The sequence below is a fragment of the Streptomyces alanosinicus genome, from assembly GCF_014650595.1.
In the GTDB taxonomy this organism is placed as follows: domain Bacteria; phylum Actinomycetota; class Actinomycetes; order Streptomycetales; family Streptomycetaceae; genus Streptomyces; species Streptomyces alanosinicus.
The window spans coordinates 1-112,327 of the sequence record NZ_BMVG01000022.1; the positions used below are offsets into that span (position 1 = coordinate 1).

The following is a 112,327-nucleotide window of genomic DNA, read 5'->3' on the forward strand; positions in this document are numbered from 1 at the left end:
GCAGGGCTCGAAGCCGGGGCATGACGAGGAGGGGTCCCAGTCCGGTGACGAGGAGGGGTCCAAGCCGAGTCATGAGCAGCAGGGCTCGAAGCCGGGGCATGACGAGGAGGGGTCCCAGTCCGGTGACGAGGAGGGGTCCAAGCCGAGTCATGACCAGCAGGGCTCCAAGCCGGGGCACGACGAGGACGCGGCGAAGCCCGGTGACGAGGAGGAGGGGTCCAAGCCCTCGCACGAGCACGACGGCGCGAAGTCGGTTCACAAGCGCCACGGGAGCAAGCACGCGCACAAGCGCCACGGAGCCAAGCGCGCGCACAGGCACCACGGGTCCAAGGACGAGGCCAAGCGTTTCTCCCGCTCCTGGGTCGCCGTGACCAACGCGGTTGCGTGACCCCGGCCGTCGGCGGGCGGGGCCATGATGAACCTGTGCCCTGCCCTCCGACGCCCTCCCGCCCCCAGGCCCCCGGCCCGGCCGAGGGCCTCGGCCGCCTGGAGTCGGGCCCCACACCCCGGACCGCCGTGGCCTGGCTTCCCCCGGCCGAACTCTGGCCCGCGATCCAGCGCATCCGCGTCGAACACGATCCGCAGATCCGCCGCTGGCCACCCCATGTGAACCTGGTCTTCGGCTTCGTACCGGAAGAGGACTTCCCGGTGGCACTCCCGCTGCTGGCCGCCGCGGCCGCCGGGTGCGCGCCCTTCGACATCCGGCTCAGCGGGGTGCGCGCCTTTCGCCACCGGTCCTACGCCACCGTCTGGCTCGACCCCGCCGCGGCCGGCCTGGAGCCCTGGACGGAGCTCCGGCGCGCGCTGGCCGAGCCCTTCCCCTCCTGCGCGGAACGCTTCCCGCGCTTCACCCCGCATCTCTCGCTGGGACGCACCCGCGTGCCGCGCATCCTCGCGGCCGAGTGCGCCGCCCGGCTCGGTGTGCTGCACGCGCGCGTGGCCGAGGTCGAGCTGCTCTCCCGACGCGGTGACGGCCCCATGCGGACACGGGCCACGATCGACCTGGGCACCGGCGCGGTACGCCACCGTCCCGGACCGGACCCGGGCGGGTCGTCGACGGATGCTCGGTAGGCTGCGGAGAGGATTCCCGGGGTGCGAGGAGTATCTGGATGCCGCAGGCCAGACCCATGCGTGCGGATGCCCGGCGTAACTACGAGCGGCTGCTGAAGGCGGCGGTGGAGGCCTTCGCCGAGCACGGGGAGAACGCGTCGCTCGACGACATCGCCAAGCGCGCGGGCGTCGGGGCGGGCACGCTCTACCGGCACTTTCCGACCCGGCAGGAGCTGCTGGAGGCCGCGTACGTCGACCGCTTCGAGGCGCTCGGGACCCGGGCCGAGGAGCTGGCGCGGGGGTTGCCGGCGGGGGCGGCGCTCCTGGCGTGGCTGCACGAGCTGTGCGTGGCCACGATCCAGGTGCGGGGGCTGAAGTCCCTGCTGGGCTCGGCGGTCATGGACGGCGGGTCGGTCGCGAGGACGGCGTGCGGTACGTCGGTGCAGGGGGCGGCGGCGCGGTTGGTGGAGGCGGCCCGGGAGGACGGGTTCCTGCGGGCCGACCTGGAGCCGATCGAGGTGCTGCGGCTGGCCCATGGGGTGGCCACGGCGTCAGAACTGGCAGGTAGTCAGGGGCAGGAGATCCAGCGGTACCTGACGCTGTTGATGGAGGGGTTGCGGGCGTAGCGGTGCCCTGTGCCGGGGCCGGGCGGGGCGCCTCCCCCGGAGGGGTGACCCCAGCGCCCATCCGCGGCGGCACCCGGGGATCTGGCGGTCTACAGTGCCCGCGCTCCCGGTTCCGTCATGTTCCGGACCGTGCGGGCCTTGACGAAGTCGCCCATGGCCGTCATGTCCCACTCGCCGGAGAACTGGCGGATGAGCTTGGCCATCATCACGCCGGTCTGGGGCTCGGCGTGGGTGAGGTCGAAGCGGACCAGTTCCTCGCCCGTCGAGGCGTCCAGCAGCCGGCAGTACGCCTTGGCCACCTCCGTGAACTTCTGGCCCGAGAAGGAGTTCACCGTGAAGACCAGGCCGGTGACCTCCTGGGGGAGACGGCCGAGGTCCACGGTGATCACCTCGTCGTCGCCTCCGCCCTCGCCCGTCAGATTGTCCCCGGAGTGCCTGATCGCGCCATTGAGGATCGTGAGCTTGCCGAAGTAGCAGCTGTCGATGTGGTTGCGCTGCGGGCCGTAGGCGATGACCGAGGCGTCGAGGTCGATGTCCTTGCCCCGGAAGGCGGGCTCCCAGCCGAGGCCCATCCGCACCTGGGAGAGCAGCGGCCGGCCGCCCTTGACCAGGGACACGGTCTGGTTCTTCTGCAGGCTGACCCGGCCCTTGTCCAGATTCACCTTTCCGGCACCCGGCACCGGGGCGGGCGGGACCGGGGCGGCCGGTGCGGCCGGGGGCTGCGCGGCGGGCACCGGCGGAGCCACCGGCTGCTGCTGCGGGGCGGCGGGCGCCGCGGCCGGCGCTTCCACCGTCACCCCGAAGTCGGTCGCGATGCCGGCCAGTCCGTCCGCGTACCCCTGGCCCACGGCGCGGGCCTTCCAGGCGCCGCCCCGGCGGTAGATCTCCACGATGACCAGTGCCGTTTCCGTGCCGAGCTGGGGCGGGGTGAACGAGGCCAGCACCGCGCCGGCGTCCGCGTCACGGATCGTGGCGGTCGGCTCGATGCCCTGGAAGGTCTGGCCGGCCGCGTCCGGGCTGGCCGTCACCACGATCTTCTCGATGTCCGGCGGGACGGCACCGGTGTCGACCGTGATCGCGTCCGGCGCCGCACCGCCGCCGGACGCGTGGGTCACGCCGGGCCCCGCCGGCTGGTTGTAGAAGATGAAGTCGTCGTCCGAGCGCACCTTGCCGTCGGCGGTGAGCAGCAGGCCCGACACATCGAGCCGCACCGGAGCGGCGACGTCCACCGTCACGCGCACGGCCGGGAGAGGGATGTTCGAGCCAGGGGTCATAGCTGTCATGCCGGGTGAACGAACGACACCGCTTTACCGTTCCCTTACCCGCCGAACGGCTCGGAACAGGCCCTACGGCACGACCACGATCTTGCGGCCCACCCCGGCCGCGAACTGCTCCAGCGCCTGCGGGTACCGGTCCAGCGGGATCCGGTCGCTGATGAAGATCTCCGGGTCCAGCACCCCGTTCGCGAACAGCTCGGCCGCCCGCTCGAAGCTGTGCAGCACGGCCATGGACCCGGTGATCGTGATCTCCTGGTTGTAGATCCGGTACGGGTCGATCGTCACGCGTGTCGCGTAGTCGGCCACCCCGAACTGCAGGAACGTCCCCGCCTTCGCCACCCGGCCGAGCCCGTCCTGGATCGCGGCCGCGTTGCCGGTCGCGTCCACGACCACGTCCCAGCCCTGCGGCCGGTCCAGCTCGTCCGCGTTCGCCGCCGAGGCGGACACGCCGAGCCGCCGCGCCGTCTCCAGGCGTGCCGGGTTCACGTCGACGACGTCGACGCTCGCCGCGCCCGTCCGCTTGGCCAGCTCCAGCATCATCAGACCCATGGTCCCGGAGCCGTAGACCAGCACATGGGCGCCCAGGCGGGACTGGAGGACGTCGTAGCCGCGGACCGCGCAGGACAGTGGCTCCACCAGGGCCGCGTCCTCGGTGCGTACGTGCTCCGGCAGCTTCACGCAGTTGGCCACGGGAGCGAGGGCGTACTGGGCCGCTCCGCCCGCCGTGGTGACGCCGATCGCGGCCCACCGCTCGCACAGGTTGTTGTGGCCGGTGCGGCAGTAACGGCATTCGTAGCAGTACAGGGAGGGGTCGACGGCCACCCGGTCCCCGACCGCCACCTCGGTGACCTGGCTGCCGACGCCGACCACCGCGCCCGCGAACTCGTGTCCGGGGACGATCGGCAGCTTGGGTGCGAACTCGCCCTGGAGGATATGGAGGTCGGTGCCGCACAGGCCGCAGGCGGCCACTTCGACGACGACCTCGCGCGGGCCCGGTGTCGGGTCCGGCACCTCGGCGACGACGGCGCGGCCCACGGACTCGATGACGGCGGCCTTCATTTCACGGCTCCCAACGACAGGCCCTGGACCAGCTTGTCCTGGGCGGCGAACCCCGCGGCGAGCACCGGCAGGGAGATGACGAGCGACGCGGCGCACACCTTGGCCAGGAACAGGCCCTGGCTGGTGATGAAGCCGGTCAGGAACACGGGAGCGGTCTCGGCGACCACGCCTGTGAGCACGCGGGCGAACAGCAGCTCGTTCCAGCTGAAGATGAAGCAGATCAGGGCGGTCGCGGCGATGCCGGGCAGGGCGATCGGGGCCACCACGCGCGCGAGGACGGTCGGCAGGCGGGCGCCGTCCACCCGGGCCGCCTCGATGACGGCGACCGGCACCTCGGCGAGGAAGGACTGCATCATCCACACCGCGATCGGCAGGTTCATGGAGGTGTAGAGGATGACCAGCAGCCAGATGTTGTCGAGCAGCCCGGCGTTCTTGGCGAACAGGTAGATCGGCAGCAGGCCCGCCACGACCGGCAGCATCTTCGTGGACAGGAAGAAGAACAGCACGTCCGTCCACTTCTTCACCGGCCGGATCGACAGCGCGTACGCCGCCGGAAGGGCCAGCAGCAGGACGCACAGCGTGGAGACCACGGACGCGACCGTGGAGTTGATCAGCGCGGGCCACGGGCTCGCGCCGCCGCCGCTGCCGAAGAAGTCGCGGTAGCCGTCGAGCGTCAGCGACGCGGCGAAGGACGGCGGGTTGGTCGCCGCGTCCGCCTCGGAGTGGAAGGACGTCAGGGCCATCCAGGCGATGGGCAGGAAGAACACGATCCCGGCCAGCCAGGCCACGAGGCCCAGTCCGTTCCGGCGCAGCAGGGCGTTCATGCGCGGGACACCTCCTCGCGGAACAGGGACGACACCACGCGCAGGGCGAAGGTCGCGATGATGATCGAGCCGATGACGACCAGGACGCCGGCGGCCGAGGCGAGGCCGTTCTCATGGGCCTGGTAGAAGCTCTGGTAGACGGTGTAGGGCAGGTTGGCGGTGCCGAGCCCGCCGGAGGTGATCGTGAAGACCGCGTCGAAGTTCTGCACGATGTAGATCGAGCCGAGCAGCGCGCCGAGTTCGAGGTAGCGGCGCAGATGAGGGAGCGTCAGATGGCGGAAGATCTGCCAGTCGCTCGCGCCGTCGACCCGGGCGGCCTCGATCTGCTGCTGGTCCCGGCTCTGCAGCCCGGCGAGCAGGATCAGCATCATGAACGGCGTCCACTGCCACACCAGTGAGGCCTCGACCGCGAGCAGCGGGGTGTGGGAGATCCAGTCGGGCTGTGGGCCGCCCACATAGTGCAACAACCCATTGAGCAAGCCGTATTCAGGGTTGTAGAGCACATGCTTCCAGAGCAGGGCCGCGGCCACCGGCACCACCAGGAAGGGCGCGATGAGCAGGGTGCGGACGATGCCGCGGCCGCGGAACCTCCGGTCCAGCAGCAGGGCGAGCACCAGCCCGAGGACCAGGCTGGCCAGCACCACCGCCACCGTGAGCAGCACGGTCGTCCACACCGAGTGGCGCAGATCGGTGTCGGTCAGCACCTGACGGTAGTTGTCGAGGCCGGTGAAGTGACGGGCCTTGGGGTAGAGGGCGTTCCAGTCGAAGAAGGAGATCACCAGTGTGGCCACGAACGGCAGCTGGGTGACGGCGATCATGAACACGAGGGCCGGCAGCAGCGGGGCCCGGGTGGCCCAGGCGCGCAGCCGGGCCGGGGGCCGTTTCACTGTGCGTGCGGTGGTGGCCGCCAGAGGGGCCGTTGTCGTCGCTGTCATCGTCCCTCGTACTCCTTGGAGATCTTCTCGGCGAGCGCCTGTGATTTCTTGAGGGCCGAGTCGACGGACTGGCGTCCGGCGATGGCCGCGCTGATCTCCTGGGAGACCTTGGTGCCGAGGTCGGTGAACTCGGGGATGCCGACGAACTGGATGCCGGGCGCGGGCCGCGGCTGCACACCGGGGTCGTTCGGGCGGGCGCTCTCGATGGCCTCCTTGGTCATCTCCTGGAACGACGCGGCCGACTTGCGGTAGTCGGCGTTCGTGTACGTCGAGGCCCGCTTGCCCGCCGGGACGTCGGGCCAGCCGCTGGTCTCGCCGACGAGCCGCTCATATCCCCTGCCGGACGCCCAGGAGACGAACTTCCAGGCCTTGTCGGGGTTGTGGGAGGCCTTCTGGATGCCCCAGGCCCAGGTGTAGAGCCAGCCGGCGGACGGCGTCCGTACGACGGGGGCCGGGGCGTAGCCCAGCCTGCCCTTGACCGGGGAGCCGGACGCCTCCAGCAGGCCGGCCGCGCTGGTGGCGTCGTACCACATGGCGACCTTGCCCTGGGTCATGTCGTTGAGGCACTCGGCGAACCCGGACTGCGCGGCGCCGGACTCGCCGTGGGCGCGGACGAGGCCGACATAGAACTTCGTCGCCTTCTCGAACTCCGGGGAGTCGAGGCGGGCCTTCCACCGCTTGTCGAACCAGGTGCCGCCGAAGGTGTTCACGACGGTGGTCAGCGGGGCCGTCATCTCGCCCCAGCCCGGCAGTCCGCGCAGACAGATGCCCTTCATCCCGGGCTGTGCGCCGTCCGCCTTCGCGGCGAGGTCGGCGACCTGCTGCCAGGTGGGGTGCGCGGGCATGGCCAGGCCCTTCGCCGCGAACACGTCCTTGCGGTACATCAGGAAGGACGACTCGCCGTAGAAGGGCTGCCCGTAGAGCCTGCCGTCGTCGGCGGTCAGCGACTGGCGCATGGGCGCCAGCACGTCCCGCTGGTCGTACGACGGGTCCTTCGCCGCGTACGAGTTCATCTCGTGCAGCCAGCCGTTGCGGGCGTAGATGGGTATCTCGTAGTTGGAGAGGGTGGCCACGTCGTACTGCCCGGCCTGGTTGGCGAAGTCCTGGCTGATCTTGTCGCGTACGTCGTTCTCGGGCAGGACCGTGAAGTTGACCTTGATGCCGGTCTCCTTGGTGAAGTGCGCGGCGGTCAGCTTCTGCAACTCGGTCATCTGGGGGTTGTTGACCATCAGGACATTGATGGAGTCGCCGCCGGAACCGGACCCGCCCGCGCCGGCCCAGCAGCCGGAGAGCAGCGGGGCGAGCAGCGTCCCTGCGGCGGCCATGGCGAGTGTGACGCGCGGCCTCCGTCGGCTCGGGATACGCATGGATCGCTCCTGGAGAGGGAGATATGGGGACGTAAGGGGCGCTCGGAGGTGTGGAACGCCCCTGGGGGGAGTGAGGTGTTTCTGGGGGAGTGAGGTGTTTCGGGGAAGGTGGGGTGTCGCTGGGGTGGGGCGGAGGTTCAGACCCGGATGACCTGCGGGCCCAGCAGGGAGTAGCGGTGGGCCTCGGCCGTCGGCAGGAGGGTGCTCGTCACGATCGCCTCCAGCGCGCCGACCTCGGCGAACCGGCAGAAGCTGACCGCGCCGAACTTGGTGTGCACGCCCGCGAAGACGGTGCGCCGCGCGGCTCGCATCGCCTGCGCCTTGACCTCGCTGACCGCCGGGTCGGGCGTGGTCAGGCCGTGCTCGCGGGAGATGCCGTTGGCGCCGATGAAGGCGAGGTCGACGACGAAGCCGGCCAGCATCTTCGTCGTCCAGTGGTCGACGGTGGCCAGCGTGCCGGACCGCACCCGGCCGCCGAGGAGCAGGACCGACATGGTGTCGATCTCGGCGAGGGAGCCCGCGACCGGCAAGGACGCGGTGACCACGGTCAGCGGGCGGTCGGCCGGCAGGGCCTCGGCGATCAGCTGCGGGGTGAAGCCCTCGTCCACGAAGACCGTCTCGGCGTCCCCGAGCAGCTCGGCCGCGGCCGCCGCGATCCGGCGTTTCTCGGGCACATGGCTGGTGGCACGGAAGGCGAGCGTCGTCTCGAAGCCGGCGCTCTCCACCGGATAGGCACCGCCGTGCGTACGGCGGACCAGCCCGTGGTCCTCCAGGGCGCGCAGATCACGCCGGATGGTCTCCTTGGCCACGCCCAGCTCGGCGGCCAGCGCGGTGACGTCGACCGAGCCGGTCGCCCGCGCGGCCAGCACGATCGCGCGCTGGCGTTCCTCCGCCGTCTTCTCGCTCATGTCGTCACCCACCTCTCCGCCGAGCTGCCCGTTCGGGCCCTTGGGGGAAGTTCTACAGGGGGTGTGCGGTGCTTACCAGGCCTATTGTGAGCCCGATCCTGCCCGTCTGTGCCCGTTTGCCCGAGGGGATGCCCGGCGCGGACCTGCGGGGTCGTGCGGGGCGGAGTGAGAGCGGGCGGCCCGGATGCCCGAAAGGGCAGCGGGCGGGCCCGTTCGGTGCCCGCCCGCGCGTGGGGAGGTTCGATATGCGCCGCCCGAGGGTCTTCTTTCCGCCGCCCAGGGCCCTTGTTCAGTACGGCCAGATCGGCGGATCGTTCACGAAGTGGCCGCCGAGGTGGCTGTGCGCCGGGTTCTCGGGGTCCAGCTCGCCCTGCTCGGCGATCAGCTTCGCGGCGTACGGCTCGGAGTCGTCCTGCGGCGCGTAGCCGAGTGCCCGCGCGGTGCCCAGGTCCCACCACAGCCGGGTGTTGGCGGAGGAGCCGTAGACGACGGTGTGGCCGACGTTCCCGGCGGTCAGGGCCGCGTGGAAGAGGCGGGCGCCGTCGGCCGGGCTCATCCACACCGAGAGCATGCGCACGCTGGTCGGCTCCGGGAAGCAGGCGCCGATGCGCACCGACACCGTCTCCAGGCCGTGCCGGTCCCAGTACAGCTGGGCGAGGTCCTCGCCGAAGGACTTGGACAGGCCGTAGAAGGTGTCCGGGCGGCGCGGGGTGTCGATGGGGATCGGCGGCTCACCCGCGCGCGGGGCCGGGGTGAAGCCGACGGCGTGGTTGGAGGAGGCGAAGACGATCCGGCCGACGCCCTCCTCGTGGGCGGCCTCGTAGAGGTTGTAGGTGCCCTCGATGTTCGCCTTGAGGATCTTCTCGAAGGAGGCCTCCAGGGAGATGCCCGCGAGGTGGAGGACCGCGTCCACGCCCTGCACGGCCTCGCGCAGCGCCTCCCGGTCGCCGAGGTCGGCCGTGATCGCGTCCGGTGCGCCCTCGACGGGGCGCGCGTCGAACAGGCGCAGCGTGTAGCCGTACTCCGGCAGCAGGGACCGCATCAGGGTGCCGAGCCCGCCGGCGGCGCCGGTGAGCAGGACGGTGCGGGGAGCGGGCATCCTCGGTTCTCCTTGTAGCCGATATTCACATACATGGACACATGGGGGCACGCTAGAGAGCGTCGCCGTGCACCGTCAAGTGTCGCGCGAGGTCGGTGAATTCGCTCCGAGCCTTGCGGGTTTGCCTGCTTGACCGGCCATAAGGGGGGCCCGTAGCGTGGTCGTGTTCAGGAATATAGACGTCAATCAGAAACATGTACCAGTGTGTCTCAAGGGAGAGCCCGTGACGCCAGCCCCCCTCAGTGAACGGCTCAGCGATCCGCGCGGGCCGCTCTTCTTTCCCGTCACGGCCTACGGCCAGGGCGGCTCACTCGACCTCGACGTCTACCGCACCCATGTGAGCCGGGGCGTCGCCGCCGGTGCCGCCGCCGTGTTCGCCTGCTGTGGCACCGGGGAGTTCCACGCGCTGCTGCCGGAGGAGTTCGAGGCCTGCGTGCGGGTGGCCGTCGAGGCGGCCGGCGGACGCGTCCCGGTCGTCGCGGGCGCCGGCTACGGCACCGCGCTCGCCGTCCGCTACGCACATCTCGCCGAGGCGGCCGGCGCCGACGGTCTCCTCGCCATGCCGCCGTACCTCGTCCTCGCCGGCCAGGAGGGCCTGCTGCGGCACTACCGGGAGGTCGCCGCGGCCACCGCCCTGCCGGTCGTCGTCTACCAGCGCGACAACGCCGTCTTCACCCCGCGCACGGTGGTGGAGCTCGCCCGCACCGAGGGGATCACCGGCCTGAAGGACGGCCTCGGCGACCTCGATCTGATGCAGCGGATCATCAGCGCCGTCCGCACCGAAGCCCCCGGCGACTTCCTGTACTTCAACGGTCTGCCCACCGCCGAACAGACCCAGCTCGCCTACCACGCCCTCGGCGTCACGCTGTACTCCTCGGCCGTCTTCTGCTTCGCCCCCGAGATCGCCCTCGCCTACCACCGGGCCCTGAGCCTGGGTGACACGGCGACCGTACGGCGCCTCCTCGACGGTTTCTACCGGCCGTTCGTGGAACTGCGCGACCAGGGCCGCGGCTACGCCGTCTCGCTCGTCAAGGCGGGTGTACGGCTGCGCGGCCTGGACGTCGGCGAGGTCCGGCCCCCGCTGCACGAACCGGCGGAGCAGCACGTCAAACAGCTCGCCCAGCTGATCGAACGGGGATACGCGCTGCTGGAGGAGGACGCGTGAAGGCGTCGGTGTTCGTCTACCCCTGGGACGTCGACGGGGACCCTGAGGCTCCGGCGCGCATCGCCGGACTCGGCGTGGCACAGGTGACGCTCGCCTCCGCCTATCACTCCACCCGCGCCCTCACCCCGCGCCACCCCCGCCACCGCATCGTCACCGCCGAGTACGCGGCCGTCCTCTACCCGCCCGGCGAGCGCTGGGCGGGCCGTGGCCTCAGGCCGTACCGCGCCGGCCGCTGGGCCCCGGGCGACGCCTACGGCGAGGCCGCCGAGGCCCTCGCGGCGGCCGGCCTCCAGGTGCACACCTGGGTCGTCCTCGCCCACAACTCCCGCCTCGGCGCCGAACATCCGGACACCTCGGTCCTCAACGCCTACGGCGACCGCTACCCATGGGCGCCCTGCATCGCCCAGCCCGCCACGCGCGCGTACCTGGTCGACCTGGCCGCCGAGGCCGCCGTACGCCCCGGCGCGCACGGCACCGAACTGGAGTCCCTCGGGTGGTACGGGCTGGCGCATCTGCACGCCCACGACAAGATCTCCGGCGTCGGTCTCGGCGAGGCCGGGCAGTACCTGATGTCCCTGTGCTTCTGCCCGTCCTGCCGCGCCGGATACGGCGAACAGGGCCTGGACGCCGATGCGTTGGCGACCGACGTACGCGACGCGCTGGAGCCGCTGTGGCGGGGCGCGGCGGCCGACGAGGGCTGGCCCACGGTCATCCGGCTGCTCGGCGATCAGACGGCGGCCCGCACGCGCGCGTGGCGCGAGGAAACCGCCGGCACCCTCCAGGAGGAGGCCGTCGCCGCCGTACGCGCCGCCGCACCGGCCGGCTTCCAGGTGCTGCTGCACGCCGACCCGGTCCCCTACCACTGCGGAGCCAACGCCGGCGTCGACCCCGCCCGCGTGCTCGCCGCCGCCGACGGCGTGGTCGTACCGTGCACGGGCGGTACGGCCCTGCTGGCGCCCTTCGCCGAACGCGCCGGGCGGCGGACGGTGCTGGCCGCCAACCTCACCGTCGTCTCCGGGATGGGCGGCAGCCCCGGCACACTCGCGGCGGACGCGGCACGCGCGCGGAGCCGGGGCGCGACGGAACTGCGGTTCTATCACGCCGGGTTGGCGTCGGACGGAGACCTCGCAGCGGTGCGCGAGGCGCTGTCCGCGCCCTGGGCGAGTGCGACGGCCGGCAGCAGCAGCGCCAGGCCGTAGAGCGGCAGCAGCAGCCCGGGGGAGGCGAGTTCGACCAGGCCGGCACCGGCTGCCAGGCCGATGACGTTGGGGGCGAAGACCAGGGTCTCGGCGGTGGCCGTCGCCCGGCCGAGCAGCGGCCCGGGCGTCCGGCGCTGCACGGCCGTGAAGGTCGCGACGAGCACACAGGGCAGCGCCAGACCGGTCGCGGCGGCGGACGCGAGGGCCGCCGCGTCCGACGGCCAGGCCCGCGCGGCCACCGCGAGCGCGTTCAGCGCGATCCCGGCCGCCGCGAGCCGGCGCCCGTGCAGCCGCCGCAGCGCGGCTCCCACGCAGAGGCCGGCCGTCACCGAACCGGCGCCCTGGACGGCGTACAGCACACCCGCGTACGCGGGGGAGTGGCCGAGGCGGTCCACGACGGCGTACGTCGTCGTGGCGTTCAGCGAGCCGAGGAGCATCGTCGTGCCGGCCGCCAGGACCAGCGGACGCAGCCCAGGGTGACCCCACAGATGCCGGACGCCCTCGGCGGTGTCCCGGCGCCAGCCGTCACCGGATCGCACGGGCCGCTCCTCGCGCACCCGCAGCAGCGCGCACATTCCGGCGGCGACCACGAACGTGCCCGCGTCCAGAGCGGCGACGGCCGGACCGCCGAAGGCCGCGTACAGGCCCGCCCCGGTCAGCGGAGCGACGAGCTTCATACCCTCCGTGACGGTCATCCGCAGCCCGTTGAAGTCGCCGAGCAGATCCCCGGGGACGGCGGCGGTGACCAGGGCCGACTCGGCGGCCCCGGCGACCACGGCGACGGTGCCGTACAGCAGCAGGACGGTGAACAGCAGCCACAGCCCCTCGGGCGAGTCGACGGTGAAGAGCGTCAGAAGCAAGGCCGCGAGCCCCAGGTCCATGCCGATGAGAAGGGGCCTGCGCCGCACGCGGTCGGCGAGCGTGCCCAGCGCCGGGCCGGCGAGGGTCGGGGCCCACACGGCCAGGAGGCACAGGGCGGCCAGGCCGTCGGACCCGGTGAGGTCCTTGACCCACACGCCGGCCGCCAGGGACAGCGAGGAGGTGCCGAAGGCCGACACCAGCAGGCCCATGAGATACAGCCCCGCGTTGCGGTCCCGCAGCACGCGAAGCAGCGTCCAGGAAGTCGTCATGCCTGGTCATCGTGGGTCTAAGGCGGGCGGGTCCGGATCGGCAAGATGCCTCATACGGCGGCACCGATGAGTTTCGCCGCATCGGCCGGTCATCCCTTCGTACGAGGAGCGCAACCGTGAAGGAGTGAGCCATGAGCATCGTCGACCTCGGCCCGCAGACCCGGATCGTGGCCCGGCTCGCCGAGTCCGTGACCGACGAGCAGCTGACCGCCCGCACACCGTGCCCGGACTGCGCGGTGCGGAACCTGCTGGGCCATGTCCAGCTGCTGTCCGTGGCGTTCCGTGACGCCGCCCGCAAGGACCTCGGCGCGACGACCGACACCGCCCCGGACGCCGCCGTGCCCGATATCGGTCCCGGCTGGCGCGAGGAACTGCCCAAGGCCCTCGACGACCTCGCCGACGCCTGGCGCGACCCGGCCGCCTGGACCGGGATGACACGCGCGGGCGGGGTGGACCTGCCGGGCGAGGTCGCCGGCGCCGTCGTCGCCGACGAACTGGTCATCCACGGCTGGGACCTGGCCCGCGCCACCGGCCTGTCCTACGCCCCCGACCCCGCCGCCCTGGCCGCGGCCCACGGCTTCCTCCTGATGGCCGCCGCCGACCCGAACCGCGACAACAGCCCGTTCGGCCCGGCCGTCCCGGTCCCCGAGGACGCACCACTCCTGGACCGCGCGGTCGGCCTGAGCGGCCGCGACCCGGGCTGGCGCCCATAGGCCCCGTCGTCACATTCCCGCCGCGCGTGAGTACGCGGGCCGAACCGGCTGAGTACGTGAACCGGTGTGCCGGCGGGCGTCGCGCCGATTCACTGAGCACATGACGACACAGCACTGCGCGACGGTCGCCGGCACGGCACACGGGGACGTGCGGGATCCCCGGGGCTGGGTGGCCCCGACGATCGCGACCGCACTGATGGTCGTGCTCGGCCCGGCCGCCGTCCTCCTCGGCGGGCTGTCCGCCATGGCCACGGACAGCTGCGGCCCGGACGACTGTTCGGCCGCCCTCGACACGGCGCTGACCTGGATCTACGGCATCCTCACCTATGGTGGCGCCGTCTCGGTCGGGGCGCTGCTCACCGCCTGGCTGCTGCCGTGGAAGCGCCGCTGGACGGCGACGCGCACCTGGGCGGCCCTCCTCGCACTGCTGCCGCCCCTGAGCGTCCTGCTCCTGGTCCTCACCCTGCCCGCTCCCTAGGGCGTGTTGTGAAAGTCCCGCCTGCCGCCCGACGCCTGGCACGCACTCTCGCCGCACCGGGTGAAAACCCACGTACAACCAGTACGAGGGCTTCCGCCCGGCACTCCCCCAGCCTCCGGCCGGGGGGACCCCCAGAGCTCGCACCAGACGCCGCTCGGCCCGCCCTCCGGGCGGACGACGGGACTTTCGCAACACGCCCTAGCAGAGTACGGGGGCGAACACGGCCGATTCCGGTTGCCCGAGTGGGCCGAAGCGGAGGTCCCGGCCGTCGTACTCTCCCCCCATGCCTCTCACCCTCACCGTCCTCGGCACCGCCTCCCCGCACCCCGGACCCGGCCGGCCCTGCTCCGGGTATCTGCTCTCCGGCGGGGGCGCCGAGGTATGGGTGGACGCCGGACCTGGTACGTTCGCGGCATTGCAACGGCACACGGACCCCGCACGGCTCACCGCGATCTGGATCTCCCATCTGCACGCCGACCACAGCGCCGATCTGCTGGCGGCCGCCTACGCGTTCGCCTTCGGCGGGATGACCCCGGCCGCCCCGATCCCGGTGTACGCCCCGCAGGACTGCGCCCACCGGCTGGCCGGCTTCCTCGGGCGGGCCGACGTCGACTTCCTCAAGGGTGTCCTCGACTTCCGGTCCCTGTACGACGGCCATGACGTCCGGCACTGGAACCTCCGGCTCACCGCCCGCGCCGTCGCCCACGACGCCGAGGCGTACGGGCTGCGCGCCGAATGCCAGGGGAGCGTCCTCGCCTACTCCGGGGACAGCGGCCCGTGCGCCGCGCTCGGCGAACTCGCCGCCCGCGCCGATCTGTTCCTGTGCGAGGCCGACATCGACGCACATCGCGAAGGCGAACACCGGGAGCAGGTGCATCTGACGCCCGAGGACGCGGGGCGCATCGCGCTCGACGCCCGTGTGCGTGCCCTGCTCGTCACCCATGTCGGTCCCACGCTCACCCGCGAGGCGGCCACCGCACGCGCCGCCGCGGTCTCCGGCCGGCCCACCCGTGCCGCCGTCGAGGGTGACGTCCACACCGTCTGAACCGTCCGAGAAGCCCCGGCCTCCCTGGCCTCCCCCTGCCGCCTCCCTTGCCTCCCCCTTTGTCAGAAGCATTGACGAGAGACGGACCCCCTCCTACCTTCAACGCGTCGTACTCCGTACGTCATATATGAGACGCGATATGTGAGATCGGAGAGGGTCGTATGACCGCTGTGCCCATCCCGATCCCGTCCCGCACGCAGTTCGTGCTGGACGCGATCAAACACCGCATCCTCACCGGCCAGTTGACGCCCGGTCAGGCCCTCGTCGAGACGGAGCTGGCCGCGCAGTTCGGGGTGTCCAAGACCCCGGTGCGCGAGGCGCTGAAGACCCTCGCGGGGACCGGACTCGTCGTGATGAGCCAGTACAAGGGCGTCACGGTGCGCATGGTGGACGCGGACATGGCGCGCGAGGTCTACGACGTACGGCTGCTGCTGGAACCGGAGGCACTGCGCAGGGCCGTCCGGCGCGGGGCGTCCCTCGGGGACGCGCGCGACGCGCTCGGCCGGGCCGACGCCGCCTGCGACACCGCCGAACGCTCCCTCGCCAACCGGGAGTTCCACCGGGCCCTGTATCTGCCGTGCGGCAACCCGCTGCTGGGCCGGATGCTGGACGAGGTCCGCGACCAGGCCGCGCTGGTCTCCGCCGTCGCCTGGGCCGCCGACCCCTCCTGGGAGCGGGAGGCCGCCGAGCACCGGGAGATCCTGCGGCTCGCGCTCGCCGGCGACGCCGACGGCGCCGCGACCGCCCTGCACGCCCATATCGCGTCCTTCGTACGGCGAGCCTTCCCCGCGGCCGGCGAAAACCGCGAGAACACCGAGAACACCGAGAACACCGAGAACACCGAGAACACCGAGAACACCGAGAACACCGAGAACACCGAGGACGCCGAGGACACCGCCCCCCACCAGGAGAAAGGCCTTCGATGAGCAGCGTGACGTTCGAGACCCAGCGGACGGCCCTGGCCGACGTGGTGGCCATCCCGGTGACGCCCTTCGCCGCGGACGGCTCCGTCGACACCGCCGCCCACCGGGCCCTGCTGCGTCGTCTGCTCGACGGCGGGATCCGCACCCTCACCCCGAACGGCAACACCGGCGAGTTCTACGCCCTCACCCCCGAAGAGCGCCGCCTGGTCACCGAGTCGACCGTCGCCGAGGCCGGTGACCGCTCGGCGGTCCTCGTCGGCGTCGGCCACGACCTGCCCACCGCCATCGCCTCCGCCCGGCACGCCCGTGACCTGGGCGCCCCGATGGTCATGGTCCACCAGCCCGTCCACCCGTACGTCTCGGCGGCCGGCTGGGTCGACTACCACCGCGCCATCGCCGAGTCCGTGCCCGAGCTGGGCGTGGTGCCGTACATCCGCAACGCGCAGCTGCCCGGCGCCCGGCTCGCCGAACTCGCCGGCCACTGCCCGAACGTCATCGGTGTGAAGTACGCCGTACCGGACGCCGCACGGTTCGCGGGCTTCGCGCGGGACGCGGGCCTTGACCGCTTCGTCTGGGTCGCCGGCCTCGCCGAACCGTACGCCCCGTCCTATTTCTCGGCGGGCGCCACCGGCTTCACCTCGGGGCTCGTGAACGTCGCCCCGGCCGTCTCGCTGAACATGCTGGAAGCGCTGCGGTCCGGGGACCACCCGGCCGCCATGAAGGTCTGGGAGCAGATCCGCCGCTTCGAGGAACTCCGCGCCGCCCACGGCTCGGCCAACAACGTCACGGTCGTCAAGGAGGCCCTCGCCGCCCTCGGCCTGTGCCGCCGCGACGTCCGCCCGCCGAGCCGGCTCCTGCCCGAGGACGAGCGCGCCGAGGTCGCCGCCATCGCCGCGGGATGGTCCATATGAGGAAGCTGAGAAGCCACCAGTGGTACGGGACCGACGGGCTGCGGTCGTTCAGCCACCGGGCCCGGACCCGGCAGCTGGGGTATCTGCCCGAGGAACACCTGGGCAAGCCCGTGATCGCCGTGCTCAACACCTGGTCCGACATCAACCCGTGCCATGTGCATCTGCGGGATCGCGCACAGGCGGTGAAGCGGGGGGTGTGGCAGGCCGGCGGCTTCCCCCTGGAATTCCCGGTCTCCACCCTCAGTGAGACCTTCCAGAAGCCGACCCCGATGCTCTACCGGAACCTGCTGGCGATGGAGACCGAGGAACTGCTGCGGTCCTATCCGGTGGACGGCGCCGTGCTGATGGGCGGGTGCGACAAGTCGACCCCGGCGCTGCTGATGGGCGCCGCCTCCGTCGACCTGCCCGCAGTGTTCGTGCCCGCCGGGCCCATGCTGCCGGGCCACTGGCGCGGCGAGGTCCTCGGCTCCGGCACCGACATGTGGAAGTACTGGGACGACAAGCGCGCGGGACTCATCGGTGACTGCGAGATGGCCGAGCTGGAGAGCGGCCTGGCCCGCTCGCCCGGCCACTGCATGACCATGGGGACGGCGTCCACGCTGACCGCCGCCGCCGAGGCCCTCGGGGTGACCGTGCCGGGCGCGTCGAGCATTCCGGCCGTCGACTCCGGGCACGACCGGATGGCCGCCAAGGCCGGGATGACGGCCGTGGAGCTGGTGCGCGAGGACCGGCGGCTGTCGCGGATCCTCACCCGTGCGGCCTTCGAGGACGCCGCAACCACCGTTCTCGGCCTCGGCGGTTCCACCAACGCCGTGATCCATCTGATCGCCATGGCCGGCCGGGCCGGTGTGAAGCTCACCCTGGACGACTTCGACCGCATCGCCCGGACCGTGCCCGTCCTCGCCGACGTCCGCCCCGGCGGGCAGCGGTATCTGATGGAGGACTTCCACTTCGCGGGCGGCCTGCCCGGCTTCCTGTCCCGGATCACCGATCTGCTCCATCTGGACCGGCCGACGGTGTCGTACGACACCCTGCGCGAGCAGCTGGAGGGCGCGCGGGTGCACGACGACGACGTCATCCGCCCCCGTGACAACCCGGTCGCGGGCGAGGGCGGGGTCGCGGTGCTGCGCGGCAACCTCTGCCCGGACGGCGCGGTCATCAAGCACATCGCCGCCGAGCCCCGCCTGCTCCGGCACACCGGGCCGGCCGTCGTCTTCGACGACTACCGGACCATGCGGCGCACCATCAACGACCCGGCGCTCGGCATCACCGCCGACACCGTGCTGGTGCTGCGGGGCGCCGGCCCCAAGGGCGGCCCCGGCATGCCCGAGTACGGCATGCTCCCCATTCCGGACCATCTGCTGAGGCAGGGCGTGCGGGACATGGTCCGGATCTCCGACGCCCGGATGAGCGGCACGAGCTACGGCGCCTGTGTGCTGCACGTGGCCCCGGAGTCGTACATCGGCGGCCCGCTGGCGCTCGTACGCACCGGGGAGCTGATCACCCTGGACGTCGCGGCGCGCAGCCTCCATCTCCACGTGGACGACGCGGAGTTGGCGCGGCGCAGGGTCGCGTGGACACCTCCGCCCGCCCGGTACGAGCGCGGCTACGGAGTCCTCTTCAACGGGCAGATCACCCAGGCCGACACCGGCTGCGACTTCGAGTTCCTGGCCCGGCCGGGCCAGGTGCCGGACCCGTACGCGGGCTGACACCCGCCCTCGACCGCGGCCCTGCACGGTCGACATCTCGAACATCGGTCGGAAATCGCTTACTGCGAACGGAGAACAGTCATGGCCCAAGCCGCAGCCGTGGCGAAACCCCCCGCGCCACCCCGGCGGCGCCGTGCCCCAGCGACCCCGCGCAGGCTGCCGTACCTGCTGATCGCGCCGGCGGCCCTGCTGATGCTGGGCTTCATCGCCTACCCGGTGCTCAGCGTCTTCTACTACAGCCTGCAGAACCACAACCCGACCAAGCCGTGGCGGAACGGCTTCGCGGGCCTCGGCAACTTCACCCAGGCCTTCGCCCACGACCCCCAGTTCTGGGACACGCTGACCTTCAGCGCCAAGTGGGTCGTGGTGGAAGTCGGCCTGCAGCTGCTGTTCGGGCTCGCGCTCGCGCTGATCGTCAACCAGACCTTCGTGGGTCGGGCCCTGGGCCGGGCCCTGGTCTTCTCCCCGTGGGCCGTCTCCGGCGTGCTGACCTCCGCGATCTGGGTGCTCCTCTACAACTCCCAGACGGGCACCACCCGTTACCTCGCCGACGCGGGGCTGGGCTCCTACGGCACCAGCTGGCTGTCGGACACCTCGACCGTCGTCCCTGCGGCGGTCGTGGCCGACCTGTGGCGGGGCGTGCCCTTCTTCGCGATCCTCATCCTCGCCGACCTGCAGTCCGTGCCGAAGGACCTGTACGAGGCCGCCGAGGCGGACGGCGCCGGGCGGCTGAAGCAGTTCTGGCACATCACGCTGCCCCATCTGAAGGACGCCATCGTGCTGTCCACCCTGCTGCGGGCGGTGTGGGAGTTCGACAACGTCGACCTGCTCTACACCCTGACGGGCGGCGGCCCGGCGGGGGAGACCACGACGCTGATCCTCTACACCGCCGACACCAGTGTCGACGCCCACAACTTCGGCTACGCCTCCGCCCTGACCACGGTGGCGTTCGTGATCCTGCTCTTCTGCTCGATCGTCTGTCTGCGGCTGAGCAAGTTCGGAGGTGAGGCCAAGTGATCACCGAGATCGCTCCCGCGCCCGAGCACACGGTGCCCGAGCCCGCCCGGACCCGCGGCAAGCGCCGCGCCTGGGACGAGGTGCCGCGCTGGCAGATCTATGTCCCCTTGTCGGTCTATCTCCTGTTCACCCTGATCCCCTTCTGCTGGATCCTGCTCTTCGCCCTGCGTCCGGCCGGCTCGACCTCCCTCGTGCCCTGGCCGATGACCTTCGAGCACTTCCAGAAGGTGTGGACCGAGCGCGGCTTCGGCACCTACTTCACCAACAGCGTCTACGTCGGTCTCGCCACCCTGGTGCTGACCACGGTCGTCACGCTCGCCGGCGGCTACGCGCTCGCCCGCTTCGACTTCCGCCTCAAGCGCGGCTTCCTGCCGGCCCTGCTGTGCTCGCAGTTCGTGCCGGGCGCGCTGCTGCTGGTCCCGCTGTTCCGGATCTTCGCCGAGCTGCGGATGATCAACTCGCTGGGCAGCGTGATCATCGCCGAGACCGTCTTCCAGCTCCCGCTAAGCACGACGATCGGCGCGACGATGAACTGACCGTCGGCAGCGAAAATCATATCGATCGGATAACAGCACTCGCAGGCACCGGTGTTATGCGCGTAGACAGTCTCTGACCTGGTACATCACTCTCATTCACCAGATCCGGAGAATCCATGCGGAAGTCCCACAGAGTCGCCGCCACCGGTGCCGCCTGTGCTCTCGCCGGTCTCGCGCTCTTCGGCGCGGGCTCGGCCACCGCCGGGCAGTCGACGGCGAACTCCACCCACGAGCCCTACAACATGGGGCAGTTGGTGAAGGACATCGACACCTACTACGGCACGACCGCCGACAGCAACGGCGTCTACCAGGCGTCCCCGGACAGCCCGTACGCCAAGGACCTGGCGCAGCTGGACGCGGACGCCAAGCGCTATATCGACAAGGCGGCCCGCAAGGCGCACCGCCACGGCGAGAAGCCGGCCGTCGTCTTCGACATCGACGACACGCTGCTGCTCAGCCTCGACTACGAGAAGCGCTACAACTACACGTTCAACCCCACCACGTGGAACGACTACGTGAACCGCGCCGACCGCCCGGCCGTCTTCGGCAGCCCCGAGCTGGTGCAGTACGCCGCGTCCAAGGGTGTCGAGGTCTTCTACAACTCCGGCCTGTCGGAGGCGCAGCGCGCCGCCGCCGTCGCCAACCTGAAGAAGGTCGGCGCCGATGTGAACCTCGACGCCGACCACATGTTCCTCAAGGACAAGGCCAACCCGCCGGCCTACCTGGGCGACTGCGCCACCCCGGGCGCCTGGAACTGCACGACCGTGCAGTACAAGTCCGGCACCCGCCGGCACATCGAGGACGACCTCGGCTACGAGATCATCGCCAACTTCGGCGACCAGTACTCGGACCTCGACGGCGGCCAGGCGGACCGTACGTACAAGATCCCGAACCCGACGTACTTCGTCTCCTGACGCCCCCGCCGCTCAGCCGTACGCCCTGAGCGGGCCGGCGTACCCGGCCCCCGTCACCGGCAGCACCGTGCCGTGGCGGGGGCTCGCCGGCCGTGCGAGGCAGAGCCTCGGACCGGTCGCGACCAGACTGTGAGCCGCCCTCGTCACTTGGTGCGAGCTGCGAAGTCGCCGCTCACCGTGCGCTGTCGGCCGTCCGCCGTCGCCTTGATCGTGTAGCGGTCGCCGGTGGCGTCCCGGCCGCCGCGCTGATGGTTGTACTGCCCGGCGAACACCCACTCGCCCTTGGGGACGGTACGGCCCTCCTTGAGTATCCAGGTGTAGACCAGGAAGCCGTCCTTCTCACCGACCGTGAGGTCGAAGTCCTGCTCCGGCAGTGAGCGCCAGGCGCCGGTCGAGCTGACGGCGCCGGTCTGCGCGACCTTCAACTGGACGGTGAGGGAGGAGAGTTGTGCGCCGGTCTTCAGGGTGAGGTCGCTCTGTGCCCAGAAGTCGTTGCTGTGCGGGTCGACCGAGCCGTCCGACCACAGCGGGCCGTCCTGCTCCCGGGCGGGCGCCGCCGCGGTCGGCTTCGTGGCGGGGGAGCCGTTGTCCGCGCCGGGGGAGGACCGCGGTGCCCTGCTCGGCGGCGGATCCGCCGACGGCGCGGGCGTGTGGCTCGGCGTGTCCCGTGACGGCGTGGGCGTCGGGGAGACCGCCACCGTCTGCCGCGCCGGCGGCTGCTCCTTCACCCCGGACGCCACCGCGTACCCGCCGACCGCGAGCACCCCGGCGACCGCCGCGGTGGCACCGGCCACCCGCACCCAGCCCAGGACCGGCCGGTGTGCGGCCCGGCGCGCGGGGCCGGGCCGCCCGGCCATGCCGCGCTCCACGCGGGCCAGGATGCGCGCGCGGTCGGGTTCATGGGCCTCGGCCGCCTCGTGCAGCCGGGCGCGCAGCTCGTCGTGCACGTCCTGCCGCCTCATCGGTTCCTTCCTCCGCTCTCGTCGCCCCGGCCCGCCATGGCCGCGTGCATCCGCCGCACGTCGCCCGCGGGGCCGAGCTGCCGTTGCAGTTCGGCCATGGCCTTGGACGTCTGGCTCTTCACCGTACCCACCGACACCCCGAGGGCGAGCGCGGTGTCCTTCTCCGAGAGGTCGAACGCGTGCCGGAGCACCACACACGCCCGTTTACGGAACGGCAGCCTGCGCAGCGCCTCCTGGACGTCCACCACCCCGGCCACGTCCGGGTTCTCGGTCCGCTCCTCGCGGTGCGACCAGAACAGGGCGATCCGCCGGCGCTCGCGCACCGCGCCGCGGATCCGGGTGCGGGCCAGATTGGCGACCACGCCCCGCGCGTACGCCACCGGATGGTCGGCCGCGCGCACCCGGTCCCAGCGGCGCCACAGGGCCAGCAGCGCATCCGCCGCCAGATCGTCGGCTGCGTCCGCCTCACCGGTCAACAGATGGGCCAGCCGGGCGAGTTCGGCGTAGTGGCGTTCGAAGAAGGCATGGAATTCCACGGAGGCGGCGTCGTCGACGACTGTGCCCACGGGTGACCTCTTCTCGATGAGGCAGTTGTGGTGGTGCGGTTGTCATGTGAATGACATGCGGGCATCCGGAGGAGTGCCGGATGGAGATCGGAGCGTAGCAGTGATGGTTTTGTGTCCGTCGTACGGGGGGCCGGACAGCGTATGGCGGAGCGAACCGGATTCCGGCGCCGTCGGGCGAAGTGAGGCGGCCGCCCCTCATCTCAGCGGCCCCTCACTTCAGTCGCCCCTTACTTCAGCGCCGCCTGCATCATCGCCTTGGCCACCGGGGCCGCCAGACCGTTGCCGCTGACCTCCGAGCGTGCCGCGTCCGACTGCTCGACCATCACCGCGACGGCCACCTCCTTGCCGCCGCTGTCGGACTTGGCGAAGGACGTGAACCAGGCGTACGGCGTCTTGCTGTTGTTCTCGCCGTGCTGGGCGGTGCCGGTCTTGCCGCCGACGGTGGCCCCGTCGATCAGCGCGTTCGTGCCCGTGCCGTCCTTGACCACCGTCTCCATCGCCGACTGCAGCTGCTCGGCGGTCGAGGAGCTGACGATCTCCGTGCTGTCCGCGCTGTCGTCGTCGTTCTGCAGGACATCGCCGTCACTGTCGGTGATCTGCGACACCATATGCGGCGAGACCAGCTTGCCGCCGTTGGCGATGGCGGCGGACACCATGGCCATCTGCAGCGGGGTCGCGGTCACATCGAACTGGCCGATGCCGGACAGCGCGGTCTGCGCCTTGTCCATGCCGGAGGGGTACACGCTGGCGTAGGCCCGCACCGGCACGTCCTGCTTGTCGTCGTTGAAGCCGAACTTCTCGGCCATCGCCTTCACCTTGTCCTGGCCGAGCTGGACGGCCATGTGACCGAAGACGTTGTTGCAGGAGTACCGCAGGGCCGTGCGGATCGAGGCGTCCTTGCACGGCGCCGACTTGTTCTCGTTCGCCAGCGGGCGCGTCGTGCCCGGCATGATGTACGGGTCGGGGCTGTCGGTCCGGACGTCCACGTTCTTGTACAGCCCGTCCTCCAGCGCGGCCGCCGCCACGACCAGCTTGAACGTCGAGCCGGGCGGCAGCGGCTGGCGCAGCGCGCGGTTGGTGAGCGGCTTGTCCTTGTCGGCGGTGAGCTGCTTCCAGGCGATCCCTGCCGTGTTGGCGGCCGTGAGCGTGCCGGGGTCGAACGACGGCGTCGACACCACTGCGAGGATCCTGCCGGTCTTCGGGTCGATCGCGACGGCCGCGCCCTTCTTGTCGCCGAGCGCGCGGTACCCGGCCTTCTGCACGTCCGGGTCGATCGTGGTGAGCACGTTGCCCGGAGCGGCGCGCTTGCCGGTGAGCGTGTCCATCACGGCCTTCAGCCGGTTGTCCGTGCCGTTCAGCACGTTCTGGTAGATGCCCTCCAGCTGGGTGGGGGCATAGGCCTGCGAGGCATAGCCCGTCACCGCCGCGTAGAGCTTGCCGTCCGTGTACGTCCGCTTGTACGCGAGGTCGCTCCCCTTCGTCCTGGCGGAGCCGGTGATGGCGCTACCGGCCACGATGATGTTGCCGAGCGGCTGCGAGTAGGTCTGTATCGCGTTCCGCCGGTTGTCGTTGTCGTCCGCGAGGGCCTTGCCGTCGTAGAACTGCACCCATGTCGCCCTGACCAGCAGAGCCAGCACGAGCAGCAGCGCGAAGACGGACGCCCGCCTGATCGTCTTGTTCATCCCGCTTCGAAGACGTTCGGGACGGGGCTGATCGTTCCCGTACGCCCCGATTTCTCATCCCGCGCTCAGGAAACCGGCCTCGTACGCGGCGATCACCGCCTGGGTGCGGTCCCGGGCGCCGGTCTTCGCGAGGACGGCCGCCACATGCGACTTCACGGTCGCGGGACCCACCTCCAGCCGGCGGGCGATCTCGGCGTTGGTCAGGCCCCCGGCCATGTGCCGCAGCACATCGCGCTCGCGTCCCGTGAGCTTGCTCACCCAGGGCGCGGACGGGGCGCTGCGGCGCGCGTACTGGTCGGCGAGGGCCCGTACGGCCGCCGGGAACAGCAGGCTGTCGGTCTGCGCGACCAGCCGTACCGCCTGCACCAGGGTGTCGGCGTCGGACCGCTTCAGCAGGAAGCCGGCGGCGCCGGCGCGCAGGGCGTCGTACACATAGGAGTCGTTCTCGAAGGTGGTCACGACGACGATCCGTGGTGGCGGCTCCAGGGTGGCGACGATCTGTTCGGTGGCCCGCATGCCGTCGATCTCCGGCATGCGCACGTCCATGAGCACGACGTCGGGGCGCAGTTCCCGGACCACCGACACGGCCTCGGCGCCGGTGGTCGCCTCGCCCACCACCGCGAGGCCCGGTTCGGCGGAGAGGATGGCGCGCAGGGCGGTGCGGACCATGCGCTCGTCGTCGGCGAGGACGATCCGGACGGCGGGCCGGGTCATACGGATCCCTTCGGCAGCGGGCGGGCGGTTGTCGCCCCGGCGGCGCCGGTCGTGGGCGTGGTCAGGGGCAGCCGTACGGACAGGCGCCAGGTGTCCCCCGACGCGCCCGCGTGCGCCGTGCCGCCCAGCAGCCGCACCCGGTCGGCGACGCCCCGCAGGCCGTGGCCGCCGCCGGGGCGCGGGGCCGGGGCGGCGCCGAGCGGGTTCTCGACGGTGATCTCCAGCCGGCCGTCGGCGACGGCGATACGGACCGCGACCGGGGTGCCGGCGTGTCTGAGGGCGTTGCTCAGACCCTCCTGCACGATCCGGTACGCCTCCCGGGAGACCAGCGCGGGCAGCGCGGCGGGGGCGGTGGCGACGGTGGCCGTCACCGGCTGTCCGGCGGCCCGGGTGCGGCGCAGCAGCCCGTCCAGGTCGCCCGCGAGGGTCGGCGCGGGCGCGGCGTCGGGCGCGTCCCCGTCCCGCAGCACGCCGAGCACGGCGTCGAGTTCGCCGACCGTGCGCCGGGTGGTGTCCTCGATGGCGGCGAGCGCCTCGCGCACGAACTCCGGGTCGGTGCCGAGGAGCCGGCGGGCCGCGCTCGCCTGGAGGGTGACGGCGCTCAGCGCGTGACCGACGGAGTCGTGCAGTTCGCGGGCGAGCCGATTGCGTACGGCGAGGTCGGCGGCGCGGGCCTCGGCGGCGGCCAGCCGGTCCTGCGCGGTGGGCCCGAGCAGCGCCGGTGCCCAGCGGGCCAGCAGCGCCCCGCAGCCCGCCGCGCACGCGGCGAGCCCGAGCAGCATGGCCAGGCCCGCGAGCGGGGACAGCGCCAACGCCCAGGAGTGGTCGAGGGCGTGGGGCAGGGCGAGCGGGGTGCGGCGCAGCCGGGCGAACAGCGGCAGCACGATCAGGACCACCGCGAACGGGGGCACCGCCAGCGACATCCCCGCGACGATCCCGCCGAACCCCAGATGCAGGGTGAACCACAGGGCCGTACGCGCCCGTTCGGCCCGGGTGCGGGCCGGGCCGTGGGCGAGCGCGTCGTCCCCCTCGACCCCGCACAGGGCCCGTACGGCGGCCGACTCCAGCGGCCGGGTCAGGGGGAACAGCGAGGTCAGGGCCGCCATCGGCAACCCGAGGGCGAACGAGCCGAGTTGCAGCGGCAGCGAACCGAAGACGTTGTCCACGCCGGTGAACGGCCCGACGATCACCGAGCCGACGAGGACGTACGGCATGGCGAGCGCGCCGCCCAGGATCAGATGGACCCACCGGCGCCGCGCCCGCCCGCCGAAGAGAGCCCTCAACGCCCCGCGCACGCACGCGCCTTGACGGACCGGTCCGCGAGGAAGCGGGCAGCGAGACAAGCCACGAGAAAGCCGGTGATCACCTGCCCAGCGTAGGTCAGAGTCAGCGTCGCTGTCGGACGAACGGCGGCGTCCTGTGCGACGGTGAGGCTGCCGAGGGCCATCCAGGCGCCCCAGCAGGCGGCCGCTCCGGAGCCGGTCCAGGCCAGGGCGAGCGGCACCGCGACCGGCAGCCCGCTGCCGCGCCGCAGCGCGAGCAGCCCGGTGCCGAGCACGGCGGCGGTCAGCGAGACGGCCATCAGCAGGTCCATCAGCCGGCCGCCGGGGTGGCTCGCGCCCAGCCCCGCCGTGCCGCCGCAGGCCCACAGCGCCCTGGTACCGGCCGGGAACAGCGCCACCGCCGCCACCACCGCGGTCGTCCGCCGGGCGGACACGGCCTCCCGGGCCGTGCCCAGCGCCGGCAGCTCCCGGACCCGCCCCCGCCACAGGTGCCCCCACCGGTCCCGGGCGTACCCGGCGAACAGCGTCCCGAGGGCCAGGCCCTGCACGATGAACCCGCCGTACACCACGGAGAACACCCAGCCGGCGAGGTACGGCTTGTCCCCGGCGCCGGCCGCGCCGCCCCCGCGCACGGCGTCGAGCACCAACTGCGCCGGGAATCCGGCCATGATCGGCGCCAGCAGCCCGGTGGCGATCCACATCGGCACGGCCAGCAGCCAGGCGGGCACCCGCCGTCCCCACGGCCGGGTCAGCAGCAGCGCCAGCACCACGACGGCCGCGTCCATCAGCACGGTCAGCCCATTGGCGACGATCATGGTCACCCGGTGCTCCAGCAACGGGCTCCCGTCCGGGATGCCCGCGTGACTCCCGGCGATCCAGGCGACCTTGAGGCAGAGATACGGCAGACAGGCGGCGATGGCGACGAGGCGCAGCAGCCGGCGTCGTGCGGAGACGCCGGCGGTGGCCGGGGCGAGAGCGGTCGATTGCGTCATGCGGCAACGCTCCCGCGCGGGCGGGCCCGCGCACTTCCTGCCCGCCGACGATCCCGCTCCGCCGCACGGGGGAGACACCGGGCGCCGAGGAGGACGCGGCGGCCCGGCGTGCCCCGTGGCGCCGGGTCTACAGCCGGCGCGTGGCCAGCGCCAGCCGGTCGCGCGCGTCGAACAGCGCGTCCTTGATCATCTGCTCATGGGTGGGCGTCAGCCGGGCCACGGGCACCGAGCAGCTGATCGCGTCCCGGGCCGGGGTGCGGTACGGGATCGCCACGCCGAAGCAGCGCAGGCCCAGCGTGTTCTCCTCGCGGTCGACCGCGAAGCCCTGCTCCCGCACCTGGTGCAGCTCCTCGATGAGCTTCTCCCGGTCGGTGAGGGTGTGCTCGGTGAGCGCGGGCAGGGTCTCCGGCAGCAGCTTGCGCACCTGCTCGTCGGAGTACGTGGCCAGGATCGCCTTGCCGAGGGAGGTGGAGTGGGCCGGCAGCCGGCGCCCCACCCGGGTGAAGGGGCGCAGATAGTGCTGGGACTGCCGGGTGGCCAGATAGACGACGTTGATGCCGTCGAGCCGGGCCAGGTGGATGGTCTCCGTGGTGTCGTCCGAGAGCCGGTCCAGGGTCGGCCGCGCGGCGGCCACGACCTCGTCGCCGTCGATGTACGAGGTGCCCACGAGCAGCGCCCGCACCCCGATGCCGTACCGCGTGCCGGTCGCGTCCGTCTCCACCCAGCCCAGCTCCACGAGTGTGCGCAGCAGCATGTACAGGCTGGACTTGGGGTACCCCACGGCCTCCTGCACGGCCGCGAGGGAGTGCATACCGGGCCGGCCGGCGAAGTACTCCAGCAGCTCAACGGTCCGTACCGCGGACTTGACCTGTGCCCCGCCGCCTGTGTCGCCTGCCGTCATCGCCCTTGACCCCTTCGTCCGACGAGGGCCTGGATATTCAGGTCCCGAGATATGTAGTCTCCGAGCAGCATATTCATCATCAGAGACGGCGTTCAGTATATCGAACGCGGCTGATGGGTGACCGAGTTATCGCATGAAGTGCGGTCTGACTGGGAGGGACCCGCGGTGGCAGCAGCACCAGTCTGGAGTGTCGACCCGCGCACCGGGAAGCAGCGTGAACAGGTTGCGGTGGAGGCCACAGCCCAGGAGGTGGACACCGCCGTCAGGGCGGCCCGCGCCGCGCGCGGCGCGCTGGCCGACCGCGCGGTGCGCTCCGCCTTCCTGCGCTCGGCCGCCGCGGGCCTGGACGCGGCCCGGGACGCCCTGGTCGAGACCGCCGACGCCGAGACCGCCCTCGGGCCGGTCCGGCTCACCGGCGAACTGGCCCGGACCGGCTATCAGTTGCGGGCCTTCGCCGACATCGTCGACGAGGGCGCCTTCCTGGACGTCGTCATCGACCACCCCGACGACACCGCCACCCCGCCCGTCCCGGACCTGCGCCGCCACAAGGTCCCCCTCGGTGTCGTCGCCGTCTACTCCGCCTCCAACTTCCCCTTCGCCTTCTCCGTCGCCGGCGGTGACACGGCGAGCGCGCTGGCGGCCGGCTGCCCGGTGGTCGTCAAGGCCCACCCCGACCACCCGGCCCTGTCCGAACTGGTCGCCAAGGTGCTGCGCCGGGCCGCCGCCGGGCACGGCATCCCCGAGGGCGTCATCGGCCTCGTGCACGGCTTCGAGGCGGGCATCGAGCTGATCCGGCACCCGTCGGTCGCCGCGGCGGGCTTCACCGGGTCGGTACGCGGCGGGCGCGCGCTCTTCGACGCCGCCGCGGCGCGTCCGGTGCCGATCCCGTTCCACGGCGAACTGGGCTCGCTGAACCCGGTCCTGGTGACGGAGGCGGCCGCCGCCGAGCGCGGCGAGACGATCGGCGCCGGGCTCGCCGGGTCCATGACGCTCGGGGTCGGGCAGTTCTGTGTGAAGCCGGGACTGGTGCTGGTGCCGTCCGGCGCCGGCGGTGACCAGTTGGTGAAGGCGCTGACCGACGCCGTCAGCGACACCGAGGCGGGCGTCCTGCTCGATCACCGTATGCGCGACAACTTCGTCGCCGGGGTGCGCGAGCGGGCCGAGCTGGCGGAGGTCGACTCGCCCGTCACACCGGGCGCGGGCGGCGAGCACACGGTCAGCGCGGGGGTCCTCACGGTGCCGGCGGAGAAGCTGGCCGAGGAGGGGGCGCACGACCTGCTGCTGGAGGAGTGCTTCGGGCCGGTCACCGTGGTGGCCCGCTATGCCGAGGAGGCCGAGGCCGCGGCGGTGCTGTCGCGGCTGCCGGGCAACCTCACGGCGAGCGTCCAGCTCTCCTCGGAGGAGGCCGCCGGTCAGGGCCGGGGCGCGGAGATCCTCGCCGAGCTGACTCCGCTGGCCGGGCGCGTGGTCGTGAACGCGTGGCCCACGGGGGTCGCGGTGGCGCCCGCGCAGCATCACGGGGGGCCGTACCCGGCGACGACCTCCACGTCGACCTCCGTGGGCGGCACGGCCATCGAGCGGTGGCTGCGGCCGGTGGCCTACCAGAACGCGCCCGCGGCTCTGCTGCCGGCCGAGCTGAGGGACGAGAACCCCCTGGGGCTTCCCCGGAGGTTCAACGGGGTCCTGGAGCGGTAGCGCCGGGGGGCGTGGGCCGGCTGCCCCCGGGCCGGCCCACAGGCTCGCTTGAGAGAATCGAGCGATGGACGTGGAACTCCCCGAACTCCCTTTCCCGCTGCGCACCTACGGCCCCGACGGGCACTGGTCCTACGAGGACGGGGTGCTGACCGGATGGGCCGGGTCCCGGCAGGACCGGTTCGTCACGCCCACCGGGGAAGCCCTGGACCCCGCCTCCGACGCGCCCCGGCTGCTGGGCGCGCCGGAGGGGGACTTCCGGTTGAGCGCCCGGGTCACGGTCGGGTTCAACGCGCCCTTCGACGCGGGCGTGCTCTACGTCCACGTCGGCGAGCGGGCCTGGGCCAAGCTCTGTCTGGAGTACTCCCCGGACGTGCCCACCGTCTGCACGGTGGTCACCCGGGGACACTCCGACGACTGCAACTCCTTCACCGTGGACGGGAGTTCGGTGTGGCTGCGGATCAGCCGGACCGGGCGGGCCGTCGCCTTCCACGCCTCCAGGGACGGCGAGCGCTGGACCTTCGTCCGGCTGTTCACCCTGGGCGACGACGAGGAGACCGGTGCCGCGTTGGTCGGCTTCATGACCCAGTCGCCGCTGGGGGAGGGGTGCGTGGTGACGTACGACCACCTCACCTACCGGCCCGGCTGGCCGGACGACCTCCGGGACGGCAGCTGAGGACGAGGACCACCGCGACAGATCACCACGGAACCGACACGACCCCCCTCACGTCCTCCGTTGCATGATCAGTGAACGAGTCAACGGCGCCCTGGTGATCCGCACCGCCCTGGCCGCCGAAACCGAAGCCATCGCCGATCTGCACGTCCGGGCCCGCTCGACCTACTACCCGGACGGCCTGCCGCAGGCCGACATCGACTGGGCCGAGGCCTGGCGCGGCTCCATCGAGCGCCCCGACGGCCATGTGCTGTGCGCCGTCGCGCAGGGCCGGATCGTCGCCATCGCCTCCTTCCGCACCCCGGACGGCGCCCGCGCCGACACGGTCAAACTGTTCCAGTTCCACGTCGACCCCGACCGCTGGCGCTCCGGTATCGGTACGGCCCTGCACCAGGCCTGCGTGGAGCAGTGGCGGGCCGACGGCAAGCGCACGGCGGTCCTCGACGTCCACACGGACAACACCCGTGCCCAGGGCTTCTACGCCCGCCAGGGCTGGGTGCCCGACCCCGAGAACCCGCCCGCCGAGGGCGACCACCACCTCTTTCTGCGCTTCCGGGTGCCCGGGGAGTGAGGCACCGCGGGATCCGGGGAATGAACATGGCTGTTTGAACGTTCACGTACTGGCGGTGGAGAAAGCCTCCGCGCCCGTACGACCTGGAGAGAGCCGAAGAATGCGCGTCGAGATCTGGAGCGACATCGCCTGCCCCTGGTGCTACGTGGGCAAGGCCCGCTTCGAGAAGGCGCTGGCAGCCTTCCCGCACCGTGACGACGTCGAGGTGGTGCACCGCTCCTTCGAGCTGGACCCGGGCCGCGCCAAGGGTGACGTCCAGCCGGTGGTCACGATGCTCACCAGAAAGTACGGCATGAGCGAGGCACAGGCCGAGGCCGGCGAGGACAACCTGGGCGCCCAGGCCGCCGCCGAGGGCCTGGACTACCGCACCCGGGGCCGCGACCACGGCAACACCTTCGACATGCACCGCCTGCTGCACTTCGCCAAGGAGCAGGGCAGGCAGGACGAGCTGATCCAGCTCCTGTACCGGGCGAACTTCGCCGAGGAGCGGTCCGTCTTCACCGAGGGCGACGAACGGCTCGTCGAACTGGCCGCCGAGGCCGGTCTCGACGCCGAGGCCGCCCGCGCGGTGCTCGCCGACCCGTCCCGCCACGCCGACGAGGTCCGCGCCGACGAGGCCGAGGCCGCGCAGCTCGGCGCCACCGGTGTGCCGTTCTTCGTCCTCGACCGGAAGTACGGCGTCTCCGGCGCCCAGCCCGCCGAGGTCTTCAGCCGGGCGCTGACCCAGGCCTGGGGCGAGCACTCACCGCTGAAACCGGTCGACCAGGGGGACCCGGCAGAGGGCGCGGCCTGCGGACCTGACGGGTGCGCGGTGCCGCAGCAGGACTGAAACCGCAGGTCAGGGCCGTTGCATAAGCGTTACTGAGAGGAACCACGTAAAAATCGGCAATGGACGGGTACTTCCCGGGGACGCAGAGTGGTCCCATGGACACCACGGAGACGTTCGACAGCCTTGTCCGCGCCGAGTTCAGCCCGAGGACCAGCTACCTCAACACCGCGAGCAACGGCCTGCTGCCCGCCCGCGCCGTCACCGCCCTGCACGAGGCGGCACTGATGCGGGCCGAGGGCCGCCCGCTGCTTCCGCTGCACGAGAACGTGGAGACCTGCCGGGCGGCGTACGCCCGGCTGGCCGGCGTCCCGGCCGACCGGGTCGCGGCGGGCGCCTCGGTCGCCGCCCACACCGGTCTGCTCGCCCTCTCGCTGCCCCCGGGCGCCGAAGTCCTCACCGCGGAGGACGACTTCACCTCCGTGCTGAACCCGTTCCACGTCCGCGGCGACCTCAAGGTGCGCACGGTCCCGCTGGAGCGGCTCGCCGAGTCCGTCCGGCCGGGCACCGCGCTCGTCGCGGTCAGCGCCGTCCAGTCCGCCGACGGGCGGCTCGCCGATCTGCCCGCCCTGCGCGAGGCCGCCCGCGCGCACGGCGCCCGCACCTACGTCGACTTCTCCCAGGCCGCCGGCTGGCTCCCCGTGGACGCCGCACAGTACGACTTCACCGCCACCGTCGCCTACAAGTTCCTCCTCGGCCCGCACGGCGCCGCCTTCCTCACCGTCCCCGAGGACTTCGGCGGACTCACCCCGGTGCTCGCCGGCTGGGTCGCGGGCGAGGAGCCCTGGGACAGCTGCTACGGCCCGGTCGCCGAACTCGCCCACTCCGCACGGCGGTTCGACCTCACCCACGCGCTGTTCACCTACGCCGGGCTGCGCAGCTCCCTCGAACTGCTCGAAGAGCTCGGCATCTCCGCGGTGCACGACCACGCCGTGCGCCTCGCCGACCGCTTCCGCGCCGGACTGGCAACCCTCGGCCATGAGCCGCTGCCCGCCCCCGGCTCGGCGACCGTCTCCGTCCCCGGACTCGGCGTCCGCCAGCCGGAGCTCAGCCGCGCCGGCATCGAGGTCGCCGACCGCGCGGGCAACCTCCGTGCCTCCTTCCATCTCTACAACACCGAGACGGACGTGGACCGCCTGCTGACCGCGCTGGAGGCCTGACCACGGGTTGACACACGCCAGGGGCCTCCGCGCCGAACGCGAAGGCCCCTGTGGCGTTCCCGCACTCAGCGGACGGGAGTGAAGTCCCTCGCCCCGATGAACTCCGGCCGCCGCACCGGAGCCGCGAAGGGCTCCACGGCCGTGTTCTCCACGCTGTTGAACACGATGAAGACGTTGCTGCGCGGGAACGGCGTGATGTTGTCGCCGGAGCCGTGCATGCAGTTGCAGTCGAACCAGGTCGCCGAGCCGGCGCTGCCGGTGAACAGCCGGATGCCGTGCTCGCCCGCCAGCGCGGTCAGCGCCTCGTCGGACGGCGTGCCCGCGTCCTGCATCTGCAGCGACTTCTTGTAGTTGTCCTCGGGCGTGGCGCCGGCGCAGCCCAGGAACGTCCGGTGCGAGCCCGGCATGATCATCAGGCCGCCGTTGGTGTCGTAGTTCTCCGTCAGGGCGATGGAGACGGACACCGTGCGCATGTGCGGCAGGCCGTCCTCGGCGTGCCAGGTCTCGAAGTCCGAGTGCCAGTAGAAGCCGCTCGCGCCGAAGCCCGGCTTGACGTTGATCCGGGACTGGTGGACGTACACGTCCGAGCCGAGGATCTGCCGCGCCCGGCCGACCACACGCGGATCGCGCACCAGCCCCGCGAACACCTCGCTGATCCGGTGCACCTCGAAGACCGAGCGGATCTCCTTCGACTTCGGCTCCACGATGGAGCGCCCGTCGGCGCGGATCTCCGGGTCGGTGACCAGCCGTTCCAGCTCACGGCCGTAGACCTCGACCTCGTCCGGGGTGATCAGCTGGTCGATGGCGAGGAAGCCGTCCCGGTCGTACGCCTGCAGATCGGCCACGGGGATCGGGCCCGGTGTGTCCGGGGAGCCCCAGACGACCGGGTCCTGGCGCGGGACGGTCACCTCGGCGGCGCCGCGGGTCGGGTAGAGATCGGTGACGCTGGCAGTGGTCATGGGTTCTCACACCTCCTCGGGCTCGGTGAGCAGCGGGTAGACGCCGTTCTCGTCGTGGTCCTCCCGTCCGGTGACGGGCGGGTTGAACACACAGAGGCAGTGGAAGTCCTCCTTGACGCGCAGCGTGTGCCGCTCGTGCCCGTCGAGGAGGTACATGGTGCCGGGCGTGATGGTGTGCGTCCGCCCGGTCTCGTGGTCGGTGAGCTCGGCCTCGCCCCTGGTGCAGACGACGGCCTCGATGTGGTTGGCGTACCACATCGACGTCTCGGTCCCGGCGTACAGGATGGTCTCGTGCAGGGAGAAGCCGACCCGCTCCTTGGCGAGCACGATCCGCTTGCTCTCCCAGGTGCCGGACCTGGCCTTCACATGCCGGTCGGTTCCTTCGATGTCCTTGAACGATCGGACGATCACGTGGTGCTCTTCCTCCTGGTCGGCTTTGCGCGGTTCGGACGGTGAGACCGTCAGACGGTTTCCCGGACGGCGCGGGCGAGGGTGCGCAGGCCCTCGTCCAGCTCGTCGGGGGTGACGGTGAGGGCGGGCAGCAGCTTGACGACCTCGCCCTCCGGGCCGGACGTCTCGATGAGCAGCCCGAGTTCGAAGGCCCGCCCGGCGACCTTCGACGCCCGGTCCTTGGCGTGGAACTCCAGGCCCCACACGAGCCCGCGCCCGCGGTACTCCTTCACATCGGCGAGGTTCTCCTCGGTGATGGAGATCAGCGCCTGCTCGACCTGCTCACCGCGGGCACGGGTCTGCTTCTCCATGGCCGAGCCGTCGGCCCAGTACGTCTCCAGCGCGGCGGTGGCGGTGACGAACGCCGGGTTGTTGCCCCGGAAGGTGCCGTTGTGCTCGCCCGGCTCCCACACGTCCAGCTCGGGCTTGAACAGGCACAGCGACATCGGCAGCCCGTAGCCGCTGATCGACTTGGACACGGTGACGATGTCCGGCGTGATCCCCGCCTCCTCGAAGGAGAAGAAGGCGCCGGTACGGCCGCAGCCCATCTGGATGTCGTCGACGATCAGCAGCATGTCCTGCCGCTCGCAGAGCTCCTTCAGCGCGCGCAGCCATTCGGGCCGGGCGACATTGATGCCGCCCTCGCCCTGCACGGTCTCCACGATCACGGCGGCCGGCTTGTTCAGCCCGGAGCCCTGGTCCTCCAGCAGCCGCTCGAACCACAGGAAGTCCGGCACCGTGCCGTCGAAGTAGTTGTCGAACGGCATCGGCGTGCCGTGCACCAGCGGGATACCGGCGCCGGCCCGCTTGAAGGCGTTGCCGGTCACGGCGAGCGAGCCCAGGGACATCCCGTGGAAGGCGTTCGTGAACGACACGATCGCCTCGCGGCCCTTCACCTTCCGGGCCAGCTTCAGCGCCGACTCCACGGCGTTGGTGCCGGTCGGGCCCGGGAACATGACCTTGTACGGCAGATCGCGCGGGCGCAGCACCAGATCCTGGAAGGTCTGCAGGAAGTTCCGCTTGGCCGTGGTCGACATGTCCAGGCCGTGGGTCACCCCGTCCCGTGCCAGGTAGTCGATCAACGCCCGTTTGAGTACGGGGTTGTTGTGGCCGTAGTTGAGTGAGCCGGCACCGGCGAAGAAGTCGAGGTACGCATGGCCGTCCTCGTCGTACATGCGGCTGCCCTGTGCGCGGTCGAAGACCGTGGGCCAGCCGCGGCAGTAGCTGCGCACCTCGGACTCGAGTGTCTCGAAGACGCTGAGGTCGGGCTGGGTGATGGTCACGGTGAATCGCTCCTCAGTGGGCTTTCAGTGGGGGGTGACGTCGGTCAGCGGGCCGATGCGGTAGAGCACTTCGGGGTCGTGCGGACCGTCCGGGAACAGCTCGGCGGGGAACAGCACCTCGCGCTCCAGGCGCGCGCCGTGCCGGGCGGCGAAGGAGGTGAACAGCCGCTCGGAGGCGGTGTTGCCCGGGGCGATGGTGGTCTCCACGTCGGTGATGCCGCGCTCGGCGGCGAGCCGGGCGGTCAGCCCCTCCAGCAGCGTGGCGGCGATGCCGAGGCCCCGGTGCGCGGAGTCGACGGCCACCTGCCACACGAGCAGCGTGCGCGGACGGTCCGGTCGCACATAGCCGGTGACGAAGCCGACCGGCTCCCCGTCCGCACCGCGCGCCACCGCCGAGGTGCCGGCGAAGTCCCGGCACCACAGCAGATAGCTGTACGAGGAGTTCAGGTCGAGCGTTTTCGATTCCTTGGCGAGACGCCAGAGCGCGGCTCCGTCGGTCACCGCCGGCTGGTCGACGATCAGGTCTGCGGGTGCGGCAGTCATGCGGCACGAATTTAGCGAGGTGAATTGGTAAATGCACGGCCGCCGTCGCTGTGCCGCGCAGAGGGTGCAGTGAAATGCCCGGATTGCCCCATGACAAATCCGGGCAAATTCATAGAGCTGTGGAGTACGTCACAGCATGGAAACCGTCAAGGTCGCGCCAGAAACCCGCTGGAAAACTGCCCCGTTTAGCCTCCAAAAAAGCGGGCAGAAGAATACGGGAAGCTATCGTCCGGAGAATTGGCGGGAATTGTGAAACATAATTGAATTCAGGCGCCGGTGGTTCCGTCGATTCGTTCACGCAGAATGTCGGCGTGTCCGTTGTGCCGGGCGTACTCCTCGATGAGATGGATGAGCACCCAGCGCACACTGACCTCGACCCCGGTCAGCGGCTCGTCGACCATCCGCCCGGTGTCCTCCAGATCCCGGCCGGCCAGCACCTGTCGCCCATGCTCGATCTCCGCCCGCCACACGGCCAGAGCCTCCTCCAGCCCACGCTCCGGATCGAGGCCGTACCCCGCGTTCTCCGGGAACAGATACGGCGCGTCCACTCCCCCCAGCACCCGCTGGAACCAGTTCCTCTCGACCTCGGCGAGGTGCTGGACCAGCCCCAGCAGGGTCAGCGGCGAGGGCTCCGCCGAGGCGAGCCGCACCTGCGCGTCGTCCAGCCCCCGGCACTTCAGCTCCAGCGTGGCCCGGTGGAACTCCAGCCACCCCTCCAGCAGAACACGCTCGGACCCCGTCATCGGGGGAATCGGACGCCCGTCGGGAAGGGCGCGCGGGGGCTGGGCGGTGTCGTCGGCCGGCGGGGTCTGCGGTGTGTTGTCGGTCATGGGGGGAGGATGGCACGGGGCACTGACAGTGAGACGGCGCCTGCCCCGCCGACCGGGAGCCCCGGGAACTAGGGCCCTAGCGCCCCGTACCGAGCGCCGTGCCGAGTGCCGACAGGCACCTGTGGACCGTCTCCGGTGATGCGTCCGGGCCGTAGTGGTTGACCCGGATCATCTCCTTGGCCAGTGCGCCCCCGCCCGCGGCCAGCGGCAGGGTGGGGTCGTTCGCCAGTGCCCGGGCCACCAGTTCCGAGGCCACCGCTGTCGGCGGCACGCGCAGTGTCGTCGCCACCGGTGCGGCGTCGGACGCCTCGTGCACATACGGCTCCAGGCCCCCGCCCAGGGCGGCCGCGCCGGCCCGCGTGGCCAGCGCGGCGTCGCGGTGCCGGGCCATCACCGCGTCCAGACCCACCGACTCGATCCGCTCCAGACACGCCTGAAGCGCCAGCATCTCCAACTGCGCCGGAGCGTGCGGCAGCACCTTGCGGCCGGCGTCGATCCACCGTTCCTTCCAGTCCAGCAGGGACAGATAGGAGCGGCGCGGCGCGCCGGGGTTGGCCGCCATCCGGGCCCAGGCCCGCTCGCTGACCGAGATCGCCGACACACCCGCCGGGCCGCCCATCGCCTTCTGCGCCCCGATCACACACAGGTCCACACCCCACGCGTCCGGCAGCACCGGCTCCGCGCCCACGGAGGCGACCGCGTCCAGATAGAACAGCGCGCCCTGCTCCCGTACCACCTCGCCGATCTCCGCGACCGGGTTGGTGTTGCCGGTCGCCGCCTCCGCGTGGACGAGGGACACGAAGTCGATCCCGGGATGCTCGGCGAACGCCTCCCGGATCTGGTCGGCGGTCACCGCCGTGTGGAAGGGCACGGAGATGTCGTGCACGGTGGCGCCGGCGTCACGCAGCCAGTCGCCGAAGGTCTGGCCGTAGGGGCCGGTGATCACGTTCAGGGCCACCGTGCCCGGACCGGCCGCCGCGCGGATCGCGCCCTCCAGCGGCAGCAGCGCCTCTCCCTGCGTGATCAGCACGTCCTGCCGGGTGTCCAGCAGCCGGGCGACCGCGTCCTCGATGGCGGCGAAGCGCTCGGCGCCGAGCGGGGGCAGATCGAGGAAGGGGTGGGTCACGGCGGTGTTCTCTCTTCCGTGCGCGGAGGTGGACTCCCTCGATCTTAGGTGCAACGGGTCCGTAACCATGGGTTTGATTTGAGAGACTCAAACTCTTCCTTATAATCGGAACCCACACTTCCCGCACACGGTCCCCCAGACGGAGATCCCCCATGAAAACGCTCGGACGCCGGACCCGCCTTCTGGCAGCCACCACCGTGACGGCCGGGCTCGTGCTCGTGGCCGGTTGCTCCTCCAGCGACTCCGGCGGCCCGACGACGGTCAAGGGGGTGCACCTCGTCAAGGGCGGTCAGCTGACCACCTGCACCCACCTGCCGTACCCCCCGTTCCAGTCGGAGATCAACGGCAAGGTGCAGGGTTTCGACGTGTCCCTGATCGACCTCGTCGCCAAGAACCTGGGCGTCAAGCAGCAGATCCTCGACACGCCGTTCGAGAACTTCAAGACCGGCGCCTTCCTGAACTCCGGCCAGTGCGACCTGGCCGCCGCCGGCATGACGATCACCGCCGAGCGCAAGAAGAACGTCGACTTCTCCGACCCGTACTTCGAGGCCACCCAGGCCGTCCTGGTCGACAAGAACAGCGGGATCAACTCGCTCGCGGACGTCAAGGCCAAGGGTAAGAAGCTCGGCGCCCAGGCGCAGACCACCGGCGAGGACTTCGCCAAGAGCAAGGGCTTCGACCCGGTCTCCTTCGCCTCCTCCGACGCGGTCCTCAACGGCATGCGCACCGGACAGGTCCAGGCCGTCATCATCGACTACCCGGTCGTCCAGGGCTGGCTGAAGGACAAGGCCAACGCCGAGAAGTTCAAGGTCGTCGACAACCTCAAGACCGGCGAGCAGTACGGCTTCACGGTCAAGAAGGGCAACAAGGCCCTGCTCGACGCCGTCAACAAGGCCCTCAAGGACGCCAAGGCCGACGGCACGTACAAGAAGATCTACGAGCAGTGGATCGGCCCGTACAACGCGTCCGTCGCCTCGCCGGCCGCCTCCTGACCCCATGACCGACACGGACACACGGATCCAGCCGAAGAAGACCGGGCTGACCCGCCGGCAGAAGCGCCGGCTCTCGCGCGCGGCGCAGTACGCCGTCTTCGTCGCCGCGGTGATCGCCTTCGCGGTCACCGCGGACTGGGGCCGGCTGCAGAACCAGTTCGCGCAGGCCCACATCGCGAGGCAGCTGTTCCCGGACCTCATCACGGTGGCCCTCAAGAACACCGTGCTGTACACGCTGTCCGGCTTTGTCGTCGGCCTGGCCCTGGGCATGGTCATCGCCCTGATGCGCCTGTCGTCGGTGGGGCCGTACCGCTGGCTCGCCGGCATCTACATCGAGATCTTCCGCGGTCTGCCCGCGCTGCTGATCTTCATCTTCGTCGGTGTCGGAGTGCCGCTGGCCTTCCCGAGCATCCAGTACCCGGGCGGCACCTACGGCAAGGTCGCCGTCGCCCTCGGACTGGTCTCCGCCGCCTACATGGCCGAGACGATCCGCGCGGGCATCCAGGCCGTGCCCAAGGGGCAGACGGAGGCGGCCCGTTCGCTCGGGTTCTCGCCGGCCCGGGCGATGATCTCCATCATCCTGCCGCAGGCCTTCCGCATCATCCTGCCGCCGCTGACCAACGAACTCGTCCTGCTCTTCAAGGACTCCTCACTGGTGCTGTTCCTCGGCGTCACCCTGGAGGAGCGCGAACTGTCGAAGTTCGGCAACGACCTGGCCAGCTCGACCGCGAACTCCACGCCGATCCTGGTCGCGGGCCTGTGCTATCTGCTGATCACGGTCCCGCTCAGCCTCGTCGTGCGCCGTATGGAATCCAAGGCCCTCAAGGAGATCCGGTGACCCAGCCCGAGATCCGCGTCCAGGACCTGCACAAGTCCTTCGGCGACAACCACGTCCTGCGCGGCATCGACCTGGAGATCGGGCACGGCGAGGTCGTCTGTGTCATCGGCCCCTCCGGCTCCGGCAAGTCCACGCTGCTGCGCTGTGTGAACCTGCTGGAGGAGCCCAGCACGGGCGAGGTCTTCGTCGGCGGCACCGAGATCACCGACCCGGACGTCGACATCGACGCCGTACGCCGCCGGATCGGTATGGTCTTCCAGCAGTTCAACCTCTTCCCGCACCTGAACGTCACCGAGAACCTGACGCTCCCGCAGCGCCGGGTCCTTCGGCGGGACAAGGCGCAGGCCGCGCGGATCGCCGCCGAGAACCTGGCCCGCGTCGGCCTGTCCGAGAAGGCGGACGCCTACCCGTCCTCCCTCTCCGGCGGCCAGCAGCAGCGCGTGGCCATCGCCCGCGCCCTCGCCATGGGCCCCGAGGTGATGCTCTTCGACGAGCCGACCTCCGCGCTCGACCCGGAGCTGGTCGGCGATGTGCTCGCGGTGATGCGCAGGCTCGCCGAGGAGGGCATGACGATGATGGTCGTCACCCATGAGATGACCTTCGCCCGCGAGGTCGCCGACCGGGTCGTCTTCATGGACGGCGGCGTGATCGTCGAGGACGGCACCCCCGACCAGGTCATCGCCCGACCCCGGCACGAACGCACCCGCCACTTCCTCTCCCGCCTCCTCGACCCGGCGATGGCCGAAGTGGAGGAGGGGACCTCCGACCAGGTCGGCAAGCCCGCGCAGTAGCTCATTAAGGTGCAGTACATGAGCGATGGCGCGGTGCTGCATGTGAAGGGGCGGGTCCTGGTCGGGCCCGAGGACGTCCGTGACGAGCTGTGGGTGGTCGGGGGGCGGGTGTCCTACGACCGCCCCGCCGGCGCCCGTGACATCACCACCGTGACGGGCTGGGCGCTGCCCGGACTGGTCGACGCGCACTGCCATGTCGGCCTCGACGCGCACGGCCCGGTCGACGCCGACACCGCCGAGAAGCAGGCGCTCACCGACCGGGAGGCGGGCGCCCTGCTGCTGCGGGACGCGGGCTCGCCCTCCGACACCCGCTGGACCGACGACCGCGCCGACCTCCCGAAGATCATCCGGGCGGGCCGGCACATCGCCCGTACCCGCCGCTACATCCGCAACTACGCCTGGGAGATCGAACCGGACGACCTCGTCGCCTACGTCGCCCAGGAGGCCCGGCGCGGCGACGGCTGGGTCAAGCTCGTCGGCGACTGGATCGACCGCGACCTCGGCGACCTGTCCGCCTGCTGGCCGCGCGAGCCGGTCGAGGCAGCCATCGCCGAGGCCCACCGCCTCGGCGCCCGGGTCACGGCGCACTGCTTCGCGACGGAGCCGCTGCGCGACCTCGTCGAGGCCGGCATCGACTGCGTCGAGCACGCCACGGGCCTGACCGACGACCTGATCCCGCTCTTCGCCGAACGGGGCGTCGCCATCGTCCCGACCCTCGTCAACATCGCCACCTTCCCGCAGCTCGCGGCCGGCGGCGAGAGCAGGTTCCCGCGCTGGTCCGCGCACATGCGCCGGCTGCACGACCGCCGCTACGACACCGTGCGCGCCGCCTACGACGCCGGCATCCCGGTCTACGCCGGCACGGACGCCGGCGGCTCGCTCGCCCATGGTCTGGTCGCGGGCGAGGTGGCCGAACTGGTCACCGCCGGCATCCCCGCCGTGGCCGCCCTGTCGGCGACGACCTGGGGCGCCCGCGCCTGGCTCGGCCGCCCGGGGCTGCAGGAGGGCGCGCCTGCCGACCTGGTGGTGTACGAGGGGGATCCGCGGGCCGACGTACGGGTGCTGGCGGCGCCGCGCCGGGTGGTGCTGGAGGGGCGGATCGTGGAGTGATCGAGGCGTAAGGGAACGCATGTGCTTCACGATTCGAAGAGATGTGCCGATTCTCCTCGATGGAGTGAATGGGTCGAGGAACGCTGACCGTTCACCCGCAACGCGTACAAGGTTGACGGGTCCCACGCATGTTCCCATTGGGGGTCCCACCGCCTTGAACAGCAACAACTTCCGTATGCCCGCCCGTCGTCTCGCCACCGCGCTGACGGTCACCGCCCTGGCCGCCGGTCCCGTGGTCCTGGGCGCGGGCGCCGCGCACGCGACCGGTGACCACGGTCGCGCCTCCGCCGTCGTCCTGCGCACCGGGCTCGACGTGTCCCTGCTCAACAGATCCGTCGACGTCCCGCTCGCGCTCTCCCTCAACGAGGTCCAGGCACCGCAGAGCGCCGACAGGACCGCGCTGTCCGCCCGGCTCGACGGCGTGGCCGGCGGCAAGCCGTTCACCGTCCTCGGCGCGGATGTCGCCGCCGCGAAGGCCACGGTGACGGCGCGGCGCGCCGAGGGCTCGGTCCGGCTCGTCCACGCCCGGCTGCACGTCCCCGGCCTGCCCCTGCTGTCCCTGATCGAGGCCGACGCGGTCACCGCGAAGGCGACCTGCGAGGTCGGCAAAGCGCCGGCCGCCTCGGCGAACGTCCTCGGCGCGGTCACGGTCCTCGGCAAGCGCGTCACGCTCACCGCCGGCGGCCCGACCGAGGTGAAGGTGCCCGGCGTCGGCGAGGTCCGCCTCGACCTCGCCCGGCACAGCACCACGACCCGTACGGCCGCCGCCACCGCGCTCCAGCTCAAGGTCTCCGTCAACCCGTTGAAGCTCAACGTTGCCGACGTGGAAGGAACGGTCACCCTGGCCAAGGCGACCTGCGAGTCCCCGACGGTCCCGCCCACCGGGCACCCGGTGCCGAGCCATGACCCGGCCGCGGGCGCGAAGCCCCAGGGCGGGGTGTCGAAGTCCGACCTCGCGGAGACGGGCAGCAGCTCCGCGACCCCGTACATCGCGGGCGGCGCGCTGGCGCTGGTGCTGGTCGGCGGGGGAGCGGTGACGGTGGCGCGCCGCCGCAGGCACTGACGCTGTGCCCCAGCCGCTCCCTGCCCGGCCGTCCCACCGGGCGGGGAGCGGCCTTTCGAGCCCCGGCTAGCCGAGGGCAGCCCGGCTACCCGAGGCGGCCCGGCTACCCGAGCGCGGCCGACAGTGCCTTCAGGAAGCCGTTCACCGTGCCACGGTCCCGTACGGCGACCCGCACCCATTCCTCGCCGAGACCCGGAAACGTGTCACCCCGCCGCACCGCATAACCGAGCTCACGCAACCGTCGTCGTACAGCGGCCGCCCCCGGCATACGGACCAGCACGAACGGCCCCTCCGCCGGCTGCACCACCCGCACCCCGCGCGAGGCGAACTCCGCCAGCCCCGCCACCAGATGTGCCCGGTCCGCCGCGCCGCGATGCGCCGCGTGCCCGGCCTCCGCCAGCGCCCGTGACCTGACACACGCCTCGGCCGCCGCCAGGGCCGGCGTCGACACCGGCCACAGCGGCTGGGCCCGCTCCAGGTCGGCGATGATCTCCGCGCAGGCCAGCACATACCCGATCCGCAGCCCGGCCAGCCCCCATGTCTTGGTCAGACTGCGCAGCACCACCAGCCCCGGCACATCCGTCCGTCCGGCCAGCGCCTCCCGCTCACCCGGCACCGCGTCCATGAACGCCTCGTCGACCACCAACACCCGCCCGGGACGGGCAAGTCGGGCAAGTGCGCCTGCCGGGTGCAGCACGGACGTCGGGTTCGTCGGATTCCCGATCACCACCAGATCGGCATCCTCCGGCACCGCCGCCGGATCCAGCCGGAATCCGTCCTCCGCCCGCAGCAGCACCCGGTCCACGGTGTGCCCCGCGTCCCTGAGCGCCGCCTCGGGCTCGGTGAACTGCGGATGCACCACGACCGGCCGCCGTACCTTCAGCGCGCGGGCCAGCAGCACGAACGCCTCCGCCGCGCCCGCCGTCAGCAGCACCCGCTCCACCGGCAGCCCGTGCCGCGCCGCCACCGCCGCCCGCGCGGCCCGCCCGTCCGGGTAGGCCGCGAGGGACGACAGCGAGGCGGCGATCTCCTCGCGCAGCCACGGCGGCGGTGTGTCCGCGCGCACGTTGACGGCGAGGTCGGTCAACGCGGCCCCCTCGTCCCGTACTTCGGCGTCCCCGTGATGCCGCAGATCGTGCCCGGACCCGCCGGTGTCCTCAGTGCGCATGGCTGTGTGCGTGCCCCCCGTGATGGTGGTGCCCATGGCTGTGCTGGCCGTCGTCGTCCGGGTGGAAGTGCGGCTGCTGCGGCAGCCCCACCTTGTCCTCGAAGCCCGGCAGCGCGATCCGGTACACGCACGAGTCGCAGTTCATCCGCAGATCGCCCTTGACGGCCTCCTCGTACCGCTCCATCACCAGGTCCAGCAGCTCCGGCTCGGGCCCGATGACATCGGCCGACCGCACCTCGGTCTCCGGGTGCGCGGCGGCCCACCCCTCGGTCTGCTGCCGCACCCGGTCCGGCAGGATCCCGGTGAACAGGAAGTACGGCAGGACGACGATCCGGCGCGCCCCGAGCGCCACGCACCGGTCCAGGCCGCTCGGCACGTCCGGTGCCGCCAGCGACACGAACGCCGTCTCCACCCCGGCGTACCCCCGGCCCTCCCACAAAAGCCGCGCCGCCTTGTACACCTCGGCGTTGGCGTCGGGGTCCGTGGAACCGCGCCCGACGAGCAGCACGGTCACGTCCGCCCGGTCCTCGGGCGTGCGGACCGTACCCCCGAGCGCGTCGTCCAGCCGCCGCTCCAGCACGTTCAGCAGCGCCGGGTGCGGGCCGAGCGGGCGGCCGTAGGTGTACGAGATGCCCGGGTGCCGTTCCTTCTCGCGGGCCAGCGCGGCCGGGATGTCGCCCTTGGCGTGCCCGGCGGACACCAGCATCAGCGGCACCGCCGCGAACCGGCGTACGCCTCGCTCGACCAGCTCGGCGACGGCGTCGCCCAGCGGCGGCGGGGACAGTTCGATGAAGCCGCCGGCGACGGGCAGGTCGGGGTGGCGGCGCCCGAGTTCCCGGACGAAGTCACGGAACGCCTCGGCGCCGGCGTCGTCACGGGTGCCGTGTCCGGCGATGAGCAGGGCGGGCGGGGTGGTCACGGGGTCTCCTCAGGTGAAACGGGGTGGTACAGCAGGGCGTTGAGCGCGGCGGCGGCGACCGCCGAGCCGCCCTTCTCGGACACGTTGCTCACGGCGGGCAGCCCGCTCGCCCGCAACGCGGCCTTGGACTCGGCCGCGCCGACGAAGCCGACGGGCAGGCCGATGACGAGCGCGGGCGAGGCGTCCAGGGTGAGCAGCTCCTCCAGCGCGGTCGGCGCACAGCCGATCACCCAGAGGGCGCCCGGCCCCACCTCCTCGTAGGCGAGCCGGATCGCGTGGGCCGAACGGGTGAGACCCGGGCCGGACACGGCGTCCTTCAGCCGGCACACGGTCTCGCGCCGCGTGATCCCGGCCGCGACCATCTCCACGTCCACCACGACCGGCGCCCCGGCGTGCAGCGCGGCATGCGCCGCCAGCAGGTCGTCCTCGTCGGTCACGAGGTCGCTCGCGTACTCCAGGTCGGCGGCGGAGTGGATCACCCGCTCCACCACCGCCCGGGTCAGCGGCGCGAAGTGCGAGGTGTCCAGGCGTGCGCGCAGCCGCCGGAAGGACTCCTGCTCGATGGGATGCACGATCCGGTTCACCGGGTCTCCTCCTGTCCGCCGTCCTGCCAGCGGTAGCCGCGCGGGGTCACCATGCGCCCGGCGATGATCCGGGTCGCGGTGTTGCCCACGGTCACGACCGTCATCATGTCCACCGTCGCCGGGTCCAGTCCGGCGAGCGTGGTCACCCGGCTCGCCTCGTCCGGCCGGGACGCGTTGCGGACGACGCCGACGGGCGTCGTCGGCTGCCGGTGCTCGGCGAGGATGCCGAGCGCCTTGGGCAGCTGCCAGTCGCGGCCCCGGGAGCGCGGATTGTAGAAGGTGACGACGAGGTCCGCCTCGGCCGCCGCCCGCACCCGCCGTTCGATGACCTCCCACGGCGTATGCAGATCGGACAGGCTGATCGACACATGGTCATGGCCGAGCGGCGCGCCCAGGATCGCCCCGGCGGCCAGCGCCGCCGTCACGCCCGGCACACCGACCACCTCGATGTCGTCGGACGCCTCGGCCAGCGCAGGGGAGGCCATGGCGTACACGCCCGCGTCCCCGCTGCCGATCAGCGCCACCGCATGCCCCTTGCGGGCCTGTGCGACCGCCGTACGGGCCCGCTCCTCCTCGGCGCCGAGCCCCGACTCCAGCACCCGGGTGCCGGGCCTGAGCAGATCGCGGATCTGGTCGACGTACTGGTCCAGCCCCACCAGCACGGAGGCGCGCCGGAGTTCGGCCGTGGCGCGCGGGGTGAGCAGGTCCCGGGCGCCGGGTCCGAGCCCGACCACCGCGAGCCGCCCGCGCCCCGGACGCCGTACGACGGCACAGGTCGCCATCGCCGGCTGCCCGTCGGCACGCTCGGACTTCCGCTTGGGCACGAGCAGTTCACCGCCGCGCACCAGGGCGGCCGCCTCCGCCACGGACGGGGTGCCGACGGCCGCGAGGGGCGCGTGCGAGGGGTTCGGCACCCCGACCGCCGCCAGCTCCTCGGCGGAGTACGTCACCAGGGGCACGCCCAGCCGCTCGGCGGCCGCGACGATGCCGGGCTCCGCCGCCTTGGCGTCCACCGTGGCGAGCTCGGCCACGGACCGCACCGAGAGCCCCGCCTCCCGCAGCGCCTCCTCGACCAGCCCGAGAACCTCCGCCTGCGGCGCACCCTTGGACGCGCCGACCCCGACCACCAGCGACGGCGGCCGGAGCAGCACCTCACGCTCGCCGGGCACGACATCCCGGTCGGTGAGCCGGACGGTGTACGCCCCCTGCGGCGAGGTCGGCAGCGGCGGCAGCGGCCACGCCACCTCGGCCTCCAGGGCGACCGGTTCGCCGTCCAGCAGGGCGCGGGAGACCAGGGCGACCGAGCCCTCGCAGGGCAGTCCCAGCATGTCCAGGCCGACCAGCCCGACGGAGTCCGTGGCGGTCGTCACCACCGGCTCGGCACCCAGCAACTCACCCACCGCCCGGGCGAGTTCGTTGGCGCCGCCGCCGTGCCCGCCGACCAGCGAGACCGCGAACCGGCCGCCCTCGTCCACGCACACCACACCCGGGTCGGCCGTCTTGTCGCCGAGCAGCGGCGCGACCAGCCGTACCGTCGCGCCCGTCGCCAGGAAGCACACCAGCTGCCCGCACTCGGCGAACGCGGCCCGCACCGCCTCCCCGACGGGACCCTCGTACACCCGCGTCCGGTCCGGCCAGGCCGCGGCCAGCCGGTCCCGCGCCGCCGCCCCCGCCGCGGTGGCGGAAATGAGGCCGATCACTCGTCAACTCCCTTACTGGATGCCGGGGTTCGCACACCCCAGAGCAGAAACACAGGATTGGTCGCCGCGAGCCGGGTCACCTCGCCCGGCAGCGGCGCCAGCCGCGAGGACTGCAGCAGCACGCCGTCGCAGGTGAACCCGGCGGAGGTGAGCGCCGCACGCGCCGCCGGCACCCGGTCGAGGGCGGCCATGGCGACGACCACGGCCCGCCGCGCCCGCCGGGCGCAGGCGCCCACGACGGCGGGCAACTCACGCCCACCGCCGCCGACGAACACGGCGTCGGGGTCGTCGGCGAGACCTGCCAGCGCCTCGGGCGCCGAGCCGTGCACCACCCGCACATCGACCCCGTGGGCGCCGGCGTTGGCGCGGATCCGCTCGACGCCGTCGGCCGCCTTCTCGACGGCGACGACGGCCGCGCCGAGCCGCGCGCACTCCACCGCCACCGAGCCCGAGCCGGCGCCCACGTCCCACACCAGGTCGCCCGGCCGGGGCCCGAGCCGGGCCAGCGCCAGCGCCCGCACCTCGAACTTGGTGATCATCGAGTCCCGGTGCGCGAACGCGTCCTCCTCCAGCGCCCAGCGCGCCGGCCGGTCCGCCGCGCCCGCGACGGTACGCACCGCGCCGAGCGCCCGCGCCTCGTCCAGGCACAGCACCACGCTCACCGCCGTACCCCAGTCACGGGCCGCCGCCTCGGCGGGCGTCACCCGTTCCACGCGCTCGCGCCCCGGATCGCCGAGCGCGCTCGCCACGATCAGGACGCGGTCCGCTCCGAGGGCGGCGCCCAGCTCGGCGGGCCCGGCCCCCGGCCCCGTGAGCACGGCCGCCTTCGGGTGCGCCCGGCACACATTGACGGCCGTCCGCAGGTCCCGGCCGTGCGCGCTCACCACGACCGCGTCGTCCCAGGGCAGCCCGATCCGTGCGAACGCCGTCGCGACGGAGGACACTCCCGGCCGTACGTCCAGCCGCTCGGCACCGAACCGCTCGGCCAGCGCCCGTACGATCCCGAAGAACCCGGGATCCCCGGAGGCCAGCACGACGACGTCCTTGTCCGCATACCCCGCGATCGCGTCCAGCGCCGGGGCCAGCGGCCCGAGGACGATCCGCTCGGCGCCCTCGGGCAGCCGTACCGCGTCCAGGTGCCGGCGCCCGCCGACCACCAGCGCGGCACCCGCGAGGACGTCCTCGGCGACCGGGGCGCCCGTCCCGGCGCCGACGACCGTGATCAACTCTTCGCCCGCTGCTCGCGCAGGGCCCGCCGGGCCTGCGGGTCGGCCTTGCGGTACTCGTGGAAGTGACCCGGGTGGTAGAGGTGCGAACGCGTCCCGTGGGCGTCCAGCGCCGGGCCGACGAGGAAGAGCGTGTGCTTCCAGAGCCTGTGCTCCTTGACCGTCTCCTCCAGCGTGCCGATCGTGCACCGCACGACCAGTTCCTCCGGCCAGGTCGCCTGGTAGGCGACGACGACCGGCGTGTCCGTCGGGTAGCCGCCCTCCAGCAGCTCGCGCACCAGCTGCCCGCTGCGCGCCGCCGACAGGAAGACCGCCATCGTGGTGCCGTGCCGGGCGAACTCGCGCACCTCCTCGCCGGGCGGCATCGGCGTCTTGCCGCCGCCCAGCCGGGTGAGCACGACGGACTGCGCGACCTCGGGAATGGTCAGCTCGCGCTGCGCCAGCGCGGCGACGGCGGAGAAGGACGAGACGCCCGGTACGACCTCCGTCGCGATCCCGATCTCCGCGCACCGGTCCAGCTGCTCCTGCGTGCCGCCCCACAGCGCCGGGTCGCCCGAGTGGATCCGCGCCACCCTCAGACCCTCGGCGTGGGCACGCCCGTAGACGGCGACGACGTCCTCCAGGGACATCGCCGCCGAGTCCAGGATCTCCGCCTGAGCACGCGCGTGCTCCAGGACCTCCGCCTGGACCAGGCTCGCCGCCCAGATCACCACGTCCGCCTCCGCGATCGCGCGGGCGGCACGGAACGTCAGCAGATCGGCGGCGCCGGGGCCGGCACCGACGAACGTCACCTTGCCGGTGGGGGCATCGGCCATGGGAAGGGTCCTCTCCTGCGGAAGCGGGTCCGGAAGCGTCCGGGGGCGTTGGGCGGCGTTCGCAGGCGTTCGGAAACGCCGAAGACGCAAGTCGGAATCGGTGAAATGTCAGGGTCTGGGGGAGTGTGATCGGCGCCGGATGTGCGCGAACGTGCCCCGATCGGATAGCAAGGGCCTATGGCGGTCTTCGTCGCGCTCGGCGCGTTCCTGATGACGCTGGCCGGCGGCTGGACGGCACAGCGCGTGACCGACCGTCGGCACCTGGTCCTGGGCCTGGCCGGCGGTCTGATGCTCGGCGTGGTCGGCCTGGACCTGCTGCCGGAGGCGCTGCACGCCGCCGACCGCGAGATCTTCGGCGTACCCGCCGCCCTGCTGCTGTTCGTGGCCGGATTCCTGCTCGCCCACCTGGTGGAGCGCACCCTGGCCGCGCGCCAGGCGGCCCACGGCGGCGCCGAGGGACCGGGCCACCGGGCGCCCGAGGTGGGTCTGGCGGCCGCCGCCGCCATGGTGGGGCACAGCGCGATGGACGGCGTGGCGATCGGCGCCGCCTTCCAGGTCGGCGGCGGCATGGGCACGGCCGTCGCGCTCGCCGTGATCGCGCACGACTTCGCCGACGGCTTCAACACCTTCACCATCACGAGCCTGTACGGCAACGCCCGCCGGCGTGCCATCGCGATGCTGGTGGCCGACGCCTGCGCACCCCTGGCGGGCGCGCTGTCGACCGCCTTCTTCCACATCCCCGAGGCGGTCCTCGGCGGCTATCTCGGTCTTTTCGGCGGCGTACTGCTCTACCTCGCCGCCGCCGAGATCCTGCCCGAGGCCCACCACGAGCACCCCGCGCGCTCCACCCTGCTGTGCACGGTGGCGGGCGCGGCCTTCATCTGGCTGGTGGTCGGCCTCTCCGGCGGTTGATCCGGCCGGCCGTCCCGGCCGGGTCACAGTTTCCCGCCCCGGCCGCCGTCCCGGCGCGGCGGCGCGATCAGCGTCGACAGATACGGCAGCGGCGTCCCGTCCAGCTCGGCGGCGGGCCGCACCGACTCCTCCGGCAGGCCCAGCGCCGAACCCCACACGGCGTCACCGAGCCGACCGGTCTGCGCGAGCGCCTCGGCCACCTCGGCGGCCTGCCGCCCGAACTTGTACGCGACCACGGTCCCCGGTCCCGCCAGCGCCTCCTTCAGCACCGCCGACCCGGCCGTCACCGGCACCAGCGTCAGCGGCTCGGTGCCCTCCGTCAGCACGGCACCGGAGCGCGCCGCCAGATCCTGCATGGCCGTGATCCCGGGCACGGTCTCCACGACGACACCCGGCACCAGCTCCACGAGCGTCTGCGCGAGATACGTGAACGTCGAGTACACATTCGGATCCCCGATGGTCGCGAAGGCGACGGACCCATGCCGCTGCAGCAGCTCCGCGACCCGCTCACCGGCCGCGTCCCAGGCCGCCTCCCGGCGCGCCCGGTCACTCCGCTCGTTCAGCGCGAACACCACCCGGACGACCTTGTCCTCGGGCACGTAGTGCAACACGGTCGCCTCGGCGCGCCCCCGCTCCCCGGTGTCCATGACGGGGACGACGACGACATCGGCCGCGCGCAGGGCGTTGACCCCCTTGACGGTCACCAGCTCCGGATCACCGGGACCGACCCCGACTCCGACCAGCCTGCTGCTCATGACGTCCGGCACCTCTCCACGAACCGATGGGCGACACCGGGCTCGGACGCCCAGTGCGTGTGCAGATAACTCGCGTGCACACCCTGCTGTACGAAACCTTCGAGCCGTCGCACGGGCGTCCGCACCCCCCACGCCGGAGCGGTGCCGGCGCCGGGCTCGACCACCGTGCGATGGAACTCGTGCCCCCGCATCCGCGTCCCCGCGACGGCCAGCACACTGTCCCCGACGGCCACGGCGTCCCGGTAGCCCAGGGTGAGCCGTTCACCCATCCGGGCGGCGGCGTCGAGCACCCCGCACATGGGCTTGCCGTCCAACTCCCGGCAGAGGTACAGGAGTCCGGCGCACTCGGCGGCAACCGGCGCGCCCCGCCCCGCGAGTTCGGCGACGGCTCTGCGCAGGGGCTCGTTGGCGGACAGCTCACCGGCGTACACCTCGGGGAAGCCGCCGCCGATGACCAGACCCGCCGTGTCCTGCGGGAGTTGCTCATCACGGAGCGGATCGAAGGCGACCACCTCGGCTCCGGCGGCGGTGAGGAGCTCGGTGTGCTCGGCGTAGGAGAAGGTGAAGGCGGGGCCACCGGCGACGGCGACGACGGGCGCGCGCTTGTCGGCCGACCGGGTCGATGGGTCGGCCGGCCTCTCAGCCGACCGAGTCGGGTGGTGGGTGGGCGAGGCGGGGGTCCAGGGGGCGGAGCCCCCTGGGACGGCACCGGCGGTCCGGGCAAGCCCCTCCAACGCCGCCAGGTCACAGCCGTGGGCCACCTGCGCCGCCATCGCGGCCACGGCCTCGACCGCCTCACCGCGCCGCTCGGCAACCGGCACCAACCCCAAATGCCGCGACGGCGTCTCCACCGGCGCTGCCCGCCGCAGTACACCCAGCACCGGCACACCGGCCGAATCGAGCGCCTCCCGCAGCATCTCCTCATGCCGGTCGGAGCCGACCTTGTTCAGGATCACGCCCCCGACCCGCACCTGCGGATCCCACGAGGCGAACCCGTGCACCAGCGCCGCCACCGACCGCGACTGCGACGACGCGTCCACGACCAGCACGACCGGCGCCCCCAGCAGCTTGGCGACATGGGCGGTGGAGGCCAGCTCACCTTCCCCCGCCGCCCCGTCGTACAGCCCCATCACGCCCTCGACCACGGCCAGATCGCACCCGCGCGCCCCGTGCAGGAACAGCGGAGCGACCAGCTCGGGCCCGCACAGATAGGCGTCCAGGTTCCGCCCGACCCGCCCGGTCGCGAGCGCGTGATACCCGGGGTCGATGTAGTCCGGCCCGACCTTGTGCGGGGACACGGCGAGCCCCCGCGCGGCGAACGCGGCCATCAGCCCCGTGGCCACGGTGGTCTTGCCGCTGCCTGAGGAGGGCGCGGCGATGACCAGCCGTGGCACCGACGACATCACCACTCGATGCCCTTCTGGCCCTTCTGCCCCACGTCCATGGGGTGCTTGACCTTGGACATGTCGGTGACGAGATCCGCGAGGTCGACCAGCTTCTCCGGCGCGTTACGGCCGGTGATCACGACATGCTGGGTACCCGGCCGGTTCCGCAGCACGTCCACGACCTCGTCGGTGTCCACCCAGCCCCAGTGCAGGGGATACGCGAACTCGTCCAGCACGTACAGCCGGTACGTCTCGGCCGCCAGGTCCCGCTTGACCTGCTCCCAGCCCTCCCGGGCCTTCTCCTCGTTGTCCATCTGAGCGTCCCGCTGGACCCACGACCAGCCCTCGCCCATCTTGTGCCAGTCGACGCTGCCGCCCTCTCCGGAGGCGCCGAGCACCCGCAGCGCGTTCTCCTCGCCGACCTTCCACTTCGCCGACTTGACGAACTGGAACACCCCGATCGGCCACCCCTGGTTCCAGGCCCGCAGCGCGAGCCCGAACGCGGCGGTGGACTTGCCCTTGCCGATCCCGGTGTGCACGACGACCAGCGGCCGGTTCCGTCGCTGACGGGTCGTCAGACCGTCATCGGGTACGACACTCGGCTGTCCCTGCGGCATTACGCGGCCCTCCTCGACGTCCCCTGCACATCCCTGACCAGCCCGGCGATCGAATCGGCGCGCAGCTCGTCCAGCGTGACGGCGCTGCCGCCCAGCTCGCCGGCCAGCTGCCCGGCGAGCCCGAGCCGCACCGGCCCCGACTCGCAGTCCACGACCACGGACGCGACCCCCTCGGCCGCGAACAGCCGCGCCGCCCGCCCGGCCAGCGCCACCGGCTCCGTCCCACCCGTCACCCGACCACCACCCCGGCCGGAGGCGCTTCGCGCCGCCCCCATGCCCGTGGCCCGCCCGTCGGTCACCACCACGACCAGCGCCCTGCGCGCCGGATCCCGCAGCCGCTCCACCCGCAGCACCTCGTGCGCCTTGAGCAGCCCGGCCGCGAGCGGCGTACGACCGCCCGTCGGCAGCGACTCCAGCCGTACGGCGGCCGCGTCCACGGACGAGGTCGGCGGCAGCGCGACCTCCGCCCCCGCCCCCCGGAAGGTCACCAGCCCCACCTTGTCCCGACGCTGATACGCGTCCAGCAGCAGCGACAGCACGGCACCCTTCACCGCGCCCATCCGCTGCCGCGCCGCCATCGACCCGGAGGCGTCGACGACGAACAGCACGAGGTTGCCCTCGCGGCCCTCCCGGGTCGCCTGCCGCAGATCGTCCCGGCGGATCACCAGCCCCGTCCCGGACCGGCCGCGCGCCCGCTGATGCGGGGCCGCCGCCTGCACGGTCGCCGCCAGGTGCAGCTTGGTCAGCGTGCCCCGGGGCCGCCTGGCCCCGGTGGTCCGCCCGTGCTCGGTGCGCGCCCGCGACCGCCGTCCGGCTACACCCTCGCCGATCCCGGGCACGCTCAGCACCTTGGTGCGGAACGGCTCGGCGGCCCGTGCGGCCGGCTGCTCCCGCGCGCCGGACGCCTGCGGCTCCCCGTCCTCCCCGGCCTCGGGCCGCGCGGCGGTGTCGCCGCCGCCCTGCGGGCCGGAGTCGGGCTGCGGCTGACCGCCGCCCCCACCCGGTCCGTCCGGATCGGGATCCTCGTCGCCCTCGGAGTCGTCCCCGGCGAACTGCTCCAGCGTGTCGTCCAGCTTGTCCTCGTCCAGACCGGGCGCGTCGAAGGGGTTGCGGCGCCTGCGGTGCGGCAGCGCCAGCAGCGCGGCCTGGCGCACATCCTCCGCCAGCACATCCGTCCGCCCCGCCCACGCCGCCAGCGCGGTCGCCGTACGCGCCATCACGATGTCGGCGCGCATGCCGTCCACCTCGAAGGCCGCGCAGGTCGCCGCGATCTGCCGCAGCGCGCCGTCGCCCAGCCGGACCTCGGGCAGCAACTCCCGTGCCGCCACGATCCGTTGCCGTACCCCGGCCTCCTCGGCCGCCCAGCGGGCGGCGAAGCCGGCCGGATCGTCGTCGTACGCGAGCCGCCGCCGTACGACCTCCACCCGCTGGTCGGGCTCGCGGGAGGCGGCCACCTCCACCGTGAGCCCGAACCGGTCCAGCAGCTGCGGCCGCAGCTCGCCCTCCTCGGGGTTCATGGTGCCCACGAGCAGGAAGCGCGCCGCGTGCCGCACGGAGACGCCCTCGCGCTCGACGTAGGACGCGCCCATCGCCGCCGCGTCCAGCAGCAGGTCGACCAGGTGGTCGTGGAGGAGGTTGACCTCGTCGACGTAGAGGATGCCCCGGTGCGCGTCGGCCAGCAGGCCCGGCTCGAACGCCTTCACACCCTCGGCGAGCGCCCGCTCGATGTCGAGCGCGCCGACCAGCCGGTCCTCGGAGGCGCCGACGGGCAGTTCCACCATCCGCGCGGGACGCGCCGCACCGGCGCCCGGCTCGTGCGGGCCGTCCGGGCACGAGGGATCCGGGCCCGCCGGGTCACAGGAGAACCGGCAGCCGGGTACGACCGCCACCTCGGGAAGCAGCGCCGAAAGGGCCCGTACGGCCGTCGACTTGGCCGTGCCCTTCTCGCCGCGCACCAGCACACCGCCGACCGCCGGGCTGACCGCGTTCAGCAGCAGCGCGAGCCGCAGGTCGTCCTGACCGACAACGGCCGTGAAAGGAAAGGGAGTTGTCACTGGTCGTCGCCCTCCAAGTCGCCCTCGAGCTCGAGGTAGGTGGCGCGCAGCCGCTCCAGCGTGTCCGCGTCCGGCTCGGCCCACAGGCCCCGGTCCGCCGCCTCCAGCAGGCGCTCGGTGATGCCGCGCAGCGCCCACGGGTTGGACTGCTTCATGAAGTCCCGGTTCTCCGGGTCGAAGACGTACTCGGCGCTGAGCTTCTCGTACATCCAGTCGTCGACCACGCCCGCCGTCGCGTCGTAGCCGAACAGATAGTCCACGGTCGCCGCCATCTCGAAGGCGCCCTTGTAGCCGTGCCGGCGCATGGCCGCCATCCAGCGCGGGTTGACCACCCGGGCCCGGAAGACGCGGTGCGTCTCCTCGCCCAGGGTCCGCGTCCGCACCTGGTCCGGGACGGCCGAATCACCCACGTACGCCTCGGGGTTGGCGCCGGTCAGATGCCGGACCATGGCGACCATGCCGCCGTGGTACTGGAAGTAGTCGTCCGCGTCGACCAGGTCGTGCTCGCGGGTGTCGACGTTCTTCGCCGCCACCGCGATCCGCTTGAACGCCGTCTCCATGTCCCCGCGCGCCGCCCGCCCGTCGAGCCCGCGCCCGTAGGCGTAGCCGCCCCAGACGGCGTACACCTCGGCGAGGTCGGCGTCGGAGCGCCAGTTGCGGGCGTCGATCAGCGGCAGCAGACCGGCGCCGTACGCGCCGGGCTTCGAGCCGAAGACACGGGCCGTCGCGCGCCGCCGGTCACCGTGCTCGGCGGTGTCCTCGTCGGCGTGGGCCTTGACGAAGTTGCTCCCGGCGGGCTCGTCCAGCTCGGCCACGGCCCGTACGGCGTCGTCGATCAGGCCCACGACGTGCGGGAACGCGTCCCGGAAGAACCCGGAGATGCGGACCGTGACATCGATGCGCGGCCGGCCCAGCTCCGTCAGGGGCACGATCTCGAAGCCCGTCACCCGGCGCGAGGCGTCGTCCCACACCGGTCGGCAGCCCAGCAGCGCCAGGATCTCGGCGATGTCGTCGCCCTGGGTGCGCATCGCGGACGTGCCCCAGACCGTCAGACCGACGGACTTCGGGTACTCGCCGGTGTCCTGGAGATAGCGGTCCACCAGCGAGTCCGCCAGCGACTGTCCGACCTCCCAGCTCAGCCTGGACGGAATCGCCTTGGGGTCGACCGAGTAGAAGTTACGGCCGGTCGGCAGGACGTTCACCAGGCCCCGGGTCGGCGAGCCCGACGGACCCGCCGGGACGTAACCGCCGTCCAGGGCCCGCAGAATGTGCCCGATCTCGTCGGTGGTGCGCGCGAGCCGCGGTACGACCTCGTCGCATGCGAACTCCAGTACGGCGACGCCCTCGGGGAGTTCGGTACCGAGCACGCCCCGCAGGACGGCGGGGACGATCGCACGGTCCCACTCCCGCGCCTCCAGCCCTTCCGCGATCCGCCGGCACAGCTGCTCCAGCAGGTCGATCGCGTCGGCGGCCGTCCGCGACGGGCCCTCCACCAGGTCCGTCAGCTCCACCGGCACCTTCACCGGCGCGCCCGGCTCGGCCAGCAGCTCCTTCTCGGTCAGTCCGAAATGAGCGGCCAGCGCGGCCCGCAGCCCCGGCAGGGCGTTGGCCTGCCCGCCCCACACCTGGGACGCCCGCAGCACCGCCAGCACCAGGTTCACGCGCGGCTCGCCGACCGGGCCGCCGCCCAGGATGTGCAGTCCGTCGCGGATCTGGACGTCCTTGATCTCGCACAGATAGCCGTCGATGTGCATGACGAACTCGTCGAAGTCGTCCTCGTCCGGCTGCTCGTCCACATGCAGGTCGTGGTGGAGCTCGGCCGCCTTCACCAGCGTCCAGATCTGGGCCCGGACGGCCGGGGCCTTCGTCGGGTCCAGGTCGGAGACGAGCGCGTACTCGTCCAGCAGCTGTTCCAGCTTGGCCAGGTCGCCGTAGGTGTCGGCGCGGGCCATCGGCGGCACCAGATGGTCGACGACCGTGGCATGCCCGCGCCGCTTGGCCTGGGTGCCCTCACCCGGGTCGTTGACGATGAACGGGTAGATGAGGGGGAGATCGCCGAGGACGGCGTCCGGGGCACAACCGGCGCTCAGCCCCAGCCCCTTGCCCGGCAGCCACTCCATCGTGCCGTGCTTGCCCATGTGCACGATCGCGTCCGCGCCGAAGCTGTTCTCCAGCCAGCGGTAGGCGGCCATGTAGTGGTGCGAGGGCGGCATGTCCGGGTCGTGGTAGATCGCGATCGGGTTCTCGCCGAAGCCGCGCGGTGGCTGGATCATCACGACGACGTTCCCGAACTGCAGCGACGCCAGCACGATGTCCTCGCCGTCGACGTACAGGCTGCCCGGCGGCTCGCCCCACGCCTCCACCATGGCGTCCTTGAGGTCCGGATCCAGCTTCTCGAACCACGCCCGGTAGTCCGCCAGCGGCACCCGCGCGGGCGCGGCGGCCAGCTGCTCCTCGGTGAGCCACTCGACGTCATGGCCGCCGGCCGCGATCAGCCGGTGGATCAACTCGTCGCCGCCGGCGGGGTATTCGGTGACTCCGTAGCCCGCGTCCCGGAGCGCGTCGAGCACCCGTACCGCCGACGCCGGTGTGTCCAGGCCGACCGCGTTGCCGACCCGGGAGTGCTTGGTCGGGTACGCGGTGAAGACCAGCGCGACCTTCTTCTCCGCGTTCCGCTTGTGCTTCAGCTGAGCGTGGCGCAGGGCGATTCCGGCCACCCGCCCGGCCCGCTCCGGGTCGGCCACGTACACCGGGACCTCGTCGGGGCCCTGCTCCTTGAAGGAGAACGGCACGGTGATCAGCCGGCCGTCGAACTCCGGGATGGCGACCTGCATGGCCGCGTCCATGGGGGAGAGGGCGGCGTCCGACTCGTCCCAGGTCTTCTTCGACGAGGTGAGGCACAGGCCCTGCAGCACCGGGATGTCCAGGTCGGCGAGGGCGCCGATGTCCCAGGACTCCTCGTCGCCGCCCGCCGAGGCCTGCGAGGCGTGGGTGCCGCCCGCCGCGAGCACGGTCGCGACCAGTGCGTCGGCGGTGCCCAGCAGTTCGTACAGCCCGGCGTCCGCGCCACGCAGCGAACCGCAGTACACGGGAAGGGCGTTGCCACCCTTCGCCTCGATCGCCTCGCACAGGGTGTCCACGAAGGCGGTGTTGCCGCTCAGTTCATGGGCCCGGTAGAAGAGCACGCCCACGGTCGGCCGGCCCGCCACGCGCGCCCGGTCGCCGTGGATGCCGTACTCCGGCATCTTGCGCGGCTCCTCGAAGCCCTCACCGGTCAGCAGCACGGTGTCGGACAGGAACCGGGACAGCTCCAGCAGGTTCTCCGGGCCGCCCTCGACCAGGTACTTCAGGGCCTCGGCCACCACACCGGCCGGCACCGACGACTCGGCCATCAGCTCCGCGTCCGGCACGGCCTCGCCGCCCAGCAGCACGGCGGGGATCCCGGCCGCCTTCAGCGCGGCCAGCCCCTCCTCCCAGGCGCGCTTGCCGCCCAGCAGCCGTACGACGGCGAGGTCGGCGCCGTCGAGCAGCCCCGGCAGCTCCGCGGCGACGTCCACGCGGGTCGGGTTGCCGATGCGGTAGTCCGCGCCGGAGGCACGGGCCGCCAGCAGATCCGTGTCGGCGGTCGACAACAACAACACTGTCCTCATGCAGGCGCTCCCGGTGGAATGAAAGGCAGTCCTTGCGGCGCGCCCGACTCGATGAGCCGCCACAGCGCGTCCGTGTCCGCGTGCTGTTCGATCAGATCGCCGAGCCGGTCGAGCTGCTGCTCGCGCAGCGCGGCGAAGGAGGTGTCCGGCGCGGGCACGAAGCGGCGGCCCGCGGCGGCGGCCACCTCGCGCAAGAAGGCCCGCCGGAAGCCGTCCGACTCCAGTGAGCCGTGCCAGTGCGTGCCCCAGGTGTGGCCGACCCGGCAGCCGTCCAGGAAGGCTTCTCCGCCGGTCACTTCGGCGACCCCGTGGTGGATCTCGTATCCCTCGACCCGCTCGCCCAGGGCCTCGCCGGCCGGCCGGGTCAGGGTCTTCTCGCGGGCGAACCGCACCCGTACGGGCAGCACTCCGAGCCCGGCGACCTCGCCGGCCCGCGACTCGACCTCGTCCTCGATGTACTCGCCGAGGATCTGGAAGCCGCCGCAGATGCCGAGGATCGGGCGTCCTTCGGCGGCCCTTGTGACGAGCGCGTCCGCGAGCCCACGCTCGCGCAGCCACTCCAGCGCGCGCACCGTGCCCCGCGTGCCCGGGATCACCACGAGGTCCGCGTCCGCCAGTTCCTCCGGGCGGTCCATGAACCGCACCACGACCCCCGGTTCGGCGGCCAGCGCGTCCACGTCCGTGAAGTTGGACATCAGCGGGATCGCGCACACGGCGACGCGCAGCACGTCCTCGCCGACCGGGGGAGTCACCGCGGACTCCCGGACGGTGCCGCGCAGCGAGACCCTCCCCCACGCTCGGCTTCGCTCGCGCGGGGGGACCCCCATCCCGTCCTCCTCGTCGATGCCGAGCCCGTGCCGGAACGGCAGTACGCCATAGGTGTGCCGCCCGGTGAGGCCGTGGAGCATGTCGAGACCGGGCTCCAGCAGGCTGACATCGCCGCGGAACTTGTTCACCAGGAAGCCCGCGATCAGCTCCTGATCCTCGGGCGAGAGCAGGGCGACGGTGCCGAAGAAGGAGGCGAAGACGCCGCCGCGGTCGATGTCGCCGACGACGAGCACGGGCAGCCGCGCGTTCCGCGCGATCCCCATGTTCACGATGTCCGTGCGGCGCAGATTGATCTCCGCCGGCGAACCCGCCCCCTCACAGATCACCGCGTCATACGTGCCCCGCAACTCGGCCAGACAGTCCAGCACCGTGCCGAGCAGCCGCTGCTGCCGTCCGCCGTGATAGCCGCGGGCGCTCAGCTCGCCCACCGGCTTGCCCAGCAGCACGACCTGGCTGCTCTGTTCGCCGCCCGGCTTGAGCAGCACCGGGTTCATCAGCGCGGTCGGCTCGATCCGGCAGGCCTGGGCCTGCATGGCCTGCGCCCGCCCGATCTCCGCGCCCTCGCGGGTCACGAAGGAGTTGAGCGACATGTTCTGCGCCTTGAACGGCGCGACCTTCACGCCCTGACGGACCAGCCATCGGCAGATCCCGGCCGTCACGACGCTCTTGCCGGCGTCCGAGGTGGTGCCGGCGACGAGGAGTCCCCCGTTCACTTCCCACGTCCCTTCAGGCTCTTGACGCTCTTGACGCTCTTGACGCTCGTGACCAGAAGGCGCGCGGCGACCGTGGTGCCGAGCGCGAGCAGGCCGACGCGGCGGGAGAGCCGTACGGCCCGGTCGATGTCGGTGGCCCGTACGGCCCGGCCGGTGTCCCCGCCGAGGACGGGCCGGTGCTCGACCCGGCCGCCGTAGGAGAGCGTGCCGCCGAGGCGGACGCCGAGGGCGCCCGCGAACGACGCCTCGACGGGGCCCGCGTTGGGGCTCGGGTGCCGGTGGGCGTCGGCCTTCCAGGCGCGCAGGGCGCCGCGCGGGTCGGGTCCGGCCGCGGCGGCGAGTACGGCGGTCAACCGGGCCCCCGGCCAGCCGGCCAGGTCGTCGAGGCGGGCGGAGGCCCAGCCGTAGCGCCGGTAGCGGGGGGACTTGTGACCCACCATCGCGTCCAGCGTGTTGACCGCCCGGAAGCCGAGCAGCCCCGGCACCCCGGCGACCGCGCCCCACACCAGCGCGCCCACCACGGCATCGGAGGTGTTCTCGGCGACCGACTCGACCACGGCCCGCGCGATCCCGTCGGCGTCCAGCGCCTGCGGGTCCCGGCCGCACAGATGCGGCAGCCGTGCCCGCGCCGCCTCGACGTCCCCGCGCTCCAGGGCGGCGCCGATGGCGCGGGCCTCGCGCGCGAGCGAAGTGCCGCCGACGACCGCCCAGGTGGCGGCGGCGGTCAGCGCGACGGAAGCGGCGGGGCAGGGGCGTACGGCGCGTGCGGCGACCGTGCCGAGTGCGACGGCGCCGCCGGCGCACACCACGGTGTGCAGGGTGCCCCAGCCACGGTGGTCGTGCCACAACGCGCCGTCCACGGCAGCGGCCGCACGCCCGAACACGGCGACCGGATGCCCGCGACGCGGGTCGCCGAGGAACAGATCACCGAGAAGGCCGGCGGCGGCACCGTACGCGTAACTGCGATCGGCACCCATGGGCTCAGCCGGTCGTGGGCACAGGGGCGGGCCTGGGATGGGTCCTTCGGCAGCCGGGCATGGCGATCGGTGTCCTCACTCAGGGTGTCCGCGCCCTGGTTCGACGAGACGCGGCGGCGAGAGTTCCTGGCTCCCGGGGGTTCTTCCCCGGTGACAGTGGCGGGACCGCGCCGGATTCGCACCGGCTTCCTCTGCTGCCGCCGTACATGGCGGGGGCAGTCCACCACGCGCCCGGAACGGCCGTCAACTTGCCGTTGACCTGCGGGGGGAGAGTGTGCCGATCCCCACATCGCGGGGTGTCCGCGGCCCGCGGGCACGGCAAAGGCTCCCCTCCGCGGGCTTGCGGAGAGGAGCCTTTCGCGGTGCTCGGCGCGTGGCGGTCCGTCAGGCCTTGGCGACGATCAGGAAGATGCCGTACGCCACCGCCGCCGCGCAGGTGGCGAAGCAGAGGTAGGCACCGGTGACGGCGAGGCCGGCGGAGCCGCCCTGTGCGGCCGCCTTCTCGCGTCGGGCCAGACCGCCCACGCCGAGGGTGAACAGGGCCACCAGGGCGACGGTGAACACGAGGCTGACGCCGAAGACGGAGCCGATGGCTGCCCAGTCGATCTTCATGATGCTTCCTTCGGTAACCGGGTGGCCGGGGTCAGACGGTGGCGGCCGGCGGGGCGGCCTGGGGCGCGGGTTCGGCGGCGGCCGGGGAGGCGATCGTGGCCGTCAGGTTCTCGGTGACCGTGCCCGCCGGGGGCGGGGTCACCGCGGCGATGGCGGTGGTGACCACGCCGGCCGGCTCCGCGGTGTCGGCGACGACGTTGGTGTGGTCGACGACCTCACGGCGGGAGATCTTCCAGATCGTGGCGCTGGCGGCGATCAGGAAGACGGCGACCACGGCGGTGCCCCCGTCACCGAGATCCGTGACGGACTCGGCGCCCGCGCCGACCAGTGCGGCGGCCGGCAGGGTGAGCACCCAGGCGACGGCCATCCGGGTCGCGGTGGACCAGCGGACCACGCCGCCCTTGCGGCCGAGGCCCGCGCCCATCACCGAGCCGGAGACGACGTGCGTGGTGGAGAGGGAGAAGCCCAGGTGCGAGGAGGCCAGGATGGCGGTCGCGGCGCTGGTCTGGGCGGCGAAGCCCTGGCGCGGCTCCAGGTCGGTCAGGCCCGTGCCCATGGTGCGGATGATGCGCCAGCCGCCGATGTAGGTGCCGAGCGCGATGGCCAGACCGGCGGAGAGGATGACCCAGACCGGCGGGTTGGAGCCGGGGGAGATGGCGCCGCCCGCGATCAGCGCGAGGGTGATGATGCCCATCGTCTTCTGGGCGTCGTTGGTGCCGTGGGCGAGGGAGACCAGTCCGGCGGAGGCGATCTGCCCGGCCCGGTACCCCTTGCGGGTGGCCTCGCCCTCGGCCTTGCCGCCGATGCCGTAGGAGAAGCGGGTGGCCAGCATCGACGCGAGGCCCGCCACGACCGGCGCGGCGACCGCCGGGAGGAGCACCTTGGTGACGAGGACGTCACCGTGCACGGCGCCGAAGCCGGCGGAGGCGACGGTGGCGCCGATCAGACCGCCCATCAGGGCGTGCGAGGAACTGGACGGCAGGCCCACCAGCCAGGTCACCAGGTTCCAGAGGATCGCGCCGACCAGGGCCGCGAAGATGACCTCGGGGCGGATGCCGGACTCGTCGACGAGACCTTTGGAGATGGTGTTGGCGACCTCCACGGAGAGGAAGGCGCCCACCAGATTGAGGGCGGCGGACATGGCCACGGCGATCTTGGGCTTCAGAGCGCCTGTCGAGATCGTGGTGGCCATTGCGTTGGCGGTGTCGTGGAAACCGTTCGTGAAATCAAACGCGAGTGCGGTGACGACCACAATCGCGAGGATCAGCGAGAAGCTTTCCATTTACCCAGGCAATCTTTCGAGGTCATTGGCTGGACGAACGTAGGCAACCTGGATGAACAGAAGGTGAACTGGGGCGGGCGTGGGGGTGTCTGGGGAGGGGGGTTGATGTTCCGTTTCGCTCCGGTTCGGCACCGCCGTCCCAAGCGCCCCTTGGCTACCGGCTACGCGCGAAGACCCGCAGCCGGCTCGCGGACCCGTTGAAGAGATCCTGGTCACCCGGCAGCGGGCCCTCGGACTGGTACTGCCAGAACGTCCAGTAGTGCCACCCGCCGGGCAGCGTCCCCGGCTTCTTGGTGCCGTGCCGGGCGATCCACAGCGGATTGCTCTTCGAGAACGCACGGCTGTTGCCGGTGCACAGCTTCCACCACTGGGTCGTCGTGTAGATCACCGGGCGGCGGCCGGTCCCGCGCTTGACCTCGTCGCTGAAGGACCGGATCCAGCGGACCATGCGTTTCTTGCTCAGCCCGTAGCACTTGTGCTTCTTGCTGTACGGGTTGTACTCGATGTCGAGCGCCGGCGGCAGCGTCCAGCCGTCCGCCCGCCAGCCGCCGCCGTGCCGCACGAAGTACGCGGCCTGCTTGGCACCGGAGGACCGGTCCGGCAGGGCGAAGTGGTAGGCGCCCCGGACCAGGCCCTCCTTGTGCGCGCCGTTGTACTGCTGGGCGAAGTAGGGGTTGCGGTAGGTCGTGGACTCGGTCGCCTTGACGTAGACGAACCGCGCGCCCTTGGACCGGGACGCCGGCCAGCCGACGCGCTTCTGGTGCGACGAGACGTCGTGGCCGCGGGGCTTGCCCACGACCAGTGCCGGAGCTCCGGCCATCGCGGTCGTGGTGCTCGTGAGGGCGAGCGCAGCCGTGGCCGCCACGAGGAAGCCGGCGCGGCGACGGAGACGAGTGCGTTCACGGGCCATGTGTCTCCCCGGGTCGGCGGACGGAAGATCGTCCGGCGGGCAAGGGGGACCATTGAAGGCCTGGCGATCATCTGAATCGGCGCCCATTCGCGGCGATTCACCCCGACTTCCGCCTTTCGGGGGTACGCTCTTCCGGCCGGAAGAGCCCGCCCCGTCCCGGCCGACGGGCTCGGCTGGCAGGATCGCGGCATGGCTGAGCAGCGACAGGACGAGGAACGGGCACACCTCTGGGCGGAACTGGTCGCCACGGCACGGCGGACGGTAACCGAAGGGCTGGTGGTCGGCACCTCGGGCAATGTCTCGGCGCGCGTCGGGGACCTCGTGCTGGTCACCCCCTCGGGTGTGCCGTACGACCGGCTCGGCCCGGACGACCTCACCGGCGTCGACCTCAGCGGACGCCAGGTGCTCGGCACGCTCGCGCCGACCAGCGAACTGCCCATGCACCTCGCGGTCTACCGCACCACCGACGCCCGGGCGATCGTCCACACCCACGCCGTGCACGCCACGGCCGTCTCCACGCTCGTCCCCGAGCTTCCACTCGTCCACTACATGGCGGCCGCCCTCGGCGGCCCCGTCCGCGTCGCCCCCTACGCCACCTACGGCACCGACGAACTGGCCGAGCACATGCTCCGCGCCCTGGCCGACCGCTCCGGCTGCCTTCTGCGCAACCACGGCACGATCACCTACGGCACGACCCTCGCCGAGGCCTACGACCGCACCGCCCAGCTGGAATGGATGTGCCGCCTGTGGCTCACGGCGTCCTCCGTGCCGGGCCTGTCCCCCTCCCTGCTCACGCAGGAGCAACTGGCGGAGGCGGGGGAACGCTTGAAGGGGTACGGCCAACGCGCATGACCACGCATGACCACCGCGCATGACCACCGCGCATGACCACCGCGCATGACCACCACGCATGACCACCGCGCTCCGGCTCCGCCGACTTCCGGCTGGCCGGTGACGGCAACCCCCACGACACTGGAGCCGTGGGCACCGTAAAAGCGACCGCCACCGCAGTCACCGCGGTCCTCGCCGCAGGCATCGCGTCCGTCGCCGCCGGCCGGTTCGCCAGCGACGCCGCGCTGAAGGCGCCCGCCGGCCGCCCGCTGCCCACCGAACCCCGCCTCACCGTGCACGGCACGGCCGCCGGCCAGATCACGCTCACCCGCGACCTGGCCTCGCTGCGCCCCGGCACCTACGGGCTGGCCGGCGACGGCACCCACGCGGTCGTCGGACCGGTCCTGGAGGCGGCCCGGCACGCGGCCGACACCGTCGTACGACGCCTGGAACGCGTCACGCACGGCACGCTCACCTCCGGCGACACGGTGTGGCTCACCCCGAACCTGTACGTCGGCAACCCCCGCACCGCCCTCGGCCTCGACCACGCCGACATCGACGTGCCCGGCGAACTCGGCGAACTGCCCGCCTGGTTCGTGCCCGGCGCCCGGGACACCTGGGTGATCGCCGTGCACGGCCTCGGCACCACCCGCGAACAGGCCATGAACCTCATGAGCCGGCTGCACGCCCGCAAAGTGCCGGTCCTCGCGCTCGCCTACCGGGGCGACCTCGGCGCCCCGCGCCCGCCGGACGGACTGAACCACCTCGGCGAGACCGAGTGGCGCGACCTGGACGCGGCGATCCGCTACGCCGTCCGCTACGGCGCCCGCCGGGTCGTCCTGCTCGGCTGGTCCACCGGCGCCACCATGGCGCTGCGCGCCGCCGAGCGCTCCCCGGTGCGCGAGCGCATCGCCGGACTGGTCCTGGACTCGCCGGTGCTCAGCTGGGAGGTCACCCTGCGCGCCCTCGCCCGCGCCCGCCACACCCCGCCGCCGCTGCTGCCGCTCGCCGTACGGGCCGCACAGGGCCGGGCCGGTCTGCACGCCGACGGGTTCGCCGAGATCACCGACCCCGACCGGCTCGCCGTACCGACCCTGATCTTCCACGGCCCCGACGACCAGGTGGCCCCCTGGGACCTCTCCCGCCGCCTCGCCGCCCGCCGCCCCGACCTGATCGCCCTGCACTCCGTGCCGCAGGCCCCGCACGCGGCGATGTGGAACGCCGCTCCCGCGGAGTACGAGGAGCGGCTGCGCCGTTTCCTGACCCCGCTGGTGTGATCGCCGGTGCCGGACATTCCGTTTAACGCCGTACGACTGGCCTGATCATGCCTCCCCACCCGGCGTCGGCCCCCGTGCCTTGGCCAGTCCCGTCGCCCGCCGTGACATTCCGTTTGGGTTTTCGGACCGCCAACCGGAAGACTGCACCCGTGACGTCCCGTATCCCGCGCGACTCCAGGCTCCGACTCGTCCGACCGCGACCCCTGGCCGCCGCCCCCAGAGCTGTGAACCAGCGGCGCCCACGGCGCCCCGCACCCCGGCCGCCGGAGGGCACCCCCGCCCCCGCGGAACTGGCCAGAATGGCCCGCACCGGACTGGGCGGCCCGGTCCGCGTCGCCCGCTGGGCCGACACCGCGCTCGGCCCCGGCAGCGACGGCGCCACCGCCGACGGCAAGGCCACCCTCTCCGCCGCCACCGCCGAACGGGCCGCCGCCGACCTGGGCCTGAGCACCGCCGAGGTCCGCGCCGACTGGGACATCGCGCGCCTGTCCGGACTCGTCGAGGTGCACGGCGACAGCGCGCGCCCCGGCTGGCGGCTGCGCGCCTGGGACCGCGACGACAGCGCCGTGCTGCGCGGCTGGGTCGCCCTGTTCGACGCCTGGTCGCTGGCGTCCCCGGAACCCGAGGAGCATGAGCCGGCCGCCGTCGCCGAGGTCGTCTCGGCCATGCCCCAGGTGCTCTCCTTCCTCCAGCTGTCCGCCGGTCCCGTCCCGGTCGAGCAGCTGCTCGACCTGCTCCAGCAGCGGGTCACCGAACTGCGCACCGAGCGCTGCGAGGTCCCCTACGAGCCGGCCGCCCTGCCGCCCGCCGAGACCGACTTCGAACCCGCCGACGACAGCCTGCTCGCCCCGCTCCTCGACTGGGCGCTCAAGGCCCTCGTCTTCGTCGGCGCGCTGACCTACGGCGGCGGCCAGGCCACCCTCACCCCGCTCGGCAGCTGGGCGGTGTGGGTCAAGCTGGAGCAGATCTGCGTGGCCGCGCAGAGCCCGGCCGGCAACATCGAGCAGTCCGCCGAGGACATGCTCCGCGGCTGCGCCCAGCTGCGCCCCAACGCCGCCCGCGCCGAGTACCGCGCCTGGCTCGCCGCCCGCCCCGTCGGCAACGCCGTCACCGAGCTGATCCACGGCGCGCGCGGCGAGGACGCCCTGCTGCGCGGCCTGGCCTTCGAGGCCCTGCGTGTCGTCGGCGCCCCCGCGGAACCGGACGTACGCGCCGTCGTGGACGAGCCCGCCCTGCGGCCGTACGCCCTGCTGTGGCTCGCCGAGCACGACGGGGTCGACCCGGAGGACGCCCACGAGGTCCTCACCCGTGACGAGGCGACCTGGCTGTGGGTGGACACCGCGGCCGCCGTCGCCGACCACGGGGAGGCGCCGATGCTGGTCCGGCATCTGGAGTCCGCGCTGCAGCCCACGGTCCCCCAGCTGCTCGACGAGGTCCGCGCCGTCGGTCATCCGCGCACCGTGCAGGTGCTGGTCGCGCTCGCCGCCGCGCACCCCGACCCGGCCCTGGCCAAGGCCGTGCGCCGGGCCGCCTTCCAGGTGCACACCGGGGGGTGAACGGCGTGGGGGCCGCTCAGACGCCGATCTCCGGGGCGTACGTCCCGAAGCTCCAGATGTTGCCCTCGGCGTCGCGGGCCATGTAGTCCCGCGAGCCGTAGTCCTGGTCCGTCGGGGGCATCAGGATCTCCACGCCGTGCTCCAGGGCCCGCTGGTGGTGGGCGTCCACGTCGTCCACGACGACGTACACCCCGGTGGGACCGGAGTCCTTCATCGCCGCGTCGAAGCGGCCGCCGCGGCCCTTGGAACCGATCATCACCGCGCCGTTGCCCTGGGTCAGCTCGGCGTGCATCACCTTGCCGTCCTCCGTCTCGTACACCGAAAGCTCGGTGAAACCGAGGGCCTCCGTCAGCTGTTTGATCGCCGCCTTCGCGTCCGCGTACAGCAGCGAGGGATAGATGCTCGGCCGTCCGCCACCCGTGCCTGTCATTGCCGATCACTCCTTCGTACGCCTTCGTACGCCGGTTCTGTGGCGTCCCGTTCAGTGTTGCAGCCGCCACTGACAACGCCTCAGCGGAATGTGTCGCACTGCAACATGCCGCCGGTCTCGAAGCCCCGCCGGAACCACCGCTGCCGCTGCCGTGCCGACCCGTGCGTCCAGGTCTCCGGAGTCACCCGGCCCCGGAACCGCTCCTGGATCCGGTCGTCGTCCACGGCCGCCGCGGCGTCCAGCCCCAGCAGGTCCTGCACATGATGGCCGTACTCGTGCGCGATCACGTACGCCTGCGCGAAGGGGCCGCCGGCGGAGCCGAACTTCGAGCGCAGCTCGTCGAAGAAGCCCGGGTCCTGCACCTCGGAGGTGTCCAGGTCCGCGTCGTCGTCGAACTGCACGTGCCCTCCGCCCTCCGCCCGCGCCGCAACGTCCGTCGCCCGAAGCCTGGCGGCATCCTTACCCGCCGCGCCGCCATACCCGTGGACGAACACCCGAACGGGCGACTTCCCGCGCACCCCCGCCCCGGCACCCCGCCCCGTCCGCTACCCGCCACTACGCTCGGCGCCTGATCCGCGGCCGAGGACACCCCGACCCGCGGCCGCGGACACGGAAGGGGCGCAGGTGGCCACCCCACCACCCACCAGGCACACCACCCCCACCCCCGCAGCGCACCTCCTGACAGCGGGCCCGCCCCACGACACCTCGGCGACCCCGCCGCCCCCGGCCCCCGCCGCCCAGACCCCCACCGGCTCACGCGTCCCCGCGCCGGCCGGGCCGCCCGCGCCGCCCGCGCCGCCCGCGCCGGCCGCCTCGGCCCGAGCGCCGTACACCGGTCCCGGCGATCCGCCGCCCCACGCCCTGCGCCGCCCCCGACGCGCCACCCCCGCCCCCACCCCGCACATCCCGGACCTCACCACCGCGGACCCCACCACCGCCCACGGCCGCGACGCGCGCGTACCGCGCGTTCTCCGCGCGCCCTGCGACCTCCGTGTCCTCGCGGGCGTTCTCCTCGCCGTCGTGCTGCTCGGCCTGGCGCACCAGGCGCGACCCGTCGTCCCGTACGGGGACCGGCTCGTGTCCCACGCGCGCGTGGAGCGGCAGGCGGGTTCCGGAGCGTGGGTGGCACGGGCGCGCGGCGCCGCCGTGGTCGGCGCGGACACCCGCACCGGTGTGCCGCGCTGGCGGTACGCGCGCGTGGGGCACCGTCCGGTGGCCGTGCTGGCCGTGCGCCCCGAGGTGATCGCTCTCTGGGACGACGGGCTGCTCACCGACACCGACGGCCGGTCGGTCCGATGGCACCGGGCCCTGCCCGACGCGGCCGAGTGGCTCCCCTCACACGGCGGCACCGGCGTCCTGCGCTCCCTGGGGCACGGCATGCTCGCAGTCGTCGCCCCGCCCCGGGTCACCGCCTACCGCATGGCGGACGGCGATCTGCGCTGGCTGCTGCCCGCCGGCCCGAGCTGCGCCTTCCGCCCCGAGGGCGCCGTACGGCGCGGCGCGGCCCTGCTGATCGCCCAGCCGTGCGCGCGGGGCGCCTGGACGGGGCAGCTGGTGGCGCTGGACGACCTCGGGCGGATCACCCCGGACCGCACGCCCCTCGGCAACGATCTTCCCGGGCACGGGCCGAACGTGCGGGCGTAGAAAAACCGCTTGCACACCCCCGTTAGACTTCATCGCATGGCCATTCTCCTCGCGCATTAGACGGCGGGAACGTCCTCAGCCGTCCACCCGTCAACCTCTGTACGCCCTGGAGTCTGTCCGTGATCTCCGCCTCCGGTATCGAGCTGCGCGCCGGTGCCCGCATCCTCATCGAGAACGCCACCTTCCGTGTCGCCAAGGGCGACCGCATCGGCCTCGTCGGGCGCAACGGCGCCGGCAAGACCACGCTCACCAAGTGCCTGGCCGGAGAGGGCATCCCCGCCGCCGGCCAGATCGCCCGCTCCGGCGAGGTCGGCTATCTCCCGCAGGACCCCCGCACCGGCGATCTGGACGTCCTCGCCCGGGACCGGATCCTCTCCGCGCGCGGCCTCGACGTACTGCTGCGCAAGATGCGCGAGAACGAGCAGCGCATCGCCAACGGCCAGGGCGCCACCCGCGAGAAGGCCCTCAAGCAGTACGAGCGCCAGGAGACCGAGTTCCTCACCAAGGGCGGGTACGCCGCCGAGGCCGAGGCCGCCACCATCGCCGCCGCGCTGAACCTGCCCGACCGCGTCCTCGGCCAGCCCCTGCACACGCTCTCCGGCGGTCAGCGCCGCCGTATCGAGCTGGCCCGCATCCTCTTCTCCGACGCGGACACCCTGCTCCTCGACGAGCCCACCAACCACCTCGACGCGGACTCGATCATCTGGCTGCGGGACTACCTGAAGACCTACCGCGGCGGCTTCATCGTGATCTCCCACGACGTCGACCTGGTCGAGACGGTGGTCAACAAGGTGTTCTACCTGGACGCCAACCGCGCCCAGATCGACGTCTACAACATGGGCTGGAAGCTCTACCAGCAGCAGCGCGAGGCCGACGAGAAGCGCCGCAAGCGGGAGCGCGCCAACGCCGAGAAGAAGGCCGCCGCCCTCAACGCGCAGGCCGACAAGATGCGCGCCAAGGCCACCAAGACGGTCGCCGCGCAGAACATGGCCCGCCGCGCCGACAAGCTGCTCTCCGGTCTGGACGCCGTCCGCCAGTCCGACAAGGTCGCAAGGCTCCGCTTCCCGGAGCCCGCGCCCTGCGGCAAGACCCCGCTGATGGCCGAGGGCCTGTCGAAGTCCTACGGATCGCTGGAGATCTTCACCGACGTCGACCTCGCCATCGACAAGGGCTCCCGGGTCGTCATCCTCGGCCTCAACGGCGCCGGCAAGACGACCCTGCTGCGTCTGCTCGGCGGGGTCGAGACGCCCGACACCGGCGAGGTCGTCCCCGGTCACGGCCTCAAGCTCGGCTACTACGCCCAGGAGCACGAGACCCTCGACCCCGAGCGCACCGTCCTGGAGAACATGCGCTCGTCCGCCCCGGACCTGGACCTGGTCGAGGTCCGCAAGGTGCTGGGCTCGTTCCTGTTCTCCGGCGACGACGTCGACAAGCCCGCCGGTGTCCTCTCCGGTGGCGAGAAGACCCGGCTCGCACTGGCCACCCTGGTCGTCTCCTCGGCGAACGTGCTCCTGCTCGACGAGCCGACCAACAACCTCGACCCCGCGAGCCGCGAGGAGATCCTCGGCGCGCTGCGCACCTACAAGGGCGCGGTCGTCCTCGTCACCCACGACGAGGGTGCCGTCGAGGCGCTCCAGCCCGAGCGGATCATCCTGCTGCCGGACGGCGTCGAGGACCTGTGGGGCGCCGACTACGCGGATCTCGTCGCCCTGGCGTGATCGAAGGTTTGATCCACTGCGTATGGATCATTCGGCTCATCCGTGATCCATCATCTGTGTGAGATCTCCTCGTACCGGGGTGTGTCGTACACGAATTTTCCGGCCGATCCCTTGCGTGCCAAGGGGTCGGCCGTTTCGCGTCGCTGACCTGGCACTTCGCGGATCCACCCGGACGGCCCCGTGGAGATCACTCGTTGGAATTCCTCATTCCGATTGTGGGGATCCACTCCTGTCGTCACAACGATGTCTCACGGACCTTGCCGAATGGGTGGCCATCACGCCGAAGAGGGGTGATCATGAGGAGACCAGAGCGCACTTCCCATGAGGAGGCACGGGTGGCCGAGACTCTGAAGAAGGGCAGCCGGGTGACCGGCGCCGCGCGCGACAAGCTCGCGGCAGACCTGAAGAAGAAGTACGACTCCGGTGCGAGCATCCGGGCGCTGGCCGAGGAGACCGGCCGCTCGTATGGCTTTGTGCACCGGATGCTCACCGAGTCGGGTGTCGTCCTGCGTGGGCGTGGCGGAGCGACCCGGGGCAAGAAGGCCGCCTCGGTCTGACGCCGGGCGGTCCATCGACTTCGATGGTGGCCACCCGGTCGGCGATCTGATCGGCCGGGTGGTTACTGTGCAGTCACTTAAGCATGCGCTGCATGCCCGGATGACCGCACCCATCGGAGGCGCCCCATGGCTTCGCCCGACCAGGACCTCGCTCCTGTACTCGACACGGACGGCGTACGGCTCACCGTCGACGACGCGCTCGCCACGGTGACGCTGGCCAACCCGGCCAAGCGCAACGCGCAGAGCCCCGCCCTGTGGCGGGCGCTCACCGAGGCCGGGCGGCTGCTGCCGGGCTCCGTCCGTGTCGTCGTGCTGCGCGGCGAGGGCAAGTCCTTCTCCGCCGGGCTGGACCGGCAGATGTTCACCCCGGAGGGGATCGCGGGCGAGCCGACCTTCATCGATCTCGCGCGCCGTGACGACGCCGGGCTCGACGCGAGCATCGCCGAGTTCCAGGAGGCGTTCACCTGGTGGCGGCGGAACGACATCGTGTCCATCGCCGCCGTGCAGGGGCACGCCATCGGGGCCGGCTTCCAGCTGGCACTCGCGTGCGATCTGCGGGTCGTCGCGGACGACGTGCAGTTCGCCATGCGCGAGACCAGCCTCGGCCTCGTACCCGACCTGACCGGCACGCACCCGCTGGTCGGTCTCGTCGGCTATGCCCGCGCCCTGGAGATCTGCGCCACCGGACGGTTCGTCGGCGCGGCGGAATCCGTGGCGAGCGGACTGGCCAACGTCGCCGTGCCGGCGGCCGAACTCGACGCGGCGGCCGGGGACTTGGCCGCGGCCCTGGTGGCCGCGCCGCGGGACGCCGTCGTGGAGACCAAGGCGTTGCTGCGGGGCGCGGTGGACCGTACGTACGACGAGCAGCGCGCGGCCGAGCGGGCTGCTCAGGCCCGGCGGCTCCGGGAACTGGCCGGGCTCGGCGAGTAACCCCCGCGCCGGACGATCGCGGTCACCAGCACCGCCACCGTCGGCCCGTCCTGAAGCGCATCCCGTACGGCCGCGCGGACCTGGCGGGCCACCTCGATGGTCCGGTGGTCCGCGGCCGTCGCCAGCTCCACGCGCACATGCCGGTGCGGCAAGGCCGCGTCGGTCGTACGTTCTTCCAGGTGCACGCCGGGGCCACGGCCGCCGAGGCAGGCCGTCAGCCCGGTCACGCCGGGGACGGCGAGGGCGGCCGCGGCCACGCGCGCCTCGTCCGCACCGGCCGGCCCGCCCGCGGGCACCGGCCGTGGTGCGCGGACCTCCACCGGCGGCTCCGCCGTGTCCAGCAGGTCGGTCACCCGCAGGTCCACCTCGGACACCACGAGCCCGAGCAGCTGCGTTGCGGCCGTCGCCAGCGTGCGCCGCAGCCGGGACGCCACCGTGGGCAGCGGTTCGGCCGCCGTCGCGACGAAGTCCGCCGTCAGCCGCAGCGCGCCCGGCGGCAGCGCGCTCGGCGGAGCCGGTACGAGGGGCTCGTACGCCTCTTCCGCCGCGGCGAGCGAGAGCCGCAGCGCGCCCAGCCGCACCCCCGGCACCCCGATCGCCGCCGCACGTGCCAGTTCCGCCGCCGCCGCGCCCTCGGCGATCCACGCGCCGTCGCGCGGCCCGCCGAGCGGCAGCAGCCGGCCCAGCCCCACCTGGCGCCGTACTGACTCTGTCCACCGGTCCGCCGTCATTCCACCAGCCTGCCGTATCACCGGCGCGCGGCCGGGGAACCTTGCATACGGTGGGCTGAGGACGATCGAAGGGGACGACCACCGAAAGGGACGTACGGCGATGACCGACATGACGACGACCCCCGAGGGCGACGGGGAACCTCAGGTGTCGACCCGCAAGACCACCCGGCGCGGCGGCGGTGATCCGGCGACCCGGGGACGGACGACCATTGCCGACGGTGTCGTGGAGAAGATCGCCGGGGTCGCCGCCCGCGACGTCGTCGGCGTCTATGCCATGGGCAGTGGCCTCGCCCGCACCTTCGGCGCCGTGCGCGACCGGGTACCCGGCGGTTCCAAGTCGGTGACCCGGGGCGTGAAGGCCGAGGTCGGCGAGGTACAGACCGCGCTCGACCTGGAGATCGTCGTGGACTACGGGGTCTCCATCGGCGATGTCTCCCGCGCCGTACGGGAGAACGTGATCGCCGCCGTGGAACGCATGACCGGACTGGAAGTGGTCGAGGTCAACATCGCGGTCAGCGATGTGAAGCTGCCCGACGAAGAGGACGAGGAGTCCGAGCCGCCGCGCATCCAGTGACGCAACGGCGACCCGACACCGCACACCCGACGAGCTGAGGAGTGCTGTATGAGCATGGCCGTGGTCGGCATGATCGCCGGAATGGCGCTGGGATTCGCCGGGTACTTCGGCGGCTTCGGTGCCTTTCTGCTGGTGGCGGCGCTGGGCGCGATCGGGTTCGTCGTCGGCCGGTTCGCGGAGGGCGACCTGGAACTGGGTGACTTCTTCCGCACCCGCGACGACCGGCGCGACCGGCGGCGGTGACCGGCGGTGACCGTCGAGACCGGCGCGGTGCGCCCGCCGTCGGCGCTCGTCCCGCCCGGTGAGCGCGGTGCCACCCGGATCGCCGACCGGGTCGTCGCGAAGATCGCCGCGCAGGCCGCCCGTGAGGCGCTGCCGCCGCTGCCCGCCGACGCCGCCCTCCCGCACACGACGGTCGTCGTCTCCCGCCCTCGCGCGAGCGGCACGGCCGCCCCGGACACCGCCCGCGTCAGCGTCCATCTCGAACTCGGCTACCCCTGCGACATCGGCACCCACTGCGCCGCCGTGCGTCGCCATGTCGCCGAGCGGGTAAGCGCGTTGGTGGACATGACGGTGACCGAGGTCGCCGTCCACGTCGAACGGCTGCACCCGGCACCGCACGGGAGGGCGTGATGAGCGAGCCGCGGACGACCACCCCGACCCTCGACAAGGACCCCGCCCCGCCGCCGCCCGCCGTCGGCGGCAGCGGCCGCTTCTGGTCACCGCGCCGCGTCCCGGCCGCCGCCGTCGCGGTCCTGCTGCTGGCCGGCGCCGGCCTTCTGCTGTACGACATCGCCGCCGTACGCGCCCGTCACCCGGCGATGCACTGGCGCCGCGCACTGGCCCGGCAACTGGCCGAACGGCCCCTGGACGACACCTGGGTGCTGACCGGCGCGGCCGTCGCCGCCGTACTCGGCCTGTGGCTGATCGCCCTCGCGGTCACCCCCGGCCTGCGCCACCTGCTGCCCATGCGCCGCCCGCACCCCGACATCCGCGCCGCACTCGACCGGGAAGCCGCCTCGCTGCTGCTGCGCGACCGCGCCGTCGACGTGTCCGGGGTCCGGTCCGTCCGGGTGCGGATGCGCCGCCGGAGGGCCGACGTCCGCGCCGTCTCGCACTTCCGTCCCCTGGACGACGTACGCGCCGACCTGGACACCGTGCTCGCGGACACGGTCCGGGGCCTCGGCCTGGACCGGCCGCCCGCGCTGTCCCTCCGGGTGACCCGGCCCGGACGGAAGAGGTGACGGCGATGCGCGCGGGTGTCCTGCACCGTGTCCTGCTGGCCCTCGTCGGCCTGGTCCTGCTCCTGCTCGGCGGCGCGGTGCTGGCCGTGGGCCTGGGCGCGCCGCCGCCCTCCTGGTGGATCCACTCCGGCCCGCACGACGTCCTGCTCACCGAGGCCGAACGCACCCGGTGGCGGGGCGCCGGCTGGTGGTGGCCGGCCGTCCTCGCCACCCTGGCGATCGCCGTCCTGCTGGCCCTGTGGTGGCTGACCGCGATCCTGCGCCGCCGCCGGCCGGCCGAGGTCCTCGTCGACACCGGCGACGGCGACCGGGCCCTGGTGCGCGGCCGGGCCCTGGAGTCCGCCCTCGCCCATGACGGCGCCCTGCAGCAGGGCGTGGCCCACGCGGAGGTCCTCCTGCACGGCCGCGGTACGACACCCGCGGCACGGATCTGGCTCCAACTGGAGCCGTACGTGGACCCGTCGACGGCCCTGAGCGAGTTCACGGCCCACGCCCTGACCCACGCACGCGAGTCGGCACGCCTCACGTCCCTGCCGGCGGAGGTGCGGCTGAGAGCCGTCAAGCACCGTGCGGAAAGGGTCACTTGACGACTCCCGCCCGCTAGAACCCGCGCCGCATACCCCCGTCCACCGGCAGCATGACGCCACTCAGATAGGAAGCCGCCGGGGACAGCAGGAACGTCGCGACCTTGCCGAACTCCTCCGGTGCCCCGTACCTGCGCAGTGGGATCCGGGACTCGTTCGCGGCCCGTGTCGCCTCGGGATCCGCGGACAACCCGTCCAGCTCGCGCACGCGATCCGTGTCGATGCGCGACGGCAGCAGCCCCAGCACCCGGATCCCGCGCGGCCCCAGCTCGTCCGCGAGCGACTTGGCGAACCCGGCGAGACCGGGCCGCAGCCCGTTGGAGATGGTCAGCCCAGGAATCGGCTCGTGCACCGACGCCGACAGCACGAATCCGATGACCCCGCCCGGCTCCAGCTCGCCCGCCGCCGCCCGCGCGAGCCGCACCGCGCCGAGGAACACCGACTCGAAGGCGTCCCGCCACTGCTCGTCGGTATTGTCCGCGACGAATCCGGGCGGCGGCCCGCCCACGCTCACCAGCACGCCGTGGAAGCCGCCGAAGTGCTCACGGGCGGCCGCGACCAGCCGCTCGGGAGCGTCGGCGTCGGCGTTGTCCACGGCCACGCCGACCGCGTTCGGGCCCAGTCCGGCGGCGGCCTCGGCCACCCGCTCCTTGTCCCGGCCGCTGATCACGACCTTCGCCCCGTCGGCGACGAGTTCCCGCGCGGCTGCGTTGCCCAGCCCGCGGGTCGCCCCGGTGACGACGTACACCCGGTCCTTCAGTCCAAGATCCATGGCCCCTATCCTGCCTGCCCGTCCCCGAACAGCGTGAGCGCGGTGTTCACCAGGGCGATATGGCTGAAGGCCTGCGGGAAGTTGCCCACCTGGCGGCCCAGCTCGGGGTCGTACTCCTCCGCCAGCAGCCCCACGTCGCTGGTGAGCGCCACCAGCCGCTCGAAGAGTTCTCGGGCCTCGTCCCTGCGGCCCGTCATGTGCAGGGCGTCGGCGAGCCAGAACGAGCAGGCGAGGAAGGCGCCCTCGCCGCCCGGCATGCCGTCGACGCCGACCGCGTCGGTGTCGTAGCGGCGTACGAAGCCGCCGTGCCCCAGGTCCTGCCGGATCGCGTCGACCGTGCCGATCACCCGGGGGTCGTCCGGCGGCAGGAAACCGACCCGGGGGATCAGCAGCAGGGCGGCGTCCAGTTCGCGTGAGCCGTAGTACTGGGTGAAGGTCCGGCGCCGGGAGTCGTAGCCCTGCTCGCACACCTCCCGGTGCACCTCGTCGCGCATCGCCCGCCAGCCGTCCGCGTCGCCCTCCAGCTCGGGGTGGGTCTCCAGGGTCCGTACGGCGCGGTCGGCGGCCACCCACACCATCACCTTCGAGTGCACGAACTGGCGCCGGCCGCCGCGCACCTCCCACAGGCCCTCGTCGGGCTGCCGCCAGGACGACTGCAGAAACGTCATCAGCGCGCGCTGGATGGCCCACATGTGCGGCTTGGTGGGCAGGCCCGCGCCGCGCGCCAGCGACAGCGAGTCCATGACCTCGCCGTACACATCCAGCTGGAGCTGGTCGACGGCGCCGTTGCCGACCCGTACGGGCGCGGACTCGGCGAAGCCGGGCAGCCAGGGCAGCTCAAACTCCGGCAGTCGGCGCTCGCCGCCCAGGCCGTACATGATCTGCAGGTCGGCCGGGTCGCCGGCGACCGCGCGCAGCAGCCAGTCACGCCAGGCCTCGGCCTCCTTGTGGTAGCCCGCGGCCAGCATGGCGCCGAGGGTGAGGGTGGAGTCGCGCAGCCAGCAGAAGCGGTAGTCCCAGTTGCGTACGCCGCCCAGTTCCTCGGGCAGCGAGGTGGTGGCCGCGGCGACGATGCCGCCGGTCGGGGAGTAGGTGAGCGCCTTGAGTGTGATCAGGGACCGTACGACCGCGTCCCGGTACGGCCCGGTGTAGCGGCAGCGGGACGCCCAGCGCCGCCAGTCGTGGACGCTGCTGCTGAGCGCCTCGTAGGGGTCGGTGAGCGGCGGCCGGCGTTGGTGCGAGGGGTGCCAGGTGAGCACGAACGCGACCCGCTCGCCCTCGGCGACGGTGAACTCCGACTGGGTGCTGAAGTCCTCGCCCCAGGTGTGCACGGCCGGCTCCGAGCGCAGCCAGACCGAGTCCGGCCCCGCGACGGCCACCCGGTGCCCGTCCGAGCGGCGCACCCACGGAGTGATCGAGCCGTAGTCGAAGCGCAGCCGGAGGGTGCTGTGCACGGTGACCCGGCCGCTGACGCCCTCGACGATGCGTACGACGTCGGGGGCGCGGTCGCGCTGCGGCATCAGGTCGGTGACGCGGACCATGCCCTCGTGGGTGTCCCACTCGGTGTCGAGGACGAGGGTGTCGGGCCGGTAGGCGCGCCGGGTGCAGACGCGCGCTCCCTTGGGCGCGATCCGCCAGTGGCCGTGATCCTCGTCGCCCAGCAGCCGGGCGAAGCAGGCACCGGAGTCGAACCGGGGCAGACACAGCCAGTCGATCGAGCCGTCCCTGCCGACCAGCGCGGCGGTCTGCTCATCGCCGATGAGGGCGTAGTCCTCGATGCGCGCGTTCACGCGATCCGGTTTCCCGGCGGGCCACGGGGCCAATCAGGTGGTGCGCCGGGGGAGTGACGCCGCGAGGGGACACCGGGAGCCGCACGGAGGGCCGGACGGCGCGCAGCCGCACCGGGGGCGAGGCCGCCCGGGGTGGTCACACGGTGGCCGGTTCCGCCTCTTCCGGCTTCGCCTGTGCCGTGGCCTCCTCCTGGTCGCGGATCTCCCGGCGGACCAGGAACCACCAGCCGACCGGGACGGCCGCGGCGAACAGCCACCACTGGATCATGTACGCGTAGTTCAGCGGGGCATCCTCGCTGCCCGGGTCGGAGATCTGCTCCGGGGAGCCGCTCCTGGCCGTGGGCGCGGTCTGCTCGACATAGCCGCCGAGCACCCGCGCGCCGAGCCGGTGCGCCTCCTCCTCGCTGTTGATCAGCATGATCTGCCGGTCGGGGAGGCCCTTGACGTTCTTGATGCCGCTCGCCGCGGTCGTCTCGTCGGCCATCAGCCGCCCGGTGAGGGTGGTCCGGCCGGCCGGCGGGGCGGGGATCCTGGGGAAGGCGGTCTGGACTCCGTTGGCGGGGATCCAGCCGCGGTTGACGAGCACCACCTTGCCGTCGGTGAGGGCGAACGGGGTGAGGACATGGAAGCCGACCTCGTCGTCGGAGTTGGTCCGGCGCCGGACCACTTCCTCCTTGGCGGTGTCGAACGTGCCGGTCGCGGTGACCGTGCGGTACTTCTCGGTGCGGGTCACGGCGTGTCCCGGGGACGTCAGCCGCTCGACCGGGACCGGTTCGGCGTGCAGCGCCGAGGACACCAGGTCGTTGCGCGCGGTGCGCTCCTCGTACCGGTGCTTCTGCCAGAAACCCAGCCTGATCATCGTCGGGATCAGCGCGATCGCGACGATGGTGAGGATCACCCACTGGCGGGTCAACAGGAAGCGGTAGCGATGCACCCCACGACGGTACCTCCGAGCCGTGGGGTGCATTCAGGCGGGTACCGGGTCACACCCGGTCGACGATTCCCGTCTTTCCGTCGGCCCGGGCGCAGTGCGCGCCGCAGTACCAGCTGTCGTCGGCCTCCACCCCCTGGCCGATGATCTGCACCCTGCAGTGCTCGCAGATGGGTGCCATGCGATGGATCGCACAGGAGAAGCAGTCGAACACATGGACAGCACCCTGCGCGTGGACCTCGAAGGTCATCCCGTAGTCATTGCCGCAAACTTCACATTTCGCCATGCGCCACAGGGTGAGCCGTCGCCGGGGCGGGGGCGAGAGGGTCCCGGGTGAGTCGTGTGCCGATCACTCTTTCGTACGATCACTCGTCCGCCGGCTCGACATCCCGCAGCAGCTGTCCGAACGCCGCCTCGTCGAGGACCGGCGTGCCGAACTGCCGCGCCTTGACCACCTTGGACGTGCCCGAGTCGGGGTCGTTGGTCACCAGCAGGCTGGTCAGTCTGGAGATGCTGGACGCCACATGCAGACCGGCCTCGGTGGCCCGGTCCTCCAGCAGCTCGCGGTCGACGGAGGTGTCGCCGGAGAACGCCACGCGCATGCCCTGTTTGAGGCGTTTGCCGTCCTCGTAGCGCCCCGGATTGGGGTAGGGGCATGCGGGCTTCTTGCGGGCGGGGCGCCAGCTGTTCGGCTGGTAGGCGCCGTAGCCGCCGTATCCGCCGGACGACTGACGGGGCACCGGGCGGTCCGACCACTCCGTCAGCGGCCGGCACTCCAGCAGCGGCAGCCGTACGCCGCCCGCGGCGGCGGCGTGCAGACTGGGCCGGAACGCCTCCGCCAGCACGCGCGCGTCGTCCAGCGCGTGGTGCGCCCGCTGCTGTACGACGCCGTAGTGCGCCGCCAGCGACTCCAGCTTGAAGTTGGGCAGCGGCAGCGCCAGCTCCTTCGACAGCGCGATGGTGCACAGCCGCTGACGCACCGGCGCCTCGCGCTTCGCGCGCGCGTACTCCCGCGCGATCATCTGCCAGTCGAAGACGGCGTTGTGCGCGACCAGCACCCGGCCGTCCAGCCGGGCCGCGAACTCCTCGGCGATGTCGGCGAAGAGCGGCGCCCCTTCGAGCACCTCGCTCGTCAGACCGTGTATCCACACGGGTCCCGGATCGCGCTCCGGGTTGACCAGGGTGTACCAGTGGTCCTCGACCTCGCCGCGCTCGTCCAGCCGGTAGACGGCCGCCGAGATGATGCGGTCGTCCCGGGCCAGGCCGGTGGTCTCCACGTCAACGACCGCGTATCCCTTCGGATACACGGCCGGCCACTGGGTGGGGGAGGACACTGCGGTCGCACGGTCTTCGAGCATGGTCACTGAGGATACGGGCCGCGACTGACAGTCCTGACCTTCAGGGCCGTCGGCCGCCCCGCGGACCCGTCCGGCCGTTCGGACCTCGGGCGCGTGTGCTCGTCCTGCGCCCGGCGGCAGGCCGAGTGCCCATCAGCCGACCGGGTCGGGCGGGCGGGTGGACGAGGGCGGTGCCAGCAGCGACCGTACCAGCGCGCTCACGGCCGTCAGAAAGAGCCGTTCCGTGTCCGCCGGCAGGGCCAGCGCACGCGCCAGCGCGGGGTCGTCCCCGGCGGCCTCCTCGCTCCACAGCTCCTGCTCGCCGGGGTGCTGGACCGGTGCCCGCTCGCGGTTGCGCTCCACCAGCACATGTCCGACGACCTGGAACTGCACGGCCCGTACGAACTCGGCGGCCCGGGTGCCGCGCAGGCCGGCGGCGTGCGCCTCGCGCACCAGGACCCGCTGGGCGGGCAGGAACATCCGCTCGGTGAGCCCGCGCTCGTGCACCAGCGCCACCAGATGCGGATGGCCGCGCAGTTGCCGGCGCAGCTCGCACGCGACGCCGACCACCCGCTCCTCGGGTGTGCCCCCGCGCGGCCGGATCTCGCCCAGCTCGGCCATGGTCCGCTCCACGAGGGCGTCGAGCAGCGCCTCCCGGCCGCCGACATGCCAGTAGATCGAGGTCACGGCGGTGCCCAGCGCCTTGGCGAGCCTGCGCATGGTGAGCGCGTCCGGCCCGTGCCGCTTCACCAGGGCCGCGGCGGCGTCCAGCACCGCCTCCCGGGTCAGCGCGCTTCTCGTCCCGCTCGCCATGATCCTCCCGACTCCGGTCCGTACGCGTGTCTTTACCCCGCACGAGGACTGCTGTAACTGTGTTACAGGTGACGGCCCGTCAGAAATGGGTCCGCCGGAAGAAGGGCGGTACGACGTATGGCACGCGTACGGTACGGCGCACGGACCGAGCGGGAGGCCGCCGCGACCCGCGCCGCGAGCGCGCGGCTTCCCGAGATCTGGTCCACCGGGGTGGTGGCCGTCTGGGAGACCGACCCGGACGCGGTCGCCGCGGTGCTGCCACCGCCCCTGAAACCCACCGGCAGCCCGCTCGCGCGGGTGAACATCAGCACGGTCGACCTGCCCGGATACCCGCTCGGCGCGGGCTCGTTCGCGGTCGCCGCCGCCCATGGCACGGTCGAGGGCTGGTATCCGCTGGTCATGCCGATGACCCACGAGCGCGCCCTCACCGGCGGGCGCGAGGTCTTCGGCGAGCCCAAGAAGCTCGGCGAGGTGACGGTCGAGCGCGACGGCCCGGACGTACGCGCGGTGCTGTCCCGGCACGGCATCGCGTTCGTCGAGGTGCGCGGCACGGTGGCCGGCGAGCTGCCCTTGCCGGAGCCTTCACGCAAGACCGACTTCTACTTCAAGTTCCTTCCCGCCGTGGACGGTTCGGGCTTCGACACCGACCCGGTGCTGGTGCACTGCGTGCGCCACGAGAAGGCGCGCCGCCTGGAGCGGATCACCGGCGAGGTCATGCTGCGCGAGTCGGCGTACGACCCGGTGGCCGACCTTCCGGTGCTGCGGCTGCGCGAGATCACCATCGGCGAGAAGACCAGCGACCAGAGCGGCCGGGTCGTCGAACGGGCCGACGCCCAGGCCCTGCTGCCGTACATCCATCAGCGTTACGACGATCCGCTGCAGATCCTCGACGCGCCGCCCGAGGGGAGCTGAGCCGTATGGACCTGCACACCGGACAGGTCGCCGTCGTCACGGGCGCGGCGAGCGGGATCGGGCTCGCGCTGGCCCGGCGGTTCGCCGCCGGGGGCCTGAAGGTGGTCCTCGCCGATGTGGAGGAGGCCGCCCTGGACAAGGCCGCGGCGGACCTGCGGGCCGAGGGTGCCGAGGTGCACGCGCGCGTGACCGACGTCGGCGAACGCGCCCAGGTCATGGAACTGGCCGAGGCGGCGTACGACACCTACGGCGCCGTGCACGTCCTGTGCAACAACGCGGGCGTCGGCTCGGGCGCCGAGGGCCGGATGTGGGAGCACGACCCGAACGACTGGCAGTGGGCCTTCGCCGTCAATGTGTGGGGTGTCTTCCACGGTGTCCAGGCGTTCGTGCCCAGGATGATCACGTCGGGTCAACCCGGTCATGTGGTCAATACATCCTCCAGTGACGGCGGTATCGCACCGCTGCCGACCGCCTCCGTCTACGCGGTCACCAAGGCGGCCGTCGTCACCCTGACGGAATCCCTGTACGCGCACCTGAAGGCCGAGCACGCGCGCGTGGGCGCCTCGGTGCTCTTCCCGGGCCCGCACATGCTGCGCACCGGCCTGTGGGAGTCATATCGCAACCGCCCCGCCCGCTACGCCGAACAGCGTCCGCGCAAGACGCCTTACCGCAGCCTCGACCAGTGGGAGGCGGCGATGCGCGCGGCCGGCAAGGAGATCCGCTTCACGCCCGTCGAGGAGGTCGCCGACCTCGTCGTCGCCGGCATCCGCGAGGACCGCTTCTGGCTGCTGCCGGCGAGCGAGCACAGCGACGCCCAGATCCGCGCGCGGTCCCGCTCGATGCTGGGCCGGGCGAACCCGTCGTACCTCGAAAGCTTCGTACTCGACTGACCGCTCGACCGACCGCTCGACTGACCGGGAGGCTGCTGTGACCGACGCTGTTTCCGGCGGGGACCCGTATCTGATCATCTCCTCGGACTGTCACGCCGGGCTGCCCACCGAGGAGTACCGGCCCTATCTGGAGTCCCGTTTCCACCGGGACTTCGACGACTTCCTCGCGGGCCAGGGCCGGCGCCGCGAGGAGATGACCCGGCTCGGCGTCCGCAACGAGGCCTTCGCCGACAAGTGGTTCCACGACAACGAGGAAGGCCTGCGCGGCGGCTGGGACACCGCGCAGCGCCTGAAGGAGCTGGACGGCGACGGCGTCGCCGCCGAGGTGGTCTTCCCGGACGCCGACGCCGTCGACAGCCGCACCGCCGCCCCCTTCGGTGTGGGCCTCGGCCTGTCCGGCGACCAGGACCCGGAACTGGGCATGGCGGGCGCGCGGGCGCACAACCGCTGGCTGGCGGACTTCGTCTCCGCCCGCCCCGAACGGCACTGCGGGGTCGCCCTGCTGCCGATCACCGGCGAGGTGTCCGAGGCCGTCGCCGAGGTCCACCGCGCCAAGGAGTCCGGCCTCGGCGCCCTGATGATCCCCGCCATGTGGGTCGACAAGGAGCCGTACCACGACCGCCGTTACGACCCCGTGTGGGCGGCCGCCGCCGAGTGCGGCATGCCCGTGCTCACCCACTCCGGCGCCGCCCCGCGCGAGGACTACGGCGACCACCTCGGCATCTATGTGAGCGAGGTGACCTGGTGGCCGGCCCGGCCGCTGTGGTTCCTGCTCTGGTCCGGCGTCTTCGAGCGCCATCCGGCCTTGCGCTTCGGCGTCGCCGAGTCCGGCTGCTGGTGGCTGCCGAACCTGCTGTGGTTCATGGACCGCCTCTACCTCGGCGCCCACGGCGGCAAGAAACTCTCCCCGTTCCAGGAGCTGAAGCGCCCGCCGCACGAGTACCTGGACCGGCAGATCTTCGTCTGCGCCACCAACACCAAACGGCGCGAGTTGGCCCAGCGCTACGAGATCGGCGTCGACAACATCCTCTGGGGCAGCGACTTCCCGCACCCGGAGGGCACCTGGCCCGACACGCGCGCGTGGCTGCGCCGTACCTTCCACGACATCCCCGTCGCCGAGACCCGCCGCATGCTGGGCCTCGCCGCCGCCGAGGTCTTCGGCTTCGACACGGCGAAACTCGCGCCGCTGGCCCGCCGCATCGGCCCGAGTCCCGCCGACCTCGGCCAGCCGGCGGACCAGGCGGCCGTCGAGGCGTCCTGGGCGCGCTCCCGCGAGACCGGCCGGCACTGGCTGACCGGCGAGGACTTCCCGACGCTGGGGGTGACCCGATGAGCGAGGGTTCCGGAGGCGACCCGATGAACGACGACCGCTACACCGTGATCTCCGCCGACTGCCACGCCGGCGCCGACCTGCTCGACTACAGGCCGTATCTGGACAGGCGCCACCACGACGACTTCGACGTCTGGGCGGCCACGTACGTCAACCCCTACGAGGACCTCCTCGCCGACGCCGCCGACCGCAACTGGAACTCCGAGCGGCGCCTCGCGGAGCTGGAGGCGGACGGCATCGTGGCGGAGGTGATCTTCCCGAACACCATCCCGCCGTTCTTCCCGTCGGGCTCCCTGATGGCACCGCCGCCGACCGCTGAGGACTTCCGGCGCCGCTGGGCCGGACTGCGTGCCCACAACCGCTGGCTCGCGGACTTCTGCGCGGCGGCGCCGGGCCGCCGCGCGGGTGTCTTCCAGATCCTGCTGGGCGATGTCGAGGAGGCGGTGAAGGAGATCCGCTGGGCCGCCTCGGCGGGCCTGAAGGGCGGCCTGATGCTGCCCGGCACCCCGCCCGGCTCCGGCCTGCCCGAGCTGCACTCGCCGGTGTACGACCCGATCTGGGCCGCGTGCGCCGAACTCGGCCTGCCCGTCAACCACCACGCCGGCTCGGCCTCCCCGCCGCTCGGCGAGGAACCGGCCGCCCGCGCGGTCTTCATGGTGGAGACGACCTGGTTCTCCCACCGCGCCCTGTGGCACCTGGTGTTCGGCGGTGCCTTCCGCCGCCACCCGGAGCTGCGACTGGTCCTGACCGAACAGGGCTCCGGCTGGATCCCCGGGGTGCTCGGCATGCTGGACTACTACCACGGCCGCCTGGTCGCGGCCTCGAAGGCCGACACCGCCGAGGCCAGGTTCGGCACCGGGCTGGCCGCCGGGATGGGCGCGCCGCCGTCCCAGGTGTGGCGGGAGAACTGCTTCGTCGGCGCCAGCTTCATGCGCCCGCACGAGGTGCCGCTGCGCGACCGCATCGGCGTCGACAAGATCATGTGGGGCAGCGACTACCCGCACGACGAGGGCACCCATCCCTACACCCGGGAGGCCCTGCGGTTCGCCTACGCGGGCGTCGCGCGCGAGGAACTGGCCGCCATGCTCGGCGGCAACGCGGCCCGTGTCTACGGCTTCGACCTCGCCCTTCTCGACCCGATCGCGGCGAAGGCGGGCCCCACGGTGACCGAGGTCGCCGAACCCCTCCCAAAACCCCCGGCGGACGCGACCAGCCCGGTCTTCGCACGGGGGGCGTCGCTTCGGGTGTGGTGACGTCAGGGGTGCGTCCTGCCGGACCTGCGGCCGTGGAAATGCGATCCTCCCTGCTGTGACGGAACCCACCCACGAAGAGGCTCACGGGGGTGCGCTCGGCTCGCGGCTGAACTGGCTGCGGGCCGCCGTGCTCGGCGCGAACGACGGCATCGTCTCCACCGCGGGCATCGTCGTCGGCGTGGCCGGCGCGACCGAGAGCCGGTCCGCCCTGCTCACCGCGGGACTGGCCGGACTGCTCGCCGGGTCCATGTCCATGGCGGCCGGCGAGTACGTCTCCGTCTCCACCCAGCGCGACTCCGAGGTGGCCGCGCTGGCCGTGGAGAGACGGGAACTGCGGGAGCAGCCGGAGGCCGAGCTGCTGGAGCTGACCACGCTGCTCCAGGAGCGCGGCCTGTCCCGCGACGTGGCCCGTGAGGCCGCCGAACAGCTCACCGCGCGGGACGCGCTGCGGGCCCACGCGCGCGTGGAGCTCGGCATCGACCCCGACGAGCTGACCAACCCCTGGCACGCGGCCTGGGCGAGCTTCCTGGCCTTCACGGTGGGCGCGCTGCTGCCCCTGCTGGCCATCGTCCTGCCCCCGACCGCCTGGCGGCTGCCCGTCACCGTCGGCTCCGTCCTGGCCGCGCTCGTCCTCACCGGCTGGTCCGGCGCCCGGCTCGGCTCGGCGGACCCCGGCCGGGCGGTCGTACGCAATGTGGTGGGCGGGGCGCTGGCCATGGGGGTCACCTACGCGGCGGGCAGCCTGCTGGGCGCCGCGGGCGTCTGATCACCCCCGCCGGTCCCACGGCCCCCTCGGCGCGCGGCCGCCACACGCGGCGTCGTACGGTGAAGTGCGCTCGACCACCCCCTGGGCGCACCGCACCGTCCCGCACGAGAAGGACCCTCGCCATGCGCGCCACCACCATCCACGCCCCCTACGACATGCGCGTGGAGGACGTCCCCGAGCCCGTGGTGCAGCTGCCCACGGACGCCGTCGTACGGGTGCTGCGCGCCTGCATCTGCGGCAGCGACCTGTGGGCCTACCGCGGCGAGGCGGCCCGGCAGCCCGGCCAGCGCATCGGGCACGAGTTCCTCGGTGTCGTGGAGGAGACCGGCGGCGAGGTGAGCACGGTCCGGCGTGGCGATCTCGTGGTCGCGCCCTTCATGTGGTCCGACGGCGTCTGCGACTACTGCCGCGAGGGCCTGACGACGTCCTGCGAGCACGGCGGCTTCTGGGGCTCCGTCGGCTACGACGGCGGCCAGGGCGAGGCCGTGCGCGTGCCCTTCGCCGACGGCACCCTGGTCCAGCTGCCGAAGGACGCGGCCTCCGACGACCACCTGCTGTCCGCCCTGCTGACCCTCTCCGACGTCCTCGGCACCGGCCACCACGCGGCCCTCGGCGCGGGCGCCCGCCCCGGCGCCACGGTCGCCGTCGTCGGTGACGGCGCGGTCGGCCTGTGCGCCGTCCTGGCCGCCAAGCGGCTGGGTGCCGAGCGGATCATCGCGCTCGGCCGGCACGAGGTCCGTACCGACATCGCACGCCGGTTCGGCGCCACCGACGTCGTCGCCGAGCGTGGGGACGCGGCCGTCGAGGCCGTCCGGGAACTCACCCGCGGCCAGGGCGCGCACGCCGTGGTCGAGGCCGTCGGTACCGAACAGTCCATGCGTACGGCGGTCAACATCACCCGCGACGGCGGCGCGATCGGCTTCGTGGGCGTGCCCCACGGCAGCGGCACCGGCCTCGACCTCGGCGTCATGTTCGACCGGAACATCGCCCTGCGCGGCGGTGTCGCCCCGGTCCGCGCCTACATCCCCGACCTGCTGCCCGACGTCCTGGACGGCACGATCGACCCCTCGCCGGTGTTCGACCTGACCGTCGGCATCGAGGCCGTACCGGAGGGCTACAAGGCCATGGACGAGCGCACGGCCCTCAAGGTGCTCGTCACCAACGACCAGTAGGCGGTGACCCGCTAGGACCAGCGGATCGGCAGCGGCAGCGCGGTGAGCAGGCCCGAGACCGCGATGACCGCGCCCAGGGCGATCAGCTCGGCCCGCGCGGGCGGGTACGCGGTCAGCGGGTCGGGCGCCCGGCTCAGCTGGAGCCGCGCCCACAGCGCGAGCAGCGCGACGGCGGCGACGAGGATCACCTTGGCCAGCACGGCGCGCCCGTACGCCGTCGTCGTCAGCTGGTCCAGGATCGTCGCCGACGGCATGCGCCGCAGCGAACTGCACACGCCCGTCGCGGTGACGGCCGCCAGCAGGACGCCCGCCACGCGCGCGTAGCGGGCGAGCAGCGCGGGCCCGGCCGCCTCGCCCCGCCACCGCCGCAGCAGCCGCAGCGTGTGCAGCAGACCGCCGGTCCACAGTGCCGCGCACGTCAGGTGCACCAGCGTCAGCCCCGAGCCGACCAGCGGGCTCTGCTCGGTGGCCGGATGCGCGCGCAGGGCCTCCGCGACCACCACCGCGGCCAGCGGCCACACCTGTGCCGCCGGGCGCCGCGCGTACGCGCACAGGGCCGCCAGCAGAAAGCCGTTGACCTCCAGCAGCGCCAGCCTGCCGTCCCTGGAGCCGTACAGGCCGCCGACGTCGATCTGACCCAGGCGGTGCGGGACCAGATCGCCGGCGGACACCACCGCGGCGAGCGCCAGCGCGGCCAGGAACCCGGTGGTGGTGGCCAACGGCGCCCAGCTGCACGGCCGTTCGGGCGGGGCGCCGGGCAGACGCCGGGCGAGCCGGTGCGCGAACAGCTCCCCCAGGGGCACGCTGACGGCGGCGATCAGCACCGTGCGCAGCAGCCCGATGCCGCCGACCCCCGGTGCGGCGGCCTCCCCGGTGCCGTGCAGCGCGGCCGACGGCCCGAGCAGCGGGATCAGGGCGCCCAGCGCCACCAGGACCAGCAGGGCGGCGGCCCGGCCGGTGCCGGGCCGCCGGGCGCGGCCCCGCACGTCGGTCGCCCCGGCGGTCCGTCGTAGCAAGCGCACCCCGTGATCCTCGCCAGTCGGCGCAGAAGCGGGCAAGTACCGGAAAACAAACAGAGGTACGGCATTCCGTGCATATGTACGTTTCCGGCCGCCGGTGCGGTCAGCGCCAGCGTGCGCTGTCCGACCCCCAGGGAACCGGCGGTCGCGCCCAGGCGACGGGGCCGCCCGCGAAGGCCACCGGCGGCCGCGCGTGCCGCAGTCGCCCCAGCGGGCCGTCCGTCTCGGTGAGCCAGGCCCGCGGCCCCTCGTACGGTGCCCCCGCGGCGGCGGCCGGCTCGATCCCGTCCGTCAGCCAGTGCGCGGTCCGGGCCAGCGCCAGCCGCACGAGCCGGCCGCCCCCGTCGTACGACTGCTCGGTCAGCGCCCGCAGGACGGCCGCCGCGAGCAGATAGCCGCTGCCGTGGTCGAGTGCCTGCGCGGGCAGCGCGCCCGGCTCCTCGGCCGAACCCTCGGTGGCGGCGATGCCGGTCGCGGCCTGCACCAGACTGTCGAAGCCGCGCCGCGCGCCCCAGGGGCCGTACGCGCCCCACGCCGAGATCTGCGCCACGACCAGTCCGGGCCGGCGCGCGAACAGCGCCCGCGGGGAGAGGCCGAAGCGGTCGAGGGCGCCCGGCCGGTAGCCCGTGACGACGACGTCGGCCGCGGCCAGCAGTTCCCCGAAGGTGTCCGGGTCGGCCCCCGCGTCGAGCGTGGCGGACCGCTTCCCGAAGCCCGTGTCGGCGTGCTGGTCGGGGAGTTCGGGCAGCCAGGGGGCGTCCAGGCGCAGCACGTCCGCGCCCAGCAGGGCGAGGGTGCGGGTGGCGACCGGGCCGGCGAGAACGCGGGTCAGGTCCAGCACGCGCAGTCCGGCGGCGGGCAGCAGGGGAGCGGCGGCCGGGTCCAGCGGCGCGAGCACGCGCGCGGGTGCCGTGGTCGCCCGCTCGCGCTCGACCAGCGGCCGTGCGGCCACCTCGGCGGCCTGCTCGTGCGCCCGCCACTGCTTCGGGGTGCGCAGGGCCACGGCGAGGCCGCCGGCGCCGTGGACGGCCTCCTCGGCCTCCAGCGCCGGGCGCTCGGCGAGCCGGGCGGCCACCGCCTCCACCGAGGCGTCGGCCGGCAGGTCCAGCGCGCCGAGCAACCGGGCCCGGTGGTGCGAGTAGTTGGCGTGGGTGCGCACCCAGCCGTCGGCGGTCCGCCAGAACCGCGACAGCGGCGCGAAGACGACCGGGGCCCGCCCGTCGACCAGCAGATGCCGTTCACTGTGGAAGGCGGCTGCCACGGCGCCGTCGTCGACCCGGACACCGGGCGGCTCGGCGAGTCCGGCTCGGCGGGCCGCCAGCTCCGCGGCGGCCAGCGCGCAGGCTCCGACGCAGGCACCGGCCAGCTCCCGTACGGGAAGGCGCGCCTGGAGCGCGCCCTCCCGCGTCACGGTGGTCAGTCGTGCGAGATGAGCGGGATCGCCGCCCAGCGCGGACCACGCGAACTTGATAGCAGTCATGACTGCACTATGCAGTATTGACTCAATCAAGGCGTGGACAGGGCAGATGTGGGCGACCGGATATGGACGTCCAGATAGGGACGATATGGAACGCGAACCCTACTTGGTCACCGCGGCCAGAGCGTCCGCCGTGCCGAAGCCGTAGAAGCCGTTGTAGTTCCTGCCTCCCTCGCAGACCGCGTCGACCTTGCCGTCACCGTTGATGTCGTACGGCTTCGTGCACGGCGTGGCGTCGGCCTCCGCGTACAGCAGTGCCTTGACCAGAGCGGCCGGGGCATGTGGATGGGTTGACTTGATCAATGCGGCAACGCCCGCGACATGCGGGGTCGCCATCGAGGTGCCGGACATGTAGCCCCACTTGCCGCCCGGCAGCGGGCCCAGGATCTGACCGCTGGTCGCCGGGGGCTCGGGCTTCTGGTAGGTGGTCGAGTCGCCACCGGGCGCGGCGATGTCGATCACGCCGAGGCCGTAGTTGGAGTACGACGACTTCAGGCCCTTCGCGCCCGTCGCCGCGACGGTCACGACACCCGGCAGCTGGGTCGGTATGTCGTAGCAGGTGTGGGGGTCGATCACCCGGTCCGAGGGGGTGCCGTCGTTCGGGGAGGCGGGGTCGGTGATCGAGTCCGACGCGAGGTCGTAGTTCTCGTTGCCCGCCGCCGCGACGTTGACCGTGCCCTTCCCCTCCGCGTACCGCGAGGCCCGGGTGACGGCGTCCACCAGCGCCTTCTGGTCCGGGTCGCCGGTGCAGTTGAAGTACCAGGGGTCGGTGTAATAGCTGTTGTTGGTCACGTCGACGTGATGTTCGGCCGCCCACATGAAGCCGCAGACCACGGCCTCCGTATAGAAGTAGCCGTCGGGGTTGCCGACCTTGATGCCGGCCACCTTGACGCCCGGCGCCACACCCGTGATGCCGACGCCGTTCTTCGCCCCCGCGATCTCACCCGCCACGTGCGTCCCGTGCGGGCTCTCCGACCCGCGCGGCCGCCAGGCCCCGTCCGTCGTGTCGGGCTTGCCGGAGACGCAGCTGGCGGAGGCCGCGCGGTCGAAGTTGGGCGCGATGTCCGGGTGGGTGTCGTCCACGCCGGTGTCGATGACGGCGACCGTGACGTCCGGACTGCCGAGGGTCTTCTCGTGCGCCTTGTCCGCCTTCATGGCCGGGAGGTCCCACTGCAGCGGCTCCAGCGGGTCCTGCCCCGCCGTCGCCTTCGCCCCGGCCGCGGCGACCTCCTCGGCGCCGAGTGCCTTCGGGGTGCCGACGTCGGTGGTGGACTGGGCGGGCAGCGGAGCGTTGCGGGTGGCGCCGGCCGAGTCCACCCCACGCACCCGGCGGATCTCCGCGGCGAAGCCGGGGCGGGCGGAGTGGGCGACGATCACGCCGATCCGGTCGTACGCGATCACCACCGAGCCGCCGGCCTCGGCGATCGCCCGCTGCACGTGCGCGGAAACGCCATGGCCCGGGCGGACGTTGACGACATAGCTGAGCATCGGCCCGTCGGCGGTGGCCGCCGGGGTGGTCTCCGCCGCCGACGCGGCGACGTTCGGCAGGAACGCGAGTGCCGTGGCCAGGGTCATTCCGGCCGGGATCGCGAGGGCGCGGCGATAGCGCGGCGTGGGCGCTGTCATGGGTCGGTTGTCTCCAGTTCGTTGGTGGCGCGGGCGTGCCGTGCGGGAGTCACGGCGGTGCGGGAGGCGCCGGAAGGTGAGCGTGCCGGAAGGGGAGGCGTGCCGGGATGGTCTCAAGTGACGTAGGAATACGGTTACTTGACCGCGCGCAGCGCGTCGACCACGCCGAAGCCGTAGAAGCCGTTGACGTGTGTGCCGCCGGCGCAGGTCGCGTCCACGACGCCGTCCCCGTCGCCGTCGTAAGGGCCGCTCGGGCAGCCCGGGTTGTCCGCCTCGGCCTTCAGCAGGGCCTGCAAGGCGGCCGGAGTGGCGTGCGGATGCGCCGACTTCAGCAGCGCGGCCACCGCGGACACGTGCGGGGCGGCCATCGAGGTGCCCTGCAGGAAGCCGTACTGGCCGTTCGGCAGGGTGGACAGGATGCGGCCGTTCTTCGACGGCGTGTCCGGGATCTGGTACTTGTCGCCGCCCGGCCCCGCCACGTCGATCACGCCCTGGCCGTAGTTGGAGTAGTACGCCTTGGCGCCCTTCACGCCCACCGAGCTCACGGTCACCACACCGGGCAGCTGGGTCGGCACGTCGAAGCACGTGTGCGGGTCGACGGTGCGGGTCGTGGCGGTGGAGTCGTCGGGGCTGGAGGTGTCCGTGACCGCGTCCGCGTCCAGATCGTGATTGGAGTTGCCCGCCGAGGCCACATTGAGTGTGCCCCTGCGCTGGGCGTACGACTGTGCCCTATTGACCGCGTCAACTATGGCGCGTTGATCGGGGTCGTCCATGCAGTTGTACATCCATGGATCAACGTAGTAGCTGTTGTTGGTGATCTGGATGCCGTGGTCCGCGGCGAACACGAACGCGCAGACCACGCTCTCGGGATAGAACAGCGACTTCTCGTCCGGCTGGGCCACGGTGATGCCGGCGACCTTCACGCCCGGCGCCACACCGGCCACGCCTATGCCGTTGCGGGCCGCGGCTATCTCGCCCGCCACATGGGTGCCGTGGTAGTGGCCGGCGTCCACCGGGCGCCACGCGCCGTACGTCGTGTCCGCCTTGCCGCTCACACAGTTCGCCGACTGGGCCGCGGAGAAGTTCGGGGCGATGTCCGGGTGGGTGTCGTCGACGCCGGTGTCGATGACGCCGACGGTCACGCCGGCGCTGCCCGGGTCGATCCGCGCGGCCTCGTCGGCGCCGATGGCCCGCAGATCCCACTGGTCCGCCTCGTACGGCTCCTGGCCCGGCGCCGCGCTCAGGGCGAGCTTCGCGGCCTCGGCCTTCGACAGGACCTGCACCGTGCCCTCGTCGGTCGTCCCCGCGGCGCTCAGCGGCGCGGTCCGCGTGGCGCCGGCCGAGTCCACCCCGGGCACCGCGCGCATCCGCGCGGCGAAGTCCGGGCTCGCGGAGTGCGCGACGACCACGCCGATCCGGTCGTAACCGGCCACCACGGAACCGCCGTTGCGGACGATCGCGCGCCGCACGGACTCGATCGTGCGCTGATCCGTGCGGGTGTTGACCACGTACGCGAGGTTCGGTCCGTCGTCCGCCGCCCGCGCCGCCGGTGCCACGACGGGTGCCGCCGAGGCCGCCGCCGGCAGGAAGCCGAGCGAGGCGGTGAGTGACAGCACGACGGGCACCGCGAGCGCGAGCCGGCGTCTGGAGCGCAGATGAGCCATGGGATCTCCACTTCATCCGGATACGAAACAGCCCGAGACACGGTGGCGTTCGGGCAGGTACATGGCGAGTGGTGCAGGCAGAAGCTATCCCCACAGCTCACCGGACAGCAATGTCTTGGCAATGGCTTCCCCAGACCGCTTGCGAAAGAACTCATAGGACTTGAACCGGCCCTCGCGTGGCGCCGTGACCTTGGACAGGGACCGTGAGCACCATCGGTCCCCCCGTTCGTCATCGCATCCGCAACGCGAGGAGATCCCGTGGCCACCGAGACACCGCCCCCCGCCACGCCGGGGACACCCCTTCCCTCCGCCGAGGAGTTCGCCGAGGTGCAGCAGAGCGCGGAGTTCGGTGAACTGCGCCGCACCCACCGCTCCTTCGCCTTCCCGCTGACCGTCGCCTTCATCGCCTGGTACCTGCTCTACGTGCTGCTGTCGAACTACGCGGACGGATTCATGGGCACCAAGGTCGCCGGCAACATCAACGTCGCCCTCGTCCTCGGCCTCGCCCAGTTCCTGACCACCTTCCTCATCGCCTGGTGGTACGCCCGGCACGCCGCCGCCAAGCTCGACCCGAAGGCCGAGGCCATCAAGTCCCGGATGGAGGGCGGCGCATGAGCCCCGCACCGCACACCCTGCTCGCCGCCGGCGAGGCGACCCAGCACCGGCCGCTGATCATCACCCTGTTCGCGGTGTTCGTCGCCGCGACCCTCGTCATCACCGTCTGGGCGGGCCGCCAGACCAAGGACGCCGCCGACTTCTACGCCGGCGGACGGCAGTTCACCGGATTCCAGAACGGCCTCGCCGTCTCCGGCGACTACATGTCCGCGGCGTCCTTCCTCGGCATCGCCGGCGCCATCGCCCTCTTCGGCTACGACGGCTTCCTGTACTCCATCGGCTTCCTCGTCGCCTGGCTCGTCGCCCTGCTCCTGGTCGCCGAGCCGCTGCGCAACTCCGGCCGCTACACCATGGGCGACGTACTCGCGTACCGGATGCGCCAGCGCCCCGTCCGCACCGCCGCCGGCACCTCCACCATCGTCGTATCGATCTTCTACCTGCTCGCGCAGATGGCCGGCGCCGGCGTCCTCGTCTCGCTCCTGCTCGGCATCACCAGCGACGGCGGCAAGATCGGCATCGTCGCCCTGGTCGGCGTCCTGATGATCGTGTACGTCACCATCGGCGGCATGAAGGGCACCACCTGGGTCCAGATGGTCAAGGCGGTGCTGCTGATCCTGGGCGCCCTGCTGCTGACCTTCCTGGTCCTGCTGAAGTTCCACTTCAACATCTCCGATCTGCTCGGCAAGGCCGCCGACAACAGCGGCAAGGGTGCGGCCTTCCTCCAGCCCGGCCTGAAGTACGGCGCCACCGGCACCACCAAACTGGACTTCCTCTCGCTCGGTATCGCCCTGGTGCTCGGCACCGCGGGTCTGCCGCACATCCTGATCCGCTTCTACACCGTCCCCACCGCGAAGGCCGCGCGGAAGTCGGTCATCTGGGCGATCGGCCTGATCGGCGCCTTCTACCTGATGACCCTCGCCCTCGGCTTCGGAGCGGCGGCCCTCATCAAGCCGGCCGAGATCATCGCCTCCAACAAGGCGGGCAACACGGCGGCGCCGCTCCTGGCGCTGCACCTGGGCGGCGTCGACTCCGACTGGGGCGCGATCCTGCTCGCGACCATCTCGGCGGTCGCCTTCGCCACGATCCTCGCCGTCGTCGCCGGACTGACCCTGGCGTCCTCGTCGTCCTTCGCGCACGACATCTACGCCAACGTCATCAAGAAGGGCCAGGCCACCGAGAAGCAGGAGCTCGGCGCGGCCCGCTGGGCGACCGTCGGCATCGGCGCGGTCTCCGTCCTCCTCGGCGCCCTCGCCCGCGACCTGAACGTGGCCGGCCTGGTCGCCCTCGCCTTCGCGGTCGCGGCCTCCGCCAACCTGCCGACCATCCTCTACAGCCTGTTCTGGAAGCGGTTCACCACCGCGGGCGCCCTGTGGTCGATCTACGGCGGCCTGGTCACCGCCGTCGGCCTGGTGCTGTTCTCGCCGGTGGTCTCCGGAAGCCCCGCCTCGATGTTCCCCGATGTCGACTTCCACTGGTTCCCGCTGGAGAACCCCGGCATCATCTCCATCCCCGTCGGCTTCCTGCTCGGTGCCCTGGGCACCCTGCTGTCGAAGGAGGCCCCGGACGCGGGGAAGTACGCCGAACTGGAGGTGCGGTCCCTGACCGGCACCGGAGCGCACTGACACCTTCGTACGACGGCCGCGTCGGACCGGTCCTGTACGGTCCTACGACGCGGCCGTCCCGCACCTCGTCGGATCGGGCCGCTGTCGTTGTCAGTGGTGTCACGTAGGCTCGTCGATGACGGACGGCTCATCCGTGACGGACAATGAGTGGAGCGAAGAGGGAGGGGGCCCACGTGCTCATCGACACCTACGGCCGAGTGGCCACCGACCTGAGGGTCTCGCTGACCGACCGCTGCAATCTGCGCTGCACGTACTGCATGCCCGAGGAGGGCCTGCAGTGGCTGGCGAAGCCCGACCTGCTCACGGACGACGAGATCGTCCGCCTCATCGACATCGCCGTGCGGATGCTCGGCATCGAGGAGGTCCGCTTCACCGGCGGCGAGCCCCTGCTCCGCCCCGGCCTGGTCGGCATCGTCGAGCGCGTCGCGGCCCTCGCCCCGCGCCCCCAGATGTCCCTCACCACCAACGGCATCGGCCTCAAGCGCACCGCGACCGCCCTGAAGGCCGCCGGACTGGACCGGGTCAATGTCTCCCTGGACACCCTCCGCCCGGATGTCTTCAAGACCCTGACCCGCCGTGACCGGCACAAGGACGTCATCGAGGGCCTGGAAGCCGCCCACGCGGCAGGCCTCACCCCCGTCAAGATCAACTCGGTCCTGATGCCGGGCCTGAACGAGGACGAGGCCCCCGACCTGCTGGCCTGGGCCATGGACCATGGCTATGAGCTGCGGTTCATCGAGCAGATGCCCCTGGACGCCCAGCACGGCTGGAAGCGCGACGGCATGGTCACCGCCGGAGACATCCTCGCCTCCCTGCGCACCCGCTTCGACCTCACCCCCGAGGGCGCCGACGCCCGCGGCTCGGCACCGGCGGAGCGCTGGCTGGTGGGCGGCGGCCCGCACCGGGTCGGCGTCATCGCCTCGGTCACCCGCCCCTTCTGCGCGGCCTGCGACCGCACCCGCCTCACGGCAGACGGCCAGATACGCACATGCCTGTTCGCAACCGAGGAGACCGACCTCCGCGCGGCCCTGCGCTCGGACGCTCCCGACGAGGAGATCGCCCGCATCTGGAAGCTGGCGATGTGGGGCAAGAAGGCGGGCGCGGGCCTGGACGACCCGTCGTTCGTGCAGCCGGACCGGCCGATGTCGGCGATCGGCGGCTAGGGTCTGATCCGCCGGACAGGCCCTAGACCCCTCCGGGATCCTGCCAGTCCGCGAACTTCACCACGTCCTTCAAGAACCCCCGCACCCCGAGGAACTGCGAAAGATGCTCGCGATGCTCCTCGCAGGCAAGCCATGTCTTGCGCCGCTCCGGCGTATGGATCTTCGGGTTGTTCCACGCCAGCACCCACACGGCAGCGGCGTGGCAGCCCTTGGCGGAGCAGATCGGGGTCTCGTCACTCACAGGTTCGTCTCGCAGAAAGAGGCCCGGACAAGGCGACGCCGAGCAGCCACGGGGGGAGCTGCCCGGCGTCGGTCCGTCGCTCCGACGGGGGATGCGGAGCGCGTACGCAGTATGTCACGGGTACCCCGCCGCCCGGCACTGGAACTACACGATTGATCTGAGCTTTTCTTGAGCTTGACGGGAGGTCGCATTCCGTTTTCGACGCACCCGCCGCGCTCACGCCGGGTCGGACCGCTCACCCCGCGCCCCCGTCGGATGAGCCGCCGCATCCTCCGGAACGGACTCCGTCCGAGGCTCCTCCGACCGCGGCGGCGTGATCATCGGCATGCTCGGCGCGGCGATGAACGTCGAGGGCAGCGACGGCGGCCGCTCCCGGCCCGCGTTCGCGATCACCACGGCCACATAGGGAAGCAGCGCACCGGCCACCAGGGCGACGAAGGCGACGTACCGTTCGACGTTCCACAGCACGACAGCGAGGATCACCGACAGCGTACGGATCGTCATCGAGATGACGTACCGCCGCTGGCGGCCTCGTACGTCCTCGGCGAGCCCCGTCCGGGCACCGGTGATCCGGAAAACCTGGGTGCCGCCACCGTGCTGTTTCCGCATCACATTCCACCATCCGCCCGCATCGGACTCTCCCCGGCCCGCACCGTCGTCCCCGGCCCGGCGGGGAACCGGCCGGGACGACTCCCACGTTACGCCGCGGCCGCGCCGCCCACGAGACCGGGTCGCCCGCTGCCTGCGGTAATGCCTCCGGCCCCGCCGCGCACGGGGGAACCCGACATGCGCCGTACGGCCCACCGACCCACACTGGCCGTAATGCTCACGTCGAGCCGTACGAGGAGGCAGCCATGGGCTGGTTGTGGGCGATCATCGTGGGATTCGTGCTCGGCCTCATCGCCAAGGCGGTCATCCCCGGCAGACAGCACAGCCCGCTGTGGCTGACCACCATCTGCGGCATGCTCGGCGCCATCGTGGGCAACGCGATCGCCCGCGCCGTGGGCGTCGCCGCGACCCGAGGCATCGACTGGAGCCGGCACATCTTCCAGCTGGTGGCCGCGATCATCATCGTCGGGGCCGTGGACGCCCTCTACATGGCGACGCTGGGCAAGAAGAAACAACAGCAGGCCGGAGCCTGAAAACCGCTGACGGGGAGCGCCCCGGAAGGGGCGCGGGAAACTGCGCGACCAGCCACGACGAACCCACAGCCGCCAGATCCCCCACGCCCCTCTCGGCGCTCAGGCGCCTGTGACCTCCACGGCGGCCAGGTTCTTCTTCCCTCGCCGCAGCACCAGCCACCGTCCGTCCAGCAGCTCCTCGGCCGCCGGCACCGCGTCCTCCGAGGTGACCTTCACGTTGTTCACGTAGGCCCCGCCCTCCTTCACGGTCCGCCGGGCCGCGGACTTGCTGGCGACGAGCCCGACCTCGGCGAACAGATCGACCACGGCACCCAGCTCGGCGACCTGGATGTGCGGCACCTCGGACAGCGCCGCGGCCAGGGTCCTGCTGTCCAGATCCGCCAGCTCGCCCTGCCCGAAGAGAGCCTTCGACGCGGCGATCACCGCGGCCGTCTGGTCGGCGCCGTGCACCAGCGTCGTCAGCTCCTCGGCGAGCGCCCGCTGCGCGGCCCGCGCCTGCGGCCGCTCCTCGGTCTGCCGCTCCAGCTCCTCGATCTCCTCGCGGGACCTGAAGCTGAAGATGCGCAGGAACTTGGCGACGTCCCGGTCGTCCGCGTTGACCCAGAACTGGTAGAACGCGTACGGCGTGGTCATCTCGGGGTCGAGCCACACCGTGCCGGACTCGGTCTTGCCGAACTTGGTGCCGTCCGCCTTGGTGATCAGCGGGGTGCCGAGCGCGTGCACCACGGCCTCCGGCTCGACCCGGTGGATCAGATCGGTGCCGGAGGTGAGGTTGCCCCACTGGTCGCTGCCGCCGGTCTGCAGCGTGCAGCCGTACCGCCGGTACAGCTCCAGGAAGTCCATGCCCTGCAGGATCTGGTAGCTGAACTCGGTGTAGCTGATGCCCGCCTCGGAGTTGAGCCGCCGGGAGACGGCCTCCTTGGCGATCATCTTGTTGACCCGGAAGTGCTTGCCGATGTCCCGCAGGAACTCGATGGCCGACAGGCCCTGGGTCCAGTCCAGGTTGTTGACCATGACCGCGGCGTTCGGGCCCTCGAAGTCCAGCAGCGGCTCGATCTGCGCGCGCAGCCGCTCCACCCACTGCGCGACGACCTCGGGCGCGTTCAGCGTGCGCTCCGCGGTGGGCTTCGGGTCACCGATCAGACCGGTGGCACCCCCGACCAGGCCCAGCGGACGGTGGCCCGCCTGCTGGATGCGGCGCATCGTCAGGATCTGCACCAGATTGCCGAGGTGCAGGCTGGGCGCGGTCGGGTCGAAGCCGCAATAGAACGTGACAGGACCGTCCGCGAACGCCTTGCGCAATGCGTCCTCGTCGGTGGAGAGGGCGATGAGCCCCCGCCACTTCAGCTCGTCGACGATGTCCGTCACGGTTCTCGTGTCTCCTCAGTGGTCTTCAGTGATCTTCAGTGGTCCTCGGGTGGCCGGGTGACGCCCGACCACGAACGCCTACGAGGTTATACGCCCTGACTGACAGAGCTCATGTTGAAATCCGGGATCCGCAGCGCGGGCATCGCGGCCCGGGTGAACCAGTCGCTCCACTCACGCGGCAGCGTCTGCTCCGTACGCCCCGCCTCCGAGGCCCGCCGCAGCAGGTCCACCGGCGACTCGTTGAACCGGAAGTTGTTCACCTGGCCGGTCACCTCGCCGTTCTCCACGAGATAGACGCCGTCCCGGGTCAGGCCCGTGAGCAGCAGCGTCGCCGGGTCGACCTCGCGGATGTACCACAGGCAGGTCAGCAGCAGCCCCCGTTCGGTGTCCGCGACCATCTCCTGGAGCGAGCGGTCGCCCCCGCCGTCCAGGATCAGGTTCCCGAGCGCCGGGGCCACGGGCAGCCCGGTCAGGGCCGCGCTGTGCCGGGTGGTCGTCAGATGGGCCAGCAGGCCCTCGTCGATCCACTCGGTGGCCCGCGCCGGCAGCCCGTTGTCGAACACGGACTGATCGCCGCCCGAGGAGTGGGCGACGACGAAGGGCGCGCACTCCAGGCCCGGCTCGTCCGGATCGCTGCGCAGGGTCAGCGGCAGCTCGGCGAGCTTGTCGCCGACGCGTGTCCCGCCGCCCGGCTTGGAGAACACCGTCCGGCCCTCGGCCGCGTCCCGGCCCGATGCCGACCACAGCTGGTAGATCAGCAGGTCCGCCACGGCCGTGGGCGGCAGCAACGTCTCGTACCGGCCCGCGGGCAGCTCCACCCGGCGCTCGGCCCAGCCGAGCCGGACGGCCAGCTCGGCGTCGAGCGCGCCCGGGTCGATGTCCTTGAAGTCCCGGGTGGAGCGGCCGGCCCACGCCGAACGCGTGCGGTCGGGCGACTTGGCGTTCAACTCCAGCGTGCCGGTGGGCTGGTCGTGCCGCAGCCGCAGCCCGGTGGACGTCCCCAGGTACGTCGACACCAGCTCGTGGTTGGCGAAGCCGTACAGCTCACGGCCGCCCGCACGCGCGCGTGCGAACGCCTCGCCGAGCGCCGGCGCGAAGTCGGCGAACACGGCGGAGGAGGTCTCGGCCGGCGCGTCCGTGAAGTCCGGCGACACCGGCACATCGGTGACCAGCGGCTGCGCGTCCTCGGCGGGCCCGGCACCGCGCGCGGCGGCCTCGGCGGCCCGCACCAGCGGCTCCAGCTCGTCCGCGGTGACCGCCGAACGCGACACGACACCGGAGGCCGTGCCCTCCTTGCCGTCCACGGTCGCGATGACGGTGAGCGTACGACCGCGCGTCACACCGTTCGTGGTGAGCGCGTTGCCCGCCCAGCGCAGGTTGGCGGTGGACTGCTCGTCGGCGATCACGACACAGCCGTCGGCCCGGGACAGCGCCAGTGCCTGCTCGACGATCTCGTGCGGCTTGTGGGTACGGGCGCTCATCGACCGGCCTCCTGCGTGGTGTTGAGGATGTTCACTGCCCTGAACAGAGCCGAGGGGCACCCGTGCGACACGGCGGCCACCTGGCCGGGCTGGGCCTTGCCGCAGTTGAAGGCGCCGCCGAGGACATAGGTCTGCGGACCGCCGACGGCGGCCATCGAGCCCCAGAAGTCGGTCGTGTTCGCCTGGTAGGCGACATCCCTCAGCTGCCCGGTGATCCGCCCGTTCTCGATCTTGAAGAAGCGCTGCCCGGTGAACTGGAAATTGTATCGCTGCATGTCGATCGACCAGGACCGGTCGCCGACCACGTAGATGCCCCGGTCGACGCCGCCGATCAGGTCCTCGGTGGACAGCCCCGCCGGGTCCGGCCGGAGCGAGACGTTGGCCATGCGCTGCACCGGCACATGCGCGGGGGAGTCGGCGTACGCGCAGCCGTTGGAGCGGTCGAACCCGGTGAGCCGGGCGATCCGCCGGTCCAGCTGGTAACCGACCAGCGTGCCGTCCTTCACCAGGTCCCAGGACTGCGCCTCGACACCCTCGTCGTCGTACCCGATGGTCGCGAGGCCGTGCTCGGCGGTGCGGTCGCCGGTGACGTTCATCAGCTCGGAGCCGTACCTCAGCTTGCCGAGCTGGTCGAAGGTGGCGAAGGAGGTGCCGGCATAGGCGGCCTCGTAGCCGAGCGCGCGGTCCAGCTCGGTGGCGTGGCCGATGGACTCGTGGATGGTCAGCCACAGGTTGGACGGATCGACCACCAGGTCGTACAGGCCCGCCTCCACGCTCGGCGCCCGCATCTTCTCGGCGAGCAGCTCCGGGATCCGCGCCAGCTCCGCGTCCCAGTCCCAGCCGGTGCCGGTCAGATACTCCCAGCCCCGGCCGGCCGGCGGCGCGAGCGTGCGCATCGAGTCGAACTCGCCGCTGGAGTCGTCCACCGACACCGCGGTCAGCTCCGGATGCAGCCGCACCCGCTGCTGGGTCGTCACGGTCCCGGCGGTGTCGGCGTAGAACTTGTTCTCGTGGACGGTGAGCAGCGAGGCGTCCACATGGCTGACGCCGTTCGCCGCCAGCAGCCGCCCGCTCCACTCCGCCAGCAGCGCGGCCTTCTCCTCGTCGGGCACGGAGAAGGGATCGATGTCGTACGACGAGACCCATGTGCGGTCCGTGTGCACGGGCTCGTCCGCCAACTCCACCCGCTCTTCCGACCCGGCGGCCTTGATGACCTGCGCGGACAGCTTGGCCATGGCCACGGCCTGCGAGGCCACCCGGGCGGCCGCGTCCATGGTCAGGTCCACACCGGAGGCGAAGCCCCACGTACCGCCGTGCACGACCCGGACCGCATAGCCGAGGTCGGTGGTGTCCGACGAACCGGCGGGCTTGGCGTCCCGCAGCCGCCAGGACGCGCTGCGCACCCGCTCGAGACGGAAGTCCGCGTGCTCGGCCCCGAGCGCACGCGCGCGTGCCAACGCGGCGTCGGCGAGGGACCGTAGCGGAAGCGCCGTGAAGGCTTCGTCGATGGAATGAGGCACGGAGGTCTCCCTGCTGTCGTGGCCTGTCAGGTCCGATCATGTCGCGGCGTCGGCCCGGCGGACCACACCTTTCCCGTCCGGGGCGGGGCCGTTTCTGTAGGGACCCGACAGCGACTCACCCGAGCCACTGTCGGTGCCCGATTGCCCACGGACACGGTCGTACCGATAGGTTTTCGATGAAGCCGCCTGTCATCCAGGTGTTCGGGCGGGTTGTCGGACATCTGCAGACCGCTATCGAAAGGGTGATCCGTTGAGCCGCTCGGTTCTCGTCACCGGAGGCAACCGGGGCATCGGCCTCGCCATCGCCCGCGCATTCGCCGACGCCGGTGACAAGGTTGCGATCACATACCGCTCGGGTGAGCCGCCGGCCGTCCTGAAGGAATTGGGCTGTCTGGCCGTCAAGTGCGACATCACCGACCCGGAGCAGGTGGAGCAGGCCTACAAGGAGATCGAGGACCAGCACGGTCCGGTCGAGGTTCTCGTCGCCAACGCCGGTGTGACGAAGGACCAGCTCCTGATGCGCATGTCCGAGGAGGACTTCACCTCGGTCATCGACACCAACCTCACCGGCACCTTCCGGGTCGTCAAGCGTGCCAACCGCGGCATGCTGCGTGCCAAGAAGGGCCGCGTCGTCCTGATCTCGTCCGTGGTCGGTCTGCTCGGCTCCGCGGGTCAGGCGAACTACGCCGCCTCCAAGGCCGCCCTGGTCGGTTTCGCGCGCTCCCTCGCCCGTGAGCTGGGCTCGCGCAACATCACCTTCAACGTCGTCGCGCCCGGTTTCGTCGACACCGACATGACCAAGGTGCTGAGCGACGAGCAGCGCCAGGACATCGTCTCGAAGGTGCCGCTCGGCCGTTACGCACAGCCGCAGGAGATCGCCGCGACGGTGCGGTTCCTCGCCTCGGACGACGCCTCGTACATCACTGGAGCCGTCATCCCCGTTGACGGCGGACTGGGAATGGGTCACTGATCACCATGAGCGGAATCCTCGAGGGCAAGCGCGTCCTGATCACCGGTGTGCTGATGGAGTCCTCCATCGCCTTCCACGCGGCCAAGCTGGCCCAGGAGCAGGGCGCGGAGATCATCCTGACCGCCTTCCCGCGGCCCACCCTGACCGAGCGCATCGCCAAGAAGCTGCCGAAGCCCACCAAGGTCATCGAGCTGGACGTCACCAACGACGAGCACCTCGGCCGGCTCGCCGACATCGTCGGTGAGGAGCTGGGCGGCCTCGACGGCGTCGTGCACTCCATCGGCTTCGCGCCGCAGGACGCGCTCGGCGGCAACTTCCTCAACACCCCGTTCGAGTCCGTGGCCACCGCCATGCACGTCTCGGCGTACTCCCTGAAGTCGCTGACCATGGCCTGCCTGCCGCTGATGCAGAACGGCGGCTCGGTCGTCGGCCTCACCTTCGACGCGCAGTTCGCCTGGCCGCAGTACGACTGGATGGGCCCGGCCAAGGCCGCCCTGGAGGCCACCAGCCGCTACATGGCGCGCGACCTGGGCAAGCAGAACATCCGCTGCAACCTCGTCTCCGCCGGCCCGATCGGCTCCATGGCCGCCAAGTCCATCCCGGGCTTCGCCGAGCTGGCCTCCGTGTGGGACTCCCGTGCCCCGCTGGAGTGGGACCTCAAGGACCCCGAGCCGGCCGGCCGGGGCATCGTCGCCCTGCTGAGCGACTGGTTCCCGAAGACCACCGGCGAGATCATCCACGTCGACGGCGGTCTGCACGCCATCGGCGCGTGACCGTCGCCGCCGAGGCATGAACGACGGCTGAGGCCCGTGTCCCTCCGGGGGCGCGGGCCTCAGCCGTGCCAGGTGGGGGTGCGGGGGCGCGTCGACGGGGGCGCGGGGGCGGCGCAGACCGCCGGGCAGACCGCCGCGCGGGGCGCGTCACCCGATCGGTCCCCCGGCCGCGCGTCCACCGGTCCAAGCGGCGCACCCTGGATTACGCGCCCCTGTGCGCGCCCCTCCGCAGCCTGGCCGAGGAGGTCCCCTTGTGCGCCTGCACCGCAGCCCGGCCCCCGTGACCCTGGCCGTCGCCCTGGTGCTCTCCCTGCCGTACGACGCGATGCCCTACGCGCGCGTGGCGGACGGGGGACCGCCGGCGCAGCCCCTCTTCGGGGCCGCCTGCCGCACGTCCGTCAACGGCTCCCACGTGGTGGCCTACTGCCACAATCCCTATGTCGACATCGACCGTGTGCGCCTGCACATCGAGTGCGTCCGGTGGTGGGACATCGACACCGACAGCGCACCGGCGGACACCGGGCCGGACATGACCGTACGGCTCGCGGGCCGGTGCTGGAAGGAAGTCGGCCCCGTCTGGATCAGCCACCAGAACGAGCACTGAACCGGTCCGGCCGGCACAGGAACGGATAGCTGGCGGCCTCGGCCGCCGCCGCCTCCGCGTCCTGGGCGCGGATCGCCTCCACCAGGCGGGCGTGATCCATGTGCGTCTGCGGGGTCAGCTCCGCGCCCACGTCCGCGCGCAGCCAGTCGCGCAGCACCTCGCCCAGGTCCGCGTACATCGCCGTCATCGCGTCGTTGTGGGAGGCGGCCACGACGGCCATGTGGAAGGTGGCGTCGGCCGCCACGAAGGCCTCCGGGTCGCCGGTCTCCCAGGTTCCCTCACGCCGCTCCATGAGCGCGTCCAACTGCTTGAGGTCCTTCTCGGTGCGCCGCTCGGCGGCCAGTCTCGCCGCGGCCGACTCCAGGGCCGCGCGCAACTCCGCGATGTGGCGGGGATCGGCGTCGGCGAACCGGCGGTGCATCACGCCGGCCAGCTCGCTCGTCGCGACCACATAGGTGCCGGAGCCCTGCCGGATGTCCAGCAGACCGTTGTGCGCGAGCGCACGGACGGCCTCGCGGACGGTGTTGCGGGCGACACCGAGCTGCTCGACGAGTTCCGGCTCCGTCGGAATACGGGAGCCGACCGGCCACTCGCCGGAGGTGATCTGGCCTCGCAACTCGGCGATGACCTGCTCGGACAGCGCCGAACGGCGCGGGTGGCTCAAGGGCATGGCACACCTTCGCACGACGGTCCCGGGCCTGGAGGCGCCGGAAATGGACAACCAATCATCCCATGATTCTATGATGGGTCTCATGGCATGTGAGGAAACCCGGACAGCGAACACCCGGACAGCGGATACCGGTGCGACCGACACCGGTACGGCCGACACCGGTACGACGATGTCACCGACCGGACGCGGTACGGCCCCCACGACAGGCACCCCCGGGACGACCCCTGACGCAGGACCCACGCGCGCGTGGGCGACCCGCCTGGTCATCGTGGGCATCGTGCTGTCCGCGCTGAACCTCCGCCCGGCCATCACCAGCCTCGGCGCGCTCCTGGAGGAGGTCCGCGACGGGCTCGGCATGAGCGGCAGTGTGGCGGGCCTGCTCACCTCCGTGCCCCCGCTCTGCTTCGCGGTCTTCGGCATCACCGCGCCCCGGCTGGCCCGTCGCTTCGGGCCGGCCGCCGTGGTGTGCGCGGGCATGGTCGCCATCACCGCGGGCCTGCTCATCCGGCCGTTCGTCGGCGGCACGGCCGGCTTCCTGGCCGCCAGCGCGCTCGCCCTGATGGGCATCGCCGTCAGCAACGTGCTCATGCCGGTCATCGTCAAGCGCTGGTTCCCCGACCGGGTCGGCTCCATGACCGGCCTGTACTCGATGGCGCTCGCCCTCGGCACGTCCCTCGCCGCCGCCGTCACGGTGCCCCTGACGGACGCCATGGGAGGCGGCTGGCGGTCCGGTCTCGCCGTGTGGGCCGTCATCGCGGGCGCCGCCGTCCTGCCCTGGCTGCCGCTCGTACGCGAGCGCGGCACCGCATCCGCACCGCCGCAGGAGCGCGCGGCGGGGGAGCGCGCGGCGACGGAGCGGCACGCGCCCGTGGCGCAGCCCGCGCCCCTGCGCATCACCCGCAGCCGCACCGCCTGGGCGCTCGCCGTCTTCTTCGGCCTCCAGGCCACCGCCGCCTACATCACGATGGGCTGGATGCCGCAGATCTTCCGGGACGCCGGCGTCCCGGCCGGCACCGCGGGCGTGCTGCTCGCCGTCACCATGGTCATGGGCGTGCCGCTGGCCTTCGTCATCCCGAGGGTCGCCACCCGGCTGCCCCAGCAGGGGCCCATCGTGCTGGTCCTGGGCGTGTGCGGCCTCGCCGGATACGCCGGCCTGTACCTCGCGCCCGCCGCCGGCGCCTGGGCCTGGGCCCTGCTGCTCGGCGTCTCCAACTGTGCCTTCCCGCTGGCCCTGACGATGGTCGGGATGCGGGCCCGCAGCGGCCAGGGGGTGGCCCAGCTGTCCGCGTTCGCGCAGAGCACCGGCTACCTGATCTCCATCCCCGGCCCGCTGCTGGTCGGCGTGCTCTACCAGCACAGCGGCGGCTGGGGAGTGCCGATCGCCCTCATGGCGGCCCTCATGGTGCCGCAGATGGCGGTCGGCTTCCTGGCGGGCCGCGACCGCACGGTGGAGGACGAGGCGGCCGCACGCTGACCTCCGCGAACGGGTCTCGGGGGAGGTGACGCGCCGACCCCCGCGGACGGGGCCCGCAGGGAGGGTGCGAGACTGGGCGCATGCAGCCTGTGCTCGACCCGAACCCGCAGAACGGTCAGAAGAAGATGCTGCTCGTCTTCGGCTCGTTCTTCGCCATCTTCGTGATCATCGCGATCGTCGCGACCGTCGCCTCCCCCTGACGGCGGCCGGGGCCCCGGACCGCCTCCGCGGGCCGATGGTGGGGCTGGCCCCACCATCCCCTAGGGGGTGAGGGTCAGGGTCAACTGGGTGGAAGTCCTGATGGGTTGGCGGCCCCGGAATCCGTACCTTCGAGGGGTGAGACCGCACGGCGGCTCACGAACCCGCTCGAAGACCCACGGAGGCGATCATGTCGGCCCGCACCCACCCCCGGCCTCACCCGGCGACCACGGGCGGCGTCGACATCCGGCTGCCCTGGTGGGCCCTCGCGCTGCCCGCGCTCGCCTTCATCGCGCTGCTCGTGCTGATACTGAACCCGTCGGACGCGCACGCGGCGAGCGGCGACCCGGCGATCACGCACCTCGTCGAGCGCGCCCAGCAGCTCCTCACGCGCTGACCCGAAGCCCCCGTGCGCGGTGAATCCGCATGTCAACTCCCTGCGCCGCATGGCTCGTTTCATGCGAAGCTGGGCATCATGAGCGTTGAACAACCTCGCAGGATCGTCCTCCTCCGGCACGCGAAGGCCGACTGGGGCCAGGAAGCCGACCATGACCGGCCCCTCGCGGAGCGCGGCCGCCAGGAAGCCCTCGTCGCGGGCCGCAAGCTGGCGGACACCAAGATCGCCTTCGACCTGGCTCTGTGCTCCACCGCGGCCCGCACCCGCGAGACCTGGAAGCTCGCCGTCCAGGAGTTCCCGCAGCGACCGAGGACCGTCTACGAGGAGCGGGTCTACGAGGCCTCCCCGGGCGAGCTGATCGCCCTGCTCGACGAGACTCCGGACGACGTCCGCAACCTCGTCCTGATCGGCCACAACCCGGGCGTCCACGCTCTCGCCGACGCCCTCGCGGGAGAGGCGGACGGCGATCTCCTCGCGCGGATGAACCGCAGCGGCTTCCCGACCGCCGCCTTCGCGATCCTCACCTTCGAGGGCTCCTGGAAGTCCGTGGAACACGGCGTGGCCAAGCTGGTCGACTTCTGGACTCCGCACAGCTGACACGGCTGACGCGGAAGGGCCCGGCATGCCGCGGGCGGCACCGGGCCCCTTGTCGTATCCGGGGAACCGGAACGGATCAGCCCTCGTGGTGCGTGTCGGCCGCCTCGACCTCTTCGCGGGTGATGCCCAGCAGATAGAGCACGGTGTCGAGGAAGGGGAAGTTCACCGCCGTGTGCGCGGCCTCGCGGACCACCGGCTTGGCGTTGAAGGCCACGCCCAGACCGGCCGCGTTCAGCATGTCCAGGTCATTGGCACCGTCACCGATCGCCACCGTCTGCGACAGCGGCACCCCGGCCGCCGCGGCGAACCGGCGCAGCAGCCGCGCCTTGCCCGCACGGTCCACGATCTCGCCCGTGACCCGGCCGGTGAGCTTGCCGTCGACGATCTCCAGCGTGTTGGCCTGCGCGAAGTCCAGACCCAACCGTTCCTTCAGATCGTCCGTGACCTGGGTGAAGCCACCGGAGACGACCCCGACCTGGTAGCCGAGCCGCTTCAGCGTGCGGATCAGGGTGCGGGCACCCGGCGTCAGCCGGACCTCGTTGCGCACCTTCTCCACCACCGAGGCGTCCAGCCCCTCCAGCAGCGCCACGCGCGCGTGCAGCGACTGCTCGAAGTCCAGCTCCCCGCGCATCGCCGCCGCCGTCACCTCGGCGACCTTGTCCTCGCAGCCGGCGTGCGCCGCGAACAGCTCGATGACCTCGTCCTGGATCAGGGTCGAGTCCACGTCCATCACCACGAGCCGCTGAGCGCGCCGGTGCAGGCCCGCCGCCACCACGGCCACATCGACACCCAGTGCCGCCGCGTCGGAGGCGAGCGCGGTGCGCAGCGGCTCGGTCTCCACGCCGGAGACGGCGAACTCCACTGCCGTCACCGGGTACTTGGCGAGGCGGAAGATACGGTCGATGTTGCCGCCGGTCTTCGCGATCCGGGCGGCGATGGCCGCCGTCGACTCGGCGGTCAGCGGATGGCCGAGGACGGTCACCAGGGAACGCCCGAGGCCGCGCGGCTGATTGTCACCGTGCCCCGAGATGATCTCCGCCTGCATCTTCATCGACTCGGCCCAGCTGTGCACGGTGGCCCGCAGATCGCCCTCCAGGCCGGCCGGCGGCTGGGTGACCAGCGCACACAGCACCAGGCGGCCCCGGGTGACGACCTGCTCGATGTCGACCACGTCGACGAGGTACGCGGCGAGGGTGTCGAAGAGGCCCGCGGTGATGCCCGGCCTGTCCTTGCCGAAGATCTTGACGAGGAGAGTGGGGACCTCGGGGGTCTGTGAGGCAGAGGTCTGCGAAGCGCTCATGGTGTCACCACCGTATCCGGCACCCAGTGCCGTCCGCCGCCGAGGTCCGCCTGACGGACACGGAACAATGGATGTCGCGCCGGTGTCAGGGATCTTGCCACCGAAAGACACCTTCACGCACCCCGCACACCGGCCCTCGGCTCCACCACGACTCTGCCACGAGATGCCCTCACGGGCAGGCCGGGGGAGACGCCGGCCGCACGCGATCCCCCCGAGTGGCGTGATCTCGACGCCGATGGGCGACTCGGCGCCTCTCAGCCGGAAGCGGGTGCCTCGCCGGAGGGGGTGACCGAACCATCCGTCCCGAGTGTCACAACGGCCGCCGTCACGGGGCCCGGTGAGCGCGGACCCCCCGATCCGCCGGGCGGCAGCATGGCGATGGCTGTCCCCCTCGCCGGGATTAGCACTCTCCGGCCCGGTTTCAACCCTCGTCCACAGGGCGAGTTGGAGCGCGCGAGGGGGCTTGTGGCAAGGCCCGGCTTTCGGTCAGAGGGCGGAGCCTGAAATAGTTCCCCACGATGTTCGACATCCCTAGACTCCCTGTGATGGGGGTAACTCGGGGGACAACTCAGTGGGGCATGGAGTGCCGGAACTCGTACTGGAATCAAACGGACAGACCTGGACGCTCGATCCGTCCAGGCCTTATACCCTCGGCCGTGATCCGCAGGGTGACATCATCTTCGACGACGCCAGGGTGTCCTGGCGGCACGCCACGGTCAGCTTCAACGGCCGCAGTTGGGTCATCGAGGACCATGGCAGCACCAACGGCACCTTCGTGCAGGGCCGGCGGATCCAGCAGACGGAGATCGGGCCGGGCACGGCGCTGCATCTGGGCAACGCGACCGACGGACCGCGCCTGAACCTGTCCGGAGCCGCGGTCGGCCAGCAGCAGTCGGCGCCGTACGCGGCGCAGGGCGCCGGAGCGCCCGGCTGGGCCCAGGCCCCGCAACAGGCCGCCGCACAGCCGCAGGCACCGGCCCCGCAGCAGGCCGTACCGCCGCAGGCCCCGCCGCCGGACTGGCAGCAGCAGGCGCCCGCGTTCCCGCAGCAGGCGGCGCCCGCCGATCCGTACGCACAGCCGGCACCCGGTGGTGGCGCGGGGGCGCCGCCGGTCCACGGCGACCGCAGCCCGACCACGTTCCACCAGTTCGCCATGGGCCGTGTGATGCGCATCGGTCGTGCCCTGGAGAACGAGCTGGTCGTCTCGGACCTGCAGGTCTCCCGTCACCACGCCGAGTTCCACTCGACGCCCGACGGCCGGCTGGAGATCCGCGACCTCGGCTCGCACAACGGCACCTACGTCAACGGCCAGCCGATCGCCAAGGGCGGCTCGGTGCAGCTGGGCCCGGCCGACATCGTCGGCGTCGGCCACTCCACCTTCCGGATCGTCGGCGACCGCCTCGAAGAGTTCGTCGACACCGGTGAGGTCTCCTTCTCCGCGCGTCATCTGACCGTCACGGTCGACGGCGGCAAGCAGATCCTGAAGGACGTCTCCTTCGGCGTCCCGGAGAAGTCCCTGATCGCGGTCATCGGCCCGTCCGGCTCCGGCAAGTCCACCCTGCTCAAGGCGCTCACCGGCTACCGGCCCGCCAACCAGGGCGAGGTGCTGTACGACAACCGGAACCTGTACAAGCAGTTCGCCGAGCTGCGCCAGCGCATCGGTCTGGTCCCGCAGGACGACATCCTGCACAAGGAGCTGACCGTCAAGAAGGCCCTGAAGTACGCGGCCAAGCTGCGCTTCCCCGCCGACACCACGGCACAGGAGCGCGAGGCCCGCATCGACGAGGTGCTGCGCGAGCTCAAGCTGGACATCCACAAGGAGAAGAAGGTCACCTCTCTCTCCGGTGGCCAGCGCAAGCGTGTCTCGGTGGCCCTGGAGCTGCTCACCAAGCCGTCGCTGATCTTCCTCGACGAGCCCACCTCGGGCCTCGACCCGGGCATGGACCGCGACGTCATGCAGCTGCTGCGCGGCCTCGCGGACGACGGCCGTACGGTCCTCGTGGTCACCCACTCCGTGGCCGAGCTGGCGATCTGCGACAAGCTCCTGGTGATGGCGCCCGGTGGTTCGGTGGCCTACTTCGGCCCGCCCGAGGAGGCGCTGAACTTCTTCGGCTACGACACCTGGGCCGATGTCTTCTCGGCCTTCGAGAACTACCGCGACTACGACTGGGCGGGCCGCTGGAAGGGCTCGCAGCACTACCAGATGTACGCGGCGGACTTCGACTCGGCCGCTCCGCAGTCGGTTCACCACATGCCCCCGCCGCAGGCCATCAGGCCGCCCAAGCCGCAGGCCTGGGGTTCGCAGCTGCTGACCCTGATCCGGCGCTATGTGTCGGTCATCGCCTCCGACCGGGGCTTCCTGCTG

At 72.2% G+C, this 112,327-nt stretch carries 110 protein-coding genes, 2 pseudogenes and 1 riboswitch (1 of these 113 cut by a window edge); of the genes and pseudogenes, 55 read left to right on the forward strand and 57 right to left on the reverse strand.

What is annotated here, in order from left to right; all coding sequences use genetic code 11:
* The 3 genes from IE277_RS31605 to IE277_RS31615 all read left to right on the forward strand — a co-directional run.
* Positions 1–388, forward strand: a 388-nt coding sequence (locus tag IE277_RS31605; RefSeq protein ID WP_373310937.1) for a hypothetical protein, incomplete at its 5' end; no start/stop codon positions are given.
* A gap of 35 nt (positions 389–423) precedes the next feature.
* Entirely contained in the window at positions 424–1,071 is a 648-nt protein-coding gene (locus tag IE277_RS31610; RefSeq protein WP_229882108.1) for a 2'-5' RNA ligase family protein, read from the forward strand.
* A 38-nt stretch (positions 1,072–1,109) separates the two neighbouring features.
* Positions 1,110–1,676 carry a TetR/AcrR family transcriptional regulator gene (locus tag IE277_RS31615; protein ID WP_189957140.1) on the forward strand — a complete coding sequence of 189 codons (567 nt, stop codon included), beginning with the start codon at positions 1,110–1,112 and terminating at the stop codon, positions 1,674–1,676.
* A gap of 89 nt (positions 1,677–1,765) precedes the next feature.
* On the opposite strand, the gene IE277_RS31620 is transcribed toward IE277_RS31615, so the two are convergent.
* The 7 genes from IE277_RS31620 to IE277_RS31650 form a co-directional block, all read right to left on the reverse strand.
* Entirely contained in the window at positions 1,766–2,950 is a 1,185-nt protein-coding gene (locus tag IE277_RS31620) for a TerD family protein (RefSeq protein WP_189957141.1), read from the reverse strand.
* 72 nt (positions 2,951–3,022) lie between these two features.
* Positions 3,023–4,012 (reverse strand): zinc-dependent alcohol dehydrogenase family protein, encoded by a 990-nt coding sequence (locus tag IE277_RS31625; RefSeq protein ID WP_189957142.1) that lies wholly within the window; start codon positions 4,010–4,012, stop codon positions 3,023–3,025.
* Complete coding sequence (locus tag IE277_RS31630; protein ID WP_189957143.1) at positions 4,009–4,836, reverse strand: carbohydrate ABC transporter permease; 828 nt, start codon at positions 4,834–4,836, stop codon at positions 4,009–4,011. The genes IE277_RS31625 and IE277_RS31630 overlap by 4 nt, the downstream gene beginning before the upstream one ends.
* A complete protein-coding gene (locus tag IE277_RS31635) occupies positions 4,833–5,771 on the reverse strand; it encodes a carbohydrate ABC transporter permease (RefSeq protein WP_189957144.1) in 939 nt (312 codons plus the stop codon). Before IE277_RS31635 ends, IE277_RS31630 begins: the two co-directional genes overlap by 4 nt.
* The gene (locus IE277_RS31640; protein ID WP_189957145.1) at positions 5,768–7,138 is read right to left on the reverse strand and encodes an ABC transporter substrate-binding protein; all 1,371 of its coding nucleotides are present in this window, start codon (positions 7,136–7,138) and stop codon (positions 5,768–5,770) included. The genes IE277_RS31635 and IE277_RS31640 overlap by 4 nt, the downstream gene beginning before the upstream one ends.
* 137 nt (positions 7,139–7,275) lie before the next feature.
* A complete protein-coding gene (locus tag IE277_RS31645; protein ID WP_189957146.1) occupies positions 7,276–8,046 on the reverse strand; it encodes a DeoR/GlpR family DNA-binding transcription regulator in 771 nt (256 codons plus the stop codon).
* Positions 8,047–8,335: 289 nt separating this feature from the next.
* The gene (locus tag IE277_RS31650; RefSeq protein ID WP_189957147.1) at positions 8,336–9,145 is read right to left on the reverse strand and encodes an NAD-dependent epimerase/dehydratase family protein; all 810 of its coding nucleotides are present in this window, start codon (positions 9,143–9,145) and stop codon (positions 8,336–8,338) included.
* A gap of 223 nt (positions 9,146–9,368) precedes the next feature.
* On the opposite strand from IE277_RS31650, the gene IE277_RS31655 reads away from it, so the two are divergent.
* A complete protein-coding gene (locus tag IE277_RS31655; RefSeq protein WP_189957148.1) occupies positions 9,369–10,310 on the forward strand; it encodes a 5-dehydro-4-deoxyglucarate dehydratase in 942 nt (313 codons plus the stop codon).
* Positions 10,307–11,509 (forward strand): hypothetical protein, encoded by a 1,203-nt coding sequence (locus IE277_RS31660; protein WP_189957149.1) that lies wholly within the window; start codon positions 10,307–10,309, stop codon positions 11,507–11,509. Before IE277_RS31655 ends, IE277_RS31660 begins: the two co-directional genes overlap by 4 nt.
* On the opposite strand, the gene IE277_RS31665 is transcribed toward IE277_RS31660, so the two are convergent.
* Entirely contained in the window at positions 11,407–12,639 is a 1,233-nt protein-coding gene (locus tag IE277_RS31665) for an MFS transporter (RefSeq protein ID WP_189957150.1), read from the reverse strand. The two genes, IE277_RS31660 and IE277_RS31665, sit on opposite strands and share 103 nt — an antisense overlap.
* Before the next feature lie 131 nt (positions 12,640–12,770).
* On the opposite strand from IE277_RS31665, the gene IE277_RS31670 reads away from it, so the two are divergent.
* From IE277_RS31670 to IE277_RS31710, 9 genes and pseudogenes are all read left to right on the forward strand, one after another.
* Complete coding sequence (locus IE277_RS31670; protein WP_189957151.1) at positions 12,771–13,352, forward strand: TIGR03086 family metal-binding protein; 582 nt, start codon at positions 12,771–12,773, stop codon at positions 13,350–13,352.
* Between the two features lie 100 nt (positions 13,353–13,452).
* Positions 13,453–13,830 (forward strand): hypothetical protein, encoded by a 378-nt coding sequence (locus IE277_RS31675; RefSeq protein WP_189957152.1) that lies wholly within the window; start codon positions 13,453–13,455, stop codon positions 13,828–13,830.
* A 283-nt stretch (positions 13,831–14,113) separates the two neighbouring features.
* Positions 14,114–14,875 carry an MBL fold metallo-hydrolase gene (locus tag IE277_RS31680; RefSeq protein ID WP_189957153.1) on the forward strand — a complete coding sequence of 254 codons (762 nt, stop codon included), beginning with the start codon at positions 14,114–14,116 and terminating at the stop codon, positions 14,873–14,875.
* A gap of 161 nt (positions 14,876–15,036) precedes the next feature.
* Positions 15,037–15,801 (forward strand): GntR family transcriptional regulator, encoded by a 765-nt coding sequence (locus tag IE277_RS31685; RefSeq protein ID WP_229882109.1) that lies wholly within the window; start codon positions 15,037–15,039, stop codon positions 15,799–15,801.
* Positions 15,798–16,709 carry a dihydrodipicolinate synthase family protein gene (locus IE277_RS31690; RefSeq protein WP_189957154.1) on the forward strand — a complete coding sequence of 304 codons (912 nt, stop codon included), beginning with the start codon at positions 15,798–15,800 and terminating at the stop codon, positions 16,707–16,709. The genes IE277_RS31685 and IE277_RS31690 overlap by 4 nt, the downstream gene beginning before the upstream one ends.
* Positions 16,697–18,418, forward strand: a complete 1,722-nt coding sequence (gene araD, locus IE277_RS31695) for an L-arabinonate dehydratase (RefSeq protein WP_189957155.1) — start codon at positions 16,697–16,699, stop codon at positions 18,416–18,418. The genes IE277_RS31690 and araD overlap by 13 nt, the downstream gene beginning before the upstream one ends.
* Before the next feature lie 81 nt (positions 18,419–18,499).
* Complete coding sequence (locus IE277_RS31700) at positions 18,500–19,435, forward strand: carbohydrate ABC transporter permease (RefSeq protein ID WP_189957156.1); 936 nt, start codon at positions 18,500–18,502, stop codon at positions 19,433–19,435.
* Positions 19,432–19,944 (forward strand): annotated as a pseudogene (locus IE277_RS31705) (ABC transporter permease family protein); the annotation flags it as partial. The gene IE277_RS31700 and the pseudogene IE277_RS31705, both read left to right, overlap by 4 nt.
* A 143-nt stretch (positions 19,945–20,087) precedes the next feature.
* A complete protein-coding gene (locus IE277_RS31710; RefSeq protein ID WP_189957157.1) occupies positions 20,088–20,885 on the forward strand; it encodes an HAD family acid phosphatase in 798 nt (265 codons plus the stop codon).
* Between the two features lie 143 nt (positions 20,886–21,028).
* On the opposite strand, the gene IE277_RS31715 is transcribed toward IE277_RS31710, so the two are convergent.
* The 7 genes from IE277_RS31715 to IE277_RS31745 all read right to left on the reverse strand — a co-directional run bounded on the left by IE277_RS31715 (position 21,029) and on the right by IE277_RS31745 (position 27,985).
* Positions 21,029–21,847 carry a hypothetical protein gene (locus IE277_RS31715; protein WP_189957158.1) on the reverse strand — a complete coding sequence of 273 codons (819 nt, stop codon included), beginning with the start codon at positions 21,845–21,847 and terminating at the stop codon, positions 21,029–21,031.
* Complete coding sequence (locus IE277_RS31720; RefSeq protein WP_189957159.1) at positions 21,844–22,413, reverse strand: SigE family RNA polymerase sigma factor; 570 nt, start codon at positions 22,411–22,413, stop codon at positions 21,844–21,846. The genes IE277_RS31715 and IE277_RS31720 overlap by 4 nt, the downstream gene beginning before the upstream one ends.
* Before the next feature lie 227 nt (positions 22,414–22,640).
* Positions 22,641–24,095, reverse strand: a complete 1,455-nt coding sequence (locus IE277_RS31725; RefSeq protein ID WP_189957160.1) for a peptidoglycan D,D-transpeptidase FtsI family protein — start codon at positions 24,093–24,095, stop codon at positions 22,641–22,643.
* Positions 24,096–24,149: 54 nt separating this feature from the next.
* A complete protein-coding gene (locus IE277_RS31730; RefSeq protein WP_189957161.1) occupies positions 24,150–24,809 on the reverse strand; it encodes a response regulator transcription factor in 660 nt (219 codons plus the stop codon).
* Positions 24,806–26,104 (reverse strand): sensor histidine kinase, encoded by a 1,299-nt coding sequence (locus tag IE277_RS31735; protein WP_189957162.1) that lies wholly within the window; start codon positions 26,102–26,104, stop codon positions 24,806–24,808. Before IE277_RS31735 ends, IE277_RS31730 begins: the two co-directional genes overlap by 4 nt.
* Positions 26,089–27,084 (reverse strand): hypothetical protein, encoded by a 996-nt coding sequence (locus IE277_RS31740; protein WP_189957163.1) that lies wholly within the window; start codon positions 27,082–27,084, stop codon positions 26,089–26,091. Before IE277_RS31740 ends, IE277_RS31735 begins: the two co-directional genes overlap by 16 nt.
* A 127-nt stretch (positions 27,085–27,211) precedes the next feature.
* On the reverse strand, positions 27,212–27,985 hold the full coding sequence (locus IE277_RS31745) for an IclR family transcriptional regulator (protein ID WP_189957164.1): 774 nt from the start codon (positions 27,983–27,985) through the stop codon (positions 27,212–27,214).
* Between the two features lie 165 nt (positions 27,986–28,150).
* Between IE277_RS31745 and IE277_RS31750 the strand changes: the two genes are divergently transcribed.
* From IE277_RS31750 to IE277_RS31770, 5 genes are all read left to right on the forward strand, one after another.
* A complete protein-coding gene (locus tag IE277_RS31750) occupies positions 28,151–29,680 on the forward strand; it encodes an aldehyde dehydrogenase (NADP(+)) (RefSeq protein WP_189957165.1) in 1,530 nt (509 codons plus the stop codon).
* A gap of 64 nt (positions 29,681–29,744) precedes the next feature.
* Positions 29,745–30,353, forward strand: coding sequence for a DUF1349 domain-containing protein (locus IE277_RS31755; RefSeq protein ID WP_189957166.1), 609 nt, complete (start codon positions 29,745–29,747; stop codon positions 30,351–30,353).
* Positions 30,354–30,417: 64 nt separating this feature from the next.
* Positions 30,418–30,921, forward strand: coding sequence for a GNAT family N-acetyltransferase (locus tag IE277_RS31760; protein WP_189957167.1), 504 nt, complete (start codon positions 30,418–30,420; stop codon positions 30,919–30,921).
* A gap of 100 nt (positions 30,922–31,021) precedes the next feature.
* The gene (locus IE277_RS31765) at positions 31,022–31,750 is read left to right on the forward strand and encodes a DsbA family oxidoreductase (protein WP_189957168.1); all 729 of its coding nucleotides are present in this window, start codon (positions 31,022–31,024) and stop codon (positions 31,748–31,750) included.
* Between the two features lie 95 nt (positions 31,751–31,845).
* Positions 31,846–32,907: an aminotransferase class V-fold PLP-dependent enzyme gene (locus IE277_RS31770; protein WP_189957169.1), complete on the forward strand. Its 1,062-nt coding sequence runs from the start codon at positions 31,846–31,848 to the stop codon at positions 32,905–32,907.
* A gap of 65 nt (positions 32,908–32,972) precedes the next feature.
* On the opposite strand, the gene thpD is transcribed toward IE277_RS31770, so the two are convergent.
* The 6 genes from thpD to IE277_RS31800 all read right to left on the reverse strand — a co-directional run bounded on the left by thpD (position 32,973) and on the right by IE277_RS31800 (position 38,098).
* A complete protein-coding gene (thpD, locus tag IE277_RS31775; RefSeq protein WP_189957170.1) occupies positions 32,973–33,866 on the reverse strand; it encodes an ectoine hydroxylase in 894 nt (297 codons plus the stop codon).
* A 6-nt stretch (positions 33,867–33,872) separates the two neighbouring features.
* Positions 33,873–34,277: an ectoine synthase gene (locus tag IE277_RS31780; protein WP_189957171.1), complete on the reverse strand. Its 405-nt coding sequence runs from the start codon at positions 34,275–34,277 to the stop codon at positions 33,873–33,875.
* A gap of 50 nt (positions 34,278–34,327) precedes the next feature.
* Entirely contained in the window at positions 34,328–35,599 is a 1,272-nt protein-coding gene (gene ectB / locus IE277_RS31785; RefSeq protein ID WP_189957172.1) for a diaminobutyrate--2-oxoglutarate transaminase, read from the reverse strand.
* 24 nt (positions 35,600–35,623) lie between these two features.
* Positions 35,624–36,142: a diaminobutyrate acetyltransferase gene (gene ectA, locus IE277_RS31790; protein ID WP_189957173.1), complete on the reverse strand. Its 519-nt coding sequence runs from the start codon at positions 36,140–36,142 to the stop codon at positions 35,624–35,626.
* A gap of 266 nt (positions 36,143–36,408) precedes the next feature.
* Positions 36,409–36,972, reverse strand: coding sequence for a DinB family protein (locus IE277_RS31795; RefSeq protein WP_189957174.1), 564 nt, complete (start codon positions 36,970–36,972; stop codon positions 36,409–36,411).
* A 76-nt stretch (positions 36,973–37,048) separates the two neighbouring features.
* Positions 37,049–38,098 (reverse strand): pyridoxal-phosphate-dependent aminotransferase family protein, encoded by a 1,050-nt coding sequence (locus IE277_RS31800; RefSeq protein WP_189957175.1) that lies wholly within the window; start codon positions 38,096–38,098, stop codon positions 37,049–37,051.
* 152 nt (positions 38,099–38,250) lie between these two features.
* Between IE277_RS31800 and IE277_RS31805 the strand changes: the two genes are divergently transcribed.
* The 5 genes from IE277_RS31805 to IE277_RS31825 all read left to right on the forward strand — a co-directional run bounded on the left by IE277_RS31805 (position 38,251) and on the right by IE277_RS31825 (position 42,892).
* Positions 38,251–39,090, forward strand: coding sequence for a transporter substrate-binding domain-containing protein (locus tag IE277_RS31805; RefSeq protein ID WP_189957176.1), 840 nt, complete (start codon positions 38,251–38,253; stop codon positions 39,088–39,090).
* 4 nt (positions 39,091–39,094) lie between these two features.
* Positions 39,095–39,928, forward strand: a complete 834-nt coding sequence (locus IE277_RS31810) for an amino acid ABC transporter permease (protein WP_189957177.1) — start codon at positions 39,095–39,097, stop codon at positions 39,926–39,928.
* The gene (locus tag IE277_RS31815; protein WP_189957178.1) at positions 39,925–40,719 is read left to right on the forward strand and encodes an amino acid ABC transporter ATP-binding protein; all 795 of its coding nucleotides are present in this window, start codon (positions 39,925–39,927) and stop codon (positions 40,717–40,719) included. The genes IE277_RS31810 and IE277_RS31815 overlap by 4 nt, the downstream gene beginning before the upstream one ends.
* Before the next feature lie 18 nt (positions 40,720–40,737).
* Positions 40,738–41,829 carry an amidohydrolase family protein gene (locus tag IE277_RS31820; protein ID WP_189957179.1) on the forward strand — a complete coding sequence of 364 codons (1,092 nt, stop codon included), beginning with the start codon at positions 40,738–40,740 and terminating at the stop codon, positions 41,827–41,829.
* A gap of 154 nt (positions 41,830–41,983) precedes the next feature.
* Complete coding sequence (locus IE277_RS31825; protein WP_189957180.1) at positions 41,984–42,892, forward strand: SCO1860 family LAETG-anchored protein; 909 nt, start codon at positions 41,984–41,986, stop codon at positions 42,890–42,892.
* Between the two features lie 103 nt (positions 42,893–42,995).
* Here the strand turns inward: IE277_RS31825 and cobC are convergent, their stop codons facing one another.
* From cobC to cobM, 6 genes are read right to left on the reverse strand one after another with little or no spacing between them, the layout of a single operon-like run.
* Positions 42,996–44,060 (reverse strand): Rv2231c family histidinol phosphate aminotransferase CobC, encoded by a 1,065-nt coding sequence (gene cobC / locus IE277_RS31830; RefSeq protein ID WP_229882110.1) that lies wholly within the window; start codon positions 44,058–44,060, stop codon positions 42,996–42,998.
* Positions 44,050–44,979 carry a sirohydrochlorin chelatase gene (locus IE277_RS31835; RefSeq protein ID WP_189957182.1) on the reverse strand — a complete coding sequence of 310 codons (930 nt, stop codon included), beginning with the start codon at positions 44,977–44,979 and terminating at the stop codon, positions 44,050–44,052. Before IE277_RS31835 ends, cobC begins: the two co-directional genes overlap by 11 nt.
* The gene (locus IE277_RS31840; RefSeq protein ID WP_189957183.1) at positions 44,976–45,563 is read right to left on the reverse strand and encodes a precorrin-8X methylmutase; all 588 of its coding nucleotides are present in this window, start codon (positions 45,561–45,563) and stop codon (positions 44,976–44,978) included. Before IE277_RS31840 ends, IE277_RS31835 begins: the two co-directional genes overlap by 4 nt.
* A complete protein-coding gene (gene cobJ, locus IE277_RS31845) occupies positions 45,560–47,263 on the reverse strand; it encodes a precorrin-3B C(17)-methyltransferase (protein WP_189957184.1) in 1,704 nt (567 codons plus the stop codon). The genes IE277_RS31840 and cobJ overlap by 4 nt, the downstream gene beginning before the upstream one ends.
* A complete protein-coding gene (gene cbiE, locus IE277_RS31850) occupies positions 47,260–48,489 on the reverse strand; it encodes a precorrin-6y C5,15-methyltransferase (decarboxylating) subunit CbiE (RefSeq protein ID WP_189957185.1) in 1,230 nt (409 codons plus the stop codon). Before cbiE ends, cobJ begins: the two co-directional genes overlap by 4 nt.
* The gene (gene cobM, locus IE277_RS31855; protein ID WP_189957186.1) at positions 48,486–49,304 is read right to left on the reverse strand and encodes a precorrin-4 C(11)-methyltransferase; all 819 of its coding nucleotides are present in this window, start codon (positions 49,302–49,304) and stop codon (positions 48,486–48,488) included. Before cobM ends, cbiE begins: the two co-directional genes overlap by 4 nt.
* Before the next feature lie 177 nt (positions 49,305–49,481).
* Between cobM and IE277_RS31860 the strand changes: the two genes are divergently transcribed.
* Positions 49,482–50,216 carry a ZIP family metal transporter gene (locus tag IE277_RS31860; RefSeq protein WP_189957187.1) on the forward strand — a complete coding sequence of 245 codons (735 nt, stop codon included), beginning with the start codon at positions 49,482–49,484 and terminating at the stop codon, positions 50,214–50,216.
* A 23-nt stretch (positions 50,217–50,239) separates the two neighbouring features.
* Here the strand turns inward: IE277_RS31860 and cobI are convergent, their stop codons facing one another.
* The 10 genes from cobI to IE277_RS31910 all read right to left on the reverse strand — a co-directional run bounded on the left by cobI (position 50,240) and on the right by IE277_RS31910 (position 63,999).
* On the reverse strand, positions 50,240–50,971 hold the full coding sequence (gene cobI, locus IE277_RS31865; protein WP_189957188.1) for a precorrin-2 C(20)-methyltransferase: 732 nt from the start codon (positions 50,969–50,971) through the stop codon (positions 50,240–50,242).
* Positions 50,968–52,374 carry a cobyrinic acid a,c-diamide synthase CobB gene (locus IE277_RS31870; protein WP_189957189.1) on the reverse strand — a complete coding sequence of 469 codons (1,407 nt, stop codon included), beginning with the start codon at positions 52,372–52,374 and terminating at the stop codon, positions 50,968–50,970. Before IE277_RS31870 ends, cobI begins: the two co-directional genes overlap by 4 nt.
* Entirely contained in the window at positions 52,374–52,973 is a 600-nt protein-coding gene (cobO, locus tag IE277_RS31875; protein ID WP_189957190.1) for a cob(I)yrinic acid a,c-diamide adenosyltransferase, read from the reverse strand. The genes IE277_RS31870 and cobO overlap by 1 nt, the downstream gene beginning before the upstream one ends.
* Complete coding sequence (locus IE277_RS31880) at positions 52,973–55,027, reverse strand: putative cobaltochelatase (protein WP_189957191.1); 2,055 nt, start codon at positions 55,025–55,027, stop codon at positions 52,973–52,975. Before IE277_RS31880 ends, cobO begins: the two co-directional genes overlap by 1 nt.
* Positions 55,024–58,677, reverse strand: coding sequence for a cobaltochelatase subunit CobN (gene cobN, locus IE277_RS31885; protein ID WP_189957192.1), 3,654 nt, complete (start codon positions 58,675–58,677; stop codon positions 55,024–55,026). Before cobN ends, IE277_RS31880 begins: the two co-directional genes overlap by 4 nt.
* Entirely contained in the window at positions 58,674–60,218 is a 1,545-nt protein-coding gene (locus IE277_RS31890; protein WP_189957193.1) for a cobyric acid synthase, read from the reverse strand. Before IE277_RS31890 ends, cobN begins: the two co-directional genes overlap by 4 nt.
* The gene (locus tag IE277_RS31895) at positions 60,215–61,195 is read right to left on the reverse strand and encodes a cobalamin biosynthesis protein (protein WP_189957194.1); all 981 of its coding nucleotides are present in this window, start codon (positions 61,193–61,195) and stop codon (positions 60,215–60,217) included. The genes IE277_RS31890 and IE277_RS31895 overlap by 4 nt, the downstream gene beginning before the upstream one ends.
* Positions 61,196–61,293: 98 nt before the next feature.
* Positions 61,294–61,435: riboswitch (cobalamin riboswitch) on the reverse strand.
* A 144-nt stretch (positions 61,436–61,579) separates the two neighbouring features.
* The gene (locus tag IE277_RS31900) at positions 61,580–61,807 is read right to left on the reverse strand and encodes a hypothetical protein (protein WP_189957195.1); all 228 of its coding nucleotides are present in this window, start codon (positions 61,805–61,807) and stop codon (positions 61,580–61,582) included.
* Between the two features lie 31 nt (positions 61,808–61,838).
* Positions 61,839–63,089, reverse strand: a complete 1,251-nt coding sequence (locus tag IE277_RS31905) for an inorganic phosphate transporter (protein ID WP_189957196.1) — start codon at positions 63,087–63,089, stop codon at positions 61,839–61,841.
* A gap of 154 nt (positions 63,090–63,243) precedes the next feature.
* A complete protein-coding gene (locus tag IE277_RS31910; RefSeq protein WP_189957197.1) occupies positions 63,244–63,999 on the reverse strand; it encodes a lysozyme in 756 nt (251 codons plus the stop codon).
* Between the two features lie 189 nt (positions 64,000–64,188).
* Here IE277_RS31910 and IE277_RS31915 point away from each other — a divergent pair, with 189 nt between their 5' ends.
* The 3 genes from IE277_RS31915 to IE277_RS31925 all read left to right on the forward strand — a co-directional run bounded on the left by IE277_RS31915 (position 64,189) and on the right by IE277_RS31925 (position 67,663).
* Complete coding sequence (locus tag IE277_RS31915; RefSeq protein WP_189957198.1) at positions 64,189–64,851, forward strand: class II aldolase/adducin family protein; 663 nt, start codon at positions 64,189–64,191, stop codon at positions 64,849–64,851.
* 128 nt (positions 64,852–64,979) lie between these two features.
* Positions 64,980–66,107, forward strand: coding sequence for an alpha/beta hydrolase (locus IE277_RS31920; protein ID WP_189957199.1), 1,128 nt, complete (start codon positions 64,980–64,982; stop codon positions 66,105–66,107).
* A 149-nt stretch (positions 66,108–66,256) separates the two neighbouring features.
* On the forward strand, positions 66,257–67,663 hold the full coding sequence (locus IE277_RS31925) for a hypothetical protein (RefSeq protein WP_189957200.1): 1,407 nt from the start codon (positions 66,257–66,259) through the stop codon (positions 67,661–67,663).
* Positions 67,664–67,679: 16 nt separating this feature from the next.
* Here the strand turns inward: IE277_RS31925 and IE277_RS31930 are convergent, their stop codons facing one another.
* Both IE277_RS31930 and IE277_RS31935 read right to left on the reverse strand, forming a co-directional pair.
* Positions 67,680–68,093, reverse strand: a complete 414-nt coding sequence (locus IE277_RS31930) for a VOC family protein (protein WP_189957201.1) — start codon at positions 68,091–68,093, stop codon at positions 67,680–67,682.
* An 80-nt stretch (positions 68,094–68,173) separates the two neighbouring features.
* A pseudogene (locus tag IE277_RS31935) lies at positions 68,174–68,449 on the reverse strand (neutral zinc metallopeptidase); the annotation flags it as partial.
* A 268-nt stretch (positions 68,450–68,717) separates the two neighbouring features.
* Between IE277_RS31935 and IE277_RS47815 the strand changes: the two are divergent.
* The 4 genes from IE277_RS47815 (at position 68,718) to IE277_RS31955 (ending at position 72,942) form a co-directional block, all read left to right on the forward strand.
* On the forward strand, positions 68,718–69,737 hold the full coding sequence (locus tag IE277_RS47815) for a hypothetical protein (protein WP_229882113.1): 1,020 nt from the start codon (positions 68,718–68,720) through the stop codon (positions 69,735–69,737).
* Positions 69,738–69,856: 119 nt separating this feature from the next.
* Complete coding sequence (locus IE277_RS31945; protein WP_189957202.1) at positions 69,857–71,455, forward strand: ABC-F family ATP-binding cassette domain-containing protein; 1,599 nt, start codon at positions 69,857–69,859, stop codon at positions 71,453–71,455.
* Between the two features lie 335 nt (positions 71,456–71,790).
* Entirely contained in the window at positions 71,791–72,012 is a 222-nt protein-coding gene (locus IE277_RS31950; RefSeq protein WP_023551707.1) for a helix-turn-helix domain-containing protein, read from the forward strand.
* A 126-nt stretch (positions 72,013–72,138) separates the two neighbouring features.
* Positions 72,139–72,942: an enoyl-CoA hydratase/isomerase family protein gene (locus IE277_RS31955; protein WP_189957203.1), complete on the forward strand. Its 804-nt coding sequence runs from the start codon at positions 72,139–72,141 to the stop codon at positions 72,940–72,942.
* Here IE277_RS31955 and IE277_RS31960 read toward each other — a convergent pair.
* On the reverse strand, positions 72,900–73,673 hold the full coding sequence (locus tag IE277_RS31960; RefSeq protein ID WP_189957204.1) for a nucleopolyhedrovirus P10 family protein: 774 nt from the start codon (positions 73,671–73,673) through the stop codon (positions 72,900–72,902). The genes IE277_RS31955 and IE277_RS31960 overlap by 43 nt on opposite strands.
* Before the next feature lie 100 nt (positions 73,674–73,773).
* Here IE277_RS31960 and IE277_RS31965 point away from each other — a divergent pair, with 100 nt between their 5' ends.
* From IE277_RS31965 to amaP, 5 genes are read left to right on the forward strand one after another with little or no spacing between them, the layout of a single operon-like run.
* The gene (locus tag IE277_RS31965) at positions 73,774–74,247 is read left to right on the forward strand and encodes an Asp23/Gls24 family envelope stress response protein (RefSeq protein WP_189957205.1); all 474 of its coding nucleotides are present in this window, start codon (positions 73,774–73,776) and stop codon (positions 74,245–74,247) included.
* Between the two features lie 48 nt (positions 74,248–74,295).
* Positions 74,296–74,490 (forward strand): hypothetical protein, encoded by a 195-nt coding sequence (locus IE277_RS31970; protein ID WP_053654947.1) that lies wholly within the window; start codon positions 74,296–74,298, stop codon positions 74,488–74,490.
* 6 nt (positions 74,491–74,496) lie between these two features.
* A complete protein-coding gene (locus tag IE277_RS31975; RefSeq protein WP_189957206.1) occupies positions 74,497–74,880 on the forward strand; it encodes an Asp23/Gls24 family envelope stress response protein in 384 nt (127 codons plus the stop codon).
* On the forward strand, positions 74,880–75,491 hold the full coding sequence (locus tag IE277_RS31980) for a DUF6286 domain-containing protein (protein WP_229882111.1): 612 nt from the start codon (positions 74,880–74,882) through the stop codon (positions 75,489–75,491). The genes IE277_RS31975 and IE277_RS31980 overlap by 1 nt, the downstream gene beginning before the upstream one ends.
* 5 nt (positions 75,492–75,496) lie before the next feature.
* Positions 75,497–76,078, forward strand: coding sequence for an alkaline shock response membrane anchor protein AmaP (gene amaP / locus IE277_RS31985; RefSeq protein ID WP_189957207.1), 582 nt, complete (start codon positions 75,497–75,499; stop codon positions 76,076–76,078).
* A gap of 13 nt (positions 76,079–76,091) precedes the next feature.
* On the opposite strand, the gene IE277_RS31990 is transcribed toward amaP, so the two are convergent.
* From IE277_RS31990 to IE277_RS32015, 6 genes are all read right to left on the reverse strand, one after another.
* Positions 76,092–76,847 (reverse strand): SDR family oxidoreductase, encoded by a 756-nt coding sequence (locus IE277_RS31990; protein ID WP_189957208.1) that lies wholly within the window; start codon positions 76,845–76,847, stop codon positions 76,092–76,094.
* Positions 76,848–76,852: 5 nt separating this feature from the next.
* Entirely contained in the window at positions 76,853–78,637 is a 1,785-nt protein-coding gene (locus IE277_RS31995) for a glycoside hydrolase family 15 protein (protein WP_189957209.1), read from the reverse strand.
* Between the two features lie 136 nt (positions 78,638–78,773).
* The gene (locus IE277_RS32000; protein WP_444544850.1) at positions 78,774–79,571 is read right to left on the reverse strand and encodes an SURF1 family cytochrome oxidase biogenesis protein; all 798 of its coding nucleotides are present in this window, start codon (positions 79,569–79,571) and stop codon (positions 78,774–78,776) included.
* Positions 79,572–79,620: 49 nt separating this feature from the next.
* Positions 79,621–79,854, reverse strand: coding sequence for a metallothionein (locus IE277_RS32005; protein ID WP_189957211.1), 234 nt, complete (start codon positions 79,852–79,854; stop codon positions 79,621–79,623).
* 79 nt (positions 79,855–79,933) lie between these two features.
* Positions 79,934–80,926: a DEDDh family exonuclease gene (locus IE277_RS32010; protein WP_189957212.1), complete on the reverse strand. Its 993-nt coding sequence runs from the start codon at positions 80,924–80,926 to the stop codon at positions 79,934–79,936.
* Between the two features lie 132 nt (positions 80,927–81,058).
* Positions 81,059–81,718, reverse strand: coding sequence for a TetR/AcrR family transcriptional regulator (locus IE277_RS32015; protein WP_189957213.1), 660 nt, complete (start codon positions 81,716–81,718; stop codon positions 81,059–81,061).
* Positions 81,719–81,835: 117 nt separating this feature from the next.
* Here IE277_RS32015 and IE277_RS32020 point away from each other — a divergent pair, with 117 nt between their 5' ends.
* The 6 genes from IE277_RS32020 (at position 81,836) to IE277_RS32045 (ending at position 88,041) form a co-directional block, all read left to right on the forward strand.
* Complete coding sequence (locus tag IE277_RS32020; RefSeq protein ID WP_189957214.1) at positions 81,836–82,630, forward strand: acetoacetate decarboxylase family protein; 795 nt, start codon at positions 81,836–81,838, stop codon at positions 82,628–82,630.
* 5 nt (positions 82,631–82,635) lie between these two features.
* On the forward strand, positions 82,636–83,520 hold the full coding sequence (locus IE277_RS32025) for an SDR family NAD(P)-dependent oxidoreductase (protein ID WP_189957215.1): 885 nt from the start codon (positions 82,636–82,638) through the stop codon (positions 83,518–83,520).
* Between the two features lie 37 nt (positions 83,521–83,557).
* Positions 83,558–84,853 (forward strand): amidohydrolase family protein, encoded by a 1,296-nt coding sequence (locus IE277_RS32030; RefSeq protein ID WP_189957216.1) that lies wholly within the window; start codon positions 83,558–83,560, stop codon positions 84,851–84,853.
* A gap of 23 nt (positions 84,854–84,876) precedes the next feature.
* On the forward strand, positions 84,877–86,103 hold the full coding sequence (locus IE277_RS32035; protein WP_189957255.1) for an amidohydrolase family protein: 1,227 nt from the start codon (positions 84,877–84,879) through the stop codon (positions 86,101–86,103).
* Between the two features lie 55 nt (positions 86,104–86,158).
* Entirely contained in the window at positions 86,159–86,869 is a 711-nt protein-coding gene (locus IE277_RS32040; RefSeq protein WP_189957217.1) for a VIT1/CCC1 transporter family protein, read from the forward strand.
* A gap of 122 nt (positions 86,870–86,991) precedes the next feature.
* The gene (locus tag IE277_RS32045; RefSeq protein WP_189957218.1) at positions 86,992–88,041 is read left to right on the forward strand and encodes a zinc-dependent alcohol dehydrogenase family protein; all 1,050 of its coding nucleotides are present in this window, start codon (positions 86,992–86,994) and stop codon (positions 88,039–88,041) included.
* 11 nt (positions 88,042–88,052) lie between these two features.
* On the opposite strand, the gene IE277_RS32050 is transcribed toward IE277_RS32045, so the two are convergent.
* The 4 genes from IE277_RS32050 to IE277_RS32065 form a co-directional block, all read right to left on the reverse strand.
* Positions 88,053–89,063, reverse strand: coding sequence for a CopD family protein (locus IE277_RS32050; RefSeq protein WP_189957219.1), 1,011 nt, complete (start codon positions 89,061–89,063; stop codon positions 88,053–88,055).
* 100 nt (positions 89,064–89,163) lie between these two features.
* Positions 89,164–90,540: a CoA transferase gene (locus IE277_RS32055; RefSeq protein ID WP_189957220.1), complete on the reverse strand. Its 1,377-nt coding sequence runs from the start codon at positions 90,538–90,540 to the stop codon at positions 89,164–89,166.
* Between the two features lie 99 nt (positions 90,541–90,639).
* Positions 90,640–92,163, reverse strand: coding sequence for a S8 family peptidase (locus IE277_RS32060; RefSeq protein WP_189957221.1), 1,524 nt, complete (start codon positions 92,161–92,163; stop codon positions 90,640–90,642).
* A gap of 134 nt (positions 92,164–92,297) precedes the next feature.
* Complete coding sequence (locus IE277_RS32065; RefSeq protein ID WP_189957222.1) at positions 92,298–93,827, reverse strand: S8 family peptidase; 1,530 nt, start codon at positions 93,825–93,827, stop codon at positions 92,298–92,300.
* A 258-nt stretch (positions 93,828–94,085) separates the two neighbouring features.
* On the opposite strand from IE277_RS32065, the gene IE277_RS32070 reads away from it, so the two are divergent.
* From IE277_RS32070 to moaA, 3 genes are all read left to right on the forward strand, one after another.
* Positions 94,086–94,442 (forward strand): DUF485 domain-containing protein, encoded by a 357-nt coding sequence (locus tag IE277_RS32070; RefSeq protein ID WP_189957223.1) that lies wholly within the window; start codon positions 94,086–94,088, stop codon positions 94,440–94,442.
* Complete coding sequence (locus IE277_RS32075) at positions 94,439–96,064, forward strand: monocarboxylic acid transporter (protein WP_189957224.1); 1,626 nt, start codon at positions 94,439–94,441, stop codon at positions 96,062–96,064. The genes IE277_RS32070 and IE277_RS32075 overlap by 4 nt, the downstream gene beginning before the upstream one ends.
* 173 nt (positions 96,065–96,237) lie before the next feature.
* The gene (gene moaA / locus IE277_RS32080; protein WP_229882112.1) at positions 96,238–97,227 is read left to right on the forward strand and encodes a GTP 3',8-cyclase MoaA; all 990 of its coding nucleotides are present in this window, start codon (positions 96,238–96,240) and stop codon (positions 97,225–97,227) included.
* A 22-nt stretch (positions 97,228–97,249) separates the two neighbouring features.
* Here the strand turns inward: moaA and IE277_RS32085 are convergent, their stop codons facing one another.
* Together IE277_RS32085 and IE277_RS32090 are read right to left on the reverse strand one after the other, a co-directional pair.
* On the reverse strand, positions 97,250–97,468 hold the full coding sequence (locus IE277_RS32085) for a hypothetical protein (RefSeq protein ID WP_189957226.1): 219 nt from the start codon (positions 97,466–97,468) through the stop codon (positions 97,250–97,252).
* Between the two features lie 216 nt (positions 97,469–97,684).
* The gene (locus IE277_RS32090; protein ID WP_189957227.1) at positions 97,685–98,077 is read right to left on the reverse strand and encodes a DUF3099 domain-containing protein; all 393 of its coding nucleotides are present in this window, start codon (positions 98,075–98,077) and stop codon (positions 97,685–97,687) included.
* Positions 98,078–98,322: 245 nt separating this feature from the next.
* On the opposite strand from IE277_RS32090, the gene IE277_RS32095 reads away from it, so the two are divergent.
* Positions 98,323–98,610: a GlsB/YeaQ/YmgE family stress response membrane protein gene (locus IE277_RS32095; RefSeq protein WP_189957228.1), complete on the forward strand. Its 288-nt coding sequence runs from the start codon at positions 98,323–98,325 to the stop codon at positions 98,608–98,610.
* Between the two features lie 99 nt (positions 98,611–98,709).
* Here the strand turns inward: IE277_RS32095 and tyrS are convergent, their stop codons facing one another.
* The 3 genes from tyrS to IE277_RS32110 form a co-directional block, all read right to left on the reverse strand.
* The gene (gene tyrS / locus IE277_RS32100; RefSeq protein ID WP_189957229.1) at positions 98,710–99,978 is read right to left on the reverse strand and encodes a tyrosine--tRNA ligase; all 1,269 of its coding nucleotides are present in this window, start codon (positions 99,976–99,978) and stop codon (positions 98,710–98,712) included.
* Between the two features lie 86 nt (positions 99,979–100,064).
* Positions 100,065–101,459 (reverse strand): TldD/PmbA family protein, encoded by a 1,395-nt coding sequence (locus IE277_RS32105; RefSeq protein WP_189957230.1) that lies wholly within the window; start codon positions 101,457–101,459, stop codon positions 100,065–100,067.
* Positions 101,456–102,979 carry a TldD/PmbA family protein gene (locus IE277_RS32110; RefSeq protein WP_189957231.1) on the reverse strand — a complete coding sequence of 508 codons (1,524 nt, stop codon included), beginning with the start codon at positions 102,977–102,979 and terminating at the stop codon, positions 101,456–101,458. The genes IE277_RS32105 and IE277_RS32110 overlap by 4 nt, the downstream gene beginning before the upstream one ends.
* A gap of 250 nt (positions 102,980–103,229) precedes the next feature.
* Between IE277_RS32110 and fabG the strand changes: the two genes are divergently transcribed.
* The 3 genes from fabG to IE277_RS32125 all read left to right on the forward strand — a co-directional run bounded on the left by fabG (position 103,230) and on the right by IE277_RS32125 (position 105,326).
* Positions 103,230–103,949: a 3-oxoacyl-[acyl-carrier-protein] reductase gene (fabG, locus tag IE277_RS32115; RefSeq protein ID WP_189957232.1), complete on the forward strand. Its 720-nt coding sequence runs from the start codon at positions 103,230–103,232 to the stop codon at positions 103,947–103,949.
* Positions 103,950–103,954: 5 nt separating this feature from the next.
* Complete coding sequence (gene fabI, locus IE277_RS32120; RefSeq protein ID WP_189957233.1) at positions 103,955–104,722, forward strand: enoyl-ACP reductase FabI; 768 nt, start codon at positions 103,955–103,957, stop codon at positions 104,720–104,722.
* A 253-nt stretch (positions 104,723–104,975) separates the two neighbouring features.
* Complete coding sequence (locus IE277_RS32125) at positions 104,976–105,326, forward strand: hypothetical protein (RefSeq protein WP_189957234.1); 351 nt, start codon at positions 104,976–104,978, stop codon at positions 105,324–105,326.
* On the opposite strand, the gene IE277_RS32130 is transcribed toward IE277_RS32125, so the two are convergent.
* The gene (locus IE277_RS32130; RefSeq protein ID WP_189957235.1) at positions 105,304–105,996 is read right to left on the reverse strand and encodes a FadR/GntR family transcriptional regulator; all 693 of its coding nucleotides are present in this window, start codon (positions 105,994–105,996) and stop codon (positions 105,304–105,306) included. The genes IE277_RS32125 and IE277_RS32130 overlap by 23 nt on opposite strands.
* Before the next feature lie 169 nt (positions 105,997–106,165).
* On the opposite strand from IE277_RS32130, the gene IE277_RS32135 reads away from it, so the two are divergent.
* From IE277_RS32135 to IE277_RS32145, 4 genes are all read left to right on the forward strand, one after another.
* Positions 106,166–107,470 (forward strand): CynX/NimT family MFS transporter, encoded by a 1,305-nt coding sequence (locus IE277_RS32135; protein ID WP_373310938.1) that lies wholly within the window; start codon positions 106,166–106,168, stop codon positions 107,468–107,470.
* Positions 107,471–107,550: 80 nt separating this feature from the next.
* On the forward strand, positions 107,551–107,670 hold the full coding sequence (locus IE277_RS48950; protein ID WP_268252676.1) for an SGM_5486 family transporter-associated protein: 120 nt from the start codon (positions 107,551–107,553) through the stop codon (positions 107,668–107,670).
* A gap of 188 nt (positions 107,671–107,858) precedes the next feature.
* Positions 107,859–108,065, forward strand: coding sequence for a hypothetical protein (locus IE277_RS32140; RefSeq protein WP_189957237.1), 207 nt, complete (start codon positions 107,859–107,861; stop codon positions 108,063–108,065).
* A 78-nt stretch (positions 108,066–108,143) separates the two neighbouring features.
* The gene (locus tag IE277_RS32145) at positions 108,144–108,662 is read left to right on the forward strand and encodes a SixA phosphatase family protein (RefSeq protein WP_189957238.1); all 519 of its coding nucleotides are present in this window, start codon (positions 108,144–108,146) and stop codon (positions 108,660–108,662) included.
* 76 nt (positions 108,663–108,738) lie between these two features.
* On the opposite strand, the gene serB is transcribed toward IE277_RS32145, so the two are convergent.
* Positions 108,739–109,962, reverse strand: a complete 1,224-nt coding sequence (serB, locus tag IE277_RS32150) for a phosphoserine phosphatase SerB (protein WP_189957239.1) — start codon at positions 109,960–109,962, stop codon at positions 108,739–108,741.
* 583 nt (positions 109,963–110,545) lie between these two features.
* Here serB and IE277_RS32155 point away from each other — a divergent pair.
* Positions 110,546–112,327, forward strand: the 5' portion of a protein-coding gene (locus IE277_RS32155) for an ABC transporter ATP-binding protein/permease (protein WP_189957240.1). 786 nt of this gene lie beyond the right edge of the window; the window shows 1,782 of its 2,568 coding nt (coding positions 1–1,782); its start codon is at positions 110,546–110,548; the stop codon falls past the right edge of the window.

Coding starts and splice junctions, on each gene's coding strand:
- IE277_RS31615 (WP_189957140.1), top strand. CDS start 1,110: ATGCCGCAGGCCAGACCCATGCGTGCGGATGCCCGGCGTAACTACGAG.
- IE277_RS31620 (WP_189957141.1), bottom strand. CDS start 2,950: ATGACCCCTGGCTCGAACATCCCTCTCCCGGCCGTGCGCGTGACGGTG.
- IE277_RS31625 (WP_189957142.1), bottom strand. CDS start 4,012: ATGAAGGCCGCCGTCATCGAGTCCGTGGGCCGCGCCGTCGTCGCCGAG.
- IE277_RS31630 (WP_189957143.1), bottom strand. CDS start 4,836: ATGAACGCCCTGCTGCGCCGGAACGGACTGGGCCTCGTGGCCTGGCTG.
- IE277_RS31635 (WP_189957144.1), bottom strand. CDS start 5,771: ATGACAGCGACGACAACGGCCCCTCTGGCGGCCACCACCGCACGCACA.
- IE277_RS31640 (WP_189957145.1), bottom strand. CDS start 7,138: ATGCGTATCCCGAGCCGACGGAGGCCGCGCGTCACACTCGCCATGGCC.
- IE277_RS31645 (WP_189957146.1), bottom strand. CDS start 8,046: ATGAGCGAGAAGACGGCGGAGGAACGCCAGCGCGCGATCGTGCTGGCC.
- IE277_RS31650 (WP_189957147.1), bottom strand. CDS start 9,145: ATGCCCGCTCCCCGCACCGTCCTGCTCACCGGCGCCGCCGGCGGGCTC.
- IE277_RS31665 (WP_189957150.1), bottom strand. CDS start 12,639: ATGACGACTTCCTGGACGCTGCTTCGCGTGCTGCGGGACCGCAACGCG.
- IE277_RS31670 (WP_189957151.1), top strand. CDS start 12,771: ATGAGCATCGTCGACCTCGGCCCGCAGACCCGGATCGTGGCCCGGCTC.
- IE277_RS31675 (WP_189957152.1), top strand. CDS start 13,453: ATGACGACACAGCACTGCGCGACGGTCGCCGGCACGGCACACGGGGAC.
- IE277_RS31680 (WP_189957153.1), top strand. CDS start 14,114: ATGCCTCTCACCCTCACCGTCCTCGGCACCGCCTCCCCGCACCCCGGA.
- IE277_RS31685 (WP_229882109.1), top strand. CDS start 15,037: ATGACCGCTGTGCCCATCCCGATCCCGTCCCGCACGCAGTTCGTGCTG.
- IE277_RS31690 (WP_189957154.1), top strand. CDS start 15,798: ATGAGCAGCGTGACGTTCGAGACCCAGCGGACGGCCCTGGCCGACGTG.
- araD (WP_189957155.1), top strand. CDS start 16,697: ATGGTCCATATGAGGAAGCTGAGAAGCCACCAGTGGTACGGGACCGAC.
- IE277_RS31700 (WP_189957156.1), top strand. CDS start 18,500: ATGGCCCAAGCCGCAGCCGTGGCGAAACCCCCCGCGCCACCCCGGCGG.
- IE277_RS31710 (WP_189957157.1), top strand. CDS start 20,088: ATGCGGAAGTCCCACAGAGTCGCCGCCACCGGTGCCGCCTGTGCTCTC.
- IE277_RS31715 (WP_189957158.1), bottom strand. CDS start 21,847: ATGAGGCGGCAGGACGTGCACGACGAGCTGCGCGCCCGGCTGCACGAG.
- IE277_RS31725 (WP_189957160.1), bottom strand. CDS start 24,095: ATGAACAAGACGATCAGGCGGGCGTCCGTCTTCGCGCTGCTGCTCGTG.
- IE277_RS31730 (WP_189957161.1), bottom strand. CDS start 24,809: ATGACCCGGCCCGCCGTCCGGATCGTCCTCGCCGACGACGAGCGCATG.
- IE277_RS31740 (WP_189957163.1), bottom strand. CDS start 27,084: ATGACGCAATCGACCGCTCTCGCCCCGGCCACCGCCGGCGTCTCCGCA.
- IE277_RS31745 (WP_189957164.1), bottom strand. CDS start 27,985: ATGACGGCAGGCGACACAGGCGGCGGGGCACAGGTCAAGTCCGCGGTA.
- IE277_RS31755 (WP_189957166.1), top strand. CDS start 29,745: ATGGACGTGGAACTCCCCGAACTCCCTTTCCCGCTGCGCACCTACGGC.
- IE277_RS31760 (WP_189957167.1), top strand. CDS start 30,418: ATGATCAGTGAACGAGTCAACGGCGCCCTGGTGATCCGCACCGCCCTG.
- IE277_RS31765 (WP_189957168.1), top strand. CDS start 31,022: ATGCGCGTCGAGATCTGGAGCGACATCGCCTGCCCCTGGTGCTACGTG.
- IE277_RS31770 (WP_189957169.1), top strand. CDS start 31,846: ATGGACACCACGGAGACGTTCGACAGCCTTGTCCGCGCCGAGTTCAGC.
- thpD (WP_189957170.1), bottom strand. CDS start 33,866: ATGACCACTGCCAGCGTCACCGATCTCTACCCGACCCGCGGCGCCGCC.
- ectA (WP_189957173.1), bottom strand. CDS start 36,142: ATGACTGCCGCACCCGCAGACCTGATCGTCGACCAGCCGGCGGTGACC.
- IE277_RS31795 (WP_189957174.1), bottom strand. CDS start 36,972: ATGACCGACAACACACCGCAGACCCCGCCGGCCGACGACACCGCCCAG.
- IE277_RS31805 (WP_189957176.1), top strand. CDS start 38,251: ATGAAAACGCTCGGACGCCGGACCCGCCTTCTGGCAGCCACCACCGTG.
- IE277_RS31810 (WP_189957177.1), top strand. CDS start 39,095: ATGACCGACACGGACACACGGATCCAGCCGAAGAAGACCGGGCTGACC.
- IE277_RS31820 (WP_189957179.1), top strand. CDS start 40,738: ATGAGCGATGGCGCGGTGCTGCATGTGAAGGGGCGGGTCCTGGTCGGG.
- cobC (WP_229882110.1), bottom strand. CDS start 44,060: ATGCGCACTGAGGACACCGGCGGGTCCGGGCACGATCTGCGGCATCAC.
- cobM (WP_189957186.1), bottom strand. CDS start 49,304: ATGGCCGATGCCCCCACCGGCAAGGTGACGTTCGTCGGTGCCGGCCCC.
- IE277_RS31860 (WP_189957187.1), top strand. CDS start 49,482: ATGGCGGTCTTCGTCGCGCTCGGCGCGTTCCTGATGACGCTGGCCGGC.
- cobI (WP_189957188.1), bottom strand. CDS start 50,971: ATGAGCAGCAGGCTGGTCGGAGTCGGGGTCGGTCCCGGTGATCCGGAG.
- IE277_RS31870 (WP_189957189.1), bottom strand. CDS start 52,374: ATGTCGTCGGTGCCACGGCTGGTCATCGCCGCGCCCTCCTCAGGCAGC.
- cobO (WP_189957190.1), bottom strand. CDS start 52,973: ATGCCGCAGGGACAGCCGAGTGTCGTACCCGATGACGGTCTGACGACC.
- cobN (WP_189957192.1), bottom strand. CDS start 58,677: ATGAGGACAGTGTTGTTGTTGTCGACCGCCGACACGGATCTGCTGGCG.
- IE277_RS31895 (WP_189957194.1), bottom strand. CDS start 61,195: ATGGGTGCCGATCGCAGTTACGCGTACGGTGCCGCCGCCGGCCTTCTC.
- IE277_RS31900 (WP_189957195.1), bottom strand. CDS start 61,807: ATGAAGATCGACTGGGCAGCCATCGGCTCCGTCTTCGGCGTCAGCCTC.
- IE277_RS31905 (WP_189957196.1), bottom strand. CDS start 63,089: ATGGAAAGCTTCTCGCTGATCCTCGCGATTGTGGTCGTCACCGCACTC.
- IE277_RS31910 (WP_189957197.1), bottom strand. CDS start 63,999: ATGGCCCGTGAACGCACTCGTCTCCGTCGCCGCGCCGGCTTCCTCGTG.
- IE277_RS31915 (WP_189957198.1), top strand. CDS start 64,189: ATGGCTGAGCAGCGACAGGACGAGGAACGGGCACACCTCTGGGCGGAA.
- IE277_RS31930 (WP_189957201.1), bottom strand. CDS start 68,093: ATGACAGGCACGGGTGGCGGACGGCCGAGCATCTATCCCTCGCTGCTG.
- IE277_RS31955 (WP_189957203.1), top strand. CDS start 72,139: ATGGCTTCGCCCGACCAGGACCTCGCTCCTGTACTCGACACGGACGGC.
- IE277_RS31960 (WP_189957204.1), bottom strand. CDS start 73,673: ATGACGGCGGACCGGTGGACAGAGTCAGTACGGCGCCAGGTGGGGCTG.
- IE277_RS31965 (WP_189957205.1), top strand. CDS start 73,774: ATGACCGACATGACGACGACCCCCGAGGGCGACGGGGAACCTCAGGTG.
- IE277_RS31970 (WP_053654947.1), top strand. CDS start 74,296: ATGAGCATGGCCGTGGTCGGCATGATCGCCGGAATGGCGCTGGGATTC.
- IE277_RS31980 (WP_229882111.1), top strand. CDS start 74,880: ATGAGCGAGCCGCGGACGACCACCCCGACCCTCGACAAGGACCCCGCC.
- amaP (WP_189957207.1), top strand. CDS start 75,497: ATGCGCGCGGGTGTCCTGCACCGTGTCCTGCTGGCCCTCGTCGGCCTG.
- IE277_RS31990 (WP_189957208.1), bottom strand. CDS start 76,847: ATGGATCTTGGACTGAAGGACCGGGTGTACGTCGTCACCGGGGCGACC.
- IE277_RS32005 (WP_189957211.1), bottom strand. CDS start 79,854: ATGGCGAAATGTGAAGTTTGCGGCAATGACTACGGGATGACCTTCGAG.
- IE277_RS32010 (WP_189957212.1), bottom strand. CDS start 80,926: ATGCTCGAAGACCGTGCGACCGCAGTGTCCTCCCCCACCCAGTGGCCG.
- IE277_RS32015 (WP_189957213.1), bottom strand. CDS start 81,718: ATGGCGAGCGGGACGAGAAGCGCGCTGACCCGGGAGGCGGTGCTGGAC.
- IE277_RS32020 (WP_189957214.1), top strand. CDS start 81,836: ATGGCACGCGTACGGTACGGCGCACGGACCGAGCGGGAGGCCGCCGCG.
- IE277_RS32025 (WP_189957215.1), top strand. CDS start 82,636: ATGGACCTGCACACCGGACAGGTCGCCGTCGTCACGGGCGCGGCGAGC.
- IE277_RS32035 (WP_189957255.1), top strand. CDS start 84,877: ATGAACGACGACCGCTACACCGTGATCTCCGCCGACTGCCACGCCGGC.
- IE277_RS32045 (WP_189957218.1), top strand. CDS start 86,992: ATGCGCGCCACCACCATCCACGCCCCCTACGACATGCGCGTGGAGGAC.
- IE277_RS32055 (WP_189957220.1), bottom strand. CDS start 90,540: ATGACTGCTATCAAGTTCGCGTGGTCCGCGCTGGGCGGCGATCCCGCT.
- IE277_RS32060 (WP_189957221.1), bottom strand. CDS start 92,163: ATGACAGCGCCCACGCCGCGCTATCGCCGCGCCCTCGCGATCCCGGCC.
- IE277_RS32065 (WP_189957222.1), bottom strand. CDS start 93,827: ATGGCTCATCTGCGCTCCAGACGCCGGCTCGCGCTCGCGGTGCCCGTC.
- IE277_RS32075 (WP_189957224.1), top strand. CDS start 94,439: ATGAGCCCCGCACCGCACACCCTGCTCGCCGCCGGCGAGGCGACCCAG.
- IE277_RS32090 (WP_189957227.1), bottom strand. CDS start 98,077: ATGCGGAAACAGCACGGTGGCGGCACCCAGGTTTTCCGGATCACCGGT.
- IE277_RS32095 (WP_189957228.1), top strand. CDS start 98,323: ATGGGCTGGTTGTGGGCGATCATCGTGGGATTCGTGCTCGGCCTCATC.
- IE277_RS32105 (WP_189957230.1), bottom strand. CDS start 101,459: ATGAGCGCCCGTACCCACAAGCCGCACGAGATCGTCGAGCAGGCACTG.
- fabI (WP_189957233.1), top strand. CDS start 103,955: ATGAGCGGAATCCTCGAGGGCAAGCGCGTCCTGATCACCGGTGTGCTG.
- IE277_RS32130 (WP_189957235.1), bottom strand. CDS start 105,996: ATGCCCTTGAGCCACCCGCGCCGTTCGGCGCTGTCCGAGCAGGTCATC.
- IE277_RS32135 (WP_373310938.1), top strand. CDS start 106,166: ATGTCACCGACCGGACGCGGTACGGCCCCCACGACAGGCACCCCCGGG.
- IE277_RS48950 (WP_268252676.1), top strand. CDS start 107,551: ATGCAGCCTGTGCTCGACCCGAACCCGCAGAACGGTCAGAAGAAGATG.
- IE277_RS32140 (WP_189957237.1), top strand. CDS start 107,859: ATGTCGGCCCGCACCCACCCCCGGCCTCACCCGGCGACCACGGGCGGC.
- IE277_RS32145 (WP_189957238.1), top strand. CDS start 108,144: ATGAGCGTTGAACAACCTCGCAGGATCGTCCTCCTCCGGCACGCGAAG.
- serB (WP_189957239.1), bottom strand. CDS start 109,962: ATGAGCGCTTCGCAGACCTCTGCCTCACAGACCCCCGAGGTCCCCACT.